General features: G+C 72.4%; 103 protein-coding genes, 2 tRNA genes and 1 riboswitch (2 of these 106 only partly in view). Of the genes, 67 read left to right on the top strand and 38 right to left on the bottom strand.

The window, feature by feature from the left end:
- Window positions 1-711, bottom strand: partial view of a GNAT family N-acetyltransferase gene (locus GJ743_RS12725; protein WP_155052246.1) — the 5' portion only. 360 nt of this gene lie to the left of the window's left edge; the window shows 711 of its 1,071 coding nt (coding positions 1-711); it begins with the start codon at window positions 709-711; the stop codon falls past the left edge of the window.
- 178 nt (window positions 712-889) lie between these two features.
- On the opposite strand from GJ743_RS12725, the gene smc reads away from it, so the two are divergent.
- A complete protein-coding gene (gene smc, locus GJ743_RS12720; RefSeq protein WP_155052245.1) occupies window positions 890-4,420 on the top strand; it encodes a chromosome segregation protein SMC in 3,531 nt (1,176 codons plus the stop codon).
- Between the two features lie 312 nt (window positions 4,421-4,732).
- Here smc and GJ743_RS12715 read toward each other — a convergent pair whose 3' ends face one another.
- Both GJ743_RS12715 and GJ743_RS12710 read right to left on the bottom strand, forming a co-directional pair.
- Complete coding sequence (locus GJ743_RS12715; protein WP_155052244.1) at window positions 4,733-6,397, bottom strand: alpha-amylase family protein; 1,665 nt, start codon at window positions 6,395-6,397, stop codon at window positions 4,733-4,735.
- Between the two features lie 4 nt (window positions 6,398-6,401).
- Window positions 6,402-7,388 (bottom strand): TIGR03885 family FMN-dependent LLM class oxidoreductase, encoded by a 987-nt coding sequence (locus GJ743_RS12710; protein ID WP_155052243.1) that lies wholly within the window; start codon window positions 7,386-7,388, stop codon window positions 6,402-6,404.
- 136 nt (window positions 7,389-7,524) lie between these two features.
- Between GJ743_RS12710 and ftsY the strand changes: the two genes are divergently transcribed.
- From ftsY to ffh, 3 genes are all read left to right on the top strand, one after another.
- Window positions 7,525-8,400 carry a signal recognition particle-docking protein FtsY gene (gene ftsY / locus GJ743_RS12705; protein ID WP_155052242.1) on the top strand — a complete coding sequence of 292 codons (876 nt, stop codon included), beginning with the start codon at window positions 7,525-7,527 and terminating at the stop codon, window positions 8,398-8,400.
- A gap of 15 nt (window positions 8,401-8,415) precedes the next feature.
- Entirely contained in the window at window positions 8,416-8,904 is a 489-nt protein-coding gene (locus GJ743_RS12700) for a DUF2004 domain-containing protein (RefSeq protein WP_155052241.1), read from the top strand.
- A 67-nt stretch (window positions 8,905-8,971) separates the two neighbouring features.
- Window positions 8,972-10,561, top strand: coding sequence for a signal recognition particle protein (ffh, locus tag GJ743_RS12695; protein ID WP_155052240.1), 1,590 nt, complete (start codon window positions 8,972-8,974; stop codon window positions 10,559-10,561).
- Between the two features lie 68 nt (window positions 10,562-10,629).
- Here the strand turns inward: ffh and GJ743_RS12690 are convergent, their stop codons facing one another.
- From GJ743_RS12690 to GJ743_RS12680, 3 genes are all read right to left on the bottom strand, one after another.
- Entirely contained in the window at window positions 10,630-12,051 is a 1,422-nt protein-coding gene (locus tag GJ743_RS12690) for a hypothetical protein (RefSeq protein ID WP_155052239.1), read from the bottom strand.
- A 48-nt stretch (window positions 12,052-12,099) separates the two neighbouring features.
- On the bottom strand, window positions 12,100-13,533 hold the full coding sequence (locus tag GJ743_RS12685; protein WP_155052238.1) for a hypothetical protein: 1,434 nt from the start codon (window positions 13,531-13,533) through the stop codon (window positions 12,100-12,102).
- A 107-nt stretch (window positions 13,534-13,640) separates the two neighbouring features.
- Window positions 13,641-15,095 (bottom strand): hypothetical protein, encoded by a 1,455-nt coding sequence (locus GJ743_RS12680; RefSeq protein WP_155052237.1) that lies wholly within the window; start codon window positions 15,093-15,095, stop codon window positions 13,641-13,643.
- 103 nt (window positions 15,096-15,198) lie between these two features.
- Here GJ743_RS12680 and GJ743_RS12675 point away from each other — a divergent pair, with 103 nt between their 5' ends.
- The gene (locus GJ743_RS12675) at window positions 15,199-16,716 is read left to right on the top strand and encodes a GH1 family beta-glucosidase (protein WP_155052236.1); all 1,518 of its coding nucleotides are present in this window, start codon (window positions 15,199-15,201) and stop codon (window positions 16,714-16,716) included.
- A 6-nt stretch (window positions 16,717-16,722) separates the two neighbouring features.
- On the opposite strand, the gene GJ743_RS12670 is transcribed toward GJ743_RS12675, so the two are convergent.
- Complete coding sequence (locus GJ743_RS12670) at window positions 16,723-17,892, bottom strand: glutamate--cysteine ligase (RefSeq protein ID WP_155052235.1); 1,170 nt, start codon at window positions 17,890-17,892, stop codon at window positions 16,723-16,725.
- 150 nt (window positions 17,893-18,042) lie between these two features.
- Between GJ743_RS12670 and GJ743_RS12665 the strand changes: the two genes are divergently transcribed.
- The 6 genes from GJ743_RS12665 to GJ743_RS12640 are packed head-to-tail and all read left to right on the top strand — an operon-like array spanning window position 18,043 to window position 23,456.
- Entirely contained in the window at window positions 18,043-18,705 is a 663-nt protein-coding gene (locus GJ743_RS12665; protein WP_155052234.1) for a GntR family transcriptional regulator, read from the top strand.
- 8 nt (window positions 18,706-18,713) lie between these two features.
- Window positions 18,714-19,871, top strand: coding sequence for an NAD(P)/FAD-dependent oxidoreductase (locus GJ743_RS12660; RefSeq protein WP_328289153.1), 1,158 nt, complete (start codon window positions 18,714-18,716; stop codon window positions 19,869-19,871).
- Entirely contained in the window at window positions 19,868-20,110 is a 243-nt protein-coding gene (locus GJ743_RS12655; RefSeq protein WP_155052233.1) for a (2Fe-2S)-binding protein, read from the top strand. The genes GJ743_RS12660 and GJ743_RS12655 overlap by 4 nt, the downstream gene beginning before the upstream one ends.
- On the top strand, window positions 20,107-21,492 hold the full coding sequence (locus GJ743_RS12650) for an FAD/NAD(P)-dependent oxidoreductase (protein ID WP_328289152.1): 1,386 nt from the start codon (window positions 20,107-20,109) through the stop codon (window positions 21,490-21,492). Before GJ743_RS12655 ends, GJ743_RS12650 begins: the two co-directional genes overlap by 4 nt.
- Window positions 21,493-21,540: 48 nt before the next feature.
- Complete coding sequence (locus GJ743_RS12645) at window positions 21,541-22,455, top strand: dihydrodipicolinate synthase family protein (protein WP_155052232.1); 915 nt, start codon at window positions 21,541-21,543, stop codon at window positions 22,453-22,455.
- A complete protein-coding gene (locus GJ743_RS12640) occupies window positions 22,455-23,456 on the top strand; it encodes a proline racemase family protein (protein ID WP_155052231.1) in 1,002 nt (333 codons plus the stop codon). Before GJ743_RS12645 ends, GJ743_RS12640 begins: the two co-directional genes overlap by 1 nt.
- Before the next feature lie 54 nt (window positions 23,457-23,510).
- On the opposite strand, the gene GJ743_RS12635 is transcribed toward GJ743_RS12640, so the two are convergent.
- Together GJ743_RS12635 and GJ743_RS12630 are read right to left on the bottom strand one after the other, a co-directional pair.
- A complete protein-coding gene (locus GJ743_RS12635) occupies window positions 23,511-24,497 on the bottom strand; it encodes a proline racemase family protein (RefSeq protein ID WP_155052230.1) in 987 nt (328 codons plus the stop codon).
- On the bottom strand, window positions 24,494-25,432 hold the full coding sequence (locus tag GJ743_RS12630) for an ornithine cyclodeaminase family protein (protein ID WP_155052229.1): 939 nt from the start codon (window positions 25,430-25,432) through the stop codon (window positions 24,494-24,496). Before GJ743_RS12630 ends, GJ743_RS12635 begins: the two co-directional genes overlap by 4 nt.
- 192 nt (window positions 25,433-25,624) lie before the next feature.
- On the opposite strand from GJ743_RS12630, the gene rpsP reads away from it, so the two are divergent.
- The 5 genes from rpsP (at window position 25,625) to GJ743_RS12605 (ending at window position 28,564) form a co-directional block, all read left to right on the top strand.
- Window positions 25,625-26,047 carry a 30S ribosomal protein S16 gene (gene rpsP / locus GJ743_RS12625; RefSeq protein WP_328289151.1) on the top strand — a complete coding sequence of 141 codons (423 nt, stop codon included), beginning with the start codon at window positions 25,625-25,627 and terminating at the stop codon, window positions 26,045-26,047.
- 3 nt (window positions 26,048-26,050) lie between these two features.
- Window positions 26,051-26,287 (top strand): RNA-binding protein, encoded by a 237-nt coding sequence (locus GJ743_RS12620; protein ID WP_092669556.1) that lies wholly within the window; start codon window positions 26,051-26,053, stop codon window positions 26,285-26,287.
- Between the two features lies 1 nt (window position 26,288).
- On the top strand, window positions 26,289-26,951 hold the full coding sequence (gene rimM, locus GJ743_RS12615; protein WP_328289150.1) for a ribosome maturation factor RimM: 663 nt from the start codon (window positions 26,289-26,291) through the stop codon (window positions 26,949-26,951).
- Window positions 26,952-26,960: 9 nt separating this feature from the next.
- Window positions 26,961-27,668, top strand: a complete 708-nt coding sequence (gene trmD / locus GJ743_RS12610; protein ID WP_155052228.1) for a tRNA (guanosine(37)-N1)-methyltransferase TrmD — start codon at window positions 26,961-26,963, stop codon at window positions 27,666-27,668.
- A 161-nt stretch (window positions 27,669-27,829) separates the two neighbouring features.
- Entirely contained in the window at window positions 27,830-28,564 is a 735-nt protein-coding gene (locus tag GJ743_RS12605) for a sirohydrochlorin chelatase (RefSeq protein WP_196216993.1), read from the top strand.
- 103 nt (window positions 28,565-28,667) lie between these two features.
- On the opposite strand, the gene GJ743_RS12600 is transcribed toward GJ743_RS12605, so the two are convergent.
- The 6 genes from GJ743_RS12600 to nirB form a co-directional block, all read right to left on the bottom strand.
- On the bottom strand, window positions 28,668-30,284 hold the full coding sequence (locus GJ743_RS12600; protein WP_155052226.1) for an NAD(P)/FAD-dependent oxidoreductase: 1,617 nt from the start codon (window positions 30,282-30,284) through the stop codon (window positions 28,668-28,670).
- Window positions 30,281-32,407 carry a molybdopterin oxidoreductase family protein gene (locus GJ743_RS12595; RefSeq protein WP_155052225.1) on the bottom strand — a complete coding sequence of 709 codons (2,127 nt, stop codon included), beginning with the start codon at window positions 32,405-32,407 and terminating at the stop codon, window positions 30,281-30,283. The genes GJ743_RS12600 and GJ743_RS12595 overlap by 4 nt, the downstream gene beginning before the upstream one ends.
- A 78-nt stretch (window positions 32,408-32,485) precedes the next feature.
- Window positions 32,486-33,907 (bottom strand): MFS transporter, encoded by a 1,422-nt coding sequence (locus tag GJ743_RS12590; protein ID WP_155052224.1) that lies wholly within the window; start codon window positions 33,905-33,907, stop codon window positions 32,486-32,488.
- 139 nt (window positions 33,908-34,046) lie between these two features.
- On the bottom strand, window positions 34,047-35,177 hold the full coding sequence (locus GJ743_RS12585; RefSeq protein ID WP_155052223.1) for a uroporphyrinogen-III synthase: 1,131 nt from the start codon (window positions 35,175-35,177) through the stop codon (window positions 34,047-34,049).
- Window positions 35,174-35,950: a uroporphyrinogen-III C-methyltransferase gene (cobA, locus tag GJ743_RS12580; RefSeq protein ID WP_328289149.1), complete on the bottom strand. Its 777-nt coding sequence runs from the start codon at window positions 35,948-35,950 to the stop codon at window positions 35,174-35,176. Before cobA ends, GJ743_RS12585 begins: the two co-directional genes overlap by 4 nt.
- The gene (gene nirB, locus GJ743_RS12575) at window positions 35,947-38,574 is read right to left on the bottom strand and encodes a nitrite reductase large subunit NirB (RefSeq protein ID WP_155052222.1); all 2,628 of its coding nucleotides are present in this window, start codon (window positions 38,572-38,574) and stop codon (window positions 35,947-35,949) included. Before nirB ends, cobA begins: the two co-directional genes overlap by 4 nt.
- Before the next feature lie 202 nt (window positions 38,575-38,776).
- Between nirB and nirD the strand changes: the two genes are divergently transcribed.
- Window positions 38,777-39,127, top strand: coding sequence for a nitrite reductase small subunit NirD (gene nirD / locus GJ743_RS12570; protein WP_155052221.1), 351 nt, complete (start codon window positions 38,777-38,779; stop codon window positions 39,125-39,127).
- A gap of 15 nt (window positions 39,128-39,142) precedes the next feature.
- On the opposite strand, the gene map is transcribed toward nirD, so the two are convergent.
- Window positions 39,143-39,910, bottom strand: coding sequence for a type I methionyl aminopeptidase (map, locus tag GJ743_RS12565; protein WP_328289166.1), 768 nt, complete (start codon window positions 39,908-39,910; stop codon window positions 39,143-39,145).
- A gap of 86 nt (window positions 39,911-39,996) precedes the next feature.
- Between map and GJ743_RS12560 the strand changes: the two genes are divergently transcribed.
- The 10 genes from GJ743_RS12560 to GJ743_RS12515 all read left to right on the top strand — a co-directional run bounded on the left by GJ743_RS12560 (window position 39,997) and on the right by GJ743_RS12515 (window position 48,205).
- A complete protein-coding gene (locus GJ743_RS12560; RefSeq protein ID WP_155052219.1) occupies window positions 39,997-40,518 on the top strand; it encodes a hypothetical protein in 522 nt (173 codons plus the stop codon).
- A 211-nt stretch (window positions 40,519-40,729) separates the two neighbouring features.
- On the top strand, window positions 40,730-41,077 hold the full coding sequence (gene rplS / locus GJ743_RS12555) for a 50S ribosomal protein L19 (RefSeq protein WP_155052218.1): 348 nt from the start codon (window positions 40,730-40,732) through the stop codon (window positions 41,075-41,077).
- 79 nt (window positions 41,078-41,156) lie between these two features.
- Entirely contained in the window at window positions 41,157-41,903 is a 747-nt protein-coding gene (lepB, locus tag GJ743_RS12550; protein ID WP_155052217.1) for a signal peptidase I, read from the top strand.
- A 1-nt stretch (window position 41,904) separates the two neighbouring features.
- Window positions 41,905-42,591: a ribonuclease HII gene (locus GJ743_RS12545; protein ID WP_328289148.1), complete on the top strand. Its 687-nt coding sequence runs from the start codon at window positions 41,905-41,907 to the stop codon at window positions 42,589-42,591.
- Between the two features lie 6 nt (window positions 42,592-42,597).
- Window positions 42,598-42,921, top strand: a complete 324-nt coding sequence (locus tag GJ743_RS12540) for a DUF2469 family protein (protein ID WP_155052215.1) — start codon at window positions 42,598-42,600, stop codon at window positions 42,919-42,921.
- 102 nt (window positions 42,922-43,023) lie between these two features.
- Window positions 43,024-43,380, top strand: a complete 357-nt coding sequence (locus tag GJ743_RS12535; protein WP_155052214.1) for a YraN family protein — start codon at window positions 43,024-43,026, stop codon at window positions 43,378-43,380.
- Complete coding sequence (locus tag GJ743_RS12530) at window positions 43,380-44,960, top strand: YifB family Mg chelatase-like AAA ATPase (protein WP_155052213.1); 1,581 nt, start codon at window positions 43,380-43,382, stop codon at window positions 44,958-44,960. Before GJ743_RS12535 ends, GJ743_RS12530 begins: the two co-directional genes overlap by 1 nt.
- Window positions 44,957-46,246 carry a DNA-processing protein DprA gene (gene dprA, locus GJ743_RS12525; protein WP_155052212.1) on the top strand — a complete coding sequence of 430 codons (1,290 nt, stop codon included), beginning with the start codon at window positions 44,957-44,959 and terminating at the stop codon, window positions 46,244-46,246. The genes GJ743_RS12530 and dprA overlap by 4 nt, the downstream gene beginning before the upstream one ends.
- A 50-nt stretch (window positions 46,247-46,296) precedes the next feature.
- Window positions 46,297-47,217, top strand: a complete 921-nt coding sequence (locus tag GJ743_RS12520; protein ID WP_155052211.1) for a phosphodiesterase — start codon at window positions 46,297-46,299, stop codon at window positions 47,215-47,217.
- Between the two features lie 58 nt (window positions 47,218-47,275).
- A complete protein-coding gene (locus tag GJ743_RS12515; RefSeq protein WP_155052336.1) occupies window positions 47,276-48,205 on the top strand; it encodes a tyrosine recombinase XerC in 930 nt (309 codons plus the stop codon).
- A gap of 7 nt (window positions 48,206-48,212) precedes the next feature.
- Here GJ743_RS12515 and GJ743_RS12510 read toward each other — a convergent pair whose 3' ends face one another.
- Complete coding sequence (locus GJ743_RS12510; protein ID WP_230386748.1) at window positions 48,213-48,785, bottom strand: murein hydrolase activator EnvC family protein; 573 nt, start codon at window positions 48,783-48,785, stop codon at window positions 48,213-48,215.
- Between the two features lie 272 nt (window positions 48,786-49,057).
- Here GJ743_RS12510 and rpsB point away from each other — a divergent pair, with 272 nt between their 5' ends.
- The 9 genes from rpsB to GJ743_RS12465 all read left to right on the top strand — a co-directional run bounded on the left by rpsB (window position 49,058) and on the right by GJ743_RS12465 (window position 55,876).
- Window positions 49,058-49,975, top strand: a complete 918-nt coding sequence (gene rpsB, locus GJ743_RS12505) for a 30S ribosomal protein S2 (protein WP_155052210.1) — start codon at window positions 49,058-49,060, stop codon at window positions 49,973-49,975.
- Between the two features lie 45 nt (window positions 49,976-50,020).
- Complete coding sequence (tsf, locus tag GJ743_RS12500; protein ID WP_155052209.1) at window positions 50,021-50,851, top strand: translation elongation factor Ts; 831 nt, start codon at window positions 50,021-50,023, stop codon at window positions 50,849-50,851.
- A 158-nt stretch (window positions 50,852-51,009) separates the two neighbouring features.
- Window positions 51,010-51,741, top strand: coding sequence for a UMP kinase (gene pyrH / locus GJ743_RS12495; RefSeq protein WP_155052208.1), 732 nt, complete (start codon window positions 51,010-51,012; stop codon window positions 51,739-51,741).
- Between the two features lie 30 nt (window positions 51,742-51,771).
- Window positions 51,772-52,326, top strand: coding sequence for a ribosome recycling factor (gene frr, locus GJ743_RS12490; protein WP_328289147.1), 555 nt, complete (start codon window positions 51,772-51,774; stop codon window positions 52,324-52,326).
- Between the two features lie 11 nt (window positions 52,327-52,337).
- Window positions 52,338-53,321, top strand: coding sequence for a phosphatidate cytidylyltransferase (locus tag GJ743_RS12485; protein WP_230386747.1), 984 nt, complete (start codon window positions 52,338-52,340; stop codon window positions 53,319-53,321).
- Window positions 53,322-53,362: 41 nt separating this feature from the next.
- Window positions 53,363-53,917 carry a DivIVA domain-containing protein gene (locus GJ743_RS12480; protein WP_328289146.1) on the top strand — a complete coding sequence of 185 codons (555 nt, stop codon included), beginning with the start codon at window positions 53,363-53,365 and terminating at the stop codon, window positions 53,915-53,917.
- Window positions 53,918-53,967: 50 nt separating this feature from the next.
- The gene (locus GJ743_RS19630) at window positions 53,968-54,780 is read left to right on the top strand and encodes an aggregation-promoting factor C-terminal-like domain-containing protein (RefSeq protein WP_376861955.1); all 813 of its coding nucleotides are present in this window, start codon (window positions 53,968-53,970) and stop codon (window positions 54,778-54,780) included.
- 38 nt (window positions 54,781-54,818) lie between these two features.
- On the top strand, window positions 54,819-55,127 hold the full coding sequence (locus GJ743_RS12470) for a hypothetical protein (RefSeq protein WP_196216992.1): 309 nt from the start codon (window positions 54,819-54,821) through the stop codon (window positions 55,125-55,127).
- Between the two features lie 11 nt (window positions 55,128-55,138).
- Complete coding sequence (locus GJ743_RS12465) at window positions 55,139-55,876, top strand: alpha/beta hydrolase (RefSeq protein ID WP_155052330.1); 738 nt, start codon at window positions 55,139-55,141, stop codon at window positions 55,874-55,876.
- Between the two features lie 70 nt (window positions 55,877-55,946).
- On the opposite strand, the gene GJ743_RS12460 is transcribed toward GJ743_RS12465, so the two are convergent.
- Window positions 55,947-57,011 carry an AI-2E family transporter gene (locus tag GJ743_RS12460; RefSeq protein ID WP_155052207.1) on the bottom strand — a complete coding sequence of 355 codons (1,065 nt, stop codon included), beginning with the start codon at window positions 57,009-57,011 and terminating at the stop codon, window positions 55,947-55,949.
- Between the two features lie 23 nt (window positions 57,012-57,034).
- Window positions 57,035-58,642 carry a DivIVA domain-containing protein gene (locus GJ743_RS12455; protein WP_155052206.1) on the bottom strand — a complete coding sequence of 536 codons (1,608 nt, stop codon included), beginning with the start codon at window positions 58,640-58,642 and terminating at the stop codon, window positions 57,035-57,037.
- 195 nt (window positions 58,643-58,837) lie between these two features.
- Here GJ743_RS12455 and GJ743_RS12450 point away from each other — a divergent pair, with 195 nt between their 5' ends.
- Entirely contained in the window at window positions 58,838-60,727 is a 1,890-nt protein-coding gene (locus GJ743_RS12450; protein ID WP_155052205.1) for a hypothetical protein, read from the top strand.
- Window positions 60,724-61,686, top strand: coding sequence for a tetratricopeptide repeat protein (locus GJ743_RS12445; RefSeq protein WP_328289145.1), 963 nt, complete (start codon window positions 60,724-60,726; stop codon window positions 61,684-61,686). The genes GJ743_RS12450 and GJ743_RS12445 overlap by 4 nt, the downstream gene beginning before the upstream one ends.
- 60 nt (window positions 61,687-61,746) lie before the next feature.
- On the opposite strand, the gene glgB is transcribed toward GJ743_RS12445, so the two are convergent.
- Both glgB and GJ743_RS12435 read right to left on the bottom strand, forming a co-directional pair.
- Window positions 61,747-63,951 carry a 1,4-alpha-glucan branching protein GlgB gene (gene glgB / locus GJ743_RS12440; RefSeq protein WP_155052203.1) on the bottom strand — a complete coding sequence of 735 codons (2,205 nt, stop codon included), beginning with the start codon at window positions 63,949-63,951 and terminating at the stop codon, window positions 61,747-61,749.
- Window positions 63,948-66,050 carry a maltotransferase domain-containing protein gene (locus GJ743_RS12435; RefSeq protein WP_155052202.1) on the bottom strand — a complete coding sequence of 701 codons (2,103 nt, stop codon included), beginning with the start codon at window positions 66,048-66,050 and terminating at the stop codon, window positions 63,948-63,950. The genes glgB and GJ743_RS12435 overlap by 4 nt, the downstream gene beginning before the upstream one ends.
- 35 nt (window positions 66,051-66,085) lie before the next feature.
- Between GJ743_RS12435 and glgP the strand changes: the two genes are divergently transcribed.
- Entirely contained in the window at window positions 66,086-68,650 is a 2,565-nt protein-coding gene (glgP, locus tag GJ743_RS12430; protein ID WP_328289143.1) for an alpha-glucan family phosphorylase, read from the top strand.
- 12 nt (window positions 68,651-68,662) lie between these two features.
- On the opposite strand, the gene ybaK is transcribed toward glgP, so the two are convergent.
- Together ybaK and glgX are read right to left on the bottom strand one after the other, a co-directional pair.
- A complete protein-coding gene (ybaK, locus tag GJ743_RS12425; RefSeq protein WP_155052201.1) occupies window positions 68,663-69,160 on the bottom strand; it encodes a Cys-tRNA(Pro) deacylase in 498 nt (165 codons plus the stop codon).
- Window positions 69,160-71,370: a glycogen debranching protein GlgX gene (glgX, locus tag GJ743_RS12420; RefSeq protein ID WP_155052200.1), complete on the bottom strand. Its 2,211-nt coding sequence runs from the start codon at window positions 71,368-71,370 to the stop codon at window positions 69,160-69,162. Before glgX ends, ybaK begins: the two co-directional genes overlap by 1 nt.
- A 50-nt stretch (window positions 71,371-71,420) precedes the next feature.
- Here glgX and GJ743_RS12415 point away from each other — a divergent pair, with 50 nt between their 5' ends.
- From GJ743_RS12415 to GJ743_RS12335, 17 genes are all read left to right on the top strand, one after another.
- Window positions 71,421-72,656: a cysteine desulfurase family protein gene (locus GJ743_RS12415; protein ID WP_155052199.1), complete on the top strand. Its 1,236-nt coding sequence runs from the start codon at window positions 71,421-71,423 to the stop codon at window positions 72,654-72,656.
- A 154-nt stretch (window positions 72,657-72,810) separates the two neighbouring features.
- On the top strand, window positions 72,811-73,950 hold the full coding sequence (gene mnmA, locus GJ743_RS12410; RefSeq protein ID WP_155052198.1) for a tRNA 2-thiouridine(34) synthase MnmA: 1,140 nt from the start codon (window positions 72,811-72,813) through the stop codon (window positions 73,948-73,950).
- A 90-nt stretch (window positions 73,951-74,040) separates the two neighbouring features.
- Window positions 74,041-74,772, top strand: coding sequence for a hypothetical protein (locus GJ743_RS12405; RefSeq protein WP_155052197.1), 732 nt, complete (start codon window positions 74,041-74,043; stop codon window positions 74,770-74,772).
- A 194-nt stretch (window positions 74,773-74,966) separates the two neighbouring features.
- On the top strand, window positions 74,967-75,788 hold the full coding sequence (locus GJ743_RS12400; RefSeq protein ID WP_155052196.1) for a hypothetical protein: 822 nt from the start codon (window positions 74,967-74,969) through the stop codon (window positions 75,786-75,788).
- 89 nt (window positions 75,789-75,877) lie between these two features.
- Window positions 75,878-78,220, top strand: a complete 2,343-nt coding sequence (gene ligA, locus GJ743_RS12395; RefSeq protein ID WP_155052195.1) for an NAD-dependent DNA ligase LigA — start codon at window positions 75,878-75,880, stop codon at window positions 78,218-78,220.
- Between the two features lie 13 nt (window positions 78,221-78,233).
- A complete protein-coding gene (locus GJ743_RS12390; RefSeq protein WP_155052194.1) occupies window positions 78,234-80,009 on the top strand; it encodes an alkaline phosphatase family protein in 1,776 nt (591 codons plus the stop codon).
- Between the two features lie 36 nt (window positions 80,010-80,045).
- Entirely contained in the window at window positions 80,046-80,345 is a 300-nt protein-coding gene (gene gatC / locus GJ743_RS12385; protein WP_154347605.1) for an Asp-tRNA(Asn)/Glu-tRNA(Gln) amidotransferase subunit GatC, read from the top strand.
- Entirely contained in the window at window positions 80,342-81,871 is a 1,530-nt protein-coding gene (gatA, locus tag GJ743_RS12380) for an Asp-tRNA(Asn)/Glu-tRNA(Gln) amidotransferase subunit GatA (protein WP_328289142.1), read from the top strand. Before gatC ends, gatA begins: the two co-directional genes overlap by 4 nt.
- Window positions 81,871-83,388, top strand: coding sequence for an Asp-tRNA(Asn)/Glu-tRNA(Gln) amidotransferase subunit GatB (gatB, locus tag GJ743_RS12375; protein ID WP_155052193.1), 1,518 nt, complete (start codon window positions 81,871-81,873; stop codon window positions 83,386-83,388). The genes gatA and gatB overlap by 1 nt, the downstream gene beginning before the upstream one ends.
- A gap of 120 nt (window positions 83,389-83,508) precedes the next feature.
- Window positions 83,509-84,186: a hypothetical protein gene (locus tag GJ743_RS12370; protein WP_155052192.1), complete on the top strand. Its 678-nt coding sequence runs from the start codon at window positions 83,509-83,511 to the stop codon at window positions 84,184-84,186.
- Between the two features lie 34 nt (window positions 84,187-84,220).
- Window positions 84,221-85,507 (top strand): DNA polymerase IV, encoded by a 1,287-nt coding sequence (locus GJ743_RS12365; RefSeq protein ID WP_328289141.1) that lies wholly within the window; start codon window positions 84,221-84,223, stop codon window positions 85,505-85,507.
- A gap of 104 nt (window positions 85,508-85,611) precedes the next feature.
- The gene (locus tag GJ743_RS12360; protein ID WP_155052191.1) at window positions 85,612-85,944 is read left to right on the top strand and encodes a hypothetical protein; all 333 of its coding nucleotides are present in this window, start codon (window positions 85,612-85,614) and stop codon (window positions 85,942-85,944) included.
- Between the two features lie 95 nt (window positions 85,945-86,039).
- Window positions 86,040-86,150, top strand: a riboswitch (TPP riboswitch).
- A gap of 37 nt (window positions 86,151-86,187) precedes the next feature.
- Window positions 86,188-86,841 (top strand): ECF transporter S component, encoded by a 654-nt coding sequence (locus GJ743_RS12355; protein WP_328289140.1) that lies wholly within the window; start codon window positions 86,188-86,190, stop codon window positions 86,839-86,841.
- Window positions 86,842-86,843: 2 nt separating this feature from the next.
- On the top strand, window positions 86,844-88,355 hold the full coding sequence (locus GJ743_RS12350) for an ABC transporter ATP-binding protein (RefSeq protein WP_328289139.1): 1,512 nt from the start codon (window positions 86,844-86,846) through the stop codon (window positions 88,353-88,355).
- Complete coding sequence (locus tag GJ743_RS12345) at window positions 88,352-89,152, top strand: energy-coupling factor transporter transmembrane component T family protein (protein WP_155052189.1); 801 nt, start codon at window positions 88,352-88,354, stop codon at window positions 89,150-89,152. The genes GJ743_RS12350 and GJ743_RS12345 overlap by 4 nt, the downstream gene beginning before the upstream one ends.
- The gene (locus tag GJ743_RS12340; protein ID WP_155052188.1) at window positions 89,149-89,712 is read left to right on the top strand and encodes a nucleoside/nucleotide kinase family protein; all 564 of its coding nucleotides are present in this window, start codon (window positions 89,149-89,151) and stop codon (window positions 89,710-89,712) included. Before GJ743_RS12345 ends, GJ743_RS12340 begins: the two co-directional genes overlap by 4 nt.
- Window positions 89,713-89,760: 48 nt before the next feature.
- Window positions 89,761-90,006 carry a hypothetical protein gene (locus GJ743_RS12335; protein WP_129234736.1) on the top strand — a complete coding sequence of 82 codons (246 nt, stop codon included), beginning with the start codon at window positions 89,761-89,763 and terminating at the stop codon, window positions 90,004-90,006.
- Window positions 90,007-90,008: 2 nt separating this feature from the next.
- Here GJ743_RS12335 and GJ743_RS12330 read toward each other — a convergent pair whose 3' ends face one another.
- The 4 genes from GJ743_RS12330 to orn all read right to left on the bottom strand — a co-directional run bounded on the left by GJ743_RS12330 (window position 90,009) and on the right by orn (window position 92,414).
- On the bottom strand, window positions 90,009-91,259 hold the full coding sequence (locus GJ743_RS12330) for a D-alanyl-D-alanine carboxypeptidase family protein (RefSeq protein WP_155052187.1): 1,251 nt from the start codon (window positions 91,257-91,259) through the stop codon (window positions 90,009-90,011).
- 25 nt (window positions 91,260-91,284) lie between these two features.
- Window positions 91,285-91,632: a metallopeptidase family protein gene (locus GJ743_RS12325; protein ID WP_155052186.1), complete on the bottom strand. Its 348-nt coding sequence runs from the start codon at window positions 91,630-91,632 to the stop codon at window positions 91,285-91,287.
- Between the two features lie 25 nt (window positions 91,633-91,657).
- Window positions 91,658-91,733 (bottom strand) — tRNA-His (locus GJ743_RS12320).
- Between the two features lie 39 nt (window positions 91,734-91,772).
- A complete protein-coding gene (gene orn / locus GJ743_RS12315) occupies window positions 91,773-92,414 on the bottom strand; it encodes an oligoribonuclease (protein ID WP_155052185.1) in 642 nt (213 codons plus the stop codon).
- Between the two features lie 103 nt (window positions 92,415-92,517).
- On the opposite strand from orn, the gene GJ743_RS12310 reads away from it, so the two are divergent.
- Window positions 92,518-92,590: transfer RNA gene (locus GJ743_RS12310), tRNA-Arg, on the top strand.
- On the opposite strand, the gene GJ743_RS12305 is transcribed toward GJ743_RS12310, so the two are convergent.
- Entirely contained in the window at window positions 92,552-93,733 is a 1,182-nt protein-coding gene (locus GJ743_RS12305; RefSeq protein ID WP_328289164.1) for a cation:proton antiporter, read from the bottom strand. The genes GJ743_RS12310 and GJ743_RS12305 overlap by 39 nt on opposite strands.
- Before the next feature lie 128 nt (window positions 93,734-93,861).
- On the opposite strand from GJ743_RS12305, the gene nadE reads away from it, so the two are divergent.
- The gene (gene nadE, locus GJ743_RS12300; protein ID WP_155052184.1) at window positions 93,862-94,686 is read left to right on the top strand and encodes an ammonia-dependent NAD(+) synthetase; all 825 of its coding nucleotides are present in this window, start codon (window positions 93,862-93,864) and stop codon (window positions 94,684-94,686) included.
- Between the two features lie 49 nt (window positions 94,687-94,735).
- Here the strand turns inward: nadE and GJ743_RS12295 are convergent, their stop codons facing one another.
- Together GJ743_RS12295 and GJ743_RS12290 are read right to left on the bottom strand one after the other, a co-directional pair.
- Window positions 94,736-95,428: a cation:proton antiporter gene (locus tag GJ743_RS12295; RefSeq protein WP_155052183.1), complete on the bottom strand. Its 693-nt coding sequence runs from the start codon at window positions 95,426-95,428 to the stop codon at window positions 94,736-94,738.
- A gap of 101 nt (window positions 95,429-95,529) precedes the next feature.
- On the bottom strand, window positions 95,530-96,537 hold the full coding sequence (locus GJ743_RS12290) for an aldo/keto reductase (RefSeq protein ID WP_155052182.1): 1,008 nt from the start codon (window positions 96,535-96,537) through the stop codon (window positions 95,530-95,532).
- A gap of 20 nt (window positions 96,538-96,557) precedes the next feature.
- Here GJ743_RS12290 and msrA point away from each other — a divergent pair, with 20 nt between their 5' ends.
- The 5 genes from msrA (at window position 96,558) to GJ743_RS12265 (ending at window position 100,673) form a co-directional block, all read left to right on the top strand.
- Window positions 96,558-97,082, top strand: a complete 525-nt coding sequence (msrA, locus tag GJ743_RS12285) for a peptide-methionine (S)-S-oxide reductase MsrA (RefSeq protein ID WP_155052181.1) — start codon at window positions 96,558-96,560, stop codon at window positions 97,080-97,082.
- Between the two features lie 178 nt (window positions 97,083-97,260).
- On the top strand, window positions 97,261-97,833 hold the full coding sequence (locus GJ743_RS12280) for a single-stranded DNA-binding protein (RefSeq protein ID WP_155052180.1): 573 nt from the start codon (window positions 97,261-97,263) through the stop codon (window positions 97,831-97,833).
- A 322-nt stretch (window positions 97,834-98,155) separates the two neighbouring features.
- Window positions 98,156-98,419, top strand: coding sequence for a DUF6993 domain-containing protein (locus GJ743_RS12275; protein WP_155052179.1), 264 nt, complete (start codon window positions 98,156-98,158; stop codon window positions 98,417-98,419).
- Between the two features lie 90 nt (window positions 98,420-98,509).
- The gene (gene ettA, locus GJ743_RS12270; RefSeq protein ID WP_328289138.1) at window positions 98,510-100,192 is read left to right on the top strand and encodes an energy-dependent translational throttle protein EttA; all 1,683 of its coding nucleotides are present in this window, start codon (window positions 98,510-98,512) and stop codon (window positions 100,190-100,192) included.
- Window position 100,193: 1 nt separating this feature from the next.
- The gene (locus GJ743_RS12265) at window positions 100,194-100,673 is read left to right on the top strand and encodes an acyl-CoA thioesterase (RefSeq protein WP_155052178.1); all 480 of its coding nucleotides are present in this window, start codon (window positions 100,194-100,196) and stop codon (window positions 100,671-100,673) included.
- 52 nt (window positions 100,674-100,725) lie between these two features.
- On the opposite strand, the gene GJ743_RS12260 is transcribed toward GJ743_RS12265, so the two are convergent.
- From GJ743_RS12260 to GJ743_RS12250, 3 genes are all read right to left on the bottom strand, one after another.
- Window positions 100,726-101,283 carry a hypothetical protein gene (locus GJ743_RS12260; RefSeq protein WP_155052177.1) on the bottom strand — a complete coding sequence of 186 codons (558 nt, stop codon included), beginning with the start codon at window positions 101,281-101,283 and terminating at the stop codon, window positions 100,726-100,728.
- Window positions 101,280-101,747, bottom strand: coding sequence for a Rieske (2Fe-2S) protein (locus GJ743_RS12255; protein ID WP_155052176.1), 468 nt, complete (start codon window positions 101,745-101,747; stop codon window positions 101,280-101,282). Before GJ743_RS12255 ends, GJ743_RS12260 begins: the two co-directional genes overlap by 4 nt.
- Window positions 101,748-101,862: 115 nt before the next feature.
- On the bottom strand, window positions 101,863-102,744 hold the full coding sequence (locus GJ743_RS12250) for an acyl-CoA thioesterase (RefSeq protein WP_155052175.1): 882 nt from the start codon (window positions 102,742-102,744) through the stop codon (window positions 101,863-101,865).
- A 92-nt stretch (window positions 102,745-102,836) separates the two neighbouring features.
- On the opposite strand from GJ743_RS12250, the gene GJ743_RS12245 reads away from it, so the two are divergent.
- On the top strand, window positions 102,837-103,517 hold the full coding sequence (locus tag GJ743_RS12245; protein ID WP_155052174.1) for a hypothetical protein: 681 nt from the start codon (window positions 102,837-102,839) through the stop codon (window positions 103,515-103,517).
- Window positions 103,518-103,628: 111 nt separating this feature from the next.
- Here GJ743_RS12245 and GJ743_RS12240 read toward each other — a convergent pair whose 3' ends face one another.
- The 5 genes from GJ743_RS12240 to pepN (GJ743_RS12220) all read right to left on the bottom strand — a co-directional run bounded on the left by GJ743_RS12240 (window position 103,629) and on the right by pepN (GJ743_RS12220) (window position 112,074).
- Entirely contained in the window at window positions 103,629-105,314 is a 1,686-nt protein-coding gene (locus GJ743_RS12240; RefSeq protein ID WP_196216991.1) for an FAD-binding dehydrogenase, read from the bottom strand.
- Window positions 105,315-105,343: 29 nt separating this feature from the next.
- Complete coding sequence (locus tag GJ743_RS12235; RefSeq protein WP_155052324.1) at window positions 105,344-105,739, bottom strand: globin; 396 nt, start codon at window positions 105,737-105,739, stop codon at window positions 105,344-105,346.
- Between the two features lie 2 nt (window positions 105,740-105,741).
- The gene (locus GJ743_RS12230; protein ID WP_155052172.1) at window positions 105,742-106,857 is read right to left on the bottom strand and encodes a mechanosensitive ion channel family protein; all 1,116 of its coding nucleotides are present in this window, start codon (window positions 106,855-106,857) and stop codon (window positions 105,742-105,744) included.
- Window positions 106,858-106,972: 115 nt separating this feature from the next.
- Window positions 106,973-109,522, bottom strand: coding sequence for an aminopeptidase N (pepN, locus tag GJ743_RS12225; protein WP_155052171.1), 2,550 nt, complete (start codon window positions 109,520-109,522; stop codon window positions 106,973-106,975).
- Window positions 109,522-112,074, bottom strand: coding sequence for an aminopeptidase N (gene pepN / locus GJ743_RS12220; protein ID WP_328289137.1), 2,553 nt, complete (start codon window positions 112,072-112,074; stop codon window positions 109,522-109,524). Before pepN (GJ743_RS12220) ends, pepN (GJ743_RS12225) begins: the two co-directional genes overlap by 1 nt.
- 144 nt (window positions 112,075-112,218) lie before the next feature.
- Between pepN (GJ743_RS12220) and GJ743_RS12215 the strand changes: the two genes are divergently transcribed.
- The 3 genes in view from GJ743_RS12215 to GJ743_RS12205 are tightly spaced (at most 9 nt apart) and all read left to right on the top strand, a layout consistent with a single transcriptional unit that may run on beyond the window.
- On the top strand, window positions 112,219-113,205 hold the full coding sequence (locus GJ743_RS12215) for a DUF2332 domain-containing protein (protein ID WP_155052170.1): 987 nt from the start codon (window positions 112,219-112,221) through the stop codon (window positions 113,203-113,205).
- A 9-nt stretch (window positions 113,206-113,214) separates the two neighbouring features.
- Window positions 113,215-113,742 carry a ribose-5-phosphate isomerase gene (locus tag GJ743_RS12210; RefSeq protein WP_155052169.1) on the top strand — a complete coding sequence of 176 codons (528 nt, stop codon included), beginning with the start codon at window positions 113,215-113,217 and terminating at the stop codon, window positions 113,740-113,742.
- 3 nt (window positions 113,743-113,745) lie between these two features.
- Window positions 113,746-113,754, top strand: partial view of an Fpg/Nei family DNA glycosylase gene (locus GJ743_RS12205; RefSeq protein WP_328289136.1) — the beginning only. The gene runs 996 nt beyond the window's last position; 9 of the gene's 1,005 nt are visible here — the first part of the coding sequence; it begins with the start codon at window positions 113,746-113,748; its stop codon lies beyond the right edge, outside the window.

Below are 113,754 nucleotides of genomic sequence, written 5' to 3'. Positions count from 1 at the left end.
GAGCTCGAACGAGATCGCCCCGGCCGGCGCATCCACCGACATCCGCTCGCGCGCGAACGCGAACGAGTCGACGAGTTCGTCGGGTGCGTGGTCGACCCAGGCGGCGATCCGGTACGGTGCGGATGCCCCGAGCGCGGCCAGCCGCGATCGGAACTCCTCGGCACGGCCCGCGACGTCGAGCCGGCTCACCCGGTCGAGCTGCCCGAGCGCGTACCCGTGCGCGGCGCCGAACTGCGCAACCGAATCGGCGGCGGGGATGGTGGCGTCGCCCTGGGGCGCCGCGAGCCGCGGCCCGGCGCCGTCGTCGGCGCCCAGCAGGTGCTCGCCCGACACGACGAGCCTCGGGCGCCAGGCCGCTGCGGTGATGCGCTCGGCCTCGGCGAGCAGGCTCGAGCCGATCGACTCGCGCCGGCGTCCGGGGTCGACACCGACCATCGGCAGGTAGGCGGTCCGCGCGTCGTCGTCGAGCTCCCACTCGAGTTCGGCGGCGCCGACGAGCGCGTGCCCGTCGAACGCACCCAGCGCGAGGCTTCGACGGTGCCGATCGGGAGCGAGGTCGACGAGCAGCTCGCGCGGGGTCCGTGCGAGCTCAGCGGTGCCGAGCCGCTCGAGTTCGATCCGATCCATGAGCGCGGCATAGTCGACGAGTTCGCCCGCATCGGCGTCGTCGGCGGTCACGGGCAGCCGGATCGGGCGGATCTCCACGGCCACGGCGGTGCTCCCTCCGCCCCGCGGCGGGCGCCTGCAGAGCAGGCCAGCCTAGCCGTGCCGGGCCGCCGCCGGTAGGCCGGATGCCCTGATCACGGCGGGTGCGCGCGGGCCCGGCGCCGGGGCTCGGGTACGCTCATGCGAGGCATCCAGCACCATCACGCCGCGACACCGGGGGGACATGTACCTCAAGAGCCTCACCCTGAAGGGCTTCAAGTCCTTCGCGCAGCCGACCACCTTCGCGTTCGAGCCGGGGGTCACGTGCATCGTCGGCCCCAACGGCTCCGGCAAGTCGAACGTCGTCGACGCGCTCGCCTGGGTGATGGGGGAGCAGGGCGCGAAGACCCTCCGCGGCGGCAAGATGGAGGACGTCATCTTCGCGGGCACCTCCACGCGCGGCCCCCTCGGTCGCGCCGAGGTCAGCCTCACCATCGACAACGCGGATGGCGCGCTGCCCATCGAGTACACCGAGGTCACGATCTCGCGCACCCTGTTCCGCAACGGCGGCAGCGAGTACGCGATCAACGGCGAGCAGTGCCGCCTGCTCGACGTGCAGGAGCTGCTCAGCGACTCAGGCCTCGGCCGTGAGATGCACGTCATCGTCGGCCAGGGCCAGCTCGACCAGGTGCTGCACGCGAGCCCGGAGGACCGCCGCGGGTTCATCGAGGAGGCCGCCGGCATCCTGAAGCACCGTCGCCGCAAGGAGAAGACGCTCCGCAAGCTCGACGCCATGCAGGCGAACCTCACCCGACTCACCGACCTCGCCGCAGAGCTCCGACGGCAGCTGAAGCCGCTCGGCCGCCAGGCCGAGGTCGCGCGCGAGGCAGCGGGCATCGCCGCCGTCGTCCGCGACGCGAAGGCGCGGCTCGTGGCCGACGAGGTCGTCGAGCTGCGACGAGCGCTCGAGACCGCCGGGCGCACCGAGCACGAACGGCACGCCGAGCGTCTCGTGCTCCAGCAGGAGCTGGAGCGCCACCAGGCCCACATCGACCGCCTCGAGCAGGCGCAGGGCGGTGACGACGTCGACCGGGCCCGCGCCGTCAGCTTCGCCCTCGAGCAATCCGAGGCGCGGCTGCGCTCGCTCGACTCGCTCGCCCGGCAGCGCATCGCGCTGCTCTCCGCGGCCGACGAGGGCACGGATGCCGCGCCCACCGTCACACTCGCCGACATCGACGCGGCGCGCGCCGAGCTCGACGGCATCCGCGGCGGCGTGGGCGACGCGGCATCCGCACTCGAACAGGCCACCGCGGCGACGAGGGAGGCGCGGACCGCGCTCGACGCGGTCGACGAGGAGATCGCCGCTCAGGCGGCGCGCGTCAGCGCGTACGACCTCCGCGCGTCCCAGCTCTCCGGCCGGGCGGATGCCGCGGCCTCGAAGCTCGCGGCGGTGCGCGGCGAGGTGCTCCGGCACCGGAACGCCCTCGACGCGGCGCAGGCGCGGCGTGAGACGCTCGCCGCTGACCTCGCGCGGGTCGAGGCCGAGTCCGACGCCGATCCCGTCTCGGCGACCGACCTCGACGAGGCGTACGAGCTCGCCCAGGCGGCCGTGTTCGAGGCCGAGGGCGAGATCGAGCAGCTCCGCGAGGCGCTGCACGACCGCGAACGCGAACGCGACGCGCTCGGCGCGCGCGTCGGCGCGCTCTCGCTCGCGCTCGACCAGAAGGACGGCTCGGCTGCGCTCGCCGCCTCCGGCACCGCGGGGGTACGGGGCCTCCTCGCCGAGCACCTGCGCGTCGAGCCGGGCTACGAGGCCGCCATCGCCGCGGCGCTCGGCCCGCTCGCCGAATCGGTGCTCGTGGATGACCGGGCCGCGGCGCTCAGGGCCGTCGGCGTGGCGACCGACGGCGACCTCGGTCGCGTCGCACTCACCATCGCCGAGCCGGGACCCGACGCCCGCGGCGCGACGCGAACCCTCGCCGTCGACGGGCTCACGGCCGCCGCCGATGTGGTCACCGCGCCCGCGGGCATCCTCGCCCTCCTCGGCGAGGTGCTCGTCGCCGACGACCTCGACGCCGTGCGCGCGGCCGAGCCCGCGCTCGCCGCGCTCGACCGGCCGGCGACCGTGATCACGCGCGACGGGACCGTCGTCGGTCGCTACGTCGTGCACGGCGGTTCGGGACGCACGCAGAGCCGTATCGAGCTGGTCGCCGAGCGCGACCGCGCCCAGGCGCGCCTCGAGGAGGTCCGCTCCGACATCGAGCGCGCCCGCTTCGACCTCGACGAGCAGCGCGGCAACGCCGAGCACGCCAAGGAGCAGTCCAGGCTCGCGCTCGCCGCGCTCCGCGAGTTCGACGCGCAGCTCGCCCAGCGCACCGAGGCGCTGAACCGCGCACGGGTGCAGGCCGAGGCGGCCGCGGCCGAGACCGACCGGCTCGCCGAGGCCCTTCGCACCGCCGAGGAGCGGATCGCCGAGGCCGAGCAGGCCGCGACGGCGGCCAAGGACGAACTCGAGGCCGCACGCGCCGAACCGCGACCCGTGCTCGAGGCCGATCGCCGCGACGGCGCGCTCGCCGCGCTCGAGCGCGCCCGCGAGGGCGAGGTCGAGGCGCGCCTTCGCCTCGAGACCGCGCGTGAGCGGGTCCGCGCCGAGGAGGCGCGCATCGTCGCGATGGAGCGCCAGCACGACGCCGAGCGGCGCGCCGCCGACGAGGCCGCGCGCCGCGCGGTCATCCGCCGCGCCCAGCTCGAGGCCGCCTCTCGCGTCGCCGATGCCCTCCCGCCGGTCCTCGCCGCGGTCGGCCGGTCGGTCGCCGAGGCGCGCGTCGCGCTCGCCGCCGCCGAGGCCGAGCGCGCGAGCCGCAACGAGGAGGTCCACGCCGCCCGACGCGCCGAGGCATCCGCTCGCGAACGCCTGCAGGCGGTGACGGAAGACGTGCACGGCCTCGAGCTGCGCATCTACGAGAAGAAGCTCCACGTCGGCTCGCTCGTCGAACGTGCAGAGAGCGAGCTCGGCCTCGGCGAGGACGTCCTCGTCGCCGAGTACGGACCCGACCAGGCGGTCCCCGACGACACCGACGCCGAGGCCGAGCCGCGGCCGTTCGTGCGCGCCGAGCAGCAGAAGCGACTCCAGGCCGCCGAGCGCAAGCTCGCCCAGCTCGGCCGGGTCAACCCGCTCGCCCTCGAGGAGTTCGCGGCCCTCGAGCAGCGCCACCAGTTCCTCACCGAGCAGCTCACCGACCTCGCGAACACCCGCAAGGACCTCCTCACGATCATCGAGGAGATCGACGGTCGCATGGAGTCGATCTTCCGCTCGGCGTTCGAGGACACGCGCGAGGCCTTCGCCGAGGTGTTCCCGATCCTGTTCCCGGGCGGCGAGGGGCGCATCGCGCTGACGAACCCCGACGACCTGCTCACGACGGGCATCGAGGTGAGCGTGAAGCCCGCGGGCAAGAAGATCGAACGGCTCTCGCTGCTCTCCGGCGGCGAGCGCTCGCTCGCGGCGGTCGCGCTGCTGATGGCGATCTTCAAGGCCCGCCCGAGCCCGTTCTACATCATGGACGAGGTCGAGGCCGCGCTCGACGACGCCAACCTCGGGCGCCTGCTCACGACGTTCGAGAGCCTGCGCGAGGAGAGCCAGCTCATCGTCATCACGCACCAGAAGCGCACGATGGAGATCGCCGATGCGCTCTACGGCGTCTCGATGCGACAGGACGGCGTCTCGGCGGTCGTCGGCCAGCGCGTGCGCGAGGAGTTCGCCGCGAAGGCCAGCTGACCCCGGTGATCGAGTAGGCCGCCCTGCGGCCTGCCCGGTGATCGAGTAGGCCGCCCGCGGCCCACCCGGTGATCGAGTAGGCCGCCCGCGGCCCACCCGGTGATCGAGTAGGCCGCCCGCGGCCGTATCGAGATCAGGTCACGCGGTCTCGATACGCTGCCTTCGGCTGCTACTCGACCACCGGGGGTGCCTTCGGCTGCTACTCGACCACCGGGGGTGCCTCCGGCTGCTACTCGACCACCGGGGGTGCCTTCGGCTGCCACTCGACCACCGGGGGTGCCTTCGGCTGCTACTCGACCACCGAGGTCGCGCTCAGGTCAGCCGGCGGTCGCCCGGCGCGAGCACCCGGAACCAGCGGTAGCCGTACGCGTCGAGCTCGACCTCGACCCGGCCGCGCTCGTCGATCGGGTCGGCGTCGACGGCGAACAGGTCGGAGAGCACGGCATCGTCGGGCACCTCGCCGAGCTCGAGCGTCACGCGGACGGGCCGCGGGGCGAAGTTGTGCAGCGCGACGAACCGCAGGTGGTCCTCGGTGATACGGTGCGCGAGCACCGCGGGCTCGCCGACGTCGAGCAGCTCGAACGCACCCCAGCCGATCTCGGGCGAGCTGCGGTACCTCGTCACGAAGCCGCGGATCGCTGCGAGGAGCGAGTCCGGGTCGTGCATCTGCGCCTCGACGCTGACGTGCTCGGGCGCGTACCCGTCGGCGGGCGGGGATGCCGCCAGCCGACCGGGCGCGGCCCGCGAGAAACCGCCGTTGCGGCCCCCCGTCCACTGCATGGGCGTGCGCACCGCCTGGCGCTTCTCCTGCTCGCCGTTCTCGCCCATGCCGATCTCCTCGCCGTAGAAGAGCACGGGCGTGCCGGGCAGCGCGAACAGCAGGCTGTAGACCATGCGGATGCGGCGCGGGTCGCCCTCCAGCATCGGGGGGAGCCGTCGCACGATCCCACGACCGTACACGCGCATCCAGTCCTCGGGCGCGAACGCGTCGAAGACCTCCTCGCGCTCCGCGTCGGAGAGCTTGTCGAGCGTGAGCTCGTCGTGGTTGCGCACGAAGTTCGCCCATTGCTTCTCGGGCTCCAGCTGCGGGCGGCGCGCGAGCGTGTCGCGGAGCGGGGTGGCATCCTGCCTCGCGAGCGACAGGTAGAGCCGCTGCATCGCCTCGAAGTCGAACTGCAGGGTGAGCTCGGCCGGGTCGCCGTCGGCGCCGAAGTACGCGATCTGCTCGTCGTACGGCAGGTTGACCTCGCCGAGCAGGATCGCCTCGCTCGCCCGGCGCTGCAGGTAGCGGCGGAGGTCGCGCATGAGCTCGTGCGGGTCGCCCACGTCCTCGCCCTCGGGCGGCTCGATGAGGAAGGGGACCGCGTCGACGCGGAAGCCGGAGAACCCGAGCTGCAGCCAGAACCCGACGGTCTTCGCGATCTCGTCGCGCACCTCCGGGTTGGCGATGTTCAGGTCGGGCTGGTGCCGATAGAACGAGTGCAGGTAGTACTGCTCCGTGCCCTCGTGCCACTCCCACACGCCCTCCTCCTCGCCGGGGAAGACGCTCTCGGGCGGGTTCGGCGGGATCTCGTCGCGCCAGACGTAGAAGTCGCGGTAGGGCGCGTTGCGCCCGCGCTTGGCCGACGTGAACCACGGGTGCCGGTCCGACGTGTGGTTCATGACGAGGTCCATGATCACGCGGATGCCGCGGTCCCGCGCCGCACGCGTGAACGCGACCACATCGCCGAGCGAACCGAGCCGTGGGTCGACGCCGAGGAAGTCGACGATGTCGTAGCCGTCGTCCTGATCGGGCGAGGGCTGGAACGGCATGAGCCAGATGCACGTGACGCCGAGCTCGGCGAGGTGGTCGAGCCGGTTGGCGAGCCCCTCGAAGTCACCCGACCCGTCGTCGTTCCAGTCCATGAACGTCTCGACGTCGAGGCAGTAGACGACCGCGGTCTTCCACCACAGGTCGCCGCGATCGGTGGCGCGCATCGGCTCAGCCCTCGAGCCCGGCCGACGGCCCCGCGGCACGGAGGGCCGGCAGGACGTGGGCGCCGAACGTGTCGATGAACCCCTGCTGCTCCTGCCCGACGTGGTGCAGGTAGATGCGGTCGACGCCGAGGTCGGCGATCTCGAGCAGCGCGTCGAGGTGCCGCTGCGGGTCCGACGAAGCGAGGAGCGTGTCGGCGACGTCCGACGGGGAGGCCTCGGCCGTGCGCTGGTCGAACTCCTCGGGGGTCGCGAGCTCCCACGCGAGGTGCGGCGGCACGAGGCTCTGCCGCCACTGGTCGTGGGCGACGGCCACGGCCTCGTCGTCGGTCGGCGCCCAGCTGAGGTGCACCTGGACGCAGATCGGCCCGCGGCCGCCCGCGCCGCGGTAGGCGTCGATGACGTCCCTGAGCGCGTCGCGCTCCTGGTCGACCGTGATCACGCCGTCGGCCCACTCGGCGGTCTCGGCCGCGGTCTCGGTGCTCACCGCCGCGGCGATGAGCGGCGGTGCATCGTCGGGGCGCGTCCAGAGCCGCGCCTCGTGCACGCTGACCTCGCCCTCGTGGGTCACGGTCTCGCCGGCGAGCAGCCGCCGCATGACGTCGATCGTCTCGGCCAGCCGGCGGTCGCGCGTGTCCTTGTCGGGCCACGCCTCGCCCGTGATGTGCTCGTTCACGGCCTCGCCGCTGCCGATCGCCGCCCAGAACCGGCCGGGGAACATCTCGCCGAGCGTCGCGATCTTCTGGGCCGCGACGGCGGGGTGGTAGCGCTGGCCGGGCGCGGTGACGACGCCGAGCGAGAAGTCGGTCGCCTGCAGCGCGGCGCCGAGCCACGACCACGCGTAGCCCGAATGGCCCTGGCGCACGCTCCACGGCGCCCAGTGGTCGCTGCACATGGCGGCATCGAAGCCGGCCTGCTCGGCGTGCACGACGGCGTCGAGGAGCGCGCTCGGCGGGAGCTGCTCGTGCGACGCGTGGAATCCGACGAGGGGCATGGGGTCTCCTTCCGTCAGCGCCCGATGCTTCCGGGCCGCTCGCCGGGCGACAAGGCCTTGCGAGCGTCGCGGTCGCCCGCTATCCCGCGTGCCGCGACGCGAGCCCGCGGCATCCGTCACCCGTAGGCTGGGAGGCATGGCAGAACGCGCATCGTGGTCGCTCGGGTCGGCCCTCCGCAACGTGTTCGGCGCGAGGACCATCGACGAGGACACCTGGGACGACCTCGAGTCGGCCCTCATCCGCGCCGACTTCGGGCCGGCGGTGACCGAGGAGATCGTCGAGTCGATCAAGGCGCAGGTCGAGCGGTACAAGACCACCGATCCTCGCGACGTGCAGCGGATGCTCCGCGAGCTCGTCGAGGAGCGGCTCGCGAAGTACGACCCGACCCTCAAGCTCACCGAGCGCCCGGCGGTCGTGCTCGTCGTCGGGGTGAACGGCGTCGGCAAGACGACCACGATCGGCAAGTTCGCGAAGTTCCTCGGCAACTACGGCCGGAGCGTCGTCGTCGGCGCGGCCGACACCTTCCGCGCGGCGGCGGTCGACCAGCTCGCGACCTGGGCCGAGCGCGCGGGCGCGCAGGTGGTCCGGCCCGAGCGCGAGGGCCAGGACCCGGCGTCCGTCGCCTTCCAGACCGTCGACTACGCCAAGCGCACGGGCACCGAGATGGTCATCATCGACACGGCCGGCCGCCTGCACACCAAGGGCGGGCTCATGGACGAGCTCGGCAAGATCCGTCGCGTCGTCGAGAAGCAGGCGCCGATCAGCGAGGTGCTGCTCGTGCTCGACGCGACCACCGGGCAGAACGGGCTCGCGCAGGCCGAGGCGTTCATCCAGCACGGCGGCGTGACCGGGCTCGTGCTCACCAAGCTCGACGGCTCCGCCAAGGGCGGCTTCGTCATCGCCGTGCAGGAGAAGACGGGCCTGCCGATCAAGCTCATCGGCCAGGGCGAGGGCATCGGCGACCTCACGGGCTTCACGCCGCACGTCTTCGCGCAGCAGCTCGTCGGCTGAGAAGGGGGAGGACGCATGTCCATGGAGCACGACTACTTCGGACTCGTCGGCGACTACTGGTCGGAGGACGTCGAGTACGGCGACCAGCGCGTCGAGGTCGTCCTCGACGCCGACGCCGACACCGTGGCGCTCGCGGCGCTGGATGTCGCGGCCACCCTCGTCGGGGAGCTCGAGCTCGTCGACGACGAGCTCCGGTCGGCGTTCGTCACCCAGCTCGACTCGGGTTCATCGCCCGTGATGCGCTTCCTCGCCGCAGTGCTCGACCCCGATCTCGAGCAGGCCGAGGAGGTCGAGGCCGCCATCGGCCGCGACTCGGGCGACCGCCAGATCGACGCGCTGCGCTCGATGTCGCTCATCCGGGTCGACCTCCGCCCCGACGCCGACGAGCCCGGCGACGCCTTCGCGGAGTTCGAGTTCGGCCTCGCGCCGGAGGACACCGATGAGCGGCTCGTCGCGTCGATCGACCTCGAGCGCGAGATCGTCGACGTCCGCTTCGAGGGCTGAGCCGGTCCCGGCCTCCTTCCCGTGCTGAGCGGATGCCGCGGCGCCGCCCTCTACACTTGAGGGCATCATGGCTACGTTCGGCACCCTCTCCGACCGTCTCACCGAGACGTTCAAGAACCTCCGCACCAAGGGCAAGCTCTCCGCGTCCGACGTCGACGGCACCGTCCGCGAGATCCGGCGCGCGCTGCTCGACGCCGACGTCTCGCTCGACGTCGTGAAGACGTTCACCGCGACGGTGCGCGAGCGCGCGCTCGGCGACGAGGTCAACCGGGCGCTGAACCCCGCCCAGCAGGTCGTGCAGATCGTCAACGAGGAGCTCGTCGCGATCCTCGGCGGCCAGCAGCGTCGGCTGCAGTTCGCGAAGACCCCGCCGACCGTCATCATGCTCGCGGGTCTCCAGGGCGCCGGCAAGACGACGCTCGCGGGCAAGCTCGCGAAGTGGCTGAAGAAGGACGGCCACACGCCCATGCTCGTGGCCGCCGACCTCCAGCGCCCGAACGCCGTGAACCAGCTCCAGGTCGTCGGCGAGCAGGCCGGCGTCACCGTGTTCGCGCCCGAGCCCGGCAACGGCGTGGGCGACCCGGTGCGCGTCGCCAAGGACGCGATCGCGCAGGCGCAGCGCGCCCAGCACGACGTCGTCGTCATCGACACCGCCGGCCGCCTCGGCGTCGACGCCGAGATGATGAAGCAGGCCGCCGACATCCGCAAGGCCACGAACCCCGACGAGGTCCTCTTCGTCATCGACGCGATGATCGGCCAGGACGCGGTCACGACGGCGAAGGCCTTCCAGGAGGGCGTCGACTTCACGGGCGTCGTGCTCTCCAAGCTCGACGGCGACGCGCGCGGCGGCGCCGCGCTCTCCGTGGCATCCGTCACCGGACGCCCCATCATCTTCGCCTCGACGGGTGAGACGCTCGACAACTTCGAGCCGTTCCACCCCGACCGCATGGCGAGCCGCATCCTCGACCTCGGCGACATCCTCACCCTCATCGAGCAGGCCCAGCAGGCCTTCGACGAGGAGGAGGCGCTGAAGGTCGCCGAGAAGATCGCCTCGGAGCAGTTCACGCTCGAGGACTTCCTCGCGCAGATGCAGCAACTCCGCGGTGCGGGGTCGATCAAGAAGATGCTCGGCATGCTCCCCGGTGCGGGCGGCATGAAGCAGCAGCTCGAGAACTTCGACGAGCGCGAGATCGTGCGCACCGAGGCGATCATCCAGTCGATGACGCCGGCTGAACGCAAGAACACCAAGCTCCTGAACGGCTCGCGTCGCCTCCGCATCGCCAAGGGTTCCGGCATGACGGTGACCGACGTGAACCAGCTCGTGCAGCGCTTCGAGCAGGCCGCGAAGATGATGAAGACCGTCGCGCGCGGCGGCGTGCCGCAGATCCCCGGCATGGGTCCGATCCCGGGCGGCGGCGGGTACGGCGGCGGCAAGCGCCAGGCCGCGAAGAACAAGAAGAAGTCGGGCGGCGGCTCGCGCTCGGGCAACCCCGCCAAGCGCGCCGCCGAGAACGCGGCGCTCGCGTCGGGCCAGGTGCCCGGCGCGGCCTCGAACGCACCGGCCGGCTCGGGCTTCGGCATCGGCGGCGGTGCGGGCGCCAAGGGCGCCCCCTCCGAAGAGGAGATGGCCGCCCTGCAGAAGCTGCTCGGCCGCTAGGGCGTTCCTCGTGGTTGAGCCGAATCCGGACTGGGTGCGGCTCGGCGTACGACTCGTCGGGCTGGCCGTCAGTCGAGCGCGATGAGGGACGACGCCGTCGTCGCTGCAGTCGAGTTCGTGACCGTGGCCTTCTCCCAACGGCAGCCGTCGCTGAAGAGGTAGCCGCGTACGGGTACACCGGAGTAGTTGAGCTTCAATTCGAACGTCGTGTTCTCCTCGTAGTAGAAGTACCGCTCCGCGAGCACGCTCGTCTTGCCACCGGACCCGTGGTACCAGCCTTCGAAGTCGCGAACCGCCTGGACCCGGCAGCCACTCGAGAGCATGCGGTAGGTGCCGGCGGTTACGTCATGACCGAGGCGGAAGCCGCCATCCCCTCCGGCGGTGCGGATCTCCACCGGGTCGGTCGGCAGCGCCTCGATCCATCCGGCGCATGCCGGCAACGGCTTGTCACCCCACGGATAGGCGGACTGCGTGAAGCGGTCCGCGCCGTCGCCGAGTTCGACGTAGGCAGGCTCGCCGGGGTCGCTTCCGATGCCGTAGTTGTGGGTGGGCACGAGGCCGTTCAGCCAGTACCCGGTCTCCCACCCGCACTGGTACTTGTCCAAGCCCATGCTCTTGTAGAGCCCGCGCTTGAGATGCCCGGGTATCGCGAAGCTGACGCGCTCCTGGCCGCCGGGCATGGCGGGTATGGTGGCGCGGACGACGGCGGGGCGGCGGACGCCGAGGGTGTCGGTGCCGTCGCCGTTCCAGTCGCCGACGAGGACGACATCGGTGGAGCGGCCATAGGCGAAGGTGATGTCCGCGGTGCCTCCCGTCGTGCCGTTGGTCAGGTAGTAGGTGCTGGAACGCCGAACGCCGAGCGTGTCCGTGCCGTCGCCGTTCCAATCGCCGACGAGCACGACGTCGGCCGCCTTTCCGTAGGCGAACGTGATGTCGGCCTGGCCGCCGGTGGTGCCGTTGGTCAGGTAGTAGCTGCTGCCGCGGCGGACGCCGAGGGTGTCCTTGCCGTCGCCGTCCCAGTCGCCGACGAGGACGACGTCGTCGGCCTTGCCGTAGGCGAAGCTGATGTCGGCGGCGCCGCCGGTCGTGCCGTTGGTGAGGTGGTACCACTGGCCGCGGCGGACGCCTAGCGTGTCGGTCCCGTCGCCGTCCCAGTCGCCGACGAGGACGGTGTCCTCGGGCCAGCCGTAGGTGAATGTGACATCGGCCTCCCCGCCGGTGGTGCCGTTGGTGAGGTAGTAGGTGGCGCCGCGGCGGACACCGAGCGTGTCGGTGGCGTCGCCGTTCCAGTCGCCGACGTGCACTTCGTCGTCGGCCCGGCCGTACGCGAAGCTGACGTCGGCCGTGCCGCCGGTGGTGCCATTGGTCAGGTAGTACCAATTGCCGGGCGCGGGCGCGGTCGCGGCGACGGCGGGCGTCGCGCCCGCGGTGATGGCGGCGGCGACCGCGCCCACGGCGGCGATCATCGCGACCTTGCGACGGTGACTCATCTGGCTCCTTCGGTGTTCCGGTTCGATCGCGTTTCGGGCGCGGTTGGATCAGCGGTGTTCGTTCGGTGACGACTCGGCGGCCGTTGGCGAACCGGAGTTCACGGTTGTGACGCGCTCCCAAGAGCACCGCTCGGTGAAGATGAAGCCGCGCGTCGAGACGCCGCCATAGGAGGCCTTCAGCTCGAAGAGCGCACCTGCCTCCGCGCCGACGAACTGCCATTCGGCGAGCACGCTCTGCGGTGCGCCCGAGTCGTTCGTGTACCGCCAACCGCGGAAGTCCCGTACGGCCTGCACGGCGCAATAGGAGCCTCCGGAGAGCAGTCGGTACGTTCCCGGCATGATGTCGTAGCCGACCCGGTACGAGCCGTTCCCGCCCGAGGTACGGATGTCGACCGGATCGGTCGGGAGCGCTTCGATCCATCCGCCGCACGTCGGCCACGACCCGTCCCAGCGCTGATGCGCGATCTGCGTGAACTGGTCGGCGTTCACGTCGAGTTCGACGTAGGTCGGTTCGCCCGGATCGCTTCCGGATCCGTAGTTGTACGTCGGTACGAGGTCGTACAACCAGTTCCCCGTCTCCCACCCGCAGTCGCTCCAGCGGAAGTCCATGCTCTTGTAGAGGCCGCGCTTGACCTGTCCGGGTACGGCGTAGCTGACGCGTTCCTTCCCGATGGGCATGGCGGGGATGGTCGCGCGGATCACGGCGGGCCGGCGGACGCCGAGGGTGTCGGTGGAGTCCCCGTTCCAGTCGCCGACGAGGACGACGTCGGTGGAGCGGCCGTACGCGAAGGTGATGTCCGCGGTGCCTCCCGTGGTGCCGTTCGTCAGGTAGTAGTTGCTGGAACGTCGGACGCCGAGGGTGTCCTGTCCGTCGCCGTTCCAGTCGCCGACGAGGACGACGTCGGCCGCCTTGCCGTACGCGAACGTGAGGTCGGCCTGGCCACCCGTGGTGCCGTTGGTGAGGTAGTAGCTGCTGCCGCGGCGGACGCCGAGGGTGTCCGTGCCGTCGCCGTTCCAGTCGCCGACGAGGACGACGTCGGTGGAGCGGCCGTAGGCGAAGGTGAGGTCGGCCTGGCCGCCGGCGGCGCGGTTGGTCAGGTAGTACTGGTTGCCGCGGCGGACGCCGAGCGTGTCCTTCCCGTCGCCGTCCCAGTCGCCCACGAGCACCACGTCGCTCGACCTGCCGTAGGCGAAGGTGAGATCGGCCTGGCCGCCGGTGGTGCCGTTGGTGAGGAAGTACTGGTTGCCGCGCCGGACGCCGAGGGTGTCGGTGCCGTCGCCGTCCCAGTCGCCGACGTGCACCTCGTCGTCGGCCCGGCCGTACGCGAAGCTCACGTCGGCCTTTCCGCCGGTGGTGCCGTTCGTCAGGTGGTACCAGTTGCCGGGCGCGTCGGCGGCGACGGCCGGCGTCGTACCCACGGTGAGCGCAGCGGCGACCGCGCCCACGGCGGCGATCATCGCGACGATGCGACGGTGCGTCATGCGGGGCTCTTTCGAGGGTCTCGGGTTCGCGGATCGCGAACGAGGCGTGCGGTGACGGAAGGGGTCCCGGCGCGTGACCGCGCCGGGACCCCGTGGAGCGTCAGCGATCAGTCGATCGCGGGCAGCTCCGCCGTCGGCCGCGGCTGCAGCGGGGTCGAGCCGCGGAGGTCGAACGCGCCGACCTCATCGGAGGACGGAGCGAACGAGCCGTCGGCGGACGGAGCGAAGGCGCCGGCGGAACCCCAGGCGCCGGACTCGGCGACCTTGGTCCAGGTTCCGCAGCCGTCGGTCTCGAAGCCCTTGTCGGTCGAGTAGACGTCCCAGTAGATCGTCTCGCCCGGCGTGCCCCAGTAGTTCCCGAGGATGCTCGTCGCGTCGACTCCACGGAAGTCCTTGAGCGACGCGATGTAGCAGTACTCGGCGTTCGCGGGCACGGTCGTCCCGTAGATGCCCGAGCGGATGTCGATGCCGACGCGGTACTGGCCGTCGCCGAACGTCGTCGCGAGCTTCTTGGGGTCGCTCGAGCGTGCCTCGGTCCACGTGCCGCACTCGGCCTTCTCGAGGAACCACGACGCGTCCGAGCCGATCTGGGCGTAGGCCGAGCGGCCCGTGCCGTAGCCGAAGCCGTAGCCGATCTCGTTCTCGGCGGCGTCCTCGGTCCACCACACGCAGTCCTTGGTCGCGTTGGTCGACTTGTAGAGGGCGGGCTGGACCTCGCCGGGGACGGCGAAGGCCCACCCGAGCTCCCCGGCCGGGACGGCGGGGATCTTCAGCGTCGGGCTCGTCGCGCGGCGCACGCCGAGCGTGCTGGTGCCGTCGCCGTTCCAGTCGCCGATCAGGACGACGTCGTCGGCCTTGCCGTACGCGAAGGTGATGTCGGCGGCGCCGCCCGTGGTGCCGTTGGTGAGGTAGTAGCTGCTGCCGCGTCGCACGCCGAGCGTGTCGGTGGCGTCGCCGTTCCAGTCGCCGACGAGCACGACGTCGGCCGCCTTGCCGTACGCGAACGTGATGTCGGCCTGGCCGCCGGTGGTGCCGTTGGTCAGGTAGTAGTTGCTCGCGCGGCGCACGCCGAGCGTGTCCTTGCCGTCGCCGTCCCAGTCCCCGACGAGGACGACGTCGTCGGCCTTGCCGTAGGCGAAGGTGATGTCGGCGGCGCCCCCGGTGGTGCCGTTGGTGAGGTAGTACTGGTTGCCGCGGCGGACGCCGAGGGTGTCGGTCCCGTCGCCGTCCCAGTCGCCCACGAGCACGACGTCGGTCGAGCGGCCGTAGGCGAAGGTGATGTCGGCGGTGCCGCCGGTGGTGCCGTTGGTGAGGTAGTACTGGTTGCCGCGGCGGACGCCGAGCGTGTCGGTGGCGTCGCCGTTCCAGTCGCCGACGAGCACGACGTCGTCGGGCTTGCCGTAGGCGAAGGTGATGTCGGCCTCACCACCGGTGGTGCCGTTGGTCAGGTAGTACCAGCTTCCGGGGGCGGTGGCGGCGACGGCGGGCGTCGCGCCCACGGTGAGGGCAGCGGCGACTGCGCCCACCGCTGCGAGCATCGCAACGATGCGACGGTGCTTCATGCAGGGAGCTCCTTGATCGGGTCTGGCCGTGTCGGGTATGCACGGTCACAGCGAACTCTAAGGGACGCACACGGACAGCGGTATCCGCTTCCGCCGGATCGAGATGCGAACGAGATCGAGACGACGACTACGCTGGAGGCGGCGCACCGGACACCGCCGGTCGACGCCGTCCGAGGGGAGCGACATCGTGTCTCAGGGCACCTCCGACTACCGCGACTCGGGTCTCGAGTTCGCACCCGACTTCCTGCTCGGATCGGCGACCGCGTCGTACCAGATCGAAGGTGCGGCGACGGAGGACGGCCGAGGGCCGTCCATCTGGGACACCTTCAGTCACACGCCCGGCAAGGTCTGGAACGGCGACACGGGGGATGTCGCGTGCGACCACTACCACCGGTGGGAGTCCGACCTCGACCTCATGGCCGAACTCGGGCTCGAGGCGTACCGGTTCTCGATCGCGTGGCCGCGGATCCAGCCGACCGGGCGCGGGCCGGCGAACGAGGCCGGGCTGGCGTTCTACGAGGCCCTCGTCGACGGGCTCATCGCCCGAGGCATCCGCCCCATCGCGACGCTCTACCACTGGGACCTGCCGCAGGCGCTGGAGGATGAGGGCGGCTGGACCAACCGCGCGACCGCCGAGGCGTTCGCCGACTACGCGCGGATCCTGGGGGAGCGGCTCGGCGACCGCGTCGCCGTGTGGACGACGCTCAACGAACCGTGGTGCTCGGCGTACCTCGGCTACGGCTCGGGCGCCCACGCGCCCGGGCTCATGGACGGCGCGAAGGCGCTGGCCGCGGTGCACCACCTGAACCTCGCGCACGGCCTCGCCGTCTCCGCGCTGCGGGAGGTCGTGACGAACGACCCGGGCTTCTCGATCACGCTCAACCTGCACGTGATCCGCCCGTCCGGTGAGACCGGGCACGAGGCGGCCCGCCGCATCGACGGGCTCGCAAACCGCGTCTTCCTCGGACCGCTCTTCGGCGACGGGTACCCCGCGGATGTCATCGAGGACACCGCCGAGGTCACCGACTGGTCGTTCGTCAAGCCGGGCGACACCGAGCTCATCGCCCAGCCGATCGACCTGCTCGGCGTGAACTACTACTCGACCGTGACCGTGCGGATGTGGGACGGAGTCTCGCCGCGCGTGAACGCCGACGGCCACAAGGACATGGGCGGCACCCCGTGGCCCGGCTCGCAGCACGTCGAGTTCCTCGAGCAGCCGGGGCCGTACACGGCGATGGGCTGGAACATCGACCCGTCCGGGCTGGAGGACCTGCTGATCGCGCTGCACGGCGCGTACCCCGAGGTGCCGCTCATGATCACCGAGAACGGCGCCGCGTTCGACGACGTCGTGACCGAGGGCCCCGACGGCCCCGAGGTGCGCGACCTCGACCGCATCGACTACCTGCGGCGGCACTTCACGGCCGCGCACCGCGCGATGGCGCGCGGTGTCGACTTGCGCGGCTATCAGGTGTGGTCGCTCATGGACAACTTCGAGTGGGGCTACGGCTACTCCAAGCGGTTCGGCATCGTGCGCGTCGACTACGACACGCTCGAGCGGCTGCCGAAGGCGAGCGCGCGCTGGTTCGCGGAGCTCATCCGGACGCGGCGGATCCCCGAGTAACGGGCGTCAGTCGTCCGAGCCCGCGCCGGATGCGCCTCGCGGGTGCGTGCCCTCGCGGAGTTCGCGCGCGAGGTGCGCGACGACCGCGGTCAGGTCGCCGCCGTGCTGCTCGGCGACCTTCAGCTGGCGCTGGTACCCGGCGCCCTCGTCGAGCGTGCGGCGGATGCGCTGCAGCTCGACCGCGCAGCCGAGGCGTTCGGCCACCGGCGCGAGCGTCACGAGCAGGTCGCGGAGCGCGTCGGTGACGGGGCGCTGGTTGCCCGCGGCATCCGTGATGATCTCGGCGTGCATGCCGTAGCGGGCCGCGCGCCACTTGTTCTCGCGCACGTACCAGGGCTGCATGACCGGCAGCGTCTCGCCGTCGTCGAGCCGCGTCGACATCCACTCGACCAGGCACTGGATGAGGGCGGCGATCGCGCCGATCTCGTCGGCCGACGACACGCCGTCGCAGACGCGCACCTCGACCGTGCCCCAGCGCGGCGAGGGGCGGATGTCCCAGCGCACCTCGGTGTGGTCCTCGATGACGCCCGTGCGGACGAGGTCGTCGACGTAGCGTTCGTACGCCCCCCAGTCGGGCAGCTGGTAGGGCAGCCCGGCGGTCGGCAGCTGCTGGAACATCAACGCCCGGTTCGAGGCGTAGCCCGTCTCGACGCCCGCCCAGAACGGGCTCGAGGCCGACAGTGCCTGCAGGTGAGGGACGTAGGCGAGCAGGCCGTCGAGGATCGGCAGCGCCTTGTCGCGCTCCTCGATCCCGACGTGCACGTGGATGCCCCAGATCATCATGTTGCGGCCCCACCAGCGCGTGCGCTCGATGAGCTTGCGATAGCGCGGCTTGTCGGTGAGGCGCTGGTCGTACCAGCGGCTGAACGGGTGCGACCCGCTGCACATCAGCTCGTACTCGCCGAGGCGGTCGAGCACGGCGCGCACCTCGGCGACCTGTCCGGTGAGGTCGTCGACGGCGCCGGCGACGTCGGTGTGGACGCCGCTGACGAGCTCGACCGTGTTGGTCAGGAGTTCCGAGGTGATGAACGGATGCGGCGTCCCGTCGGTGCCGTCGAGCTCGGCGAGCACGCGGTCGCCCACCGAGGCCAGCTCACCGGTCGACCGGTCGACGATCGCGAGCTCCCACTCGATGCCCACGGTCGAGCGTTCGGATCGCGCGAACTCGATCCCCATGCGGCACCCCCGTCCCTGCGCCCGGGGGCGCAGGGCAATCATGACACGCGGTGTCGCGCGCGGGAGGGTCGGGCGGCACCTCGGAATCGTCCTGTCGTTGCGGCCACGCGCGGGCTAGCCTGTAATGCATGACATATCACCGGCGTCCCCATGGGTGACCCGTCGCGACTGCTCGAGGTCGCGAGCCTGCGCGAACAGGTCGAGCGTGCGCTCTCCTCGCGGATCGTCTCCGGGGAGGTCGCACCGGGCGAGGTGCTCACCGTGCCCACGATGGCGGCGGAGTTCGGCGTGAGCGCCACGCCCGTCCGCGAGGCGATGCTCGACCTCGCCCGGCGAGGGTTCCTCGCGCCGATGCGGAATCGCGGATTCCGCGTGACGGAGGTCTCGCTCGACGAGGTCCGCCAGCTCCGCGAGGTGCGTCGCCTGCTCGAGGTGCCGCCGATGCGCTCCCTTGCGGGGCACGTGCCCGATGAGACGGCGTCCCGGCTCCTGGACCTCGCCGCCGAGATCGTCCGCGCGGGCGAGGAGGGGCGCTTCCAGGACTACCTCGAGGCCGACACGACGTTCCACCTGACGCTGCTCGAGCTCACGGGCAACCGATTCCTCGTCGACGTCGTGGGGGAGCTGCGCAGGCAGACGCGCCTGACCGGCCTCGTCGAACTCGCCGAGTCGGGTGCGCTCACCGAGTCGGCGCTCGAGCACGCCGAGCTCGTCGGATTGCTCGTCGACGGTCGCGGCGATGCCGCCGCCGACCTGATGTCGCGCCACATCGGCCATGTGGGCGGCATCTGGAGCGGCGAGCGCGAGGACTGAGGCGACGCGTGCGGGTGGTGGTCATCGGGGCGGGCATCATGGGTGCCGCGTGCGCGCTCGCCCTCGCGGAGCGCGGTGCCGAGGTCGTGGTCGTCGATCGGGTCGGCGTCGCGGGCGAGACGTCGAGTCGCTGCGAGGGGAACCTCCTGGTCAGCGACAAGGCGCCCGGCCCCGAGGCCGACCTCGCGATCGCATCGAACGCGATGTGGCGCGACCTCGCGGAGCGGCTCGACGCCGACCGGCCCGCCGGGCAGCCCGCGACCGAGTTCGAGGCGAAGGGCGGCATCGTCGTCGCGTTCGCCGGGGGCGAGGCCGCGCTCGAGCGGTTCGCCGACGCGCAGCGGGCGACGGGCATCCGCGCCGAGGCGATGGATGCCGCCGCGCTCGCGATCGCGGAACCGTTCCTGTCGCCCGAGGTCGCCCGGGCCATCCGCTACCCCGACGACGCCCAGGTGCAGCCGTCGAACGCGACGCAGGCGCTGCTCGCGACGGCGCTCCGTCATGGCGCGCGACTGGTGATCGCCGAGGTCACGGGCGGGCTCGGGCGGCCGGGCCGGCTCGCCGGCGTGCGCACGACGGCGGGCCCGATCGCGGCCGACGTGGTGGTGGACTGCGCCGGGCCCTGGTCGGGCGAGGTCGCGGCGCGCCTCGGCGCGCGCCTCGACATCCGTCCGCGGCGGGGCGTGATCCTCGTCACGACGCCGATGCCGCAGCGCGTGTTCCACAAGGTGTACGACAGCGACTACGTGGGCGCGGTCGGGTCGGGCGACGCCGCCCTGCAGACCTCCACCGTCGTCGAGTCGACGCCCGGCGGAACCGTGCTCATCGGGTCGAGCCGCGAGCGCGTCGGGTTCGACGAACGGACGGGCGTCGCACCCGCGGCGGCGATGGCGGCCAAGGCCGTCCGCCTCTTCCCGTTCCTCGAGCACACCACCCTGCTGCGCAGCTATTTCGGGTTCCGCCCGTACGCACCCGACCACCTCCCGGTGATCGGCCCAGATCCGGAGGTCGCGGGGCTCGTGCACGCGACCGGCCACGAGGGTGCGGGCATCGGGCTCGCCCCGGCCACCGCCGAACTCGTCGCGCACGCCGTGCTCGGCACCCCGACCGCCCTCGATCCGAGGCCGTTCCTGCCGAGCCGGCGCGGCCTCCGGGAGACCGCATGATCCGCATCACCGTCGACGGCGAGCCCGTGCAGGGGCGCGAGGGCCAGACCATCGCGGGGGTGCTCGTCGGTGCCGGCCGCACCGCCTGGCGCACGGCGCAGACCGGAGGGCGGGGCGTGTTCTGCGGCATCGGCGTGTGCCACGACTGCCTCGTGAGCGTCAACGGCGTCGAAGGGGTCCGCGCGTGCCGCCGCGAGGCCGTCGACGGCGACCGTGTCGAGCGGGAGGTGCGGCCGTGAGGCACGTCGCGATCCTCGGCGGCGGACCGGCCGGCCTCGCGGCCGCGCAGGGCGCCCTCGCCGCCGGCGCACGGGTCAGCCTCATCGACGAGGGCGACCGGCTCGGCGGCCAGTTCTGGCGGCATCACGAGCGCCTCACCGACCCCCGCCTCCAGCACGCATGGCACCGGTTCGAGCGACTCCGCGGCGCGCTGGCCGGCGGCGGCGCGCAGGTGCTCGTCGGCGCGAGCGTGTGGTCGGCCGAGGCATCCGTCGACGGGGTCCGGCTGCGAGCCGTGGTCGGCGACGCCGACGGCGACGGGCGGAGCGCGATCGACGTCGACGCGGACGCGGTCGTCGTCGCCACGGGCGCGCACGACCTCGCGCTGCCCGTCCCCGGCTGGACGCTGCCGGGCGTCACCACGGCCGGCGCCGCGCAGGCGCTCGCGAAGCGCGACGGCGTCGCCGTCGGGCGGCGCACGGTCGTGAGCGGGTCGGGGCCGTTCCTGCTCCCCGTCGCGCACTCGCTCGCGCTCGTCGGATCGCACGTGGTCGGCGTGCACGAGACGTCCCGCATGCCGGCGCTCGCCGGCGGGTGGCTGCCGCGGCCGTGGGAGCTCGCGGGCAAGGCGGGGGAGTTCGTCGGGTACGTCGGCGCGCTCGCCCGCCACCGGATCCCGTACCGGACCGGAAGCGCCGTCGTGCGCGTGCTGGGGCGCGACCGGGTGGAGGGGGTCGTCGTGGCCCGGCTCGACGCCGACTGGCGGCCGATGCCGGGAACCGAGCGCGAGGTCGCGTGCGACGCCGTGGCCCTCGGCCACGGCTTCACGCCCCGGCTCGAGGCCGCACTCGCGCTCGGATGCGCGATCGACGGCGATCATCGCGGGCGGTTCGTCGCAGTGGACGACGCGCAGCGTACGAGCGTCGCCGGGGTGTTCGCCGCAGGTGAGGTCACCGGGATCGGCGGTGCGGATGCCGCGCTCGCCGAGGGCGCCGTCGCGGGGTTCGTCGCGGCGGGCGGTGCGCTCGACGATCCGCGGCTCCGTGGTCCGGTGGCCGCGAGGCGGCGGACGCACGCGTTCGCGACGCGCCTCGAGCGCGCGCACGGCATCCGACCCGGCTGGACATCGTGGCTCGACGACGACACGATCGTGTGCCGCTGCGAGGCCGTCACCCGGCGGGCGGTCGCGGAGCGCGCCGACGTGCCGCTCCGCGCCATGCGGCTCGCGACGCGCGCGGGGCTCGGCCCCTGCCAGGGGCGCACGTGCGGCCGGGCCGTCGAGGCGATCGTCGCCGAGTCGGGCGGAGCCGCGGCATCCGTCGGGTTCGACCGCCGGCCCGTGCTCGCGCCGGTCCGGATCGGCGAGTTGGCGGCGCTTGCCGACACTGATCCACGGACGTAGCATGTGACATATTACTCTTGACCGAACGCGAACCTCGGAGGACGACGCATGACCGGCACCATGGACCTCGGCGGCGTGATCGTCGCGACCACCCTCGCGTTCCGGGAGGACGACTCGGCGCCGGCCGGGCTCGCCGTCGACTACGACCGGTTCGCCGAGCACGTCGACTTCCTGATGCGCAACGGATGCCGCGGCGTCGGGCCGAACGGATCGCTCGGCGAGTACTCGTCACTCACCGACGAGGAGCGCCGCCGGGTCATCCAGGTCGCCGTCGAGGCGGTCGACGGCCGCGGCATCGTCGTCGCCGGCGCCCACGGCGTCGGCAGCCACCAGGCGCGGAAGTGGGCCGAGCTGGCCCGCGAGGACGGCGCCGACGGCGTGCTCCTCCTGCCGCCGACGCTCTACCGCGCCAACGAGGGCGAGGTGATCGCCCACTACGAGGAGGTCGCGAAGGCGGGCCTGCCGATCATGGCCTACAACAACCCCTTCGACACCAAGGTCGACCTCGTCCCGTCGCTCGTCGCGAAGCTCGCCGAGATCCCCGAGGTCGTCGCGATCAAGGAGTTCTCGGGGGATGTCCGGCGCGTGTACGAGATCCGGGAGCTCTGCGACATCGACGTCATCGCGGGCGCCGACGACGTGCTGTTCGAGCTCATGGTCAACGGCGCGGTCGGCTGGTTCGCGGGCTATCCGAACGCGTTCCCGAGGGAGGCGGTCGAGCTGTACGACCTGTGCGCCAGCGGCGACTGGCACGAGGCGAAGGCGCTCTACGAGCAGCTCGTCGCGGTGTTCCGCTGGGACTCGCGCACCGAGTTCGTGCAGGCCATCAAGCTCTCCATGGACCTCTGCGGCAACTCCTACGGCGGGCCGACGCGGCCGCCGCGCGGTCCGCTCTCCGCCGAGCAGCGCGCGCAGGTCACCGCCGACACCGAGCGGGCGCTCGCCGCCCTGGCGGCTCGCTGATGCGGGCGCGCCGGGTGGTCACGGCGGTCGACTCGCACACCGAGGGCATGCCGACCCGCGTCGTCACGGGCGGCGTCGGCCGGATCCCCGGCGCGACCATGAACGACCGGCGCCTCCACGCCATGGAGCACCTCGACGGGCTGCGCGGCTTCCTCATGAACGAGCCGCGCGGTCACGCCTCGATGTCGGGCGCGCTCCTGCAGCCGCCCGCACGCGACGACGCCGACTGGGGCGTCGTCTTCATCGAGGCGAGCGGCTTCCTGCCGATGTGCGGGCATGGCACGATCGGCGTCGCGACCGTCCTCGTCGAGACGGGCATGGTCGAGGTGACCGAACCGGTGACCGAGATCCGGCTCGACGTGCCCGCGGGCCTCGTGGTCGCGCGCGTCGAGGTCGAGGGCGGTCGCGCGAAGCGCGTCACGCTCGAGAACGTCCCGAGCTTCGTCGAGCGGCTGGATGCCGCGATCGACGTGCCGGGGTACGGGGCCGTGCCGTACTCCATCGCGTTCGGCGGCAACTTCTACGCCCTCGTCGAGCTCGACGCGCTCGGGCTGCCGTTCGACCGCGATCGCCAGGACGACATCCTCGCAGCGGGGCTCGCGATCATGGACGCGATCAACACGCAGGCACCGCCGCGCCACCCCGAGCTCGAGGGTGCGGACCACGTGCACCACGTCGAGTTCATCGCTCCCGGCTCCGACGCCGTGCGGTCGAGGCACGCGATGGCGATCCATCCGGGCTGGTTCGACCGGTCGCCGTGCGGCACCGGGACCTGCGCGCGGATGGCCGAGCTCCATGCCCGCGGCGAGCTCGCGCTCGAGGCCGATTTCGTGAACGAGTCGTTCATCGGCAGCGAGTTCACCGGGCGGCTCCTTCGCGAGACGGCCGTCGGCGACGTGACCGCCGTCGTGCCGACGATCAGCGGTCGCGCCTGGGTGACGGGGTTCGGGCAGTACGTGCTCGACGAGGACGACCCGTTCCCGGAGGGGTTCGTCTTCTGATCCGCGCCCGACGCGGGCTGACCCGGGCCCGGGAACGGCCGGGCGTCGGGGCGGTCAGCGCAAGCTGAAGCCCGCTGCCAGTGGATCGTCCGGGTCGAGTTCGAACTCGCACGCGCCGACGCGGTACGCCTGACCGGTGATCTCCGGGACGACGCCGTCGGCGGTGCGCTCCGCCACGCGGGCGTGGAACCTCGTGCCGATGATCGAGTCGTGCGTGAGCACCTCGCCGTCGGCGAGCTCGCCTGTGTGCGCGAGCAGCGCGACCCGGGCCGCCGTTCCCGATCCGCACGGACTCCGGTCGACCTCGCCGTCGGCGAAGACGGTCACGTTCCGCTGCCAGGGGCCCTCGCCGGTGCGTCCGAGGTCGTCGACGAGGATGGTGCCGTAGACGCCGGACAGCCGGTCGTCGGCGAGCTGCGCGTCGGGGTGGTCGTCCAGCGCCCACTTGATCTCGCGACCGAGTCGGATGAGCTCGGTCGTGTGCGCCGGCGTCACCTCGAGCCCGAGTGCGGCCGCGGGCAGCGTGGCGTACACCGCGCCGCCGAAGACGAGGTCGACCTCGACCCCGCCTCGACTGGTCTCGAGGGGGAGCCCGGTCGCGAGCACGCGCGAGGGGACGTTCCGGAAGACGACCCCGGTCGTCCGCCCCGCGCTCCGGTGCACGCGCGCCTGCACGCGACCGCTCGGCACGTCGATCGTCACGACCGCCTCGCCGTCGTCGGGGGCGGCCACGCGCCCGGTTCGCACCGCCCAGGCGCCGAGCGCCATGGTGCCGTGCCCGCAGGCGGTCGAGAACCCGTCCTTGTGCCAGAACAGCACGCCGAAGTCGGCGCCGTCGTCGTCGGGCGGCGTGATGAAACCGCCGTACATGTCGTCGTGCCCGCGCGGCTCCAGGCAGAGGAACCGCCGCAGCGCGTCGGCGCGCCCCGTCATCGCCTCGACGCGCCGATCGGCGACGGTCGCGCCCCCGGTCGGGGCGTCGAGCACGATCCGGAACGGCTCGCCCGCCGTGTGCCAGTCCTCGGTCCGCCAGCGCGTCATGCGCTCCCTCCATCGGGGAGGGCGAGGGGCGCGACCGCCAGGTCCTGCCAGCCCATGCCGCAGGTCTTCACGACGACGGGGCGACCGGATGGCACGGGCGAGCCGTCGAACAGCGTGGCCATCGGGATCAGCTCGTCGGCCGAGAGGCGGCCCTCGTCGATCGCGAGGATCACGTCGCCCGCCTCGCGGAGCGCGACGCGCGTCGACTCGACGACGACGTGGGCACGGGCGAGGAGGTCGCCCGGGAGCTCGCGGGCGGCGGGCTCGTGCGAACCGACGGCGACGACCGACGCGTGGTCCGGCACGAGCGCACCGTCGAACAGGGGCTCGCGTGCGGTCGTGGCGCAGACGACGACGTCGGCGTCGGCGACATCCGCTGCGCTGCCGACCGCGACGTCGAGACCGGGGCGGGCGACGCTCGCGACCGCACGTCCGGCCCGCTCCGGGTCGCGCCCCACGAACCTGACCCGCGTGACGGGACGGATCGCCCGCATCGCCTCGACGTGCCGGACGCCCTGCGGGCCGGTGCCGAACACGACGAGCGATGCGGCGTCGGGGGCGGCGACGACCTCGAGCGCGGCGGCCGACACCGCGGGCGTGCGGAGGCTCGTGAGCTCGGTGCCGTCGAGCAGCGCGACCGGGGAGAGCGTCTCGGCGTCGATGAGGACGTAGAGCGCCTGGATGCGATCGAGGCCGCGCGCCGGGTTGCCGGGCGCGACGGTCGCGAGCTTCTGGCCGACCCATCCGCCGAGCTCGGAGGGCATCAGCAGGAGCTGACCGTGGCGGACGTCGACGACGCTCCGCGGCGGATCGGCGTCGGGATCGTGGCCGGAGCGCAGCACCCGCGCGATCGCGTCGATCGCCGCCCGCATCGAGACGCGCCCGGCGATCGCGGGCCCGTCGATGAGGGGGAGGGAATCGAAGGTGCCGCCCATGCGCCCATCGTATTCACGCGCGTGACCGGGAGGATTCTCGTTTCGGCGCGGAATCTGCAAGAATGGTCAGTCGAGTTCTGTACCGCCCGACCCTCTATCCGGCGCGCAGAGCACCCATTGAGCTTCCGCCGAGTGTGCACCCCACGCTCACGGCTGTCAGTTCGCCTACCTCACAACACATCCAGGAGAATCGTGGCTGTCAAGATCCGCCTCAAGCGGCTCGGCAAGATCCGTGCCCCGTACTACCGCATCGTCGTCGCCGACTCGCGCACCAAGCGCGACGGTCGCGTGATCGAGGAGATCGGCAAGTACCACCCGACCGAGAACCCCTCGTTCATCGAGGTGAAGTCGGACCGCGCGCAGTACTGGCTCGGCGTCGGCGCGCAGCCGACCGAGCAGGTCCTCGCCATCCTCAAGCTCACCGGCGACTGGGGCACGTTCAAGGGCGACAAGAACGCCAAGAACACCGTCCAGACCGCCGCGCCGAAGGCCGAGTACGAGGTCGACACGACCAAGAAGTCGGTCGTGAAGCCCAAGGCCGAGAAGCCGGCCAAGGCCGAGGAGCCCGCCGAGGCTCCCGAGGCCGCCGACGAGACCGCGTCGGACGAGGCGTAAGCCTTGCTCACCTCCGCGCTCGAGCACCTCGTCAAGGGGATCGTCGATCACCCCGACGAGGTGAAGGTCGTCTCCGCGTCGAGCGCACGCGGCGAGGTCCTCGAGGTGCACGTGCACCCCGAGGACCTCGGCCGCGTCATCGGGCGGTCCGGTCGCACCGCGAAGGCGCTGCGCACGATCGTCGCGGCCCTCGCCGACGGTCGCCGGGTCCGCGTCGACGTCGTCGACACCGACGACTGACGTGGCCGCGGCAACCCGCCCCCAGCAGCTCCGCGTCGGCCGGCTGACGAAGGCGCACGGCCTCAAGGGCGCACTCAAGCTCGAGCTGTACACCGACGACCCCGAGCGGCGCTTCGTGCCCGGCGCGGTGTTCTCCCTGCAGGTGCCCGCCGACTCGCCGTGGCACGGTCGCACGCTCGCGTTCCGCGAGCTGCGCTGGTACAACGGCCAGCCGGTCGGCTTCTTCGAGGGCGTCGACGACCGCACCGCGGCCGAGGGCCTCGTGAAGGCCATCCTCTGGGTCGACCAGCCCGTCGACGAGGAGGCCGAGCCCGACGCCTGGTACGACCACCAGCTGATCGGCCTCGCCGTCATCCGCGACGGCGAGCGCATCGGCGAGGTCGCGCACGTCGACCACCTGCCCGCGCAAGACCTGCTCATCGTCAAGACGAAGCGCGGCGACGTCATGGTGCCCTTCGTCGCGGCGTTCGTGCCCGAGGTCGACGTCGAGGCCGGCACGCTCACCGTCACGCCCCCGCCCGGGCTGTTCGAGGAGCTGCCCGACGAGCCGGAGGCCCGTGCCGAGAACGGCGAGGGCGAGGCATCCGTCGCCGACGCATCCGTCGCCGACTCGGCCGCCGGCGACGAGTCCGCCGCCGCGTCCGACGAGACCCCCGACGCCTAGGCTGCGACGATGCGCATCGACATCGTCACCATCTTCCCGTCGTTCTTCGACGTGCTCGACCTGTCGCTGCTCGGCAAGGCGCGCCAGGCGGGCCTCATCGAGGTCGCGGCGCACGACCTCCGCGACTTCACCCACGACCGTCACCGCACCGTCGACGACACGCCCTACGGCGGCGGCGCCGGCATGGTCATGAAGCCCGCGCCGTGGGGCGAGGCGCTCGACTCGATCGTCGGCGCGGGCGAGTCCGACGCGCTGCTCGTCGTGCCGTCGCCGGCGGGCGAGCCGTTCACGCAGGCGACCGCACGCGAACTCGCGGCGGAGCAGCACGTGGTGTTCGCCTGCGGCCGCTACGAGGGGATCGACCAGCGTGTCGTCGACCACTACGCGACGCGCATGCGCGTGCGCCTCATCAGCCTCGGCGACTACGTGTTGAACGGCGGCGAGGTCGCGGTCATGGCGATGATCGAGGCCGCCGGACGGCTCGTGCCGGGGGTCGTCGGCAACCCCGAGAGCCTCGTCGAGGAGTCGCACGAGGACGGCCTGCTCGAGTACCCGAGCTACACCAAGCCCGCTGTCTGGCGCGGGCTCGAGGTGCCGTCCGTGCTGCTGTCCGGGCACCACGGCAGGGTCGCCGAGTGGCGGCACGAGCAGCAGGTCGAGCGCACCCGACGCGTGCGGCCCGAACTGCTCGACGACGACCGACCCGACGCCACCTGACCCGCATCGGCGGGCCCCCCGCGTGAGGGACTCTTCACGCGCCGGAAACACGTGGGTGTGCTCGGCGAAACACGCCCTGAATACCGTCGGATCGGCGGGTGAGACCGGATTCCGCCGGAAGGTGCGGGCGTGAGATGGGTCGGACGAGCGATGCCGGGAACGTGTCGGATCCGGTCCGCCGCCCGCCGCTCCGCCTCGTCGCCGTCACCCACGGAACCCCGTCGACCGCCAACCGCGAGGCCGTGATCCGCCTCATCGACGGCGTGGCCTCGGCCCGCCCCGACCTCGACGTCTCGATCACGTTCGTGGACGCGAGCAACGCCGACATCGGCGCCGCCCTCGAGGCCGCCGCCGAGCCCGACGCGGTCATCGTGCCGCTCGTGCTGTCCGCGGGCTTCCACGTGCGCACCGGGCTCTCGCTCGGCCTCGACCGCATCGGCGGGTCGGCGCGCCTGGCCGCCGAGCTCGGACCCGACGAACGCCTCGTCGAGGTGCTCGCCGAGCGGTTGCTCGCCGCGGGGCTCGCCGACGGCGACACCGTGCTCCTCGCGGCGGCGGGTTCGAACGACCCGCGCGCCGTGCGCGAGTGCTTCGAGACCGCCCGACGACTCGGCCAGCGGCTCGGCCGGTCGGTCACGGTCGGGTTCATCGCCGCGGCGATCCCGCGACTGCCCGACGCGATCGAGATGATCCGCGAGGTGCACCCCGGCTCCCGGATCGTCGTCGGGCCCTACCTGCTCGCCCCGGGCACGTTCTACGACCAGGCGGTCGCGGCGGGCGCCGACGCCATCGCCGATCCGCTGCTCGTGCCGGCCGCGGCGCCGCCGCCCGCCCTCGTCGAGCTGGTGCTCGACCGGTACTCCGCCGTCGAGCAGGAGCAGCGCGAACACGCCTGACGCGCGTCGCGGTGCCCGCGGCCCGGGTGTCGACGGATGCCGCCGCCCGCACCGCGCAACGGCAGGCGGGGCGGATGCCGCCCCCGGGCGCCCGCGCGACCGGTCAGGCGGTGAGGCTCGGCGCCCCATCGGCCTCGGCGGCGCGGGCCAGGACCTCGGCGATGCGCCCGCGGCATCCGCCGCAGCCCGTGCCGGCTCGCGTGTCGCGCCCGACGCACTCGACGGTCGTGTTGCCGCACGCGGCCGACTCGTGGATGCGGCCGACGGTGACGCCGTTGCACCAGCAGACCGTCGCCTCAGGCGCGAACGCGTCGGCGTTCGCCGACGGGTCGTCGTCGGGCCCGTCGAAGCGCAGCAGCAGCGACCGGTCGGCGGGCAGCTCGGCGCGTCGCTCGAAGAGCAGCGTCAGTTCGGCCGCCGTCCGCGGCATCCCGACGCTCGCGAAGCCCGTGAGGATCCCGTCCTCGGTGACCATCTTCACGTAGCGCAGGTGCTCGGGGTCGGCCCACTGCGCGACCCGACGTCGTGGCGAGAGCGCATCGTCGTCCCACGGGTCGGCGGAGACGTCGCCGACCGCGACGACGTCGACGTGCTCGGCCTTGAGCATGACGATCGCGTCGCGCTCGGGCGGGAGCGGCGCGACGGTCGATCCGATCGCGGGTTCCGCAGCCTCGGCGGCGAACCGGGCCGCGAGGTGCTCCGCCTGGCGCCATCCCGGCCCGATGAGCCCGGACGGGGCGCCGGGGAGGATCCGGCGGCCGGCGGTCTCGTCGGTGCGCTCGACGACCTGTGCGCAGTCGCCGATGGCGAACACGTCCGGGTCGCTCCAGCTGCGGAGGTCGGGGCCGACGACGACGCCGACCGCGGTGCGGAGCCCGGCGAGCGTGGCGAGCTCGTTCCGCGGGCTCACGCCGCACGAGAGCACGAGGAGGTCGCCCCGCACCTGCTTGCCGTCGGCCGTGACGAGCATGTCGAAGCGGCGCGTGCCGTCGGCGTCGGTGCGGAAACCGATCGCCTCGGCGCGGCTGTGCGCGATGACCGTGATGCCGGTGCGACGGAGCGCCGAGCGCAGCACGTGCCCGCCGCCGCGGTCGAGGTTGCGCGGCATCGGATGCGGCCCGTGGTGCACGACGCACACCTGGGCGCCCGCGTGCGCGGCCGCGAGCGCGAGTTCGAGACCGAGCACGCCCGCGCCGAGCACGACGATCCGGCGTCGGCCGCGGACGGCCGCGAGCACGCGTTCGGCGTCGTCGAGGTCGCGAAGCGCGGTGACGCCCGCAGGCAGGTCGTCGTCGCGTGCGACGAGCCGGTCGGGGTGGCGCTCGAGGTCGGCGAGGTCGCGCCGCGGGCGCTCGACGCCGTCGAGCGTCGGCACGTTCGCGCGGGAGCCGGTGGCGAGCACGAGCCGGTCGTAGGGGAGCGCCTCGCCCGTCGAGAGGTGGACCAGGTGCGCGCCGCGGTCGATCCGCGTCGCCCGCACGCCGAGGAGGATCGCGGCACCGGCCGCCTCGGCGGTCTCGCGGTCGCCGACGAGCATCGCGTCGAGGTCGGCGTTGCCGACGGCGTACTCGGCGACGAGCACGCGGTTGTAGGCCTCGACCGGTTCGCCCGCGACGACCGTGAGCGCGACCGCGCCGCCGCGCACGGCGGGCAGCAGTTCCTCGACGAAACGCGCGCCGACGGGGCCGTAGCCGATGAGGACGATCCGGAGAGGGCTCATGAGTCGGCTCCCGCTTCGACGAGGCGCGTCACGCGCACGAGGTTGGTCTTGAACTCGGGCATCGACGAGATCGGGTCGACCGCGTCGGAGGTGAGCAGGTTCGCGGCCTGCTCGTCGCCGTAGTGGAACGGCAGGAACACCGCGTCGGGGCGGATGTCGGTGGTCAGCCGCGCGCGGCAGCGCACCGTGCCGCGTTCGTTCGCGACCTCGACGGGCTCGTCGTCGGCGATGCCGAGCCGAGCCGCGGTGGCGGGGTGGATGGCGGCGCGTGCATCGGGCTGGGCGCCGAGCAGTTCGGGCACCCGGCGCGTCTGCGCTCCGCTCTGGTAGTGCTCGAGGAGGCGCCCGGTCACGAGCGTCAGCTCGTCCGGCGACGGTGCCGGACGGGCGCCGGTTCGCGGTGCGACGGCGACCAGGCGGGCGAGCCCGTCCTCGTGGTGGAACCGCTCCGCGAAGAGTCGCGGGCTGCCCTCGCCGCCGCGCGGGAACGGCCAGAAGGCCTCGGCGCCGGAGTCGAGCAGCGCGTAGTCGATGCCCGAGTAGTCGGCGATGCCGCCCTCGGAGGCGAGGCGCAGTTCCTCGAAGACCGCCTCGGGGTCGGTGTCGAACCGCGCGGTCGAGCCGAGCCGGCTCGCGAGCTCGTGCAGGAGCCAGAGCTCGTCGCGTGCGCCGGGCGGCGGTGCGAGCGCCGGGCGGCGACGGATGACTCGTCCCTCGAGGTTCGTCATCGTGCCCTCCTCCTCGGCCCACTGCAGGACGGGGAGCACGACGTCGGCGAGCGCGGCCGTCTCGGAGAGCACGAAGTCGCACACGACGAGGAGGTCGAGGCGCTCGATGCCGCGTCGCACCTCGGCGACGTTCGGGGAGGAGACGACGAGGTTCGATCCGTGCACCAGCAGCGCCCGCACGCCGTCGGGCCGGCCGAGCGAGCCGAGGAGCTCGATCGCCGGCAGCCCGGGCCCGGGGATCTCGGACGGCTCGACGCCCCAGACCCGGGCGACGTGGGCGCGCGCGGCCGGATCGGTGATCTTGCGGTACCCGGGCAGCTGGTCGCACTTCTGCCCGTGCTCGCGGCCGCCCTGGCCGTTGCCCTGGCCGGTGAGGGTCCCGTAGCCGCTTCCGGGGCGGCCGGGGAGGCCCAGCAGCAGCGCGAGGTTGATCGCGGCGGTCGCGGTGTCGGTGCCGTCGACGTGCTGCTCGACGCCGCGCCCGGTGAGGATGTACGTCCGCCCGCCCGACGCGAGGCGGCGGGCGATGGCCCGGATCGTCGCGGCGGGCACGCCCGTGACCGACTGCACGCGCTCGGGCCACCACTGCGCGACGCTCCTCCGGAGTGCGGCGAACCCGGTCGTGCGAGCGGAGACGTACGCGTCGTCGACGAGCCGCTCGGCGATGACGACATGGGCGAGGCCGAGGAGCAGCATCAGGTCGGTGCCCGGCGCCGGCTGCACGTGCAGGCCCTGCCCGTCGTCGGTGAGACGCGCGGTCGCCGTGCGTCTCGGGTCGACGACGACGAGCCCGCCCGCCGCCTGCGCCCCGGTGAGGTGGCCGATGAACGGCGGCATGGTCTCGGCGACGTTGGTGCCGAGCAGGAGGATCGTCTCGGAGTCGTCGAGGTCGGTCAGCGGGAAGGGCAGCCCCCGGTCGATGCCGAAGGCGCGGTTGCCCGCCGCTGCGGCCGACGACATGCAGTACCGGCCGTTGTAGTCGATGCGGCTCGTGCCGAGGGCGAGCCGGGCGAACTTGCCGAGCAGGTACGCCTTCTCGTTCGTGAGCCCGCCGCCGCCGAAGACGCCGACGGCGTCGGCGCCGTGCTCCGAGCGGATGCCGCGGAGCCGCCCGGCCACGAGGTCGAGGGCCGCGTCCCACGTGGTCTCCCGCAGCACCCCGTCGGCGTCGCGCACGAGCGGCGACGTCAGCCGCGAAGGTGCGGCCAGCAGTTCCGCGGAGGTCCAGCCCTTCTTGCAGAGCCCGCCGCGATTGGTGGGGAAGTCGCGACCCGCGACCGTCACGGGCGCCGCCGGGGCGGCGCCCTGTACGGCCGGCGCGGCCGCGGCATCCGTCGGCGTCAGGGTCATCGCGCACTGGAGGGCGCAGTAGGGGCAGTGGGTCTCGGCTGCCATCTCGTCCTCCTGGGGTGCGTGTCGGTGGGGGGGTGGGGGCGAGCGGGCCGGGCGGTGAGGTCGCCCGGCCCGCCCGGGTCAGATCCGGTGTCCGGACCGCTTGGAGAGGGTCAGGTAGACGCCCGCGGTGATGAGGAGCATCACGGCGTACGCCCACACGAACCAGCTGAGGCCCGTCGTGTAGTCGCCGAACGTCGTCTTCGAGAGGCCGAGCAGCTGCGGGATCACGAAGCCGCCGTAGGCGCCGACGGAGGAGATGATGCCGAGCGCCGCGGCCGCCTTCCGCTGCGAGCTCACGTCGCCGGCCGACTCGTGCGCGTTCTGCGCACCCGCACGGAGGGCGAACACCGTCGGAATCATCCGGTAGGTCGAGCCGTTGCCGACGCCCGATGCCGTGAAGAGCACGAGGAAGAGGCCGAGGAAGAGCCAGAAGTTGCCGAGCGGCAGCGTCCAGACCACGGCGAGTGCCCCGAGCGCCATCACCGCGAACGCGGCGATCGTGATCTGCGTGCCGCCGAACCGGTCGGCGAGACGGCCGCCGTACGGGCGGGCGAGCGAGCCGACGAGCGCACCCATGAACGCGAGCGACAGGGTCGCCGAGCCGACGTGGAACGCGGAGAAGTCGGGGAACTGGTCGGCGATGAGCTTCGGGAAGACGCCCGCGAACCCGATGAACGAGCCGAACGTGCCGATGTAGAGCACGGCGAGGATCCACAGGTGCGGCTCCTTCAGCGCGGCGAGGGAGGCCGCGACATCCGCCTTCGCGTTCGAGAGGTTGTCCATGCGGAGCGCCGCACCGACCATCGCGATGAGGATGAACGGCACCCAGATCCAGCCCGCGAGCGGGAGGTTCAGCGTGACGGCCGCGCCGATCGTGATCGCGATCGGCACCACGAACTGCGCGACGGACGCCCCGAGGTTGCCGCCCGCGGCGTTCAGGCCGAGCGCCCAGCCCTTCTCGCGCTGGGGGTAGAAGTAGGTGATGTTCGCCATGGAGCTGGCGAAGTTGCCGCCGCCGAAGCCGGCGAGCGCCGCGATCGCGAGCATCACGCCGAAGGGCGTCTCGGGGTTCGCAACCGCGATCGCGAGACTGATCGCCGGGATGAGCAGCAGGCCCGCCGAGACGATCGTCCAGTTGCGGCCGCCGAAGCGGGGGACCATGAAGGTGTAGGGGATGCGGAGCGTCGCGCCCACGAGTGCGGGGATCGAGATGAGCCAGAACACCTGGCCCGTGTCGAACGCGAACCCGGCGGCCGGGAGCGCGACCACGACGATCGACCAGAGCTGCCACACGACGAAGCCGAGGAACTCGGCGAAGATCGACCAGCGGAGGTTGCGGGCGGCGATCCGCCGGCCCTCGCCCTCCCACTGGACGTGGTTCTCGGGGTCCCAGCCGTCGATCCAACGGCCCGGGCGGCGGGTGATCGCGCCGACGGGCGGCGCGTGCGTGGCAGGGGCCGCGGGGGCCGCTGCCGTGGGGGCGGACAGGGTCTCGGTCATCGTTGCCTCCGGTGGAAGTCGGGCTCTCGTCGAGCTGGTGAGGCGACGCTATCCACGCCGTGTTTCCCCGACCGGCGCGGGTGGTGAACTTCGTGTTCCCACCTGCTCACCTCCTCCGACGGCCGATGTGAGGTCATGGTCAGACGTCGATCCGGTAGCCGCGCTTGACCACAGTCGAGATGAGGCCGGGCACGCCGAGGGTCTGACGCAGGCGGCTCAGCGCGACCTCGAGCGCGTGCTCGTCGGCGGTGCCCGGCATGCCCGCGGCGAGGCGGTCGCGGGCGACGACCGACCCCCGGGCCTGGACGAGCGGCCGGAGGATCGAGAGCGCGACGGGCGGCAGGGCCACGCGGCGTCCGCGCACCTCGACGACCGAACCGCGCAGTGCGAGCGCGCCGTGCTGCGTCTCGAGCCGGACGACGCGCGTGTCCTCGAGGTGCTCGCACACCTGCCGGATCATGGCGCCCATCCGGAACCGGTCGGGCTGGAGGGGGTGGATCCCTGCCGCGACGAGCGGGGCGGAGGTCACGGGTCCGACGGTCGCGGCGACCACCGGTCCGCGCATCGCGTCGACGAGGTCGTCGTAGCGACCCCGGGCCTCGGCGGCCATGAGGAGCGCGTGCACGGCGGGCGCGCTCGTGAACGTGATGCAATCGAGGCCGCCCGTGCAGGCGGCCTCGATCAGGCGGTCCACGCGCTCGTCCGTGAGATCGGGGTCGATCCAGCGGTACGGCTCCACGGTGAGGACGCGATCGTGCGCGTCGCGGAGGCGGTCGAGGGCCTCCGGCGGCAGGTAGCCGTGCAGCTGCACCGCGACGGTGAGGCCCGCCGGGTGCGTCGCGAGCACCTCGTCGATCAGCGACTCGGTCGTCTCCTCGGCGCTCATGCCGACGTCGTCGAGCCCGGCCGCGCGGATGCCGCCGCGCGCCTTGGGGCCGCGGACCAGGATGGCCGTGCGCCCGAGCGCGCACAGGAGCTCGTCGCCGAGCCCCGCGGCATCCGCCACCTCGAACCAGCGGCGCACACCGTACGCGGTCGTCGCGAGCAGCACGTCGGGGCGGGCCTCGATGATCGCGCGCGTGTCGGCGATCACGGGTTCGTCGGAGCTCGCGTTCGCCATGCGGATGGTCGGCGCGTGCACGACCTGGGCGCCGCGGCGCACGAACGCGTCGATGAGGTCCGCGGAACGGCGGTCGCTCGTCACGCCGATCCGGAACCCCTCGAGCTGGTCGGGCCGGAACCCGATCGTCGCCTCGACCTGGTCGGTCATGTGCCCACCGCCGCGAAGCCGGCCGCGCGCTCCATCAGCTCGGCCGCGGTGCGGTCGCCGTCGTGCGCGAGGCGGACCACCTCGCCGACGACGATCACCGCGGGCGAGCTCACGCCGGCGAGTCCGGCCGCGGACACGATGCCCGAGAGGTCGGCGACCGTCGTGCGCTGGTCGCAGCGGAACCCGCGCTCGATGATCGCGACCGGCATCGAGCCGGCCATGCCGTGGCGCGCGAGGCCTGCGGCGAGCTGCGGCAACGTTCCCACGCCCATGAGCACGACGATCGTGCCGCCGAGGCCGGCGAGGTGCCGGAGCTCGTCGTCGCTGAGGGGCGCGTGCCCGGAGACGACCGTGAAGAGGCGGCTGATGCCGCGGTGCGTGAGGGGGATGCCGGCAGCGCCGGGCACCGCGACCGCGCTCGTCACGCCCGGGAGGACCTCGACCGGCACGCCGGCCCGGTGGCACGCGAGCACCTCCTCGCCGCCGCGTCCGAACACGTACGGGTCGCCGCCCTTCAGGCGCACGACGTTCCGGCCCGCGAGCGCGTGCGCGACGAGGAGCGCCTCGATCTCCTCCTGCGGCAGCGCGTGGTGGCCGGGCTGCTTGCCGACGTCGACGAGCTCGGCGTCGGGAGCGAGCTCGGCCAGGCGCGCGTGCGGTGCGAGCCGGTCGTACAGCACGACGTCCGCCGAGCCGAGTGCCCGGACGGCTGCCACGGTGAGCAGTTCCTCCCGCCCGGGCCCGCCGCCCACGAGGGTCACGCGCCCGGTCACGCGTCGGCCCCCCGGACCGGGATCGTGGGGCCGGCGACGAGGACCGCCTCGCCGCGGGCGATCTCGTCGGGCCGGGCCGGACGGAGCTGGCCGCGCTCCTCGACGCGCGCGAGCGCCGAGACCGCCGCGGCGTCGGGGTCGTCGGGGTCGGGGGCGTTCACGAAGGGCCGGAAGCGGCGCAGCCGCTCGGGGTCGGCGAGGGTGGCCGCCCACTCGTCCTCGTACGTGTCGACGTGCGTCGCCATCGCCGCCTCGAGCTCGTCGGCGAGGCCCAGCGAGTCGTGGACGACGACGTCGCGCACGTGGTCGAGGCCGCCCTCGATGTCCTCGATCCACCGGGCGGTGCGCTGCAGCCGGTCGGCGGTGCGGATGTAGTACATCATGTAGCGGTCGATGTACCGGATGAGCGTCTCGTCGTCGAGGTCGCTCGCGAGCAGCTGCGCGTGCGTCGGCTGGAAGCCGCCGTTGCCGCCGACGTAGAGGTTCCAACCTTGGTCGGTGGCGATCACGCCGACGTCCTTGCCGCGCGCCTCGGCGCACTCGCGCGCGCAGCCCGAGACCCCGAACTTCAGCTTGTGCGGCGACCTCAGCCCCCGGTATCGGAGCTCGAGGCGGATCGCCATCGCGACCGAGTCCTGCACCCCGTATCGGCACCAGGTCGACCCGACGCAGCTCTTCACGTTCCGCAGCGCCTTGCCGTACGCCTGCCCCGATTCGAACCCGGCGTCGATGAGCTGCTTCCAGATGTCGGGGAGCTGGTCGAGCCGGGCGCCGAACAGGTCGATCCGCTGGCCGCCCGTGATCTTCGTGTAGAGCCCGAAGTCGGTGGCGACCTGCGCGATCACGGCGAGCTTCTGCGGCGTGATCTCGCCGGCCGGGATGCGCGGCACGACCGAGTACGTGCCGTCCTTCTGCATGTTCGCCATCGCCCGGTCGTTCGTGTCCTGCAGGCCGCCGCGGCCGCCGTCGAGGATGTACGAGCCGTGCTGGGCGGCGAGCACCGACGCGACGACGGGCTTGCACACGTCGCAGCCGCGCCCGGTGCCGAGCCGGCCGATGATCTCCTCGAACGATCCGAGCTCGAGCACCCGGACGGACTCGAAGATCTCCTGCCGCGAGATCGGGAAGTGCTCGCACAGCGCGCGCGAGACGGCCTGCCCCGACTTCTTCAGCTCGGCCTCGAGCAGCTTCTTCACGAGCGGCACGCACGAGCCGCACTGGGTGCCCGCGCGGGTGCAGGCCTTGAGCGGTCCGAGCTCGGCGCACCCCTCCTGGTGCTCCGCGTGCGGGCCGTTCACCGCGTCGCGGATCGTGCCGGCGGCGACGTTGTTGCAGGCGCAGACGAGGGCGGATGCCGGGAGCTCGTCGCCCGCGGGCGCCTCCATGCCCGACGCCGACAGGTACGCGGCCGGCTCGCCCGACAGCTCGGTGCCGAGGAGCGGCCGGAGCGAGGCGTACGGCGAGGCGTCGCCCACGAAGATCCCGCCGAGCAGGGTCTTCGCGTCATCCGTCATGACGAGCTTCTGGTACATGCCGCGTGCCGGGTCGGCGTACACGATCTCGAGGGCCTGGTCGGTGCGCGCGAGCGCGTCGCCGAAGCTCGCGACGTCGACGCCCGCGAGCTTCAGCTTCGTCGCGTCGTCGACCGTGGTGAACTCGGCCGCGCCGCCCAGCAGGCGGTCGGCGACGACCTCGGCCATCGCGTTCGCGGGGGCGACGAGGCCGGTGCAGCGGCCCTCGAAGCTCGCGACCTCGCCGATCGCCCAGACGTGCGGGACGGATGCCGCGCAGCCCGTGTCGATCGCGACGCCGCCGCGCGGTCCGAGCTCGAGCCCCATCGCCCGAGCCAGCTCGTCGCGTGGCGTGATCCCGATCGCGAACACGACGAGATCGGCGTCGACGCGGCGGTCGTCGGTGAGCTCCACCCCCACGACGCCGCCGCTGCCGGTGAGCACCTTCGCGGGGCGGACCCCGAGGTGCAGGTCGATGCCCTGGCCGGCGATGATGCGCCCGAGGGCGCGGCCCGCGCCCTCGTCGAGCTGCGCCGACATCAGCCAGGAGCCGGAATGCACGATCGCGGCGTGCGCGCCGAGCTTCGCGAGGCCGCCCGCGGCCTCGAGGCCGAGCAGGCCCCCACCGGCCACGACCACGCGCGGGGTGCGGCCGAGGCGCTCGGCGAGGCCCTGCGTCTCCGCGACGAGCGCGTCGACGTCGTCGATCGTGCGGTACACGCGGATGTGCTCGCTGCCCGGGATCGCCGGCACGGGTGCGCTCGAGCCGGTCGCGAGCACGAGCTCGTCGAAGCGGAGCTCCAGGCCGTTCGCCGTCGTCGCGACGCCGGCCGCGGCATCCACGTCGGTCACGCGCTCGCCCGTGAGCAGGCGCACCGAGCCGACGGTCCAGGGCGTCGGGGGCAGGGCGAGGTCGGCCGCGGTGTCGGCGAGCCGGGTGCTCAGCGCGACGCGGTCGTACGGCGCGTGCACCTCGTCGGCGACGACGGTCACGCGGAGCGTGCGGCCGCCGTCGCGGGCGTGCAGGCTGTCGGCCAGTCGGTGGGCGGCGGGCCCGCCGCCGACGACGAGGACGTCGCGCGGGGCGACGGCGTCGATCTCGGTGTCGTTCATGGCTCCTCCGGTCCTGGGTTGCCGGCGAGCGTACGGCGACGCGGTTTCGCTCCTGTTTCGGGGCCGTAACACAACTGCTCGGAGACCTTGCATGACGCCGTGCGTCGTGTGAGGGGGGTTTCACCCGTGCGAAACACCGCCGGCGCGACCGGTGAAACATGCGGCCCGTAGCGTCGCCGTCACCGAGGAGAGGAAGCCGCACATGACGTCGACCATCGAACTCACGACCGACTGGGTCCCCGCCTGCGGGGTCGCCGACCTCGAACCCGGGTGGGGCGAGGTCGCACTCGTCGGCGCCCGGATGGTCGCACTCGTGCGGGTCGACGGCGACGAGGTGTACGCAGTCGACCACCACGACCCGCACACGGGCGCGCCGGTCATGGCGCGCGGCATCGTGGGCTCGCGCGGCGACCGGCCGACGATCGCCTCACCGCTGCACAAGGAGGTCTACGACCTCGGCACGGGGGAGTGCTTCACCGATCCGTCGCTGGGGCTCCGCACCTACCGCACGCGGGTCGTCGGCGGGATGATCCAGGTGGAGTTCGACGACTGAGAGTGCGGGGAGCCGTCAGCCGCGCTGCGTGAGCACGATCGGGTCGCCGTCGGTGATCGCGACCGTATGCTCGGAGTGCGCACCGCGCGAGCCGTCGACGCTCCGCAGGGTCCAGCCGTCGGGGTCGGTGAAGATCCGGTCGGTCCGGTGCAGGAACCACGGCTCGATCGCCACGACGAGTCCGGGCTTCAGCGGCAGCCCGCGACCCGGGCGCCCGTTGTTCGGGATGTGCGGGTCGCCATGCATGGTGCGGCCCACGCCGTGCCCGCCGAAGTCGGTGTTGATCGAGAGGCCCTCGGCCTTGGCGACGTCGGCGATGGCGCGCGAGATGTCGCCGATGCGGTTGCCCGCGCGGGCGGCGGCGATGCCGGCGTCGAGCGCGCGCTGCGTCGTGTCGATGAGGCGGAGGTCCTCCTCGCGCGGCGTGCCGACGACGATCGAGACGGCCGAGTCGGCGACCCAGCCGTCGACCGACGCGGCGAAGTCGAGGCTCAGCAGGTCGCCGTCCTTCAGCCGGTAGTCGTGGGGGAGGCCGTGCAGGACGGCGTCGTTCACCGACGTGCAGATCACCTTGCCGAACGGGCTCGCGCCGAACGACGGGTGGTAGTCGATGTAGCAGCTCTCGGCGCCGGCCTTCCGGATCATCTCGTGCGCGAGCGCGTCGAGCTCCAGCAGGTTCACGCCGACGGCCGCGGCCTTCGACGTCGCCTCCAGCACGCTGGCGACGAAGCGGCCCGCGGGACGCATCTCCTCGATCTCGGCGGGGGTCCTCAGTTCGATCACGCTCATCCTCTCCGCATCCCATTCTGGCGGCTCCGCCCTGAGTGAACACCCGGCCGTCCCCCAGTCACCGGAAGTACGCTGGGCGCATGCTCATCCGACGCGGGTTCCACCGGTGGCAGTTCGCCGCCGCGATCGTGCTCCCGGTGTGGCTGCTCATCGGCTACGCGATCTTCGGCTCGAGCGGCTGGGGCGTGCTCGGCCTGATGTTCGCCACTCCCGTCGCGTTCGTCATGCTCGGCGTCGTCGCCCTGCTCGTGGCCGCGCGGCCCGACGTGCGTCGCGACCGTGCAGTGGCCTGGTCGGATGTCGCAGTGCTCGGCGCCTGGCACCTGCTCATCATCGCCGCGGGGTTCTACGGCCCGACCGGCATCACCTTCGCCGTCCTCGCCATGGTCGGCGGCATCGCCGCGTTCTGGTACGCGGTCTGGCGGCTCCTCCGCGACGGCGCGCGGCGCGTCCGCGCGACGATGGACGAATACGAGCGACTGGTCGCCGAGGGCTCCTCGCCGCAGGGCGTCGGCGGCGACGCCCGACGCGCGCCGGCCGACGACGCCGGCGAGGTCATCGTGATCCGCGAGGAGCGGCACTGGGAGGAGCGGCAGGGCTGACCCTCCCGCGTTCCGCGCGGCGCCGCAGCGAGGCATCCGTTCACCGCTTTTGGCCGGGAGCGACCCGATCTGGCAGAATGGTTGTTTGTGCCGTCGCATGGCTCTGCCTCCGGGGAGCCCGCACGTCGCGAGTGATCGCGCGAACGGCGCCGAACTCTTCTTCCAATCAGATCCGCGTTCGACCGGTGGCGGGCGCAGAGAGCGAACCATCATGCACATCCTCGACCACGTCGACGCCGCGAGCCTCCGCTCGGACATCCCGGACTTCCGCCCGGGCGACACCGTCAAGGTGCACGTCAACATCATCGAAGGCACCCGCTCGCGCATCCAGGTCTTCCAGGGCGTCGTCATCGGCCGCTCGGGCGAGGGCGTGCGCGAGACCTTCACCGTCCGGAAGATCAGCTTCCAGGTGGGCGTCGAGCGCAAGTTCCCGGTCCACTCGCCGGTGATCGACCACATCGAGGTCGTCACCCGCGGTGACGTCCGTCGCGCCAAGCTCTACTACCTGCGCGAGCTCCGCGGCAAGAAGGCGAAGATCAAGGAGAAGCGCGAGAACTGATCGGCCGCGCGCCGTTCCGAACGCGTCATCCGCTCGAGCTCCTCACCCCTAGACTGGGGCGGGGAGCTCGAGCCGTTTCATGACTGAAGACACACGTACTGAGCGCGACGAACGCGCCACCTCCGGGGCGTCGTCGCGCCGCCGGAGCACCCTGCTGTTCCTCCGCGACCTGGTGGTGATCTTCCTGGTCGCCGTGCTCGTCTCGTTCCTCATCAAGACGTTCCTGATCCGGTCGTTCTTCATCCCGTCGCAGTCGATGGAGGAGACGCTGATGCAGGACGACCGCATCATCGTCAACCAACTCGTGCCCGAGGTCACGCCGATCGAGCACGGCGACGTCGTCGTGTTCAAGGACCCGGGCGGATGGCTGCCCGCGCGCGCCGACGAGGCGCGCCCGCCGCTCGTGGCGGTCGTCGACGGGTTCCTCGCGTTCGTCGGCCTGTCGGCGCCCGACTCGAACGACCACCTCGTCAAGCGCGTCGTCGGCCTGCCCGGCGACCAGGTCGCGTGCTGCAACGCGCTCGGCCAGATGACGGTCAACGGCGTGCCGCTCGACGAGCCGTACGTCGCGCTTCCGCCCGGCGAGACGAAGGTCTCGCGCGACGACTTCGATGTCACGGTGCCCGACGACTCGCTCTGGGTCATGGGCGACAACCGGTACAACTCCAAGGACTCCCGCTACAACACCGAGACGCCGCTCGAGGGCTTCGTGCCGATCGAGAACGTCGTCGGCCGCGCCGTGGTCGTGAGCTGGCCCATCTCGAACTGGGCCTGGCTCGACAACTACCCCGAGGTGTTCGCGGGCGTCGACGAGGCGGCTGGCTGACGTGCCGCCCGCCGGGGTGCCGACGCTGCGGTTCGAGCGCGACCTGCTGGCCGGAGGGGCACCCGTGGTGCTCGCGTGCGACGAGGTCGGTCGCGGGGCGCTCGCGGGGCCGGTGACGGTCGGCATCGTCGTCATCGACGCGACCGTGAAGCGGATGCCGGCGGGCCTGCGCGACTCGAAGCTCCTCCCCGAACCGAAGCGAGAACTGCTCGCTCCGCGTGCGGCGTCGTGGGTCCTCGCGTCGGCGGTCGGCGAGGCCAGCGCCGACGAGATCGATCGCCTCGGCATCATGGCGTGCCTCGGCCTCGCGGGCGCCCGGGCGTTCGCCGCCCTCGGCGTCGATCGCGCGCTCGTCGCCGGCGCACCGCTGGTGCTCGACGGCAACTACGACTGGCTCAGCCAGTCCATCGAGCACCGGGCGCAGGTCATCACGCGCATCAAGGCCGACCGCGACTGCGCGTCGGTGTCCGCGGCATCCGTCATCGCCAAGGTGCACCGCGACCGCGGCATGCGACGGGCGCACGACGAGACGCCGCTCTACCACTGGCACGAGAACAAGGGCTACTCGAGCGCCGCGCACTTCGCCGCGATCGCCGAGCACGGGCCGAGCGCGCTGCACCGGCGAACGTGGCTGCACGACCGGTCGCCCGAACCGGCACCGTCGCTGTTCGACCTCGAAGTAGGATGATCCACGATGGATGAGGACGAGTTCGACGACTACGACCGTGAAGTGGAGCTCGCGCTGTACCGCGAGTACCGCGACATCGTCTCGCAGTTCAAGTACGTGGTCGAGACCGAGCGGCGCTTCTACCTCGCGAACGAGGTCGAACTGGTGCGCCGCGACACCGAGCACGATTTCTACTTCGAGCTCTCGATGAAGGACGTCTGGGTCTGGGACGTCTACCGCGCCGACCGCTTCGTGAAGTCGGTGCGCGTGCTGACCTTCAAGGACGTCAACGTCGAGGAGCTCGCGACGCGCGAGTTCGAGCTGCCGAAGGACCTCGCGCTCGAGGAGTAGCGGCTCGGCGAGCCGTCCTCCACCGACGTGGAATCGGCGGCTCCGGTCACGGGTCGGCAGCGGGCTGCCGACGGGTCCGCGCAGGGCCGCGACGCTGGGGCCATGGCCCACAACATCGAACTCGGTCGACGCGGCGAACTGGTCGCGGCCGAGCACCTCGAGGCGCGCGGCATGCGCGTCGTCGACCGCAACTGGCGCTGCCCGCACGGCGAGGTCGACCTCGTGCTGCGCGACGGCGACTGCACCGTCTTCGTCGAGGTGAAGACCCGCACCGGACCGGCGTTCGGTCACCCGTTCGAGGCGATCACGGCGCAGAAGCTGGCGCGACTGCGCCGACTCGCGCTCGCCTGGTGCGAGGAGCACGACCACCCGACCGCGCAGATCCGCATCGACGCCGTCGCGGTGCACGCGCCCGCCGAGGCGCCCGCCGTCGTCGAGCACCTCGAGGGGATCGCCTGATGCCCGTCGCACGGACCCGGGCCATCGCGCTCGTCGGACTCGCGGGATCGGTCGTCGAGGTCGAGGCCGACCTCTCCAGCCAGCTCCCGGCCTTCGTCATCATCGGGCTGCCCGACACCGCGCTCGGCGAGGCCCGCGAGCGCGTGCGCTCCGCCGCCACGAACGCAGGCTGCGCCCTGCCGGCACGTCGCCTCACGGTCAACCTCTCGCCCGCCGCACTGCCCAAGCACGGCTCGGCCTTCGACCTCGCGATCGCGATGTCCTGCCTGGCTGCGGCCGGCACGGTCGACGCGCAGTCCGTGTCCCGGTTCGTGCACCTCGGCGAACTCGGACTCGACGGTCGCCTGCGCCCGACGCACGGCATCCTCCCCGCCGTGCACGCCGCGGTGCGAGCCGGCCACGAGCGGGTCATGGTGCCAGTGGCGAACGCGGCAGAGGCGCGACTCGTGCCCGGTGTCGAGATCGTCGCCGTGGCGACGCTCCGAGAGGCGGTCGTGCGGCACGGCGGGCGCCCCGGGCCCGAGCCGGTCCGGCTCGGAGCAGCGGTCGAACCGCACGACGCCGCCATCACGGCGGTCGCCGCACCGGTGCCCGAGGGCGACCTCGCCGACGTCATCGGCGGCGAGGAGCCGATCGAGGCCCTGCTCGTCGCGGCGGCCGGCGGTCACCACCTGCTCCTCACGGGCCCGCCTGGCGCGGGCAAGACCATGCTCGCGTCGCGACTGCCCGGCATCCTGCCCGATCTCTCGGCCGAGGCAGCGCTCGAGGTGGCCTCGCTGCGCTCGCTCGCCGGGCACCCCGTCGGCGAGACGCTGTCGGTGCGACCGCCCTTCGAGTCACCGCATCACACTGCGAGTTCCGCGGCAATGGTCGGCGGCGGGAGCCGGGTCATCCGCCCGGGAGCCGCGGCCCGCGCGTCGCACGGCGTCCTCTTCCTCGACGAGGCTCCCGAGTTCCCCGCCAGGGTGCTCGACGCGCTCCGCCAGCCGCTCGAGTCGGGCCGGATCAGCATCCACCGGGCGAACTCGGTCGCGACTTTCCCCGCGCGGTTCCAGCTCGTCCTCGCGGCCAACCCGTGCCCGTGCGGGGGCGGCGACTCGCCCGACGAGGGGTGCGCCTGTCCGCCGGCCACCAAGCGCCGCTACTTCGCGCGCATCTCCGGACCGCTGCTGGATCGGGTCGACCTGCGGTTGTGGGTCCACCGCGTCACCCCGACGAAGCTGATGATGGATCGCGATCGCGTCCGCGACCCCGGCGCGAGCCCGCCGGTGACCTCGCGCGAAGCGCGCGAGAAGGTCGTGCGTGCCCGTGCCGCGGCCGCTCGGCGCCTCGCCGGCACCCCGTGGCGCACCAACGCCGAGATGCCGGGACCGTGGCTGCGCGGCGAGGGCGGCCTGCATCCCGGCTCGACCGCGACACGCGCACTCGACCTCTCGTTGGAGCGGGGCGGCGTCACGATGCGCGGCTACGACCGCGTGCTGAAGGTCGCGTGGACGATCGCCGACCTCGACGGTGTCGAACGGCCGACCGGCGAGCACGTCGGTCGGGCGCTCGCGATGCGCATGGGCGCGGCGGCATGAGCGCCGGCACCCTGAGCGAACTCGCACATCGCCTGGGTGACGCGCTCGCCACGGTCAGGCCGGCCGCGGCGACCGAGGATTCCGCGTCGAGCGCTCCCGTCGAGTCGGTCGCCACGGCGCTGCTCGGCTTCGTCTCCGAGCCCGGCGACGGCGTGCTCGGCCGGCTCGTCGGTGCGCTCGGCGTCGGCGGTGCGGCGAACGCGCTGCTGGAGGGTCGGTCGGGGACCGTCATCGCTGCGCAGGCCGCCGACGGCCTCGGCCCGTCAGATGCGCCGAGCGCGCGCGAGGTCGCCGCCGGGCTCGCACGCTGGAGGCCGCGACTCGACGAGGACGCGTTCGCGCGCTCGATCGCGCAGGCGGCGCGCGTCGGCGCACGGCTGCTTCTTCCGGGTGACGCCGACTGGCCGGCCGGAGTCGACGATCTCAGGGCGCACGCGCCTCTCGCGCTGTGGGTGCGCGGTCGACCCTCCGCGCTCACCGAGCGGCCCTCCCTCGCCCTCGTGGGCGCCCGGGCCGCAACGGGGTACGGCGAGCATGTCGCCGTCGAGGCGGCTGCCGGCCTCGTCGATCGCGGGCTCGCCGTCGTCTCCGGCGGCGCGTACGGGATCGACGGCACCGCGCACCGGGCGGCGCTCGCGGCGGCCGGAACGACGGTGGCGTTCCTCGCCGGCGGCGTCGACCGCTTCTATCCCGCCGGGCACGAGACGCTCCTCGGCCGGATCGTCGAGACGGGTGTGGTCGTCTCCGAACTCGCATGCGGAGCCGCGCCAACGCGCTGGCGCTTCCTGCAGCGCAACCGGTTGATCGCCGCCTCCTCCCACGCGACCGTCGTGCTCGAGGCGGGGATGCGCTCGGGTTCGCTCAACACGGCGGGTCACGCGGCGGCGCTCGGGCGCCCGCTCGGGGCGGTGCCCGGCCCGGTCACGAGCCCCGCCTCCGCCGGGTGTCACCGGCTGTTGCGCGAGTTCGACGCCGTGTGCGTGACGAATGCCGCGCAGATGGCCGAACTCGTCGCGTCCGTCGCCGCAGGCGCGAGCGTCGGCGGCGAAGACGACGGCAGCGGCGGCGCGGCCGAGGCGGCGCTGCCGCGCGCGCTCGAGGTGCTCACCTCGGCCGAGCGGCGCGTGCTCGACGCACTCGGGACCCGCCGAGCACGTGCCATCGGCGAGCTCGTCCGTGACACGGGCCTGACCCCGGGCGCGGTCATGGGCGCACTCGGCGCGCTGGACGCCACGGGCCTCGCAGCCCGGTCCGGGGAGGGCTGGGTTCGACGACCCCCCGGATGAGGCCTCGGTGCGACGGGGCTCGTGGTTCTAGGCTGGCCGCGGAGGTACACATGGATCACCCTCGACTCGGCAGGTACCCCGCGGCACGTCACGTGATCGCGCACCTCAGCGATACGCATCTCCTCGAGGGCGGGGCGCCGCTCGGCGGGCGTGCGGACACCGTCACCAACCTCGACCGCGCGGCCGAGCAGCTCTCCCGGATGGTCGGCGGGCTCGACGCGATCCTCGTCAGCGGCGACGTCGCCGACCTCGGCGAGGAGGACGCGTATCGTCGCGTCCGCGCCACGCTCGAACCCGTCGCCGAGGTGACCGGTGCCCAGCTGATCTGGGTCATGGGCAACCACGACGAGCGCGAGCCGTTCCGACGGGTCCTGCTCGGCGACGAGAGCGGCGACGACGGCCCCGTCAACCAGATCATCGACGTCGACGGCCTCCGCGTCGTGGCCGTCGACTCGAGCGTGCCCGGCTACCACCACGGCATCCTCGAGGCGGAGACCCTGGACTGGCTCGACGCCGTGCTCGCGGAGCCTGCCCCCAACGGCACGATCCTCGCGCTCCACCACGCACCGATCGCCACGCCGCTGGCGTTGATGGACGTGCTCGAACTCCGCAGGCAGGACGAGCTCGCAGAGGTGCTCCGCGACCGCGACGTCCGCGCGATCCTCGGCGGCCACCTCCACTACCCGACGCAGGGCACGTTCGCCGGGGTCCCCGTCTCCGTCGCCGGTTCGCTGGCGTACACGATGGACCTCTCCGCGCCGGCGCGGCACCTCGTCGGCATCGACGGCGGCAGGTCCTTCTCCCTCGTCCACTGCTTCGACGACGCGGTCGTGAGCTCGGTGGTCCCGGTCGGCACGTTCGGCGAGATCACGAGCTTCGGCGAGCAGTTCCTGGCAGAGGTCGAAGCGCTCGACGAGGAGGGACGCCTCGATCGCTTCTCGCGCAAGCGCGAATGGGTGACGGATGGCTGAACCGGCGCGGGCCGGCACGACGGGGGGCCTGTCGCCCGTCGGCGCCGGGCGGTCGGGCATGGATGCCGCCGTGGAGGCCTATCTCGAGCACGTGCGCCTCGAGCGCGGCTACTCCGAGCACACCGCGGCGGCCTACGGCTCCGACCTCGCCGACCTGGCCCGGTTCGCGGAGGAGCGATCCGCGACCGGGATCGAGGGCCTCGACCTCGACCTGCTGCGCGACTGGCTCTGGGCGGCGACCGAGCGCGGGCTCGCCCGGACGACCGTCGCCCGGCGCGCGGCATCCGCCCGGGGGTTCTGCGCCTGGCTCGAACGCACGGGCGCGCTCCCGGCCGATCCGGCCGCGCGCCTGCGCGCGCCCCGAGCCAAGCGCACGCTGCCCCGGGTCGTCGCGGCACCCGCGGTCGCGAGCCTGCTCGACGGGATGCAGCTGCGAGCCGCGACGGGAGACCCGGTTCCGCTCCGCGATCTCGCCGTGATCGAACTGCTCTACGCCTGCGGGCTCCGCGTCTCGGAGCTCGTCGGGCTCGACGTCGACGACGTCGATCGCGGCAACCGGACGGTCCGCGTCACGGGCAAGGGGTCGAAGGAACGCGTCGTGCCGTACGGCGCACCGGCCGCCGCCGCGCTCGACCGCTACCTCGAGACGGCCCGCCCCGCGCTGCTCCGTGCCGCGGCCGGCGACGGCGCCCCGACTCCTGCGGGCGGGGTGCGGCCGCTGTTCGTGGGCGTGCGTGGCGCACGACTCGGTGTCCGCAGCGTGCACCGACTCGTCGCCGGGCTCCTGGCCGACCTGCCCGGTTCCGGCCCGGCGGGGCCGCACGCGTTCCGGCACAGCGCGGCGACCCACCTGCTCGACGGCGGTGCCGACCTCCGTGCCGTGCAGGAGTTCCTCGGACACGCGAGCCTCGGCACGACCCAGATCTACACGCACGTCTCGGCCGAGCGACTCAAGCAGACCTACCGCACGGCGCACCCGCGGGCCTGACGAGGCGTCATCCAGTCATCGGCAGGAGCACCGCGCGCGGCACGCCGCCGAACCACCGCAGGGGCGACACGTACTCGCCGTGCACCCGAACGCCGAGGTGGATGCACTCGCCGTCGCAGTGACCGCCGGTCGCCACCGTCGCGACGGGCTCGCCGGCCCGCACCGCGTCGCCGGCTGCCACGGCGGCGTCGACCGGCTCGATCGAGCTGACGACGCCGTCGCCGTGATCGATCGAGAGCACTCCGCGCCCGGCGACGGGGCCGGCGAACGAGACCACGCCGGGGGCCGTCGCCACGACCGTGCCCCCGGGTGCGGCGGTCAGGTCGATCCCGCGGTGCCCGGCCGAGTACGGCGTCGGCGGAGCGCGGAACGGTTCGATGACGAGCACCGGCGGGCCGACCGGCCAGACCCAGCGATCGGCGGGCGCCTCGCCGATCGCGTCGGCGCGCCCGATCGGGGCGGTCGCGTCGACGGTCGACGCAGCGGCCGAGCCGGGCGCCGCGAGCACCACGACGAGGACGGCGAGCATGCCGGCGACGCTCGCCGCGATGGCGGTGCCGGGAACGGGGGAGAGGCGCATGCGTCGAGCGTGCCGCCGCGGCATCCGCTCGTCGGAGGGGTCGCCGAGCCCGTGCGCTGCCCGCCTCCGGACGCCGATGGTGAGGAGGGGTCGCGCACCCGCCGCGTGATAGCATGTCCGGAGCGCCCCGCCTGTCGGGGCGACTACGCGTGCCCATTCGGCCACCGACTCCACTCAGTCCCGCTCGCAGCGCGAGCCGGCGGAGCCGTGCCGGGCACCAGGGCTTCCGGCCGCCGGCCGGAGCGACAACTGAGAACAGAAGGAGAACGGCCATGGCCGTCGTCACCATTCGCCAGCTGCTCGACAGCGGCGTGCACTTCGGGCACCAGACCCGCCGTTGGAACCCGAAGATGAAGCGGTTCATCTTCACCGAGCGTTCCGGCATCTACATCATCGACCTGCAGCAGTCGCTCGCCTACATCGACAAGGCCTACGACTTCGTCAAGGAGACGGTCGCCCACGGCGGCACCATCCTCTTCGTCGGCACCAAGAAGCAGGCGCAGGAGTCGATCGCCGAGCAGGCCACGCGCGTGGGCCAGCCGTACGTCAACCAGCGCTGGCTCGGCGGCCTCCTCACCAACTTCGCCACGGTGTCCAAGCGCCTCGCGCGCATGAAGGAGCTCGAGGAGCTGGACTTCGAGGGCACCACCTCGGGCTTCACCAAGAAGGAGCTCCTCCTCAAGAAGCGCGAGCTCGACAAGCTGCACAAGTCGCTCGGCGGCATCCGCAACCTCTCGAAGACGCCGTCGGCGCTCTGGGTCGTGGACACCAAGAAGGAGCACCTCGCGATCGACGAGGCCAAGAAGCTCGGCATCCCCGTCATCGGCATCCTCGACACCAACTGCGACCCCGACGAGGTCCAGTACCCGATCCCGGGCAACGACGACGCGATCCGTTCGGTGAGCCTGCTCACGCGCATCGTCGCCGACGCCGCGGCCGAGGGCCTCATCCAGCGCCACCAGAAGCCCGAGGAGGGCGAGGAGGCTGAGCCGCTGGCCGAGTGGGAGCAGGAGCTCCTCAACGCCGGGTCGGAGAGCACCCCCGAGCAGTCGTCCGCCGAGACCGAGAAGGTCGCCGAGTCGAAGACCGAGGCCAAGGCCGAGGCCGCGGAGGTCGTCGACGAGGCGGCCACCGAGGTCGCCGCGACCGAGTCCGAGGCCGACGCCGCGGGCGCAGCTGCCGCCGAGTAACTCGGCACCCCCACCCACTCCGAAACGACAGGGAGTCCATTCCACATGGCCAACGTCAGCATCGCCGACATCAAGGCGCTCCGCGAGCAGCTCGGAACCGGCATGACCGACACCAAGAACGCGCTCGTCGAGGCCGACGGCGACATCGAGAAGGCGACGGAGATCCTCCGCCTGAAGGGCGCCAAGGGCAACGCCAAGCGCGCCGACCGCTCGACCTCCGAGGGCCTCGTCGCCGCCGCCGAGAACGGCGACGGCACCGCGACCCTCATCGAGCTCGCCTGCGAGACCGACTTCGTCGCCAAGGGCGAGAAGTTCGTCGGCCTCGCCGACCGCGTGCTCGCGGCCGTCGCCGCGGCCCGCGCCGAGACCGTCGAGGCCGCCCTGGCCGCGCCGGCCGAGACGGGCACCGTCGCCGAGCTCATCGACGGCGAGGCCGCGATCCTCGGCGAGAAGGTCGAGCTCCGCCGGGTCCGCCTCGTGAAGGGCGAGCACTTCTCGATCTACCTGCACAAGACCTCGAAGGACCTGCCCCCGCAGGTCGGCGTGGTCCTCGGCTACGCGGGCGACGACGCGGAGACCGCGCGTTCGATCGCGCAGCACATCTCGTTCGCCGCGCCGGAGTACCTCACTCGTGAGGACGTCCCGGCCGAGGCCGTCGAGAAGGAGCGCGCGCTCGTCGAGCAGATCACCCGCGAGGAGGGCAAGCCCGAGGCTGCACTCCCGAAGATCGTCGAGGGTCGCCTCGGCGCGTTCTTCAAGCAGGTCGCGCTGCTCGAGCAGGACTACGCCAAGGACAACAAGCTGTCCGTCGGCAAGGTCGTGCAGGACGCCGGCCTGACCGTGAGCGACTTCGCCCGCTTCAAGGTCGGCGCGTAACACGTGCCAGGGGAGTCCGGACCGCATCGCGCGGTCCGGGCTCCTTTGCTGTGTCCGGATGTCGCGGCGACGCGCGGGCACGGCGCGGGCCCGGCCGCACTGCGGCGACGGCCCGGAACCACTAGTTTTGACTCCCAGAGGGGAAGGATCGGTCGGGGATGACGGAACACACGCGCAGGGTGCTGCTCAAGCTGTCGGGTGAGGCGTTCGGCGGCGGCGCACTCGGGGTCAACCCCGACGTCGTCAGCTCGCTGGCCCGCGAGATCGCCGACGCGGCACGCACCGTCGAGGTCGCGATCGTGGTCGGCGGCGGCAACTTCTTCCGAGGCGCCGAGCTCAGCCAGCGCGGCATGGACCGCGGTCGGGCCGACTACATGGGCATGCTCGGCACGGTCATGAACTCGCTCGCCCTCCAGGACTTCCTCGAGCAGGCGGGTGCCGAGACGCGCGTGCAGTCCGCGATCTCGATGACGCAGGTCGCCGAGCCGTACATTCCGCGTCGCGCCGAGCGGCACCTGGAGAAGGGCCGCGTGGTCATCTTCGGCGCCGGTGCCGGGCTGCCGTACTTCTCCACCGACACGGTCGCCGCGCAGCGCGCACTCGAGATCGGCGCCGATGTGGTGCTCGTCGCGAAGAACGGCGTCGACGGGGTCTACTCCGACGACCCGCGCACCAACCCCGACGCCCACAAGATCGACCGGATCAGCTACCAGGAGGCGCTGCAGCGCGGGCTCAAGGTGGTCGATTCGACGGCTTTCAGCCTCTGCATGGACAACGGCATGCCGATGCAGGTGTTCGGCATGGAGCCCGCGGGCAACGTGACCAAGGCGATCCTCGGCGCCGAGTTGGGCACCGTCGTCAGCAACGGCGAGCCGGCCACCGATCGATAGACTGTCCCGAGCCCGAGAGAAGGAGTCCCCGTGATCGCGGATGTACTGTCCGAAGCAAGTGCACGCATGCAGAAGGCCGTCGAGGTCGCCAAGGACGACTTCGCCTCCGTCCGCACCGGCCGCGCCAACCCGCAGCTCTTCCAGAAGATCATGGTGAGCTACTACGGCACGCCGACGCCGCTCGCCCAGCTCGCCTCGCTCGCGAACCCCGAGGCGCGCACGCTCGTCGTGACGCCCTACGACAAGTCCGCGATGAAGGACATCGAGCAGGCGATCCGCGACACCCCCAACCTCGGTGCGAACCCGTCGAACGACGGCAACATCATCCGCGTCACCCTGCCCGAGCTCACCGAGGAGCGACGCAAGGAGTTCGTCAAGATCGTGCGTTCGAAGGCCGAGGATGCGCGGGTGTCCGTCCGCAACATCCGTCGCAAGGCGAAGGACGACCTCGAGTCACTGAAGGGCGAGGTGGGCGACGACGAGGTGGTGCGCGGCGAGAAGGAACTCGAGCACGTCACCAAGTCGCACGTCGACCAGATCGACGAGGCGCTGAAGCGCAAGGAAGCCGAACTCCTCGAGGTCTGAGGGGCCACACCATGACGGGCGTCCCTGATGGGGAACGGTCGGACGCCGACGACCAGCGGCATTCGACGCGCGACGAGCTCCGCGCGCAGATGCACGCGCGGCGCGTGGACCTCGAGCGCCAGTTCGAGGCATCCCGCGCGCAGTTCGACGAAGCCCAGGAGCGCATCAACGCGCGAACCGGTCGGAACCTCCTCCTCGCCATCCTGATCGGCCTGGCGTTCGGCGGCACCCTGCTCCTCAGCCTCCTGGTGTTCAAGGAGCTGTTCATGGTGTTCGCGGTCGTCGTGGCCGGGTTCTCCAGCTCCGAGCTCGCGGCGGCGCTGAAGCACGGCGGATACCGGGTGCCGCGCATCCCGACCGTGATCGCGGCGGTCGTCGCCGTACCGGTGGCGTACTACGGCGGGCCGGCCGGGCAGCTCGTCGGGGTCCTCGGCGGGATGGCGCTCGTGGTGGTCTGGCGGCTCGCCGAGCAGGCCTCCGCCTCAGTCCGCGCCGAGACCTCGAGCCTCGTGCGCGACCTCGGGGCCGGCGTGTTCGTGCAGGGCTACGTCACCTTCCTCGCCACGTTCGCGGTGGTGCTCACGGCCGCCGACGGCGGCCAGTGGTGGACGCTGGCGTTCATCATCACCGCGGTCGCGGCGGACACGGGGGCGTACGCATCGGGCCTGGCGTTCGGCCGGCACCCGATGGCGCCCGTCATCAGCCCGAAGAAGACCTGGGAGGGATTCGCGGGCGGCGCGCTCGCGAGCCTGCTCGCGGGCGTCCTGCTCGCGCTGTTCATGCTCGGGCAGCCGTGGTGGTTCGGCCTGGTGTTCGGCGCCGCCATCTTCCTCTCGGCGACCCTCGGAGACCTCGCCGAGTCGCTCATCAAGCGAGACCTCGGCATCAAGGACATGAGTTCGTGGCTGCCGGGGCACGGGGGCTTCCTCGACCGGCTCGACTCGATCCTCCCGTCGGCGGCCGTCGCGTTCGCCGCGTTCCAGATCTTCTCGTGACCGTGCGCGAGGAACCGTCGCGCGTGCGCGATACTGGTGCGGTGGATGCCACGTTCCCCCGGGCCCGCAGGAACCAGCTGGGCTACAAGACCGCCGAGGTCGAGGACTTCCTCCAGCGTGCCCGTCGCGCGTACGACGGCCGCCCCGACCCCGAAGACCAGGGCCTCGACGCCGAGCGGATCCGACTGACCGCGTTCTCGATGCAGAAGGGCGGCTACTCGACCTCCCACGTCGACGCGGCCATGGAGCGACTGGAGGACGCCTTCGCGTTCCGGGAGCGGCAGATCGCCTCCCGGCTGCACGGCGACGAGGCGTGGCTCGCCGAGGCCCGCACGACGGCGCAGGTGGTCGCGAACCGTCTCGCGCGGCCCGAGGGCGCTCGTTTCGAGCGCGTGAGCTGGCTCGCCCTCGGGTACGACGTGCACGAGGTCGATGCGTTCGCCGACCGACTCACGCGGTACTTCCGCGACGGATGGCCGGTCGCGATCGACGACGTCCGGGGCGTCGTGTTCTCGCCGCAGCGCGGCGGGTACCGCGAGGCGCAGGTCGACCTCGTCCTCGATGCCGTCGTCGACGTGATGCTCGCGGTCCGGTGAGCGGCCCGGCGTTCGACCGGGGGGATTCCCTCCGTTACACTCGACCAATCGTGGGCAGGCATTCGGACGAGTACGACGACGTGCCGATGGATGCCGTCCGGGAGCGGTGGGCGCGCGCCGACGCCGCGGCGGGCGTGCGACCTCGTCGGGTGCCGCAGGCGGCACGCCCGGTCCGGCCCGCGACAGACCTCGACGCCCGACCCGCCGTTCGGCCCGACGCCCGGTCGGCCGCCCGCCCGGAGGCACGCGCATCGGGTCGACCGGCGCAGCGGGGGAGCGTCGCCGGCCCGGTCAAGCAGGCGGCGACCGTGGTGTTCGCGTTCGCGGCATCCGTCAGCTTCCTGCTCGTCAACGTCGTCGACCCGTACTCGGGCGCGACGGCGACCTCGACGTACGTCCCGGTCGACCGCTTCGGCGGCGAGACCGCGCAGGAGGTCGAGCTCGCCGACGGCTACTCCTCGCTCGCGGTGGCCTCCGAGGGGTACGTCGTCGAGGCGAAGCCCGACGAGCCCGAGCCCGCGGCCGCCGCCGGCTGGGCGCCGCCCGCCGTGGTGCCCGATCCGGGCAGCGCACAGGCGTACGGTGCACAGGCCGTCGCCGCGCGCGGCTGGCCGACGACCGAGTTCGACTGCCTCGTCGCACTCTGGAGCAAGGAATCCGGATGGCGCGTGAACGCCTACAACGCCTCGAGCGGGGCCTACGGCATCCCGCAGGCGCTCCCCGGCTCGAAGATGGCCACCGCGGGCGCCGACTGGGAGACGAACGCGGCCACGCAGATCGAATGGGGCCTCGGCTACATCCAGGGCCGCTACGGCACGCCCTGCGGCGCGTGGGCGCACTCGCAGAGCGTCGGCTGGTACTGAGTCGGCTCCCGAGTCCGACCCGACCCTAGACTGGACCGATGGCCCGTTCGCACCGCTCCCGTGGTCGCGCCGCGAAGGCGCGCGAGCCGCATCCGGAGCTCGACGTCGCGCGGATGACGGCCGGCTGGCGGCGCACCGAGGTGCGCGGCGGGCGCGAATGGAACGTGCAGCCGGTGTCCGAGGCGCAGGCGGTGAAGGCCTACCTGTGCCCGGGTTGCGGGCTCGAGATCGACCCCGGTGTCGCGCACCTCGTGGCCTGGCGCGCCGACGGCGTCCTGGGCGACTCGGCCGACCTGGCCTCGCGACGACACTGGCACACCCACTGCTGGAGGATCGGACCCACGTGACCGACGACACCATGACCGAGATCCGAGCCGGAGCGCTGCTGCCTGCGCGCCGCGAGGAGATCGAACTCCGCACCGATGACGGGCTCCGCCTCGTCGGCGAGCTCGCGATGCCGCTCGACCGGCCCCCGGTGGCGACGCTCGTGACGCTGCATCCGCTGCCGACCGCCGGCGGGTTCATGGACTCGCACATCCTGCGGAAGGCCGCCGCGCGGCTGCCCGCACTCGCCGACCTCGCGGTGCTCCGCTTCAATACGCGCGGCACCAGCTCCGTGCGCGGCACGAGCGAGGGCGAGTTCGGCCACGGCGTGAGCGAGCGAGCGGATGTCGCGGCCGCGATGCGCTTCGTCGTGGAGCGGGGGCTGCCGAACCCGTGGCTCGTCGGCTGGTCGTTCGGGACCGAGCTCGCGCTGAAGTACGGACTCGAGCACGGCATCGCGGGCGCGATCCTGCTCTCGCCGCCGCTGCACCGCACGAGCGATGAGGAGCTCGCGCGCTGGCGCTCCGCTCCGGTGCCCGTCGTGGCGCTGATCCCCGAGCACGACGACTACCTCAAGCCCGCCGAGGCGGCCGAGCGGTTCGCCGGGCTGCCGAACCTGACGCGCATCGATGTCGAGGGCGGCAAGCACCTCTGGGTGGGCGAGTCCCAGACCCGCCGCGTGCTGGACGAGATCGTCGGCGCGGTGAACCCCGCGGCGCTGCCGTTGCCGACCGAGTGGCCCGCGGCATCCGTCTCGACGCCCGAGGCCTGACGCGCCGCGCCGGCGGCGCACGCTCGGACGGCCCGCGCCCGCTCGAACGGCGGCCGGCCGTGCGTCGGTGTCAGCGCTCGTTCTGGCGCGGGATGACGACCTGCTTGATGATGAGGAGGATGGCCGCGGCGATCGGGATCGCGACGAGCGCCCCGAGGATGCCGAGCAACGCGCCGCCGGCGAGCGCCGCGACGACCACGAGGGCCCCGGGCACCTTGACCGCGCGACTCATGATGCGCGGCGAGAGCACGTACGCCTCGACCTGCATGTAGATCAGGTAGTAGATCGCCGCCACGAGCGCGGTGAGCGGCGACCCGAGGCCCGGGATGAGGCAGAGCAGCACGATGATCACGGAACCCGTGAGCGTGCCCACGAGCGGGACGAGCGAGAACAGGAACGCGATGAAGGCGAGCACGGCGGGGAACGGCGCCTGGATGATCGAGAGGAACGTGAAGCTCAGGAAGCCGTTGACGGCCGCGAGCGAGACCTGGCCGATGACGTAGCGGCCGACGGACTGCGTGATCTGCTCCGTCAGGTCGGCGAAGCGTGCGCGACGCGACGCCGGGATGAGCTGGTAGGTGGCCCGCTTCATCGCGTCGAGCGACGCCGTGAAGTAGATCGTGAGGACCGCGACCACGATCACCGCGAACACTCCTCCGCCGATCGCGATCGCGACCGCCCACACGCCGCCCAGGAGTTCGCTCAGCCGGTTCGGGTTGGTGAAGAAGTCGGTGAGCGCCGCCCCCGCCTGCTGGCTGATCTCCTCGATGAGGAGCAGCGGGAACTGCTCCTGGAGCCACGCGATCCAGTCGACGCGGTTGATCTGCGCGACGATCCCCGGGATCTGGGCGATCAGGTCGGCGACCTGGTCGACGATGATCGGGATCACCGCGATGAGGAGGGCGGCGACGACCGCCGCGACCCCCGCGATGACGAGCAGGATGGCGCCCCAACGCGGAAGCCCTCGGCGCTCGAGCCCGCTGACGGCGGGCTCGAGGCCGAGGGCCAGGAACAGTGCTGCTCCGATGTAGGTGAGGATCGTCGACAGGCTCGAGACGGCGGACAGGATCAGGAGTCCGGTTCCGACGCCGAGCGTGCCGACGAGCGCGATGCGGAACGCGTTCTGGATCTTCAATCCCCGCGCTCCCTCGTCTCGCGTTACTTGTTCGCCACCTGCTCCGCCTGGGTCAGCACGCCGCGCAGGCTCTCGAAGTAGCCCGCGACCGCGTCTCGCTCGATCCTAATCTGGGCGAGGCGGTCCTCGGCGTCCGCCACGAGGGCGCGCGTGCGCTCCTCGGCGTCGGCGATCAGCTTGCGCGCCTGCGAGTGCGCCGCGGCGACGCGCTCGCGCGCCTCCTCGTCGGCCCTGTCGCGAGCGTCGGCGATCTCGGTCCGAGCCTCGGTCTCCAGACGCTCGGCCTCGGCGCGAGCCTCCGCAGTGCGGGCGACGGCCTCGGCGAGCTCGGCGTTGGAGTCGTCGAGGAACTTCTTCGTCTGGTCGGCGGCCTCCTGCTGCGCGGCGAGCAGCTCCTGCTCGGCCTCGTCGCGCTTGGTCGCGAGCTCGGCATCGAGGTCCATGCGCGCACGCTCGATCTCGCGACGCATCCGATCGACCTCGTGGGTCGTCTTCTTCTTCATCGAGGTCAGCTGGTTGTCGAGGTCGATGCGGGCCTGCTCCGCCTCGGCCTCGAAGTCGGCGCGCGCCTGCTCCTGCTCGAGGGCGAGGTCGGCTCGCATCTGCTCGAGCTCCGCCGCGTGCTTGGCACGGATGCGGTCGAGCTCGTGCTGCAGCTTGAGGCGGGCGGTCTCCGTCTCGCGCTCCAGGTCGACCGAGACCTGCTCGCGCTCCTGCGCGAGCTTGACGCGCTCCGCGTCGAGCTCGCGGTCGAGGTCGGTGCGCGCCTGCTCGAGCTCGTGCTCGAGCACCGCGCGGCGCTCCTCGATCTCGGCGTCGAGCGCGGCGCGCGCCTCGGCGGTCTCGCGCTCGAGGTCGAGACGCGCCTGCTCGGTCTCCTTGGCGAGGTCGATGCGGGCCTGCTCGGTCTCCTTGGCGAGCTCGGCGCGCTTCTGGTCGAGCTCGACCGCGACCTCCGCGCGGGTCTGCTCGGTCTCCTCCTGGAGGCCGGCCGCGGCGGCACGAGCCTCGTTGGCCTCGGTGTTGGCGGCGACGAGCATCTCCGCGGCCTTCCGCTCGGCCTCGGAGACGACGGCCGCCGACTCGCGCTTCGCGGTCGCACGCGCCTCGGCCGCCTCGGTCGATGCGGTGCCGCGGATCGTCGCCGCGTCGCGGTTGGCGTCGTCGCGGACCTGCTCGCTCGCCTCGTGCGCACGGGCGACCATGTCGTCGGCCTCGGCGCGGGCGTTCTCGAGCAGGCGGTTCGCCTGGGCGCGCGCCTCGCTCAGCGTGCGCTCGGCGAGTTCGTGCGCGTCGGAGCGCATGAGGTGCGCCTCGTCCTCGGCCGCGCGACGGAGCTTCTCGGCGTCGATGTCGGCCTGGGCGATCAGGCGCGTCGACTGCTCCTCGGCGACGCGGAGCGTGTTCTCGAGCTTCGTGCCGAGGCCCGAGAACGTCGGGCTGCCGACCTCCTCGAGCTCGGCGGTGAGCTCCTCGATGCGAGCGTGAAGGCGCTTGTTCTCCTTCTGCACGTCACCCGACGCATTGTTCGCCGAGATGATCTCGCGGCGGAGCTGGTTGATGCTGCGGTCGACCTCGTCCTTGTCGTATCCGCGGAACACCTGCGTGAACTCGGTCTCTTCGACGGCCAATTCTTCCTCCGGGGTCCGTGTCCCGCGTTGTGGGGGGTTGTGGGGGGCGCGCGGGTCGCCTCCGATCATACGGCCCGGCGCGGCCCGGATGGGGTCCGATGTCACCCAGACATCGGTTAGGAGACTCCCAGACTGCGTCGGTAGTGTGGGGTGTCTTTGTCGGATGCCGCCGCGGGCGGCCTGGAGGTAACCCGAGTGCGCTTCGTCCTCGCCATTCTGGCGTTCGCTGCTGCCGCCGTGCTGGTCGGCATCGGCATCGCCCAACGAACCGTCTTCCTCGAGCCCGACAAGGTCTCCCTCGGAGCGGTGGTCGAGAACCAGGCGAGCTACACGGTCCTCACGCCCGAGGCGCTCGCCGCGAACCCGGGAAAACAGACCATCACGGTCTCCGGCGGCGGCCCCGTCCATCTCGCCTACGGGCGCACCGAGGACGTCTTGAGCTGGATCGGCGAGGACCCGTACGTGTCGGTCGGCTACGACGGCGAGGCCGGCGAGCTCACGAGCGAGGTGGTCGTGGCGCAGCCCGTCGACGACAACACCCCCGGGACCCCGGCGACCGACGAACCGCAGGCCGACGAGGAGTCCGAGTCCGCCGAGGCGGAGCCCGACCCCGCCGCGTCGCCGGTCGGCAGCGACCTGTGGCTCGACGAGTTCACCGGCGACCGCACCCTCACGACCACGGTCGACGTGCCCGAGGGGATCACGGTCCTCGTCTCGTCCGACGGCACGGCCCCCGCGCCCGGTCGCATCGTCGTCGCATGGCCGCTCGACAACGCCACGCCGTGGGCCGGCCCGCTGATCGCCGGCGGCGCGCTGCTGTTCATCGTGGGCATCGTCCTCGTCATCTCCGGCGTCCTGGCGCATCGCCGTTCGCGCGGGCCCCGACGCAACCTCCCGAAGGGTCCGAAGGGCAAGCTCATGCGCGCACCCCGCCCGCCTCGGTCGCAGCGCGCCGCGCTGGGCTCGACCGGTCCGAGCCGCTCGGCCGGCCGCGCCAAGCGCATCGCGCTCCTGCCCGTGCTCCTGGTTCCGGCGATCGCCCTGTCGGCGTGCTCCTCGGACTACTGGCCCGACCTGTCGTCGGCGCCCGAGACGACGGCCCCGGCCACCCCGGTCGAGACCGCGGCCGAGGGGGAAGCCGATGAGGCCGAGTCGACCGAGCCGGAGGCTCCGGCGGTCGTGCCCGCGGTGACGGTGCCCCAGATGGAGCGCATCATGCGCCGCGTCGCGGTCTTCACGACCGAGGTCGACGCCGCCGCCGATGCGCAGCAGCTCGCGGAGCGGTTCACCGGTCCCGCCTACGAGGCGCGCAAGGCGAACTACGCGATCCGCAAGTCGCTGCCCGACCAGGCCTCGCTTCCCGCGATCCCCGCCGCGCCGCTGACGCTGACCCTGCCGCAGCAGGCGACCGGATGGCCGCGGACCGTGCTGACCATCGCGAAGAACAACGACGACGAGACGGTCGCCCCGACCGCCCTGGTCCTGCGCCAGGAGTCCCCGCGCGAGAACTACAAGGTCCTGTACGCGACGGCGCTCGTCCCCGACGCCGACGTGCCCGAGGTCGCCCCGGCGTCGATCGGCGCTCCGCCGATCAACCCCGAGTTCAAGGGCCTCGTGATGCCGACCGGTCAGGTCGCCCCCGCCTACGCCGACGTGCTGCTGAAGGGCGACGAGTCCGAGTTCGCGCAGTTCTTCGACCCCGAGGGCGACGTCATCCGGCAGCAGCTCGGCGTCGAGGGGCAGAAGGCCATCGCCGACGACCTTCCCGACACCGCCGACGTCGCGTTCTCCAACGAGCCGGGCGACAGCCCGACCGTCGCGCTCGCCACGAACGACTCCGGCGCACTCGTGACGGTCTCGATCACGCAGACCGAGAAGGTCACGCCGAACGACGGCGGCACCATCGGCTTCAAGGAGGGCCAGCCCGGCGCCGCGCTCTCCGGCTTCGATGAGAAGAGCGCCAAGGGCGTGCAGCGCGTCATCGGCATCCAGCTCATGTTCTACGTGCCCGCGGTCGGATCCGAGGAGCAGATCCGGCTGCTGGGCTGGTCCGAATCCCTGATCGGCGCATCGGAGGTCAAGTGACGAACGCGTTCCCGCCCCACGAGCCCGCCAGCCTGCGCGGCGCGGTCGACCTGTCCTCGCTCGTGCACCGCGACGAGCGTCGGGCGACGGATGCCCCGGGCGCGACGCCCGCGGCCGGAGGCGCGACCGGCTACGTCGCGGCCGTCGACGACCAGAGCTTCGGCCAGGTGCTCGAGCTGTCGCGTTCCGTGCCGGTGGTCCTCGCTTTGTGGGCCTCGTGGAGCGAGCAGTCCACCCAGCTGGTCGCGTCGCTCGAGCGACTCGTGAACGCCCGCGAGGGGCGCCTCGTGCTCGCCCCCGCCGACGCCGACCGCAGCCCGCAGCTCGTGCAGGCGCTGCAGGCGCAGGCGATCCCGACGGTGGTCGCCCTCGTCGCCGGCCAGCCGGTCCCGCTCTTCCAGGGCGTGCAGCCTGACGACGTCATCGACCAGGTGTTCGACCAGCTGCTCGAGGTCGCCGAACGCAACGGCGTGACCGGGCGCGTGCCCGCCGCCGACGGCGAGGGCGCGGTCGAGGGTGCGCCCGAGGAGCCCGTCGAGGAGCCGCTTCCGCCCCTGCACCAGGAGGCGTTCGACGCGATCAGCCGCGGCGACTACGACGCCGCGGCATCCGCCTACCGTACGGCGATCGGGCAGGACCCGCGGGACGACCTCGCCGTCGCGGGGCTCGCGCAGGCGAACCTCCTCGGCCGCCTGCAGGGCAAGACGCTCGACGAGATCCGGAACCGCGCGGCGACCGCTCCGGCGGACCTCGATGCGCAGCTCGACGTCGCCGACCTCGACCTCTCGGGCGGGCATGTCGACGACGCGTTCGCCCGGTTGCTCGAGCTCTTCCCGACGCTCGACGGCGACGGGAAGAACCGCGTCCGCGAGCGTCTGCTCGAGCTGTTCCAGGTGGTCGGCGTCGAGGACCCGCGCGTGGCCGCGGCGCGTCGCCGACTCGCGATGCTGCTCTACTAGGTCTCGATACGCTCCGGCTTCGCCGGTGCTACTCGACCACCGGCTGCTCGACCGCCGAGGTCAGGCGGGCCGGAACCAGAGCGCCCCGAGCGGCGGCAGCGTGAAGACGGCTGAGGCCGGCTTGCCCGCCCACGGCTCGTCGGTCGCGTCGACCCCGCCGAGGTTGCCCACGCCCGAGCCGCCGAACTCCGCGGCATCCGTGTTCAGCACCTCGCGCCAGCGGCCCGCGAACGGCAGGCCGAAGCGCACGCCCTCGTGCGGGTTGCCCGCGAAGTTGACGATGCACAGCAGCGGCCGGCGATCCCGGTCGTAGCGGAGGAACGCGATCACGTTCATGTCGGCCGCGCCGCCCTCGACCCAGTCGAAGCCGGCCGAGTCGTCGTCGAGCTGCCAGAGCGCGGGCGTCTCGGCGTAGGTGCGGTTCAGACGGCCGACGAGCTCCGCGAGCTGGCGGTGGCTCGGCTGGTCGAGGATCCACCAGTCGAGGCCGCGCTCCTCGCTCCACTCGGAGAGCTGCCCGAACTCCTGCCCCATGAACAGCAGCTGCTTGCCGGGGTGCGCCCACATGTACGCGAGGTAGGCGCGCGTGTTCGCGAGCTGCTGCCAGTGGTCGCCCGGCATCTTGCGCACGAGCGACCCCTTGCCGTGCACGACCTCGTCGTGGCTGATCGGCAGGATGAAGTGCTCGCTGAACGTGTACAGGAACGAGAAGGTGAGCTCGCCGTGGTGGTGCGAGCGGTACATCGGGTCGCGCTGGATGTACTGCAGGGTGTCGTGCATCCACCCCATGTTCCACTTGTACCCGAAGCCGAGGCCGCCGGACGAGGTCGTCGCGGTCACGCCCGGCCACGACGTCGACTCCTCGGCGATCATCACCACGCCCGGGTTGCGCTTGTAGGCCGTCGCGGTGGCCTCCTGCAGGAAGCCGATGGCCTCGAGGTGCTCGCGGCCGCCGTACCAGTTCGGCAGCCACTCGCCGTCCTCGCGCGAGTAGTCGAGGTAGAGCATGGAGGCCACGGCGTCGACGCGGAGACCGTCGACGTGCATCTCCTCCAGCCAGAAGAGCGCGTTCGCGACGAGGAAGTTCCGCACGCGGGGGTTGCCGTAGTCGAAGACCAGCGTGCCCCAGTCCTTCTGCTCGCCGCGGCGCGGGTCGGGGTGCTCGTAGAGCGGTTCGCCGTCGAAGCTCGCGAGTGCCCACTCGTCCTTCGGGAAGTGCCCTGGCACCCAGTCCATGATCACGCCGATGCCCGCCTGGTGCAGCCGGTCGATGAGGTACTTCAGGTCGTCCGGGGAGCCGAACCGGCTCGTGATCGCGTAGTAGCCGGTGACCTGGTAGCCCCACGATCCGCCGAACGGATGCTCCGCCAGGGGCAGGAACTCGACGTGCGTGTAGCCGAGCCACTGCACGTACTCGATCAGCTCGTCCGCGATGTCGCGGTACCCCTTGCCGGGGCGCCAGGACCCGAGGTGGAGCTCGTAGATGCTCATGGGCAGCTCGTGCGGGTTGCGGTGCGCGCGCCCCGACATCCACTCGCCGTCGGCCCAGTCGTGACCGCTCGTCGCCACGACCGACGCGGTCGCGGGCGCGACCTCGGCGCGGCGGGCCATCGGGTCTGCCTTCATCAGCCACTCGCCCGACTGCGCGAGGATCTCGAACTTGTACGCCGCCCCGGGTTCGACGTCGGGCACGAACAGCTCCCAGACGCCGCTCGAGCCCATGTTGCGCATGGAGTGCCCGAGGCCGTCCCACCGGTTGAAGTCGCCGACGACGCGCACCGCGCGGGCGCGCGGTGCCCACACGGTGAACGAGACGCCGCGAAGCGGCCCCGTGATCGACGGGAACTCGCGGTGGTGCGCGCCGAGCACGGTCCACAGCTCCTCGTGTCGGCCCTCCTCGATGAGGTGCAGGTCGAGCTCGCCGATGGTGGGCGCGTAGCGGTAGGGGTCGTCGGCGGTCCATTCCGTGCCGTCGTCGTACCGGGCGCGCACGCGGTAGCCGGTCGGCCCGAACGTGCCGGCACCAGCCCAGACGCCGTGGCCGACGTGCGCGAGGCCGAGTTCGGCGCCGTCGTCGAGCAGGGCGGTGACGGATGCCGCGAGCGGACGTCGCACGCGGATGACCGTGTGCGCCCCGCCCTCGCCGGGCGACTCGAACCCGTGCTGGCCGAGCACCTGGTGCGGGTCGTGGTGGCGCCCCTCGGCGACGGCCAGCAGGAGGTCGTCGGGGACCGATGGTGCATGGACGGGGGTCGTGTCGGTCATTCCGCGCCTCGAATCACTCGGAGGATGTGCACCGGCTGCGTGAACGCGTCCAGTCGCACGTAGTTGTGCTCGCCCCACTCCCAGCGGTCGCCGGTCACGAGGTCCTCGACCTCGAACGTGCCGCCTTCGGGCAGGTCGATCGCCGGGAGGTCGAGGTGCACGGTCGTCTCGCGCACCGAGTGCGGGTCGACGTTCGCCACGACGAGGATCGTGTCGTGGTCGTCGGGGCCGTGCCCCTCGATGAAGCGCCCCTCGAGGTGCTTGGAGTAGACGAGCACCGAGTCGTCGTCGCTGTAGTAGAAGCGGATGTTCCGGAGCTGCCCGAGCGCGGGGTGGTCGGCGCGGATGCGGTTCAGGATCCCGAGGTAGAGGCCGAGGGACCGGCCATCCGCCTCGGCCTTGGCGAAGTCGCGCGGCTTGTACTCGTACTTCTCGTTGTCGATGGCCTCTTCGGCACCCGGCCGCGCGACCGATTCGAACAGCTCGAAGCCCGAGTACACGCCCCACGTCGCCCCGGCCGTGGCTGCGATGGTCGCCCGCACGGTGAACGCGGCCGGCCCGCCGAACTGGAGGTACTCGGTGAGGATGTCGGGGGTGTTCACGAACAGGTTCGGCCGCATGAAGTCGGCCGTCTCCTGCGACACGCTCGTGAGGAACTCCTCGAGCTCGGCCTTGGTGTTGCGCCAGGTGAAGTACGAGTACGACTGCTGGAAGCCGACCATGGCGAGCGCATGCATCATCGCCGGCCGCGTGAACGCCTCGGCGAGGAACACCACGTCGGGGTCGGTCGCGTTGATGTCGCCGATGAGGCGCTCCCAGAACGCGAGCGGCTTGGTGTGCGGGTTGTCGACGCGGAAGATGCGCACGCCCTGCTTCATCCAGTGCCGCACGATGCGGGTCACCTCGACGACGAGGCCCTCGAAGTCGTCGTCGAAGTTCACGGGATAGATGTCCTGGTACTTCTTCGGCGGGTTCTCGGCGTAGGCGATCGTGCCGTCGGGGAGGGTCGTGAACCACTCCGGGTGCTCGGTCACCCACGGGTGGTCGGGGGAGGCCTGGAGGGCCAGGTCGAGCGCGATCTCGATACCGAGCGCCGCGGCCCTGCGCACGAAGGCGCGGAAGTCGGCGAGCGTGCCGAGGTCGGGGTGGATCGCGTCGTGACCGCCGGTCGCCGCGCCGATCGCCCACGGCGAGCCGGGATCGAACGGGCCGGGCGTCAGCGTGTTGTTCGGGCCCTTGCGGAACGCGAAGCCGATGGGGTGGATCGGCGGCAGGTAGACCACGTCGAAGCCCATCGCCGCGACGCCGTCGAGCCGGCGCTGCGCGGTGCGGAACGTGCCCGACTTCCACGAGCCGTCCTTCTTGAGCCGGCGCGCGCCCTCGGACCGCGGGAAGAACTCGTACCACGAGCCGACGCCCGCGCGCCGCCGCTCCACGAGGATCTCGTGCTCCTCGGAGTCGGTCGTGAGGCGGGCGAGCGGCCGGGCGCGGAACTCCTCGAGCACCGGGTCCTCGAGCAGCGCGCGGCGAGCGGATGCCGCGGCCTCAGTCTCGCGGAGCGCGGCGGCGTACGCCTTCAGGCGCTTGCGCACGGCGGCCGGCCGGCCGGCCTCCTTCGCCGCGCGCTCGGCGAGGCGCGCGCCGATCTCGTACATCAGCTCGACGTCGACGCCCGCGTCGATCTTCACCTCGGCGTCGTGCACCCACGTGCCGACCTCGTCGCCGAAGCCCGTCACACGCCAGCGCCAGGTGCCGAGCTCGTCGAGCCGGACCTTCGCCTCCCAGCGGTCGGTGCCCGCGGCGCCCGCCGTCATGCGGTGCCGCTGCTTCACGCCCGACGGGCTCGTGAGCACGAGCATCGCGCCCACGAGGTCGTGCCCCTCGCGGAACACCGTGGCGCGGAACGGGACCACCTCCCCGGAGAACGCCTTCGGGTTCCATCGCGGATCGGGCAGGGCGGGCGTGAGCCGGGTCACGGGGATCCGGCCGGCTCGAACTGGGCGGCTCGTCACGTTCCGACCGTAGCGCGGATGCCGCTCGATCGACACCGGGTTGCGCGGTGCTGCGCGCCCCCCGACGGTGTCGTCGCATCCGTTCATCTCTCGGACACACGGTGCTGCGTAGGGTTGACCCCGTGAAGCCCATCCGCAAGTTCACCGTCCGCGCCGTCGTTCCGCCTCAGCTGGGCGCGCTCGAGGAGCTCGCCGCGAACCTCCGATGGTCGTGGCACGAGCCGACGCGACGCCTGTTCGAGCACATCGACCCCCTGGGCTGGCGCCGTTCGGGACGCGACCCGATCGCGTTCCTCGGCGACGTCGAGGCCCGCCGGCTCGACGAACTCGCGGCCGACGAGGGCTTCATCGGATGGGCCGAGCGCGAGCGCGACGAGCTCCGCGCGTATGTGTCGGAGCCGCGCTGGTACCAGTCGCTCGGCGCCGAGACGCCGAGGACGGTCGCGTACTTCTCGCCGGAGTTCGGCATCACCGAGGCGCTGCCGCAGTACTCGGGCGGACTCGGCATCCTCGCGGGCGACCACCTCAAGGCCGCCTCCGACCTGGGGGTGCCGCTCGTGGCGGTCGGCCTGTTCTACAAGGCGGGCTACTTCTCGCAGGCCATCGCGCCCGACGGCTGGCAGCAGGAGCGCTACCCGGCGCTCGATCCGGACGGGCTGCCCCTCTCGGTTCTGCGTCGCGCCGACGGGACCCCGGTGCAGGTCACCCTCGCCGTGCCGGGCGGTCGCAGCCTGCACGCCCGCGTCTGGCAGGCCGCGGTGGGTCGGGTGCCGCTGCTGCTCCTCGACACCGACATCCCCGCGAACGACGACGACCTCCGCCAGGTGACCGACCGGCTCTACGGCGGCGGCGGCGAGCACCGCCTGCAGCAGGAGCTGCTGCTCGGCATCGGCGGCGTGCGCGCGCTCCGCGCGTGGAGCGGGCTCACCGGCCGGCACTTCCCCGACGTGTTCCACATGAACGAGGGGCATGCCGGGTTCCTCGGGCTCGAGCGCATCTCGGCATGCATCGGCGACGGGCTCTCGTTCGCCGAGGCGCTCCAGCTCGTGCGCGCCGGCACGGTCTTCACGACCCACACGCCCGTGCCCGCGGGCATCGACCGCTTCGACCAGGCGCTCGTCGCGAGCTACCTCGAGTCGGGACTGCTGCCCGGCATCGACCCCGCCGACGCGCTCCCGCTCGGGCTCGAACCGGGAGTGCCTGCGGAGGACAGCGCGTTCAACATGGCGATGATGGGGCTCCGGCTCGCGCAGCGTGCGAACGGCGTCTCGAAGCTGCACGGCGAGGTCAGCCGACGCATGTTCGGCGACCTGTGGCCCGGCTTCGACGCCGACGAGGTGCCCATCACCTCGGTCACGAACGGCGTGCACGCCCCGACCTGGACCGACCCGGCGCTGCTCGCGCTCGCCGAGGAGCGACTCGGCACGGGCGACACCGAGCACGCCGACTGGCTGAGCGCCGCGGTCAGCGACGCCGAGCTCTGGGGCGTGAAGCGCGGCATGCGCCTGCAGCTCGTGGAGGACGCCCGCCGCCGCCTCTCGAGTGCGTGGGCCGACCAGCACGGCGGCGCCGTCGCGCCCGACTGGGTGCGCCGCGTGCTCGACCCCGACGTGCTCACGATCGGCTTCGCGCGCCGCGTGCCGACGTACAAGCGACTGACCCTCATGCTGCAGGATCCGGAGCGCTTCGCGGCGATCCTCACGAATCCCGACCGCCCGGTGCAGTTCGTGATCGCGGGAAAGGCGCATCCGGCCGACGACGAGGGCAAGCGACTCATCCAGCGGCTCGTGCAGTTCGCGCAGCGACCCGAGCTCCGCGAGCGCATCGTGTTCCTGCCCGACTACGACATCGGAATGGCTCAGCTGCTCTATCCGGGCTGCGACGTCTGGATGAACAACCCCCTCCGCCCGCTCGAGGCGTGCGGCACGTCGGGCATGAAGGCCGCCATGAACGGAGCCCTGAACCTGTCGATCCTCGACGGCTGGTGGGCCGAGTACGCCGCCGACGACCACGGCTGGGTGATCCCGACCGCCGATGCCGCGGGCGACCAGGCCGAGCGGGATCGGCTCGAGGCATCCGCCCTGTACGACCTCATCGAGCACCGCATCACGCGGCTCTTCTACGACCGCGACCGCGACGGCGTGCCGACGGAGTGGATGGCGCGCGTGCGACGCACGCTCGCGCACCTCTCGCCCGAGCTCGGCGCCGACCGCATGGTGCGCGAGTACGTCGAGCGGCTGTACCGCCCGGCGGCCGAGCACGCCGCCGTGGTCGGTGCGGACGGGGCGAAGCCCGCGCGCGAGCTCGCCGCGTGGGGCGCGCGCGTGCGCGCCGCCTGGCCGGGCGTGCAGGTCGCGCACGTCGAGTCCGGCGGGCTCGAGTCGACGCCGCACGTCGGCGACGAGCTGCACCTGCGCGCGCACGTCGCGCTGGGCGCGCTGACGGAGGCCGACGTGGCCGTCGAGGTCGTCTACGGCCACTCGCACGGCGACGACCGCATCGACCACGCGCGCGTCGCCGAGCTCGTGCCCGACGGGGCGTCGACGACGGATGCCGCGACCTGCGTGTACACGGGCGCCGTCACGCTCGACCGGGCCGGCGCATTCGGGTACACCGTGCGGGTGGTGCCGCGGCATCCGCTGCTCGTCTCGCCGGCCGAGTTGGGGCTGGTCGCCGCCGCCGGCTGAACGGACGCCGGGTCAGCGCGCCCGGGCGATCGGGGCGTAGCGGCCCGAGGTGACCGCCAGGAGGTCGTCGGGGGCGAGCTCGAGGTCGAGGCCGCGGCGACCTCCCGAGACGAGGATCGTCTCGAACAGGATCGCGGACTCGTCGAGCACGGTCGGCAGCGCGACCTTCTGGCCGATCGGGCTGATGCCGCCGACGACGTAGCCCGTCTTCCGCTCCGCGAGCGAGGGGTCGGCCATCTCGGCGCGCTTGCCGCCGAGCGCTGCGGCGAGCGCCTTCAGGTCGAGCTGGTCGGCGACGGGGACGATGCCCACGGCGAGCGCGCCGTCGACGCTCGCGAGGAGCGTCTTGAAGACGCGCTCCGGCTCGATGCCGAGCTTCTCGGCGGCCTCGAGGCCGTACGCGGCCGCGCGCGGGTCGTGCTCGTACGGGTGCGCCGTGAAGCGGATGCCGGCGCGTGCCAGCGCGACGGTCGCGGGCGTGCCGGCCGAGGCATCCGCTCGCTTCGCCATCAGGCCGGGGCCTCGGGTACCGCGTTCGCTGCGTCGCTCGCGCCACGGTCCGCGGTGTCGTCGGCTCGGCGACCGTCGTCCGCGACGTCGGCCTCGTCGGCGCCCGCGCCGAGCGAGCCGGCCGCGGCATCGACGAGCACCGGCGCCGGGTCGCCCGACGCACGGTAGAGCCGCATCGACTGCGGGGTCATCGCGAGGCGCGTGCCGGGCTGGTGCCGCGCGCCGAGCTCGTCGCCCGGCTCGTCGACGGCCGAGTCCCACAGCAGCTCGTAGTCGTCGACGCCGGGGTGCTCGGGCAGCAGCACCTCGACCTCGCGCTCCGAGGCGTGGACGACGAGCAGGATGCGGTTGAACCCCTCGAACTCGGGCGTCGAGGCGGCGAGGAACTGCAGGGTCCGCTGCGACGGGTCGTGCCAGTGCTCGATCGTCATGGTCTCGCCGTCGGCGTTGTACCAGTCCATCTGCGACGCGCTCGGCACGCGCTCGCCGAAGCGCCCGTACCGGACCGGCCGCAGCGCCGGGTGCTCGCGGCGGAGCCGCAGCAGGTGCCGGGTGGTCGCCTCGAGCGCGGCGTCCCGCTCGTCGGCCGACCACGCCAGCCAGGTCAGCTCGGAGTCGTGGCAGTACGCGTTGTTGTTGCCGCGCTGGCTGCGGCCGTACTCGTCGCCCGCCGTCAGCATGGGCACGCCCGCCGAGAGCAACAGGGTGCCGAGCAGGTTCCGGATGCTCCGGCGGCGCGCCGCCGAGACGTCCGGGTCGTCCGTTGCCCCCTCCACGCCGTGGTTGTAGGAGTTGTTGTGATCGGCGCCGTCGCGGTTGTGCTCGCCGTTGCCGAGGTTGTGCTTGACGTCGTAGGCGGCGAGGTCGGCGAGCGTGAACCCGTCGTGCGCGGTGATGAAGTTCAGGCTCGCGAGCGGTCCGCGTTCGACGGCGAACGTGTTCGACGAACCCGCGAGGCGCGTCGCGAAACGGCCGATGCCGCTGCCGTGCTCGCCGTGCCGCTCGCGACGCAGGTCGCCGAGCCAGAAGTCGCGCATGCGGTCGCGGTAGCGGTCGTTCCACTCGCTGAAGCCGGGCGCGAAGTTGCCGGTCTGCCAGCCGAACGGGCCGACGTCCCACGGCTCGGCGATGAGCTTTCCCGCGCCGATGACGGGGTCGGCGAGCATGGCGGCGAGCAGCGGATGCTCGGGGGAGTAGGCGCCGAGCGCATCGCGGCCGAGCGTCGCCGCGAGGTCGAGGCGGAAGCCGTCGACCTGCAGTTCGTCGGCCCAGTAGCGCAGCGAGTCGAGCACGAGCCGCACGGGCGCGTCGTGGCCGAAGTCGAGCGTGTTGCCGCACCCCGTGGTGTCCACGTAGCGGCCGTGCGCGTCGTGGCGGTAGTACGAGGCGTTGTCGATGCCGCGGAAGCTGTACGTCGGCCCCTGCCGGCCCTCCTCCGCGGTGTGGTTGTAGACGACGTCGAGCACGACCTCGAGGCCCGCCTCGTGGAGGCGCTTGACCATGCCCGCGAACTCGCGTCGCACCGCGGCGGGGCCGGCGGCCTGGGCCGCTGCGCTCGCGTACGGCGCGTGCGGCGCGAAGAAGCCGAGCGTGTTGTAGCCCCAGTAGTTGACCTGACCCTGGCGGACGAGCCGTTCCTCGGCCACGAACGCCTGCACGGGCAGCAGTTCGACGGTCGTGACGCCGAGGCCGGTGAGGTACTCGAGCGACGCGTCGTGCGCGAGCCCGGCGTAGGTGCCCCGCAGGACCTCGGGGATGCGCTCGTTGAGCCGGCTGAACCCCTTCGGGTGCGCCTCGTAGACGACCGTGTGGTCGAGCGGCACGCGCGGCTTGCCGACGCCGCCCCAGTCGAAGCCCTCCGCCGCGAGCGAGTCCATCACGACGCCGCGCCACGACCCGTCCGCCGCGGGCTGGAGGCCGCGGGCCCACGGATCGAGCAGCGTGTGCGCCGGGTTGAAGGCGTGCTCGAGCCCCGCCGGCCCGTCGACGCGCAGCCCGTAGCGTGCGCCGGGCAGCAGGGCAGCGGATGCCGCCTGCCACACGCCGTGCTCGTGACGTTCGAGCGGCACGCGCTCGAGCGCCCAGTCCAGGTCTTCGGCGCCGAAGATCTCGAGGTCCACGGAGGTCGCGTGCTCGGACCAGACGCGGATCGTGCCGCCGCCCGGTCCGGTGCGCACGCCCAGGTCGTGGAGCGGATCGGCCGGAGACATGCGAACTACAGTAGTTCGTGGGGAACCGGTTCCCGGTCAGGAGGTGCTCGATGCCCCGCCCCGACCCCGTCTACCTCGACCACGCCGCCACGACGCCGCTCCGACCCGAGGCGATCGACGCGATCACGCACGCACTTCGGCTCGTCGGCAACCCCGCCTCGATCCACAGCGCCGGCCAGCACGCGAAGCGGCTCCTCGAGGAGTCCCGCGAGCAGGTCGCCGCGACGCTCGGCGCCGACCCCATCGAGGTCGTCTTCACCGGCAGCGGCACCGAGGCCGTGAACCTCGCGATCAAGGGCCTCTTCTGGCGGCGACGGGCAGAGGCGTCCGCTCGTCGCATCCTCATACCGGGCGGCGAGCACCACGCCACCATCGACACGGTCGAGTGGCTCGCGGGCATGGAGGGCGCCGAGGTCGTCGAACTGCCCCTCGACGCGCTCGGACGGCTGCGGGTCGACGCGCTCGCCGCGGAGTTCGCGCGGGACGCGGCATCCGTCGCCCTCGTCACGATGCTCTGGGCGAACAACGAGGTCGGCACGATCGAGCCGGTCCTCGAGGTCGCCGAACTCTGCGCGCGGGCCGGCGTTCCGCTGCACGTCGATGCGATCGCGGCGTACGGCCACGTGCCGATCGACCTGCACGCGATCCGCCGGGAGACCGCAGCGCCCGCGGGTGCGGGGCTCGTGGCGATGAGCGTGTCGGCGCACAAGGTCGGCGGGCCGGTCGGCATCGGCGCCCTCGTGCTCGACCGGTCGACGCGCATCGAGCCGCTCCTGCACGGCGGCGGGCAGCAGCGACGCATCCGCTCGGGCACGCAGGACGTCGCGGCGGCGGCCGGGTTCGCGGCGGCCGCCCTGGCGACGGCCGCGCACGCCGCAGCCGCGGACGAGCGGATGTCGCGCCTGCGCGACCGGCTCGTGGCGGGGGTCGCGGCATCCGTGCCCGACGCCAGGCTCTCGGGCGACCCCGACCCGGCGGGTCGGCTGCCCGGCAACGCGCACTTCTCGTTCCCCGGCTGCGAGGGCGACTCGTTGCTGTTCCTGCTGGATGCCGCGGGCGTCGCGGTCTCGACGGGGTCGGCGTGCCAGGCGGGCGTGCCCGAGCCCTCGCACGTGCTCCTCGCGATGGGCCGTACGGAAGCCGAGGCGCGCGGCGCGCTGCGCATCACGCTCGGCGCGACGACGACCGACGCCGACGTCGACGCGTTCCTCGAGGCGCTGCCCGCCGCCGTCGAGCGAGCGACCCGCGCCGGCATGGCCGACCGCGTGACGAGCTTCGACCGCTGAGCGCAGTGGTGCGTTTCTCAGGAGATTTCCGGCGTGTCGCGGTCATCGTCGGCGAGTCTTCCTGAGAAGCGCCGGGTTCCACCCCGGGTTCCTGAGAACGGAATGCAGACGCCGCGCGGCATCCGCTCAGGAGGGGGTTCGTAGACTGGAGGGCATGCGAGTCCTGGCAGCGATGAGCGGCGGCGTCGACAGCGCCGTCGCGGCCGCGCGCGCCGTCGAGGCCGGGCACGACGTCGTCGGCGTGCACCTCGCGCTCAGCCGCATGCCCGGCACGCTCCGCACCGGCAGCCGGGGCTGCTGCACGATCGAGGACTCGATGGACGCCCAGCGCGCCGCGAACGTGCTCGGCATCCCGTACTACGTGTGGGACTTCTCCGAGCGATTCAAGGCCGACGTCGTCGACGACTTCATCGCCGAGTACGCCGCCGGGCGCACGCCGAACCCGTGCATGCGCTGCAACGAGCGCATCAAGTTCGCGGCACTGCTCGAGAAGGCGCTCGCGCTCGGCTTCGACGCCGTCGCCACGGGCCATTACGCGAAGATCACGACGGATGCCGCCGGCCGTCGCGAGCTGCACCGCGCGAGCGCGGAGGCGAAGGACCAGAGCTACGTGCTCGGCGTGCTCACGGCCGAGCAGCTCGCGCACGCGTACTTCCCGCTCGGCGACACGCCGTCCAAGCAGCTCGTCCGCGAGGAGGCCGCGCGCCGCGGCCTGTCGGTCGCGCAGAAGCCCGACTCGTACGACATCTGCTTCATCTCCGACGGCGACACGAAGGGCTGGCTCGCCGAGAAGGTCGGCACCGCGCCCGGCGAGATCGTCGATCGCTCAGGCGCCGTGGTCGGCGCGCACGAGGGTGCGCACGCCTACACCGTCGGCCAGCGTCGTGGGCTCCGGCTCGGCACGCCGGCAGACGACGGCAAGCCGCGGTTCGTGCTCGAGGTCCGCCCCAAGGAGCGCACGGTCGTGGTCGGCCCGAAGGAGGCGCTCGCGATCGGGCTCATCGCGGGATCGAGGTTCTCGTGGGCGGGCGCCGACCCCGTGGCATCCGGCCTCGTCGCCGCCGACGGCGACGCGTTCGAGTGCGAGGTGCAGATCAGGGCGCACGCCGACCCCGTGCCCGCGGTCGCGAGGGTGGCGACGGATGCCTCCGGCTCCGCCGAACTCGTGATCACGCCCTCCACGCCGCTCGACGGCGTCGCACCGGGGCAGACGGCGGTCGTCTACGTGGGCACGCGCGTGCTCGGCCAGTGCACGATCGACCGGACGGTCAGCGCGGTCCCCGTCGACGCCTGATCGAGAAATGGCCCCCATTCGGGGGTCGAATCGCGTAAAGTCGCCTCGGTGACGTCGCGTCCCCCGGCGACGTCCGTGAGGAGTGATCCCGTGACGTATCCGCTGTACCCCTCCGATCCGGTGCGCGACCCCGCAGACCCGTTCCGGAACCTCGATCCGGCACCCGGCACGCGGCCGACGATGGTCATCGATCCCGGTCCCGACGGCTTCGACGACCTCGTCGAATCGCCGCCCGTGACCCTCGAGGAGGTCGCCGCACGACAGCGCGAGGCGTTCGGCGGCCCGAAGGTCGGCGCGGGATTCTTCGGCGTGCTGATCGCTGCGGCGACGGGCTCGCTGCTCATCGGGGCGCTCGTCGTCGCCGACGCGACGCTCGGCCTCGGCGTGGTCCCGGACCCGTGGGCGTCGGGCGGCATCGGGCCGCTCGATCCGACCGCGGTCGGCTGGATCGTCGTCGGCGTCGTGCTCGCGATCGTGCTCGCCGCCGCGTACTGCGGCGGCTACGTGGCGGGGCGGATGGCGCGCTTCAGCGGCGTCGCGCAGGGCCTCGCCGTGTGGGTGTGGGCGATCGTGATCACCATCGCGGCGGCCATCGGCGTCGTGCTCCTGGATGGCCGCTACGACCTCCTCGCCCGCGCCATGACGGCGGTCCCGAGCGTTCCCGTGCCCGCCGACACGCTCGTGCTCGCGGGCATCGTCGCCGCGCTCGCCGTCGCCGTCGTCGCGCTGGGCGGCGCCGTGCTGGGCGGGGTCGTCGGGGTCCGGTACCACCGGCGGGTCGACCGCGTCGGGCTCGACGCCGAGGTCCGTTCGGTCCCGTGAGCCGAGGGACGACCTCAATGGCCGAGCGCGGTCCGATTCGACACCTGAGCGCCTGCTGGGTGTTGCCTGCACGCCGTGAGTGCGGGGTCGACCGCTTTGTCAAGGCCTCCGCGCGCTCCGCGCGTCCCGCGTAGGGTCTCAGGCGCGCCGACGGGGCGATCTCCCGCGGCGACGACGACGAGAGGGACCACATCATGAGCACCTCCACCGACCGCCCCGGGCACGATCCGAATCGCGATCCGCGCACGACGAGCACCGACCGGCCCGTCGACGCCGACGGCGACGGCCTGCGCGACGACCGCGAGGCCGTGGCATCCGACCGGGTCGACGACCGCGCCGCGGACTCGCGAACGGCCGCATACGACCGCAGGCTCGACGAGCGCGCCGCGACCGCCGACGGCGTGGCACCGGCGGACGGGCGCCCCGTGCGCGACGACCGGCTCGTCGCCGACCCCGCCGTGCGCGCCGCGGTGATCGAACGCGAGCGCGAGCGCTTCGGCGGCATCAAGTTCGGCGCGGCGTTCTTCGGCTGGCTGACGGCGCTCGGACTCGGCGCGCTGCTCACGGCACTGCTCGCGGGGACCGGCGCGGCGCTCGGGCTCGGCAACGTCGGCGCGGCGGTCGACGACGCGGTCGCGGAGGACCCCCAGACCATCGGCATCGTCGGCGCGATCGCGCTGCTCGTCGTGCTCTTCGTGGCGTACTTCGCGGGCGGCTACGTCGCCGGGCGGATGGCGCGCTTCAACGGCTTGAAGCAGGGCGTCGCGGTCTGGCTCTGGGCGATCGTGATGGCGGTCGTCGGCGCGGCGCTCGCCGCGCTCGCCGGCACCCGGTACGACGTGTTCGCCACCCTCAACACGTTCCCGCGCATCCCCGTGAACGAGGGGGAGCTGACGGTCGCGGGCATCATCACCCTCGTGCTCCTCGTCGTCGTGACGCTCGGCGGAGCCGTCCTCGGCGGCAAGGCGGGCACGCGGTACCACCGGAAGGTCGACGCGGCGGGCTTCGGCGCGTAGTCGGCGGGGCGTCGACGACGATCGGGGCGCGCGGGGATCCGCGCGCCCCGATCCGTGTCTCCACGGCGGCGTCGGTGGCGGCTTCTAGGATGACTGGCGTGAGCGAGATCCCCACCGAGTTCGACGACGCCCGCAGCGAGTCCGAGGCGCTCCGCGAGCGCATCGAGCGGTACCGGACGACGTACTACTCCGAGGGCGTGAGCCTCGTCAGCGACGCCGAGTACGACGCCGACTTCCACCGACTCGAGGCCCTCGAGCGGGCGTTCCCCGAACTGGCCGGCCAGGACAGCCCGACCCAGCAGGTCGGCGCCGCCCTCGTCTCGGTCGGGTTCCCGTCGCACGAGCACGCCGAGCGCATGCTGAGCCTCGACAACGTGTTCAGCCTCGACGAATTCGTCGAGTGGGCCACGAAGGCGCAGTCGGCCGCCGGGCGCCCGGTCCGCTGGCTCTCCGAGCTGAAGATCGACGGGCTCGCGATCAGCCTCGCGTACCGCGACGGCGTGCTCGAGACCGCCACCACCCGCGGCGACGGTCGCGTGGGCGAAGACATCACCGAGAACGTCGAGTTCATCCCCGCGATCCCGCGCCGGCTCGAGGGCGATGGGTTCCCGCCCTTCTTCGAGGTGCGCGGCGAGGTCTTCCTCCGGTCCGAGGACTTCGAGGCGCTCAACGAGCGGCAGCACGCACTCCAGGCCGAGTTCGTCGCCGAGCAGCGAGCCAAGGGCCGTTCCGAGGAGTCGATCCCGACCCGCTTCCCCGAGTTCGCGAACGCGCGCAACACCGCGGCGGGCAGCCTGCGGCAGCGGCGTGAGAACAAGAACCCGCTCCAGCTCGAGCTCATGCGCGATCGGCTCGGGCGCCTCGCGCTGTACCTGCACGGCATCGGCGCGTGGCAGGACCCGCCGGTGGCGAGCCAGTCCGAGATCTACGGGCTGCTGTCCGGGTGGGGGCTCCCGGTCTCGCCGCACTCGCGCGTCTTCGACACGATCGACGAGGTCACCGCCTTCATCGCCGATCGGGGCGAGCACCGTCACGACGTCGAGCACGAGATCGACGGCATCGTCGTGAAGATCGACGAGCTCGCCCTGCACGACGAACTCGGCGCGACGAGCCGGGCGCCGCGGTGGGCGATCGCGTACAAGTACCCTCCGGAGGAGGTGCACACGAAGCTGCTCGACATCCGCGTCGGCGTGGGTCGCACGGGCCGCGCGACGCCGTACGCGGTCATGGCACCGGTCAAGGTGCAGGGCAGCACGGTCGAGCAGGCGACGCTCCACAACCAGGAGGTCGTGAAGGCCAAGGGCGTCCTGATCGGCGACACCGTCGTGCTGCGGAAGGCGGGCGACGTCATCCCCGAGATCCTCGGCGCCGTGGAGGAGCTGCGCGACGGCACGGAGCGCGAGTGGCGGATGCCGGAGCGCTGCCCCGAGTGCGGCACGCCGCTGCGTCCGGCCAAGGAGGGCGACATCGACCTCCGCTGCCCGAACGCGCGCAGCTGCCCCGCGCAGGTCCGCGGCCGGGTCGAGCACATCGGCTCGCGCGGCGCGCTCGACATCGAGGCGCTCGGCGAGGTCACGGCCGCCGCGCTCACCCAGCCGTTCGTGCCGTCGACGCCCCCGCTCGTCACCGAGGCGGGGCTCTTCGACCTCACCGTCGACGAGCTCGTCCCGATCGAGGTCGTCGTCCGCGACGCCGAGACCGGCGAGCCGAAGACGGATCCGGTCACCGGCGAGGAGATCCGTCGTGCGCCGTTCCAGAAGGTCAGGATCACCTACCCGCCGGGCAGCGAGCGGATGTCGGCCGCGGAGCGCCGCGCGGCCGGGATCCGGAAGGACCACCGCGAACTGCTCCCGTCCGAGGCGGCGACGAAGCTCCTCTCCGAGCTCGAGAAGGCCAAGACCAAGCCGCTCTGGCGGATCCTGGTCTCCCTCAACATCCGGCACGTCGGACCGGTCGCTGCACGTGCGCTGGCCGACCACTTCGGTTCGCTCGAGGCGATCCGCGCCGCGAGCCGCGAGGAGCTCGCGGAGGTCGAGGGCGTGGGCGGCATCATCGCCGACTCGCTCGTCGAGTGGTTCGGCGTCGACTGGCACCGGGAGATCGTCGATCGGTGGCAGGCGGCCGGCGTGCAGTTCGCGACGCCGGGCCACCCCGGGCCCGGGCGGGCCGCGCAGGCGGGCGGGGTGCTCGCGGGGCTCACCGTCGTCGCCACGGGCAGCCTCGAGGGCTTCACGCGCGACGGGGCGCAGGAGGCGATCATCGCCGCGGGCGGCAAGGCGGCCTCGAGCGTGTCGAAGAAGACCGACTTCGTCGCCGCCGGCCCGGGCGCAGGATCGAAGCTCGCGAAGGCCGAGGAACTCGGCGTGCGCGTGATCGATGCCGCCCAGTTCGCGATCCTGGTGACGGAGGGGCCCGACGCGCTCGTCGGGTGAGAGGGGGCGGAGGATGCAGGCCGAGGAGCACGACGAGTCGTCCGAGGCCGTGCGCCCGGAGGGTGAATCCGGCACGACGCGTCGCGACTTCCTGCGTTACGGCGGCGTGGCGGGGGCGAGCGCGATCGTCGCGGGCGGGGGAGCCGCTGCGATCGCCGCCACTGCTGGCCACTCGGCCGGCGTCGAGGAGGGTGCGGCGGGGGTCGCCGCACTGCCGCCCCCGCCGCCGACCCGCACGAAGCCGGGCTTCGATCACCTCGTGGTCGTGATGGGCGAGAACCGGTCGTTCGACAACCTCCTCGGCTGGCTCTACGACACCGGCGACCTTCCCGACGGGGTGTCCTACGACGGCCTCGCGTTCGGCGAGTACGCGAACGCGACCGCCGATGGCGAGCAGATCCCCGCGCACGTCTACGACGGCCCGACCGATTCGATCATGCGGCGCCCCGACCCCGACCCGGGCGAGGAGTACCCGCACGTCAACACCCAGCTCTTCGGCACCGTCCGCCCCGCCTCGAACGCGACCGTCGAGATCGACGACATGACCGCGCCCTTCAACGCCCCCGACGCCGGTGCGACGCCGAGCATGGACGGCTTCGTGATCGACTACGCGAACCACGTCGAGCATCGTCGGCGTGATCCGGAGGACCGCGACATCCGCCAGATCATGGGCTCGTTCTCGCCCGAGATGCTGCCCGTGCTCTCGACCCTCGCGAAGGGGTTCGCGGTCTACGACGCGTGGCACTGCGCGGTGCCGTCGCAGACGTTCTGCAACCGGTCGTTCTTCCACGCCTCGACCTCGCACGGGTTCGTCACCAACCGGGGCGACGGCGGTTTCCGCAAGTGGCTCGACGCCGACGCGAGCCCCACGATCTTCAACCGGCTCGACGATGCGGGCCTCGACTGGCGCATCTACTTCGACGACCTGCAGCTCGTCTCGATGACCGGTGTGATCCACGCGCCCGCGCTCGAGCAGTTCTGGCGCACCGCCCACTTCGCGCCGATGTCGCAGTTCTGGAGCGACGTGGCCGACGGCAAGCTGGCGCCCTACAGCTTCGTCGAGCCGCGGATGATCTTCGACCACAACGACTTCCACCCGCCGGTCGGCCGGCTCCGCGAATCCGACGTCGACGGCGACGAGGTGACCGACGGCGCGATCTCCGATGTCCGCGCCGGTGAGGCCCTGATCCACTCGATCTACTCCGCGATCCGCGAGAGCGCGGCCGACTCCGGCTCCAACGCGATGAACACGATGCTCCTCGTCACCTTCGACGAGCACGGCGGTACCTACGACCACGTGCCGCCTCCCGCCGCGACGCCGCCGAGCGCCGATGACGGCGCCGGCGAGATGGGCTTCACGTTCGACCGGCTCGGATGCCGCGTGCCCACGATCGCGATCTCGGCGTACACCGCCGAGGGTGCCGTCATCCACGACCCCATGCACCACGGTTCGGTCATCGCCACGCTGTGCGCCGTCCACGGCCTCGACGCGCTCACCGACCGCGACGACGGGGCGCCCACCATCCGGAACGCCGTGACGCTCGACGCGCCGAGGCATCCGCTCACCTGGCCGGCCACCACGCCGCAGTACACGCCGCCGAACCCCGAAGCCAGACCCCTCCACCCCGGCGACGCGCACCGCACCGCCCCGCTCAGCCCGCCGGCGAAAGGCCTGCTCGGCCTCCTCATCGCCAAGTACGGCGACGGCGAGGCCGAGCCGCAGACCTACGGCGACGCGTACGAGCTGCTGCAGAAGTACGGCGTCGGCCTGTTCGGCACGCCTCGATAGAATCGCTGCATCCCCATTCCCGGACGACGGAGCAGCATGTCTGAAATCAGCGCCGAGCAGGTCGCGCATCTCGCGAACCTCGCACGCATCGCGCTCACCGAGGAAGAGATCGAGCACCTCACGACGGAGCTCGGCCAGATCATGCAGGCGGTCGAGAAGGTGAGCGAGGTGGCCACGCCCGACGTGGTCCCCACGAGCCACCCGATCCCCTTGCACAACCCGCTTCGGGAGGACGTGCCGACCGACGTGCTGAGCGTCGAGCAGGCGCTCTCGGGCGCTCCCGAGCACGACGGCACCCGCTTCGTGGTCTCGGCGATCCTGGGGGAGGAGCAGTGAGCGACCTGATCCGGCTGAGCGCCGCCGACCTCGCCGCGAAGCTCGCCTCCGGCGAGGTCTCGTCCGTCGAGGCGACGAAGGCCCACCTCGACCGCATCGCGGCCGTCGACGGCGCGGTGCACGCCTTCCTGCACGTCAACGCCGAGGCGCTCGAGACCGCCGCCGACGTCGACCGTCGTCGCGCGGCCGGCGAGGAGCTCGGCCCGCTCGCGGGCGTCCCGATCGCCGTCAAGGACGTGCTGGTCACGAAGGGCATGCCCTCGACGTCGGGATCGCGCATCCTCGAGGGATGGATCCCGCCGTACGACGCGACGCCCGTGCGCAAGGTCCGCGAGGCCGGCATGGTGCCGCTCGGCAAGACCAACATGGACGAGTTCGCGATGGGCTCCTCGACGGAGCACTCCGCCTACGGCCCGACGCACAACCCGTGGGACCTCGACCGCATCCCCGGCGGTTCGGGCGGCGGCTCGGCCGCGGCCGTCGCGGCCTTCGAGGCGCCGCTCGCGCTCGGCAGCGACACGGGCGGCTCGATCCGCCAGCCCGCGCACGTCACGGGCACGGTCGGCACCAAGCCCACCTACGGCGGCGTCAGCCGCTACGGCTCGATCGCGCTCGCGTCCTCACTCGACCAGATCGGCCCGGTGAGCCGCACCGTGCTCGACGCGGCGCTGCTGCACGACGTCATCGCCGGGCACGACCCGCACGACCAGACCTCGATCCCCGACGCATGGCCGTCGATGGCCGAGGCGGTCCGCCGGGCGGATGTCTCGGGCCTGCGCATCGGCGTCGTGAAGGAACTCGACTCCGACGGCTTCCAGGCGGGCGTCCGCCAGCGCTTCCACGAGTCGCTCGAGCTGCTCGCCGCGAACGGCGCGGAGATCGTCGAGGTGAGCGCGCCGAACTTCGAGTACGCGATCGCCGCGTACTACCTGATCCTGCCCGCCGAGGCGTCCTCCAACCTCGCGAAGTTCGACTCGGTGCGCTTCGGCCTCCGCGTCGTCCCGGAGGGCGGCGGCACGGTCGAGGAGGTCATGGCGGCCACGCGCGAGGCGGGCTTCGGCCCCGAGGTCAAGCGCCGCATCATCCTCGGCACCTACGCCCTGTCGGCCGGCTACTACGACGCCTACTACGGCAGCGCCCAGAAGGTGCGCACGCTCGTGCAGCAGGACTTCGACGCCGCGTTCGCGAAGGTCGACGTGCTCGCGACGCCCACGGCGCCGACCACGGCGTTCAAGCTCGGCGAGAAGCTGCACGACCCGCTGTCGATGTACCTCAACGACGTCGCGACGATTCCCGCGAACCTCGCGGGCGTGCCCGGCATCTCGGTGCCGGCGGGGCTCGCGCCGGAGGACGGCCTGCCGGTCGGCATCCAGTTCCTGGCGCCCGCCCGCGAGGACGCGCGCCTGTACAACGTCGGCGGTGCGCTCGAGGCGCTCCTCGTCGACCGCTGGGGCGGTCCGCTGCTCGCGCAGGCGCCCGACCTGTCCACCCACGAACTCATGGCGACCGAGGAGGGCGTGGTCTGATGGCGCGCGCGGCACTGATGGACTTCGACGAGGCACTCGAGCGCTTCGAGCCGGTGATCGGCCTCGAGGTGCACGTCGAGCTCAACACGAAGACGAAGATGTTCTCGTCGGCGCCGAACCCGGCGAACGACGAGTTCCACGGCGCCGAGCCGAACACGCTCGTCGCGCCGGTCGACATGGGCCTGCCGGGGTCGCTCCCGGCCGTGAACGGCACCGCGGTGCGGTACTCGATCTCGCTCGGGCTCGCACTCGGCTGCGGGATCGCCCCGTCGAGCCGGTTCGCGCGGAAGAACTACTTCTACCCCGACCTCGGCAAGAACTACCAGATCTCGCAGTACGACGAGCCGATCGCCTTCGAGGGCTCGGTCGAGGTCGAACTCGAGAACGGCCGCACGTTCGAGGTCGCGATCGAGCGCGCGCACATGGAGGAGGACGCCGGCAAGCTCACGCACGTGGGCTCGACCGGTCGCATCCACGGTGCCGAGTACTCGCTCGTCGACTACAACCGTGCGGGCGTGCCGCTCGTCGAGATCGTCACGAAGCCGATCGTGGGGGCCGGGGCGGATGCTCCGGCGCTCGCCCGCGCGTACGTGGCGACGATCCGCGACATCGTGCTCTCGCTCGGCATCTCCGAGGCACGAATGGAGCGCGGCAACCTCCGCTGCGACGCGAACGTCTCGCTGCGCCCGAAGGGCCAGGAGAGGTTCGGCACGCGCACCGAGACGAAGAACGTCAACTCGATGCGCTCGGTCGAGCGCGCGGTCCGCTACGAGATCCAGCGCCAGGCGGCGATCCTCGCCGACGGCGGCACGATCACCCAGGAGACGCGCCACTGGCACGAGGACACCGGGACCACGAGCCCTGGTCGTCCGAAGTCCGACGCCGACGACTACCGCTACTTCCCCGAGCCCGACCTGCTCCCGGTCGAGCCCGACCCGGCCGTGATCGAGGAGCTCCGTGCGGCGCTGCCCGAGCCGCCCGCCGCGCGCCGCCGCCGCCTGAAGGCCGAGTGGGGCTTCACCGACCTCGAGTTCCAGGACGTCGCGAACGGCGGGCTGCTGAACGAAGTCGCCGCGACCGTCGAGGCCGGTGCGACCCCGGCCGCCGCCCGCAAGTGGTGGACGGGCGAGCTCACCCGCATCGCGAACGCGCAGGGCGCGGATGCCGCGGGCCTCGCCGAGCCGGCGCACGTCGCCGAGCTCGCGGCGCTCGTCGACGAGGGCACCCTCACCGACCGCCTCGCTCGCCAGGTGCTCGAGGGCGTCATCGCGGGCGAGGGCTCGCCGCGCGAGATCGTCGACACCCGCGGCCTCGCGGTCGTCTCCGACGACGGCGCGCTCATCGCCGCGATCGACCAGGCGCTCGCCGCGCAGCCCGACGTGCTCGCGAAGATCCGCGACGGCAAGGTGCAGGCCGCGGGCGCCGTCATCGGCGCGGTCATGAAGGCCATGCAGGGCAAGGCCGACGCGGCCCGCGTGCGCGAGCTCGTGCTCGAGCGGGCGGCCGCCGACAACTAGGTCGACCCCGTCGACGGATGCCGCGGCGCGCGTGTTCGCGCCGCGGCATCCGTCGTCTCACAGCCCGCTCATGGCGGGCGTCAGTAGCCTGAACCACCCCGAACCACTTGCGAGGACACCATGGGATTCCTTGACCGACTCTTCGGCACCGACGACCGCGCCGCTCGACCCGCCCCGCCCGTGCCGCGGGCGCCTCAGGAGCGCCGGCTCAGCGAGGACGAGCTCGCGATCGAGCGCTACCGCTACCTGCTGCGCACGGCCCCGCCCGAGTCGATCGAGGCGGTGCACGCCGAGGCGTTCGCGAAGCTCACGCCCGAGCAGAGGCAGCAGGTCTTCCGTTCGCTCGCGGAGCAGGCCCCCGACGGGGAGCGCCTGGTCTCCGACGACCCGAACGCGCTCGCCCGGGCCGCGACGCGGCAGGAGCTGCGCCAGCCGGGGTCGATGGAGCGCGCGTTCGCGGGTGCGCCGGGCGCGGCGGGCACCGCCCCGGGCGCGCGGACGGCAGGCCCGTCGTTCGGCTCGATGGTGGGCGGCTCGATGCTCGGGACGATCGCGGGTGTCGTGATCGGCTCCGCCATCGCGCAGGCGTTCCTGCCCGACCCGTCGGCGTTCGACGCGTCCGGTGCGACGGACGGCGGCGCCGATGCGGGCGGCGACGCAGGCGCGGACGCCGGTGCCGACGCGGGGTCGGTCGACGCCGCCGGCGCGGGCGATGCGGGCGGCGACTGGGGCGGGTTCGGCGACTTCGGCGGTGGCGGCGACTTCGGCGGCGGGGATTTCGGCGACTTCGGGTTCTGACGCGGGTGTCGGCGGTGGGCGCTAGGGTCGCTGCGTGAGCAAGCAGGACGGCTCGTCGCGGCAGGTCACGACCGGCCCGGTCGACGACTCCGCGACCCCGATCCTGCACGTCGACATGGATGCGTTCTTCGTGTCCGTCGAGCTGCTGCGCCGCCCTGAGTTGCGCGGCAAGCCCGTGCTCGTCGGCGGCACGGCCGGTCGCGGGGTCGTCGCGGCCGCGAGCTACGAGGCCCGGCGCTTCGGCGTGAATTCGGCGATGCCGATGTCGGTCGCGCTGCAGCGGTGCCCGAACGCGATCGTGCTCCGCGGCGACTACCGGCGTTACTCCGAGTACTCCGATCGGGTGATGGCGATCTTCCGCGAGCTCACGCCGCTCGTCGAGCCGTTGTCGATCGACGAGGCGTTCCTCGACGTCTCCGGAGCGCGTCGCCTGCACGGCAGCCCGGCTGAGATCGCCTGGACGATCCGCCGGCGTGTGCGCGACGAGACGGGACTCACGTGCTCGGTCGGCGTCGCCGCGAGCAAGTACGTCGCGAAGGTCGCGTCGTCGCGCGCCAAGCCCGACGGCATGCTCGTCGTGCCCGCGTCGGAGACCACCGCGTTCCTGCACCCGCTGCCGGTCTCGGCGTTGTGGGGCGTCGGTCGCGTGACCGAGGAGTCCCTCCTGAAGCTCGGGCTCCGCACCGTCGGCGACGTGGCCGAGATGCCCGAGGAGGCGCTCGCGCGTGCCGTCGGCCCGGCGCTCGCCGCCCGCCTGACACGGCTCGCGAACGGCATCGACCCGCGCGACGTCGAGACGCGGCGCGTGGAGAAGAGCATCGGGCACGAGACGACCTTCCATCACGACCTCGTCGCGCGCGACGAGATCGCGCGCGAGCTCCTGCGCCTGGCGACCGATGTCGGCGTGCGCCTGCGTCGCGCCGGGATGCTGGCGCGCACCGTCACGCTGAAGCTCCGGTACGGCGACTTCACGACCGTCACGCGGTCGCGCACGCTCGCCGAACCGACCGATGTCGCGAGGCGCATCTACGAAGAGGCCCTGGTGCCGCTCGGCGACCTCGTCGGCGACGGTCGGCGCGTCCGGCTCATCGGCGTGCGCGGCGAGCACTTGAGACCCGCCGGCGACGGCGCGCCGCTGTGGGACCCCGACGAGGAGTGGCGCGACGCCGAACGGACGATCGACGAGGTCGTGCGCCGGTTCGGGCGCGGCGCCGTGCGCCCGGCGGCGCTCGTGCGGCCGGCGGTGGAGTCGGCGGCGCCGACCGTGCGCGATGGCGGGCCCGACGACGAGCCGCCACCGGGTCCGCGCTCGTTCTGGTGACGCGACCCGGCTGCAGAGCGCGAGGGTCGTTCCGAGCAGGGGAGCGGGTCGCGGCATCCGTCAATGCCCTTCCGACGGCCGCGGTGCGCCGGTAGCGTGGCCGCATGGCTGATTTCGTGCTCGAGCTCGCAGACAAGGTCGCCGGCGTCGGCGTCCGCACCTCCTACGCCGACAAGGTCGAGATCGGCGGTGCCGAGGTCGTGCCGGTCGCGCTCGGCGCGTACGGGTTCGGCGGCGGATCGGGCAGTTCCGAGGAGCAGGGCGAGGGCTCGGGCGGCGGTGGCGGCGGGTGGTCCGTCCCGCTCGGCGCGTACGTCGGCCGCGGCGGCGACGTCCGCTTCGAGCCGAACGTGCTCGGCCTGCTCATCGTCTCGATCCCACTCGTGGTGGTGACGGGCAAGGCGCTGCGCATGGTCATCCGCGCGCTGAAGAAGTAGCGCGCGCCCGCGGCATCCGCCGCCGGCCGCGGCGGGCAGGCGCCCGGCGTCCGGCGTCATCGACGACGTGAGGCCCTCCCGGCGCGCGTATACTCGTGCTCGAACACGGGAGTCCGGTGAGCCGGGCTGAGAGGAAGGTTCTCCAACCTTCGACCGTCGAACCTGATCTGGGTCATGCCAGCGCAGGGAGGGCATCCAATCTCATTTCCCGTGCCGCTTTCCACGAGACGAAAGGGCACGACAGTGCACGAGACATCCACCGACCAGAACCCGACGGCCGGAACCAGCGGCGAGCGTGAGCCCGCGGCATCCCGCAGCACCCGCTGGCGGGTCGTCGACATCGTCGTCGCGAGCGTGATCGGCGTCGCGACCGGCCTGGTCTTCCTCTTCTGGAACAACGTCGGCTACGCCTGGTTCAGCGCCGCCGACGCGCTCACGCCGGGCCTCGGCGGCATCGCCGTCGGCATCTGGCTCATCGGCGGCGTGCTCGGCGGGCTCATCATCCGCAAGCCGGGCGCCGCGCTCTACGTCGAGCTGCTCGCGGCGATCGTCTCGGCGCTCGTCGGCAACCAGTGGGGCATCGAGACGATCTACTCGGGTCTCGCGCAGGGCCTCGGCGCCGAACTCGTGTTCCTCGCGACGGGCTACCGCCGGTTCGGCGTCGTCACCGCGATGCTCGCGGGCGCGGCGGCCGGTGCCGCGGCGTGGGTCCTCGAGCTGTTCCTCTCGGGCAACCTGCAGAAGTCGGCCGAGTTCCTCGTGCTCTACTTCGGCACCGTGGTCGTCTCCGGGGCGGTCCTCGCCGGCCTCCTCGGCTGGATCGTGGTGCGGGCGCTCGCGGCGACCGGCGCCCTCAGCCGGTTCGGCGCCGGACGGGACGTCACCGGGCGGGTCTGACCGTGGACCGCGCACCGGGAGCCGCCGGTCCCGCCCGCGTGGATGCCACCGGGTGGGGCTGGCGGCACGCGGGCCGCCGTCGTGCGGCACTGCAGGGCATAGACCTCCGCATCCACCCGGGGGAGCGGGTGCTCCTGCTCGGCCCCTCCGGGTCGGGGAAGTCGACCCTGCTGCACGCCCTCGCGGGCGTGCTCGGCGGCGATGACGAGGGCGAGCACCACGGCCGCCTGCTGCTCGACGGCCGCGCGCCCGCCGAGGCGCGCGGCCGCGCCGGCCTCGTGCTGCAGGACCCCGACTCGCAGGTGATCCTCGCCCGCGTCGGCGACGACGTCGCCTTCGGCTGCGAGAACCTCGGCATCCCGCGGGACGAGACCTGGTCGCGCGTGCGCGAGGCGATCGACGCGGTCGGCCTCGACCTGCCGCTCGATCACCCCACCTCGCGCCTGTCGGGCGGCCAGAAGCAGCGGATGGCGCTCGCCGGCGCGATCGCGATGCGCCCGGGCCTGCTCCTCCTCGACGAGCCCACCGCCAACCTCGATCCCGTCGGCGTCGCCGAGGTGCGCGAGGCGGTCGCGCGCGTGCTCGACCGGACGGGCGCGACGCTCGTCGTCGTGGAACACCGGGTCGACGTGTGGCTCGACCTCGTCGACCGCGTCGTGATCCTCGGCGCCGACGGGCGGCTGCTCGCCGACGGTCCGCCGTCGGTCGTGCTCGACGCGCGTCGCGAGGCGCTCGCGGCCGCGGGCGTGTGGGTTCCGGGCGTGCCGCTCGAGGTGCCCGAGGCGACGGATGCCGCGGCGCCCGGTGCGGGGCCGGCGATCTCGACCGAGTCGCTCGGCATCGGGCGCCCGCGCGGCGCAGTGCTGCACGAAGGGCTCGACCTCGTCGTGCCCGACGCATCCTCCACGGTGCTCACCGGGCCGAACGGCGCGGGCAAGTCCACGCTCGCGCTGACGCTCGGCGGCCTCCTCGCGCCGCGGGCGGGGCGCGTCGTCGCCGCACCGCGGATCGCGCGAGGAATCGGCGACGCGCCCGTCCGCTGGCGTTCGCGCGAACTCCTGTCGCGGATCGGCACGGTCTTCCAGGAGCCCGAGCACCAGTTCGTCGCATCGACCGTCCGCGACGAGGTCGCGGTCGCCCCGCGCGCGCTCGGGCTCGCGCCCGCCGTGGTCGACGCCCGGGTCGATGAGGTCCTGCAGCGCCTCCGCCTCGATCACCTCGCCGCGGCCAACCCGTTCACCCTCTCCGGCGGCGAGGCGCGGCGTCTCACGGTCGGCGCCGTACTGGCGACGCGACCGAGCGCGGTGATCCTCGACGAGCCGACGTTCGGCCAGGACCGGCTCGGCTGGGTCGAGCTCGTGCGGCTGCTGCACGAACTCGTCAATGAGGGCACGACACTGCTGTCGGTCACGCACGACGCGGCCTTCATCGCGTCGCTCGGCGGGCACCGTATCCGCCTCGACGCGCAGGCGTCCGTGGCTGCCGCCGCTGCAGGACGGGACGGACGCGCATGAGCACCGTCGACCTCGCCGACGCGACGACCTCCGTGCCCACCCTGCGCTTCGTCGACCGGGTGAACCCGGCCACGCGGCTCGCCGCGGCGATGGTGCTCACGACTCCGCTCCTCCTCACCGTCGACTGGGTGAGCGCCGCGATCGCGCTCGGCATCCAACTCGTGCTGTTCGCCCTCGCGGGCGTCACGCCCGGCCTCCTCGTCCGGCGCACGTGGCCGATCCTCGTCGCCGCACCCCTCGCCGGCATCAGCATGCTGCTCTACGGTCGCCCGTCGGGCACCGTCTACTGGGAGTTCTGGCTGGCGAAGGTCACCGACGGGTCGATCCAGCTCGCGATCGCCGTCACCCTCCGCGTGCTCGCGATCGGACTGCCGGCGGCGCTGCTGTTCCTCCGCGTCGACCCGACCGACCTCGCCGACGGCCTCGCCCAGGTGTGGCGGCTGCCCGCGCGCTTCGTGCTCGGCGCGCTCGCGGCGACGCGGCTCGTCGGGCTGTTCGTCGAGGACTGGCGTGCCATGTCGCTCGCGAGACGTGCGCGCGGCATCGGCGACCACGGCGCCGTGCGTCGTGCGTCCACGATGGCGTTCGCGCTGCTCGTGCTCGCGATCCGGCGCGGGTCGAAGCTCGCGACCGCGATGGAGGCGCGCGGGTTCGGCGCCGACGCACCGCGGACGTGGGCGCGCCCGTCGACCGTCGGCGCGCCGGACGCGGTGCTCGTCGCGATCGCCGCGGCGGTCGCGGCGGCCGCCATCGCCGGAGCGGTGTGGGCGGGCACCTTCCACCCGGTGTGGGCGTGAACGCCGAGCGCGCGCTCGCCCTCCGCCCCGCGCTCGACGCGGTGCGCCGCGCTGCGCGCGCCCGGCGGCATCCGCTCGTCCTCGTCGACGGACCGAGCGGGGCCGGCAAGAGCACGTTCGCGGCCGCACTGGTGGCCGAATGGCCGGGGCATCCGCCGAAGCTCGTGCGCGTCGACGAGGCGATCCCCGGATGGCGCGGCCTCCGTCGAGGCGCGGGCGCCCTCGGTCCCCGACTCGTGCGCCCGCACGGTGCAGGGCTCGTGGGCGCGCTCGACCGGTGGGACTGGCTCGCCGATCGACCCGGCTCCGTCGAGCGCCTGCGTCCCGGTCGACCGCTCGTCCTCGAGGGATGCGGTGCGTTCCTCGCGGGCATCGATGCGACCGACGCCGTGCGGGTCTGGCTCGACGCGCCGTACGCCATTCGTCGCGAGCGGGCGCTCGCGCGCGACGAGGGTGCGTTCGACGACTTCTGGGCGTCGTGGGAGTCGGACTGGCGGCGCGTGCGACGCCGGTCCGGTGCGGAACGGCGATCGGCGATCCGGGTGCGACTGGGCGACTGATCCGCGCGGATGCTGTGCCACGGACCCGGCCGGGACTACGCTCGGCACATGGGTGATGCGACGTATGTGGCGGAGTTCATCGACGGCCCGCTCGAAGGCGACTTCGAGCAGCGGGCCCTCGTCCGCGGCGAGCCGGAGAAGCGGGTCGGCATGGTCGCCGCCGTCGACGGGCTCGAGTCCTTGTTCTGGTACGACGCCGTCGAGCAGAAGGACGTCGGCGGACAGCTCCGCGTCCGGTTCCGCTTCGACGCGGCCGACTCCGACCCCGTCGAGTCCGACGAGGAGAACGACTGACCCTAGGCGTCGTCCTCGAGGAAGGCACCGATGAGCTCGCCCGGGTGGGTGAGGCGCCAGATCGGCCCCGGGTCGGCGATCGCTCCGTCGAGTTCGAGCGCCGAGCTGACCTCGCGTTCGCCGATCGCGACCGTGACCGTGCCGACCTGACGTCCGGCCGGTGAGGTCGTGAACGGCTCCACCGCGACACTCGCGTCCTCCGCGATCGCGCCGAACGCGGCATCCGTTCGCCCCGCCGTCGCGATGAGTCTCGCACGGTCGCCCCACGCCGAGGTGACCTCGCCGTAGCTCGCCCCGGCGACGATCACCTCGATCGGCTCGGATGCCGCCTGCATCCCCTCGACCGCGGCGAGCACAGCGGGATCGAGCGTGTCGTAGTCGTCGACGCCGGTCATCGCACCCACCATCGTGCGTCGCTCCTCGCCGGAGCGGAGTTCGGCCGTCCACACGAAGCTGATCGCGGCCTGGTCGGTGAAGCTCCGGCTGAGGGCGCGGATGCCGTCGTCGGCGAGGTGCGCGATGGCGTCGGGGATCCGCCGGTCGTCGCTCGGCGTGGGTGCACCCGAGTCGCCCTCGAGCATCGCGCCGAGCGTCGGTTCCGCGAGCACCATGGCAGCGAGGCGCGTGAGCTCCGTCGCCGTCCCGACGTTGTCACCGGACAGCCCGGTCGCGTCGACCACCGAGGTCGACGTGAAGCCCTGTTCCGCGAGCCATTCGTCGGCCGCCGTGACGTACGCGTCGACGCTGCCGAAGGCCCACCTCGCGAGGGTGTCGGCGTGGTTGTTGCTCGATGCGAGGAGGACCGCTCGGATGACGTCGCGCTCGGTCCAGGAGTCGCCGGGCGAGACCTGCACGGTTCGCGACCCCTCGCCGGAGTACCGGAGGTAGTCGGTGTAGTCCTCGGGCCCGATCCGGATCGCGGGGCCGTCGTCGTCGGCCGTGAGGGGAAGCGTGTCGAGCACCACCAACGCGGTGACGAGCTTCGCCGCCCCGCCGATCGGCGCGGCCTCGTCGTCGGCGGATGCCGCGACGAGGGAGGCCGAGCCGTCGTCGTCGACGAATGCGACCGCCGAGGCGTCCTCCGCGGGGAGGGCGACCGAACTCGTCGCCGGGGCGGCGGCCTGCGCCGTGTCGACGCTGACCTCGACGTCGGGAAGCGGACCCAGGAGCATCGCCGGGCCGTACACGCCGATGCCGAGGATGGCGAGCGCGCCGACGGCGATGCCGACGACGCGTCCGGGGGAGGGACTCATGCGAATCAGGCTAGCGCGACCGAGGTCACGCCCAGCCGAGCTCGTGCAGCCGGTCGTCGTCGATGCCGTAGAAATGCGCGATCTCGTGGACGAGCGTCACGTGGATCTCGTCGCGGAGCTCGTCTTCGGTGTCGGCGATCGCGAGCAGCGGCTCGCGGTAGAGCACGATCCGGTCGGGCATCTCGCCGAAGCCGTAGCGGTCGCGTTCGGTCAGCGACACGCCCTCGTACAGGCCGAGCAGGTCGAGCGAGCCGTCCTCCGGGCGGTCCTCGACCACGAACACGACGTTCTCGAGGCCCTCGACCATGTCGTCGGGCAACTCGTCGAGTTCGTCGACGACGAGCCGTTCGAACGCCTCGGCGTCGAGTTCCACGAGCGGCTCCGATCTGGAGGCGAATTGGGGTGAGTAACGGGGCTTGAACCCGCGACCTCCTGGACCACAACCAGGCGCTCTACCGACTGAGCTATACCCACCATGCGCGGCTCGTTCGCACGAGCGGCAACCCTACGAGATTACACCACGTTCGAGGTGCTCGTTGACACCGCGGTGCCGTCGGCGACGACGTCGGCGGCGATGGCCTGGAGTTCCTGGCTGGTCGGCCCGGGGTCGGCGACGAAGACCGCGCGCCGGTAGTACTGCAGTTCGCGGATCGACTCGAGGATGTCGGCGAGCGCCCGATGCCCGCCGTCCTTCGCCGGCGCATTGAAGTAGGCGCGGGGGTACCAGCGCTTGGCGAGCTCCTTGATCGAGGACACGTCGACGTTGCGGTAGTGCAGGTGCGCGTCGAGGCGCGGCATGTACCGGCTGATGAACGCACGGTCGGTGCCGATCGAGTTGCCCGCGAGCGGGGCCCGCTGCACGTCGGGCACGTGCTTCAGCACGTACTCGAGCACCTGGTACTCGGCGTCGGCCACGGACACGCCGTTCGGGATCTCCTCGATGAGGCCGGACTGCGTGTGCATCGCGCGCACGAAGTCGCCCATCGACTCGAGCGCGCTCGCGTCGGGCTTGATGACGATGTCGAGGCCCTCGTCGACCGGCTCGAGGTCGTAGTCGGTGATCACGACCGCGATCTCGACCAGTTCGTCGACCTCGAGGTCGAGCCCCGTCATCTCGCAGTCGATCCAGACCAGTCGGTCGCTCGAGGATGCCATGCGGTGAGTCTAGCCGCGCGCGCCGACACGGCCGTGCGTCGGGCACCCGAGGTGTGCGCGCCCGCGGTGCGTCCGGGCCCCTGCGGTATCGTGGTGGCGATCGGCCCTCGTAGCTCAGCGGATAGAGCAGGAGCCTTCTAATCTCTTGGTCGCAGGTTCGATTCCTGCCGAGGGCGCCGAGACCCGCTCCGGGCGATCGCGATCGCGATGAGCGGGAAGAGCAGCAGCGAGAGCAGGCCCGCGCCGACGAGCGCCGACGCCGTGCCCGAGTCCATGTCGCCGGCCTCGACGCCGATGGTGGTCACCGCGACGATGATCGGCAGGCCGGTCGCCCCGAAGAGCCCGGTCGAGATCCGGTCGCGCGCGCTCGATCCGGGCGGGGCCAGCAGCGCCGAGGGCACGCCGCGGGTGACGAGCAGCAGCGCGGTGAAGAGGGGCAGCATCAGGAGCGTCCGGGCGTCCTCGACGAGCGCCTCGAGGTCGAACGTGACGCCGGTGTAGATGAAGAAGACCGGGACGAAGACGCCGAACCCGATGCCGTCGAGCTTCACCTCGATGGTGCGGCGATCCTGTTCGGGTGCTCCGTCGAGCAGGAGCCGGGCGATCACGCCGGCGGCGAACGCGCCGAGCAGCATGTCGAGGTCGAGCACGATCGACAGCCCGACCAGCGCGAGCATGACCAGGATGACGAGCCGGATCGCGAACTGGCCGCTCGTGTGCAGCGTCGCGGTGATCGCCTCGTGGAGCCGTCGGCCGTCGCCCTTCGACGCGCGCCAGATCGCGACCCCGGTGATCGCCGCGAAGGCGACGAGCACGATCGCCGCATGCAACGGCGAGCGTCCGGAGAGGAAGAGCGAGATGGCGATGAGCGGCAGGAACTCACCTGCCGCGCCGATGGCGAGCACCGAGACGCCGAACGGCGTGCGCAGCATGCCGGCGTCCCTGAGGATCGGCAGGAGCGCGCCGAGCGCGGTCGAGGTGAGCGCGATGCCGATGAACACGGCCCCGGCGTCGGGGTCCACGAACCACCCCGCGGCGAGGCCGAGGACGATCGAGATCGCCCACCCGAGGCTCGCCCGCACCAGCGGGCGCCCCCGGATGGCCTCGAAGTCGATCTCCTGGCCGGCGAGGAAGAAGAGCATGGCGAGTCCGAAGTCGGACAGCAGCTCGATGAACGGGTCGGGCTGCACCCAGCCGAGCGCCGACGGGCCGAGCACGATGCCCAGCACGATCTCGAAGATGACGACGGGGATCGCGATCCACCGGCCGAAGGCCCTGGCGGCGAGGGGTGCGAGCGCCGCGATCGCGGGGATGAGCACGAGCGTGGGTACGTCGACCTGCACGAGGACCCCCCTCCGTCGTGGGAATGCTATCCGACGGCACGACCGCGACCGGGCAACGGCGGATGCGTCATCCGCCCGTCACACGCGTGTCGTATCGTCGTGGCATGCGCGACCTCCAGGCACGGATCATCGAAGAACTGCACGTCGAGGCCTCCATCGACCCGGCCGACCAGGTCCGCCGGCGCGTGGACTTCCTCAAGGCCTACCTCGCGGCATCCGGCGCGAACGGCCTCGTCCTCGGCATCAGCGGCGGGCAGGACTCCTCGCTCGCCGGCCGGCTCTGCCAGCTCGCCGTGGAGGAGCTCGCCGTGGAGGGGCGCACGGCGCGATTCATCGCCGTCCGGCTGCCCTACGGCGTGCAGCGCGACGCGGCCGATGCCGAGCTCGCACTCGGGTTCATCCGGCCGTCCGAGACGATCGAGTTCAACATCAAGGGCGGCGTCGACGGGCTCGCGGCCGACTTCGAGGCCGCCGTGGGCGGGCCGGTCAGCGACTTCGGCAAGGGCAACGTCAAGGCGCGCATGCGGATGGTGGCCCAGTACGCGTTGGCCAGCGAGGGCGGGCTGCTCGTCGTCGGCACCGACCACGCGGCCGAGGCCGTCACCGGCTTCTTCACCAAGTTCGGCGACGGCGGTGCCGACCTCCTGCCGTTGTCCGGCCTCACCAAGCGCCAGGGGCGAGCGGTCCTCGAGCACCTCGGTGCGCCCGAGCGGCTCTACCTGAAGACCCCGACGGCCGACCTGCTCGACCACGATCCCGGGCAGGCCGACGAGGCGAACCTCGGCTTGACGTACCGCGACATCGACGACTTCCTCGAAGGCCGCGAAATCGACGACCTGGTCGCCGAGAAGATCGAGGCCCGCTTCCTGCAGACCCGGCACAAGCGCGCCGAGCCCGTCACGATGTTCGACGCGTGGTGGCGCGCCTGACGCGTCGCCACGGGTGAGGCCCCGCGCGCGTCGTGGACGGCAGCAGGGGTCAGTCGCGCTGGGCGACCGCGCGGCGGTCGGTGTCGGCGTCGGCGACCTCGCCTGCCTCGGGTGCGGCCGGCGCGGCCGGCGTCGTGACCGGCTGCGTCGAGGCGTCCTCGACGAGCGGGGTCTGCGTGTACCGCTCGTGGTGCTGCTCGGCGACCCAGGTGTCCTGCTCGGAGGCGAGTTCCTGCACCGGCTCGTCGCGCTGCAGGCGCCAGCGCTCGAGGTCGTTGCGGAAGTCGCGACGAGTCCGCGACGGGTGCCGCTGCCACTCGAGCATGCGCTCCCGGAACTCGGCGACCGCCGGGTCGAGCTGGTAGCCGAAGGTCGCCGAGGCGCGCTTCAGCTCGTGCAGCTGGTGGGCCGCCCAGTCGGCGGCGACGTCGGCGCCGCGCAGCGGCAGGAGGCGGACCTGGATGTCGGCCTGTCCGACCGCACGGTCGGCGAGGACCTGCTCCTGCGGGGTCAGCGAGTTCCACACGGACGCCTCGGTCGCGGCGTCGATGAGCGTCGCGATCGCGGCGCGGCGCAGCTCGCGGTCGCGCTGCCGGATCAGGCCGCGCACGGCGGACCGTGCGATCCACGCGGAGAGCAGCCCGGAGACGAGGACCGAGACGAACACGACCCCGGCCGTGAACAGCACGGGACGGTTCTCGTCCGAGAGGAGCCAGGCGACGATGTCATTCCACCACTGCATGAGCGCAGGCTAGCGCTGCGAGGCTCCGGCGGAACGCAGCCGGCCCGGCGTGCCTCGCGACCGTCGCCGGCTGCGAGGCGCGCCGGGTTCGCGGCATCCGCTCAGCCGAGGGCGGTGCCGTCGGCGGCGTGCGGTTCGATCGCGGCGATCTCCTCGTCGGTGAGCGGCGCCGCGTCGAGCGCGGCGACGTTCTGCTCGAGTTGCGCGACGCTGGAGGCACCGATCAGCGCGCTGGCGACCTGCGGCACGCGCAGCACCCACGACAGGGCGAGCTGCGCGAGCGACTGGCCGCGCCCCTCGGCGATCGCGTTCAGGGCGCGGGCGCGCTCGAGGTACTCCTCGCTGATGCGCTCGGCCGGCAGGAAGTGGCTCGTCGCCGCACGTGATCCCGCGGGCACGTCGCCGGAGAGGTAGCGATCGGTGAGCAGGCCCTGCGCGAGCGGCGAGAAGACGATGGCCGAGGCGCCCACCTCGTCGAGCGCGGGGAAGAGCCCGCCTTCGATGTGCCGGTCGAACATCGAGTAGCGAGGCTGGTGGATCGTGAGGGGCACGCCCTCGGCGGAAAGTGCCTCGGCGGCGGCGATCGTCTGCTCGGGCGAGTAGTTGGAGATGCCCGCGTACAGCGCCTTGCCCTGCCGGACGGCGTGCGCGAGCGCGCCCATCGTCTCCTCGATCGGCGTCTCGGGGTCGGGCCGGTGCGAGTAGAACACGTCGACATAATCGAGGCCCAGTCGCCCGAGGCTCTGGTCGAGCGAGGCCAGCAGGTTCTTGCGCGAACCCCACTCGCCGTACGGGCCGTCCCACATCAGGTAGCCGGCCTTCGACGAGACGATGAGCTCGTCGCGGTACGGCTTCAGGTCGGTCGCGAGCAGTCGGCCGAAGTTCTCCTCGGCGCTTCCGGGCGGCGGGCCGTAGTTGTTCGCGAGGTCGAAGTGCGTGATGCCGAGGTCGAACGCGCGCCGCACGATCGCGCGCTGGGTGTCGAGCGGACGGTCGTGGCCGAAGTTGTGCCAGAGGCCGAGGGAGAGCGCGGGGAGCTTCAGGCCGCTCCGTCCGATCCGGTTGTAGGTCATGTGGTCGTATCGGTCGGGGGAGGCGACGAAGGTCATGCCGGTAGCCTATGGCCGTGATGGAAAGCTTCGTTCTCGCCGGCGGCTGCTTCTGGTGCCTGGATGCCGTCTACCGCACGCTTCGCGGCGTGCACGACGTCGTGTCGGGCTACACCGGCGGTTCGACGCCGAACCCGTCGTACGAACTCGTCTGCACGGGCGCGACCGGGCACGCCGAGGCCGTGCGCGTCGACTTCGATCCCGAGGTGCTGCCGCGCGAGGTCGTGCTCGACGTGTTCTTCACGCTGCACGACCCGACGCAGCTGAACCGCCAGGGCGCGGACGTCGGCACGCAGTACCGTTCGGCGATGTTCTTCACGGACGACGCGCAGCGCGAGCTGTTCGAGGCGGCGCGCACGCGCGCGTCCGACTGGTGGCCGGGCGAGGTGGTCACGACCATCGAGCCGCTCGGCGAGTTCTTCGCCGCGGAGGAGTACCACCAGGACTTCTTCGCGAAGAACCCGGGCCAGGGCTACTGCCTCGCGGTCGCACTCCCGAAGGTGAACAAGATCCGACGCTCGTACGCGGACTACATCGTCGCCTGACCCCTCCTCACCAGCTCGCGTCCGAGGCGGCCCGTTCACGGTCCGGCGTCGACGCCGACGGAGGCCGTGGCGCCGCCGCCACGCTGTGGTGAGCGGCATCCGGGGTCGTTCCGGCACGAGGGCCCCGGATGCCGCGAGCCGCCGATCCGCGGCGGCGTCGACCCCTTGAGGAGCCCCCATGTCCGATCTCGTGACCATCACCGGCGTCGTCGGCAGCGACCCCCGACACAACGTCACCGCGACCGGCCTGCCGATCACCAACTTCCGGCTGGCCTCGACGCGCCGCTTCTTCGACCGCGCCACCGGCGCGTGGACCGACGGCGAGACCAACTGGTACACGGTCTCGTCGTTCCGGCAGCTCGCCCTGAACACCGCACGCTCGCTCCGCAAGGGCGAGCGGGTGGTCGTGCACGGGCGACTCCGCATCCGCGCATGGGAGACCGGCGAGCGCTCGGGCACCGCCATCGAGATCGATGCCGATGCGATCGGCCACGACCTGTCGTGGGGTGTCGCGGTCTACTCGAAGACCTCCGGTGCGCGGCTCGTCGAGCCCGCCGAGGAGGCCGAGGCTGCCGGCGAGTCGTCGATCGCGTCGTCCGACGTGCACGACGAGCCGGGGCGTACCGACGTGCCGACCTGGGCGGAGGGTGCCGACTGGTCGGTTCCGGAGGTCGCCGAGGATGACACCGTCGTCGTCGCGGAGGAGGTCGCGGAGGAGGACTCCGCGCTCGACCCGGCGCCCGCCCGCTGACCGTCGCCCCGCTCGCGCAGGTGGCGTCGTCCCCGGGACCCGCGGTGGCCGCGTCGTAGACTCGGCCCCCGTGGGGATCGAGCGACTGACGGTGCCGAGGGTCCATGCGGGCGGGCGGGTCGGCGCCGCCGCCCTCGCCGCGGGCGCGCTCCTCCTCCTGGCGGGCTGCTCCGGCGTGAATGGGATCGCGGACCGACCGCCGTCATCCGAGGCGTCTTCGGCGGCGTCGTCGACGGCGGAAGTGCAGAGCGAATCGGAGCCCGAAAGCCCGGCACCGTCGGCATCGGCCGATCTCGGTCGCTTCGATGCAGTGAATCGGTCGGTGCTCGAGGCCGACGCCGCCGCGGGCGGACCCGCGTTCGTCGACGCGCTCGTCGAGGCAGGGTTCGACCGGGGTGCGATGCAGGTCACCTCCGACACGACGACCCTCGGCGAGCCGGCCGACTCGATCCAGTTCTCCGTTCGGATCGGGGATCGCTGCCTCGTCGGCCAGTACGGCCCGGCCGCCGGAGGATACCGGAGCGCGGAGCAACCGGGCCTCGGCACGGGCGGATGCCTCGTCGGGGCGACGGTCCCCGTCGGCTGACGGGTGCCGACGAACGGTCAGGACCGGACGCGTCGGCGCGGGCCGCTAGGCTGGAGGGCTGAACCGCGCACTCCAGACGTGAGGAACTCAGTGGCTGACTACATTTACTCGATGGTCCGCGCCCGCAAGGCGGTCGGTGACAAGGTGATCCTCGACGACGTCACGATGGCGTTCCTCCCGGGGGCGAAGATCGGCGTCGTCGGTCCGAACGGCGCCGGCAAGTCGACGATCCTGAAGATCATGGCCGGCCTCGACCAGCCGTCCAACGGCGAGGCGCGACTCACGCCCGGGTACTCGGTCGGCATCCTCATGCAGGAGCCCGAGCTCGACGAGACCAAGACCGTGCTCGAGAACGTGCAGGAGGGCGTCGGACCGATCAAGGCGAAGATCGACCGGTTCAACGAGATCTCCGCGGCGATGGCCGACCCCGACGCCGACTTCGACACGCTGCTCGCCGAGATGGGCACGCTCCAGGAGGAGATCGACGCGGCCGACGCGTGGGACCTCGACTCGCAGCTCGACCAGGCGATGGACGCCTTGCGGTGCCCGCCGAGCGACACGCCCGTCACGGTGCTCTCGGGCGGTGAGAAGCGTCGCGTGGCGCTCTGCAAGCTGCTGCTGCAGAAGCCCGACCTGCTCCTCCTCGACGAGCCCACCAACCACCTCGACGCCGAGAGCGTGCTCTGGCTCGAGCAGCACCTCGCCAAGTACCCCGGCGCGGTGCTCGCGGTCACGCACGACCGGTACTTCCTCGACCACGTCGCCGAGTGGATCTGCGAGGTCGACCGCGGCCGGCTCTACCCGTACGAGGGCAACTACTCGACCTACCTCGAGAAGAAGGCCGAGCGCCTCCAGGTCCAGGGCAAGAAGGACCAGAAGCTCCAGAAGCGACTGAAGGACGAGCTCGAGTGGGTGCGCTCGAACGCCAAGGGACGCCAGGCGAAGTCGAAGGCGCGACTCGCGCGGTACGAGGAGATGGCGGCCGAGGCCGAGCGCACGCGGAAGCTCGACTTCGAGGAGATCCAGATCCCCGCGGGTCCGCGACTCGGCGACGTCGTGCTCGAGGCCAAGAAGCTCGAGAAGGGCTTCGGCGACCGGATGCTCATCGACGGGCTGAGCTTCACCCTCCCGCGCAACGGCATCGTCGGCATCATCGGGCCGAACGGCGTCGGCAAGACCACGCTCTTCAAGACCATCGTGGGCTTCGAGCCGCTCGACGGCGGCAACCTCAAGATCGGCGAGACGGTCAAGCTCTCGTACGTCGACCAGTCGCGCACCGGCATCGACCCGAACAAGACCCTGTGGGAGGTCGTCTCCGACGGCCTCGACTACATCCAGGTCGGCAAGACCGAGGTGCCGAGCCGCGCCTACGTGTCGACCTTCGGGTTCAAGGGACCCGACCAGCAGAAGCGCGCGGGCATCCTCTCCGGCGGTGAGCGCAACCGGCTGAACCTCGCGTTGACGCTCAAGCAGGGCGGCAACCTCCTGCTCCTCGACGAGCCGACCAACGACCTCGACGTCGAGACGCTCTCGAGCCTCGAGAACGCGCTGCTCGAGTTCCCCGGCTGCGCCGTGGTCATCACCCACGACCGGTGGTTCCTCGACCGCATCGCGACGCACATCCTCGCCTACGAGGGCACCGACGAGAGCCCGGCCGACTGGTACTGGTTCGAGGGCAACTTCGAGGCGTACGAGGCCAACAAGGTCGAGCGCCTCGGGCCCGAGGCGGCGAAGCCGCACCGCTCCACGTACCGCAAGCTCACGAGGGACTGAGATGCGCCTGCACGTGCCGACGCCGCTCCGCTGGAGCGACCTCGACGCGTACGGTCACGTGAACAACGCCCGGATGCTGAGCCTGCTCGAGGAGGCTCGCATCCAGGCGTTCTGGGTGAACGACGACGGCACCGCCGAGCACGCCGTCGGCGCGTCGACCGCGGTCATCGACGCGTCGCCGGGCTCGGCGACCCTCTCGCTCATCGCGCGCCAGGAGGTCGAGTACCTCGCGCCGATCCCGTACCAGCGGCTCCCGCTCGACATCGAGCTCTGGATCGGCCGGATGGGCGGGGCGAGCCTCGAGGTCTGCTACGAGGTGTACTCGCCCGAGGGCGCCGCGCCGCGCACGCTGTACACGCGTGCCGCGACGACGATCGTGCTCGTCGACGCCGAGACCGAGAAGCCGCGGCGCATCACCGACGCCGAGCGGATCGCGTGGGAGCCGTACCTCGGCGACCCGATCGCCTTCCGGCGACGCTGAGCTGCGGGCGGGGAGCCGCCGGCCTGCGTCGCCGCCGCGGCATCCGCTCCGCTCAGTCGTCGATCGGGTCGTCGCTGAAGGACCCCTCCCATACCGCGCGGCTTCCGGCCTCGCCGATCCGGACCGTGGTCCAGACGGCGCCGACGCCGACCCCGATCGTCGCGACGAGCAGCAGGATCGCGATCGCGACGCGGGCGGGACTGCGTCGCGCGGGCGTCGACACGCCTCGCGCGGCGGCGACCTCGGCATCCGTCACCCTGCGGGCGGCGGCGCGCTCGACGAGCGCGAGCGCGCCGATGAGGGCGGCGACCACCGCGAGCGCGATGACCCACGGCAGGATGTCCTCGCCCTGGTCCGCGTGCGCCTCGATGAGCGGCGTCTCGGGGACCCGCTCGACGAGCCACTTGCCGGCCTCGACGGTGAGCCAGGTCAGGCCGAGCAGGGCGACGGCGCCGACGAGCGTCGGGATCCAGAGCACGCGCCGGGCGGCCGGCCAGGCGGCGAGCACCACGAGCAGGACCGAGAGCAGGGGGATGCCGACCACGACGACGTGCACGAGCAGCACGTGCATCGGCAGGCCCGCGACCTGGAAGTCGAAGAGCTCGCTCATCCGGCGATCACGCGATCCCCGTCGACGCTGACCGGGACCGACGGCAGCGGCTCGAGCGCCGGGCCCTGTTCGACGTCACCGGTCGCCGGGTCGAAGGTCGAGCCGTGGCACGGGCAGATGAGCGCCGCCCCCTCGGGCGCGACCGTGCAGCCCTGGTGCGTGCAGATGGCGCTGAAGGCCACCACTTCGCCGGCGGTCGGCTGCGACAGCAGCACCGGCTCGCCGCCGATGGTCGCGCTGATGGCGCCCCCGACCGGGATGTCGGCGAGTGCCGCGACGTCCTCGCCCGCCGCATCCGTCGGAGTGGCCCCATCGCCGGCGTCGGTGCCCGTGCCGGAATCATCGCCGCCTCCGCCGGAATCCGAGCCGGGCGCGCAGCCCGCGAGGATCAGCGCACTGCCGAGCGCACCGGTCCCGCCGAGCGCGAGCGCCGTCCGGCGCGAGAGTTCACGGGCATCGTCCATGGTGGTGCCTCCCTCTTCGGGCCGCGGGGGCGCGGCGGTGGTGCCATTCTGCGGCACAACGCACGGCGGATGGCGCATTCGCCGCGATCGCTCAGGGAGCGAGGCGAAGCGGAGGTCAGCCGCGGGCGGCCGGATCGGGCACGCGCACCATGCCCTCCTGCGCCACGCTCGCGACGAGGACGCCGTCGCGGGTGTAGATGCGGCCGAGCGAGAGGCCCCTGCCGCCGCCGGCCGACGGCGAGTCCATCGTGAACAGCAGCCACTCGTCGACGCGAGCGTCGCGATGCCACCACATGGCGTGGTCGAGGCTCGCGACCTTCAGGCCGGGGGTCGCCCACGCGACGCCGTGCGCTCGCAGGACCGGCTCCAGGATCGAGTAGTCGCTCGCGTAGGCGAGGGCGGCGCGGTGCTGGCGCAGGTCGTCGGGCAGTCGGCCGAACGCCTTCATCCAGACCACCTGGTGGGGCAGCCGCTCGCCCTCGACGGTGAGGTAGACCGGCGACGGGATGTGACGGACGTCGAAGGCGCGCTCGCTCGACCAGTACCGGGCCACGTCGTGGTCGAGGTGTCCGAGCACGTCGGCGGTCGACGGCAGCGTGTCGGGTTCGGGGAGGTCGTGCGGCATTCCGATCTGGTGCTCGAAGCCCTCGTCGCGCGTCTGGAACGAGGCGATCAGCGAGAGGATGGGCAGTCCGTGCTGGAACGCCTGCGTGCGCCGGGTCGAGAACGACCGGCCGTCGTGGATGCGGTCGACGGAGAACGTGATCGGGTGCTGCACGTCGCCGGGCCGCAGGAAGTAGCCGTGCATCGAGTGGATGGGGCGCTCGTCGGGGACCGTGTGCGTCGCGGCGATGATCGACTGGGCGAGCACCTGGCCGCCGAAGACGCGGCCGCGCGGCATCCACTGCGACGGGCCGGTGAAGATGTCCTCGTCGGTGCGGGCGCCGGTGTCGGTGAGGCGCAGCGTGCTCAGCAGGCCCTCGATCGAACCGCTCATCGTTCCTCCGTCTGGTCGGTCGGCCGTCGCGGCCGATCGGCGGGTCGGCGACGGGCGGGGCCGCGGCGCTCTCTCGGTAGTCTAGACAGGCCATGGTCCAGCAATTCACGCTTGCCGACAGCCTGTCGCTCGGCGATCTGCACACCTACCTGCAGCGCGCGTCGCGCGTCGAGGACGGCTCGGTGCGCCTCGTCGCGGCGAACGGGATCCTGGCCGTGTACACCGCCATCCTCTACCCGCGCGGCATCCTCGACGAGAGCCCGACCGTGCTGGGGCTCCGGACCTTCCAGCTCTTCGAGACCGACGACTTCGACGTCGTCGTGCCGATGCGCTCCGTCGTCGATCGCATCGTGCGCGCGCGCGGCGAGATCGGCGAGGACGACGAGTCGCGCCCGGTCACGATGACGAGACCTCCGGAGGTCAACACGGTCACGTGGGCGGGCATCTCGCCGCCGCGCGGCGGCTGGCGACCGCTGGGCGAGACGGATGCCGCGACGCTCGAGCGCGCCGCCCGCGCCGGGATCGACGAGGTCGCGGCCACCATCCCCGACGGCACGGGCGAGCAGCTCGTGCAGCGCGTGCGTTCCGAGGTCTGGGGCCGTGGCATCGAGGGGCTCGAGTACGTGCCGGCCGGCGCGGCGTTCGCGGCGTTCAGCCTCGGCTTCCTCGGCGATGACCCGACGTCGTTGTTCGAGACCGGACCGTGGACGCGCCTGAGTTCCCGACGGGGGCACGTGCTCGTGCGGCGGAAGGCCTGGACGCTGAAGGCGTAGCCGCGGCATCCGTCATCGCCGCCGCCGTCACCGCCGCTGCCGTCACCGCCGCTGCCGTCATCGGGTTCGAGGACGCCGGGCGCCCTCGCACCTGCGCGAGCCCCGTCGCCGTCAGCCGGCCGCGATCGCCCGCCCCGCGGCGCGGCCGGTGAACAGGCACCCGCCGAGGAACGTGCCCTCGAGCGCGCGGTAGCCGTGCACGCCGCCGCCGCCGAAGCCCGCCGCCTCGCCGACCGCGTAGAGGCCGGGAACGGGCACGCCGTCGGCGCCGAGTGCCCTCGAGTCGAGGTCGGTCTGGATGCCGCCGAGGCTCTTGCGCGTGAGGATGTGCAGCTTCACCGCGATGAGCGGACCCGCCTTCGGGTCGAGGATGCGGTGCGGGGGAGCGACCCGGATGAGCTTGTCGCCGCGGTAGTTCCGGGCGCCTCGCACGGCGGTCAGTTGGAGGTCCTTGGAGAACTCGTGCTCGACCTCGCGGTCGCGTGCGACGACCTCGCGCTCGATCCGCTCGGTGTCGAGGAGGTCGCCCGGCGAGAGGCGGCGCATGCCGTCGAGCAGCTCGGGCAGCGTGTCGGCGACGACGAAGTCGACGCCGTGCTGCTTGAACGCCTCGACCGGACCGGGCGCGCCGGAGCCGAGGCGGTCGGCGAGCAGCCGGAGGTCCTTGTTTGTGAGGTCGGGGTTCTGCTCGCTCCCGGAGAGCGCGAACTCCTTCTCGATGATGCGCTGCGTGAGCACGAACCACGAGTGGTCGTGGCCAGTGCGGGCGAGGTGCTCGAGCGTTCCGAGCGTGTCGAAGCCGGGGAAGAGCGGCGCCGGCAATCGCGCCCCGGTCGCGTCGAACCACATCGAGGAGGGCCCGGGCAGGATGCGGATGCCGTGCCGAGCCCACACCGGGTCCCAGTTCGTGATGCCCTCGGTGTAGTGCCACATGCGGTCGCCGTTGACGAGGCGCGCCCCGGATGCCTCGGCGATGCCGAGCATGCGGCCGTCGACGTGCGCCGGGACGCCCGAGAGCATCTCGGCCGGTGGCGTGCCGAGCCGCTCGGGCCACGCCGACCGCACGAGGTCGTGGTTGCCGCCGATCCCGCCGGACGCGACCACGACGGCCGGCGCGCGCAGCTCGAACTCGCCCACGACGTCGCGGTTCGTTCCGACGCCGCGCAGGGCGTCGTCGGGTGCGAGGCGTGCACCCCGGACGCCTACGACCGCGCCGTCCTCGACGACGAGCTCGTCCACCCGGTGACGGAATCGCAGCGTCACGAGCCCGGCCGCCTCGCCCGCACGCGCGCGCGCGATGAAGGGCTCGAGCACGCCCGGTCCGGTGCCCCACGTGATGTGGAAGCGGGGTACCGAGTTGCCGTGCCCGACCGCCATGCCGGCCCCGCGCTCGGCCCAGCCGATGACCGGGAAGAACTTCAGGCCCTTCCCGCGGAGCCACGACCGCTTCTCGCCGGCCGCGAACGCGAGGTACGCCTCGGCCCACCGGCGACCCCACTCGTCCTCGTCGCGGTCGAAGCCGGCCGTGCCGAGCCAGTCCTGGCGGGCGAGCTCGAGCGAGTCGCGCACGCCGAGCCGCCGCTGCTCCGGCGAATCGATGAGGAAGAGGCCGCCGAACGACCACCACGCCTGGCCTCCGAGGCTCGCCTCCGGCTCCTGGTCGACGATGACGACCCGCTTGCCGGCGTCGACGAGTTCGGATGCCGCGACGAGGCCGGACAGGCCGCCGCCCACGATCACGGCGTCGAACTCGGTGGGGGCGGCGGGCGCCGCCGGGGGAGTGGTCGGGTCGGCCACGGGGACTCCTTCGTCTCTGGCGGGGGCGGCTACTCCTCGAAGGTGTTCACCATCGCGAACGCCGCACGCTGGAGATAGTCCCACAGCGTCGCCTCGGCGACGGGCGGCAGGTCGAGCGTGTCGACGGCCTCGCGCATGTGCGCCAACCAGCGGTCGCGCGCCTCGGGGTTCACCTTGAACGGCTGGTGGCGGAGCCGGAGGCGCGGGTGGCCGCGCTGCTCGCCGTACGTGGTCGGCCCGCCCCAGTACTGCTCGAGGAACATCAGCAGTCGTTCCTCGGCGGGGCCGAGGTCGTCCTCGGGGTACATGGGCTTCAGCACCGGGTCGCCCGCCACGCCGCGGTAGAACTCGTGCACGAGCCGCGCGAAGGTCTCGTGGCCGCCGACCTGGTCGTAGAAGCTCGGCGAGGGCAGGTTGTCGGGCATGCTCACGGCGTGTCCTTCGGGCTCGTGTCGTCGGTCGTGGTCGGGACGCTGCCCGTGCCGGTGACGGTGTTCGCGGCGCGCATCGCGCGGAGCAGGCGCTTGCTCGGCGCCTTGCGCTCCATGACGGGGTTCGGCTCGGTCTTCGGGGGCTTGGCGCCCTTCACGCGCGTGACCCCGTCGAAGCCCGTGAGCACGACGCTCGAGAGGCTCGGCAGCGTCAGGTCCATGGCGTCGAGCGTGCGCTTGAGTCGCATCCGGAGCTCACGGGCGACGTCGTCCTTCGCCGACGTGCGCACCTTCATGACGATCCGGATCACCATCGCATCGGACGAGACCGACTCCAGTCCCCAGATCTCCGGCTTCTCCAGCACGCGCGATCGCCACTTGCCCGACCGGGCCATCTCGTTCGCGGTGCCGAGCATGGCCGCCTCGACCTCGTCGACGTCGGCGGTGTACGGCACGGCGAGGTCGATGATGACGCGGGCCCAGCCCTGGGACATGTTGCCGACGCGGGTGATCTCGCCGTTGCGGACGAACCAGAGGGTGCCGTTGACGTCGCGGACGGAGGTCACGCGGATGCGCACCTCCTCGACGATGCCGGTCGCATGCCCGAGGTCGACGATGTCGCCGACGCCGAGCTGGTCCTCGACCACCATGAACATGCCGTTCAGGGCATCCTTCACGATGTTCTGAGCGCCGAAGCCGAGGCCGGCGCCGATCGCCGCGGAGAGCAGCGTGAACGAGCCGAGGATGTCGGGCCAGAGCGTGCCGACGACGAGGATCAGCACGAGGATGGCGATGGTGACGTTGACGATGTTCTTCAGCACCGACCCGAGCGTTCGCGTGCGCTGGACGACCCGGACGGCGGCGAGCGGCGACGCCGCGTTCAACGCCTGCGTGTCGGAGACGTCCTGCTTGCGCTTGACGCCCGTGACGATCTGGTTGACCGTGCGACGGATCACGAAGTGCAGGAGCCACCGGATGAGGAGCGCGACCGCGACGATGATGGCGATGTCGATGACGTTGAACAGGATCTGGCCGTACCAGGTCTCCTGGAAGGCGTCGATCTGCACGGAGATGTCGACCTGCTCGGGGCCGGGTTCTTCGAACGGTCGCATGATGATCGAAGTGTATCCGCGCGCGACCGGGCGCACGCTGGGACGGCGAACGCCGCGAGGCCCGTCGGGTCCGTTGCGGAGCCGGACGGGCCTCGTCGGTGCGAGGCTCGCGGGCCTACGCGGTCGTGGCGTCCCGATCCCGTGCGGCGAGGGCGCGCTCGAGCTCGCTCAGCTGCTCGGCGACGAGCCGGTGCAGCGGCGCCGGCTCCTCGTGCGCGCCCAGCCAGGCGCGGACACGGCTCGCGAGTTCGGCGTCGACGACGGGCGCCGGGAACAGCCGTCGCACGATGAGCGCGGCCATCGTGAAGCTCCGCTCCGCCCACACCCGGTCGAGCATGTCGAGGTAGTCGTCGGCGGTGCCGGCGAGCAGTACCGGATCCGTCGTGCGCTGCCAGCCGTCGGCGATCGCGCGGGCGAGGTCGTTCGACAGCGCCGTGTCGGTCGCGACGCGCCGCCACGCGGCATCCTTCACCGCCTGGTCGGGCCGCGCGGCACGCGCGGTCTCGGCGAGCTGGCGCCCCTTCGCGGTGTCGTCCGCGGCGAGCGCTGCGTCGATCTCGGCGTCGGACGCCGCGCCGAGCGCGGCCCGGGCGATCGTGATCTCCCACCGCAGGTCGAGGTCGATGTCGAGACCGGCGAGGCGGGCCTCGCCGGTGGCGAGCGCCTCGAGCACGTCGGCGTGCGCGGGCACGCACGCGAGCCGCGTGAAGGCCTTCACGAACTGCAGCTGCGCGTCGGAACCCTCCGGAGCGAGTTCGGCGAGCGCCCACACCGCGTCGGCGGCCTCCTCGGCCAGCACGTCGCGGTGGTGGTCGGCGAGGTAGCGGGATGCGGCGAGTTCCAGCCGGGAGAGCGCCAGGCCGCGCGCGGCGGACTGCGTCTCATGCCCGACGTTCGCCACGACGAGGCGCACGAAGTCGGAGGCGGGGATCTCCGCGTCGCGCACGCCGTCCCAGGCCGAGCCCACGATGACCGCGCGCGCGACCGGGTCGACGACGTCCGACAGCCGGTCGCGTGCGACGGCGAACGACGGCCCGTCGAGCCGGACCTTCGCGTAGGTCAGGTCGTCGTCGTTCACGAGCAGCAGCGCCGGCCGCGACCGTCCGACGAGCTCGGGCACGTCGGTCGATGCGCCGTCGATGTCGAGTTCGACGCGGTGGATCCGCTCGAGGCGGCCGTCGACGTCGTCGTAGGACCCGATCGCGACGCGGTGCGGGCGGAGCGTCGGGTGCGACGCCGCCGCCGACTGCTCGACCCGGGCCGCGGTGATCACCCCCGCGGCATCCGTCTCGACCACGAGCCGCAGCGTGTTCACGCCCGCGGTCTCGAGCCACTTCGCCGACCAGTCGGCGAGGTCGCGCCCGCTCGCCCGCTCGAGCTCGACGAGCAGGTCGGCGAGGGTCGCGTTGCCGCCCGAGTGACGCGCGAGGTACGCGCCGACGCCGCGCTGGAAGGCCTCGAGGCCCACCCACGCGACGAGCTGCTTCAGCACCGACGCGCCCTTGTCGTAGGTGATCGCGTCGAAGTTGACCTCGACGTCGCCGAGGTCGTGGATCTCGGCGACGATCGGGTGCGTCGAGGGCAGCTGGTCCTGCTCGGCCGCGTGCGTCTTCTCGTCGGTCGCGAACGTCGCCCACACGTCGCTGAACTCGGTCACCCGCGAGGTCGCGAGCGTCGACGCCCAGGTCGCGAACGACTCGTTGAGCCACAGGTCGTTCCACCAGCGCATCGTGACCGAGTTGCCGAACCACATGTGGCTGAGCTCGTGCAGCACGACGATCGCGCGCTGCTCGCGGCGCGCGTCGGACACGCGCGAGCGGAACAGGTACCCCTCGTTGAAGGTGACCGCGCCGACGTTCTCCATCGCGCCCCAGTTGTACTCGGGCACGAACACCTGGTCGTACTTCCCGTAGGGGTAGGGCACGCCGAAGGCGTCCTCGTAGAACGCCAGACCGCTCCGCACGAGCTCGAACATGACCTCGGGCTCCGCGTACTGCGCGAGCGACGCGCGCGTGAAGACGCCGAGCGGCACCTCGCGGCCGTCGCGGCTCGTCGCCGACGAGTGCCACGACGCGTACGGTCCGGCGACGATCGCGACGATGTAGCTCGAGATGACGGGTCCGGTCTCGAAGGCCCAGACCGCGGTGCCGGATGCCGCGGGGTGCGGCTCGGGCGAGGGCGCGTTGCTCAGCACGCTCCAGTGGTCGGGCGCGGTGATCGTGAAGCGGACCGACGCCTTGAGGTCGGGCTGGTCGAACACCGCGTAGACCCGGTTCGCCTCGGCGACCGCGAACTCGGTGTAGAGGTACGCCTCGCCGTCGACGGGGTCGACGAACCGGTGCAGGCCCTCGCCGGTGTTGGTGTACTCGCGCGTCGAGACGACGAGCAGCTCGTTCTCGGCCTCGAGGCCGTCGAGCCGGATCCGGTAGCCGTCGGAGACGGCCGCATCGAGCGGCCGGCCGTTCAGGACCACCTCGTGCAGTTCGGCGGTCGTGGCCTCGATGAAGGTCGAGGCGCCGGGCGTCGCGGTGAAGCGCACGAGCGTGTCGGAGCGGAACCGGCCGTCGTCGCCGGTGAGGTCGAGCGTGACCTCGTACGCGGGGGAGCCGAGGAGCGACGCGCGCTCCTCGGCCTCCGCCCGCGTCAGGTCGGGGCGGGCCGACATCAGCCCTCCCGGGCGTCGCGCGCCTGCGCGTCGAGCGCGCGGTCGACGCCGGCGAGGTTCTCCACCACGAGGCGGCGCAGCGCGGCGGGCGCTTCGGGGTTGGCGTCGAGCCATCCGCGCGAGGCGTCGGCCAGGGCGCGGTTCGCGAGGGTCGACGGGTAGAGCCCGTCGACGAGCTTCTCGGCGATCGCGTAGCTGCGCTCGGTCCAGACGCGCCCGATCATCGCGAAGTACCGGTCGACGAAACCCTCGAGGAGGGCGAGGTCGGCCGAGCGCACGAAGCCGATGGCGGTGTCGCGGACGACGGAGTTCGTCGCCGTGTCGGAGTCGACGAGCGAGGACCATGCCCGTTCCTTCGCCTCGGCGGTGGGGATCGCGGCACGCGCCTTCGCGGCGGCCTCGCGCCCGGTGACGGTGTCGTCCTCGGCGAGGCGGGCGTCGATCTCGGTGTCGCCGGCGCGGCCGGCCGCGGCCAGCGCGATGAGCAGCTCCCACCCGAGGTCGGTGTCGACCGCGAGGCCGTCGAGCGAGGTCGTCCCGGCGTACAGCTCCTCGAGCCCGTTGAGGTTCGAGCCGTGCTCGGCGATCGCCGCGAACGACTTCACGAACTGGAACTGCGCGTCGCTGCCCGCCTCGGCCTCCTTCGCGAGGTCCCAGAAGCCGTCGGCGAGGAGCCGGAGCGTGTCGGCCCGGCGCGCCGGGTCGGTGTACGCGCTCGCGGCGAGGATCGAGTTGGCGAGCACGATGCGCAGCGTCGTCGACTCGGTCTCGCTCGCGATGTTGCCGAGCACGAGCGCGAGGTAGTCGCTCGCGCGGGTCTCGGCGTCGCGCGTGGCATCCCACACCGAGCTCCAGACGAGGGCACGCGCCAGCGGGTCCTCGATCTCCGACAGGTTCGCGAGGGCGACGCCGTGCGACGCCCCGTCGAGGCGGATCTTCGCGTAGGCGAGGTCGTCGTCGTTCAGCAGCACGAGGTCGGGGCGCGCGAGGCCGACGAGCTCGGCGACCTCGGTGCGCTCGCCGTCGACGTCGAGCTCGACGCGGTGGTCGCGCACGAGCTTGCCGCCGGTGAGGTTGTAGAAGCCGATCGCGAGGCGGTGGGGCCGGATGGTCGGGTACTCGGCGACCGCGGACTGGAGCACGGCGAACGAGGTGATCCGACCGTCGTGGTCGGTCTCGATCTCGGGGCGCAGCGTGTTCACGCCCGCCGTCTCGAGCCAGAGCTTCCCCCATCCCGACAGGTCGCGGCCGCTCGCGGTCTCGAGCTCGGCGAGCAGGTCGGCGAGGGTCGTGTTGCCCCAGGCGTGCTTCCGGAAGTACGCCGAGACGCCGGCGAAGAACGCGTCGACGCCGACCCAGGCGACGAGCTGCTTCAGCACCGAGCCGCCCTTGGCGTAGGTGATGCCGTCGAAGTTCACGAGCACGTCCTCGAGGTCGCGGATCTCCGCGACGATCGGGTGCGTCGAGGGCAGCTGGTCCTGGCGGTAGGCCCAGCTCTTCTCCATGGCGTTGAAGGTCGTCCAGGCGCCCTCCCACTCCGTCGCCTCGGCGGTCGCGATCGTCGACGCCCACTCCGCGAACGACTCGTTCAGCCAGAGGTCGTTCCACCACTTCATGGTCACGAGGTCGCCGAACCACATGTGCGCGAGCTCGTGCAGGATCGTCACGACCCGGCGCTCGCGGATGGCATCCGTCACCTTCGAGCGGAACACGTACACCTCGGTGAACGTGACCGCGCCCGCGTTCTCCATCGCGCCCGCGTTGTACTCCGGCACGAAGAGCTGGTCGTACTTGGCGAACGGGTAGGGCACGCCGAACTTCGCCTCGAAGTAGTCGAAGCCCTGCTTGGTCTTCTCGAACACGTAGTCGGCGTCGAGGTACTCCGACAGGCTCTTGCGGGCGAACACGCCGAGCGGGATCACGCGGCCGTCGGCGCTCGTGAGCTCGTCGCGCACCACGTCGTACGGGCCGGCGACGAGCGCGGTGATGTAGCTGGAGATCCGCGGGGTCGGCTCGAACGCCCAGGTCTTCGCGCCCTCGTGCGCATCGACCGGGTCGGGCGTCGGCGAGTTCGACACGACCTGCCAGTGCGCCGGCGCGGTCACCGTGAAGCGGAACGCGGCCTTCAGGTCGGGCTGCTCGAACACCGCGTACATGCGACGCGAGTCGGGCACCTCGAACTGCGTGTAGAGGTAGACCTCGTCGTCGACCGGGTCGACGAACCGGTGCAGGCCCTCGCCCGTGTGCATGTAGCGACCGTCGGCGACGACCGTCAACTCGTTCTCGTCGTCGAGGTCGGCGAGCTGGATGCGGACGCCGTCGCTGACCTCGGCCGGGTCGAGCTCGCGGCCGTTCAGCGTGACCGAGTGCACGGCCGCGGTGATCGCATCGATGAACGTGGACGCACCCTTCCGAGCGGCGAAGCGCACGGTCGTCTCCGAGCGGAACACCTCCGGCCCGGTCGTGACGTCCAGGCGGACGTCGTAGTCGTGAACCGTGACGAGCGCCGCGCGCTCCTCGGCCTCGATGCGGGTGAGGTTCTCTCCAGGCACTACAGGTCTCCATCTGCGTCGAACGGATGCGTCGTCCCGGCGTTCGTGGCGCGGGCAACCCGATCAGCCTAGTCCTGCGTGCCGGGAGGCCCGGAAGCTCCCGACCCGTTGCCCCGGGCGTCGTGCGGGCCTAGCGTGGCTCGCATGCGGACGAGCGTCGATCCGGCCGCACCGACGGCCGAACGGTACCGCGTCTTCGCCGAGGTCGAGGCGCGGGGAATGTCGGCGACCTACGAGGCGTGGGCGCACGGCGTCGCCGGCGATCCCGAGACGGTGGCGCTCATCGACGACCTGCCCCCGGTCAAGCGCCAGCCGAACCTCGTGTTCTCGGCCGCCCGGTTCCACGGGGCGCCGACCGGACCGTACGGTGCTTTCCGCGACTGGCTCCACGCGCACTGGGTCGAGGTGCAGGCGATGTGCCTCACCCACGCCACGCAGACGAACGAGGCTGCCCGGTGCGCGCTCCACCTGCCCGTGCTCGCCGGGATCGACGGCCCGATCGCCCTGCTCGAGGTCGGGGCGTCCGCCGGGCTCTGCCTCTTCCCCGACCGGTACAGCTACGCGTACACCGGGCATCCGCGCCTCGACCCGGCCGCCGGACCGAGTCCCGTGGTGCTGGACTGCGAGGCGCGCGGTCCCGTGCCCGTTCCCGACCGGCTCCCCACCGTGGTGTGGCGCGCCGGGATCGACCTCCACCCCCTGGACGTGCGGCGCCCCGACGACCTCGCCTGGCTCGAAGCCCTCGTGTGGCCCGAGCACGACGATCGACGCGAACGACTCCGAGCGGCCGCCGGCATCGTCGCGGCCGACCCGCCCCGCATCGTCGCGGGGGACCTCGCCGAGCGGCTCGAATCGCTCGCGGAGGACGCGCCGGACGAGGCGACCCTCGTCGTGTTCCACGCGGCCGTGCTCGCCTACGTCGACGGCGGCGCGCGGGCGCGGTTCACCGAGCTCGTCGGTGGCCTGCCGGGACGCTGGCTCTCCATCGAGGCCCGATCGATCGTGCCGGGCATCGAGCTGCGCGAGGACGTCCCGAACGACAGCACCGACTTCGTGATGGCGCTCGACGGCGTCCAGGTGGCGTGGGCGCAGCCCCACGGTCGTGCCATCCGGTGGGTGCCGCATCCCTAGACTTGCCGCATGCGCATCCACATCGCGACCGACCACGCCGGCCTCGAGTTCAGCCGGACGCTCCAGGCCCACCTCACCAACGGCGGGCACGAGGTCGTCGACCACGGTCCCGTCGAGTACGACGCGCTCGACGACTACCCGGCCTTCTGCATCAACGCCGCGCTCGCCGTAGCCCGCGACCAGGCGGCCGGCGTGAAGACGCTCGGCGTGGTCTTCGGCGGTTCGGGCAACGGCGAGCAGATCGCCGCGAACAAGGTCGCGGGTATCCGCGCCGCGCTCGTCTGGAGCATGGACACCGCGATCCTCGCCCGGCAGCACAACGACGCGAACGTCATCTCGATCGGCGCGCGACAGCACACGGTCGAAGAGGCGATCCGCTACATCGACGCCTTCATCGCCGAGCCGTTCTCGGGCGACGAGCGCCACGTGCGACGCATCGGCCAGCTCGCGGAGTACGAGACGACGGGCGACATCGCCGGCAAGGGCGTCGACGTCGACGGTTCGACCGGTCGCGTCGTCGGCGCGCCCGCGGAGTAGCCGGTGCCCGAG

Origin of the sequence: Agromyces bracchium (assembly GCF_009709675.1) — a bacterium.
Taxonomy (GTDB): domain Bacteria; phylum Actinomycetota; class Actinomycetes; order Actinomycetales; family Microbacteriaceae; genus Agromyces; species Agromyces bracchium.
The sequence above is the reverse complement of the archived record's forward strand: the minus strand, read 5'-3'. Positions and strand labels throughout refer to the sequence as shown.

Coding starts and splice junctions, on each gene's coding strand:
- smc (WP_155052245.1), top strand. CDS start 890: ATGTACCTCAAGAGCCTCACCCTGAAGGGCTTCAAGTCCTTCGCGCAG.
- GJ743_RS12715 (WP_155052244.1), bottom strand. CDS start 6,397: ATGCGCGCCACCGATCGCGGCGACCTGTGGTGGAAGACCGCGGTCGTC.
- GJ743_RS12710 (WP_155052243.1), bottom strand. CDS start 7,388: ATGCCCCTCGTCGGATTCCACGCGTCGCACGAGCAGCTCCCGCCGAGC.
- ftsY (WP_155052242.1), top strand. CDS start 7,525: ATGGCAGAACGCGCATCGTGGTCGCTCGGGTCGGCCCTCCGCAACGTG.
- GJ743_RS12700 (WP_155052241.1), top strand. CDS start 8,416: ATGTCCATGGAGCACGACTACTTCGGACTCGTCGGCGACTACTGGTCG.
- ffh (WP_155052240.1), top strand. CDS start 8,972: ATGGCTACGTTCGGCACCCTCTCCGACCGTCTCACCGAGACGTTCAAG.
- GJ743_RS12690 (WP_155052239.1), bottom strand. CDS start 12,051: ATGAGTCACCGTCGCAAGGTCGCGATGATCGCCGCCGTGGGCGCGGTC.
- GJ743_RS12685 (WP_155052238.1), bottom strand. CDS start 13,533: ATGACGCACCGTCGCATCGTCGCGATGATCGCCGCCGTGGGCGCGGTC.
- GJ743_RS12680 (WP_155052237.1), bottom strand. CDS start 15,095: ATGAAGCACCGTCGCATCGTTGCGATGCTCGCAGCGGTGGGCGCAGTC.
- GJ743_RS12675 (WP_155052236.1), top strand. CDS start 15,199: ATGCGAACGAGATCGAGACGACGACTACGCTGGAGGCGGCGCACCGGA.
- GJ743_RS12670 (WP_155052235.1), bottom strand. CDS start 17,892: ATGGGGATCGAGTTCGCGCGATCCGAACGCTCGACCGTGGGCATCGAG.
- GJ743_RS12665 (WP_155052234.1), top strand. CDS start 18,043: ATGGGTGACCCGTCGCGACTGCTCGAGGTCGCGAGCCTGCGCGAACAG.
- GJ743_RS12655 (WP_155052233.1), top strand. CDS start 19,868: ATGATCCGCATCACCGTCGACGGCGAGCCCGTGCAGGGGCGCGAGGGC.
- GJ743_RS12645 (WP_155052232.1), top strand. CDS start 21,541: ATGACCGGCACCATGGACCTCGGCGGCGTGATCGTCGCGACCACCCTC.
- GJ743_RS12640 (WP_155052231.1), top strand. CDS start 22,455: ATGCGGGCGCGCCGGGTGGTCACGGCGGTCGACTCGCACACCGAGGGC.
- GJ743_RS12635 (WP_155052230.1), bottom strand. CDS start 24,497: ATGACGCGCTGGCGGACCGAGGACTGGCACACGGCGGGCGAGCCGTTC.
- GJ743_RS12630 (WP_155052229.1), bottom strand. CDS start 25,432: ATGGGCGGCACCTTCGATTCCCTCCCCCTCATCGACGGGCCCGCGATC.
- trmD (WP_155052228.1), top strand. CDS start 26,961: ATGCGCATCGACATCGTCACCATCTTCCCGTCGTTCTTCGACGTGCTC.
- GJ743_RS12600 (WP_155052226.1), bottom strand. CDS start 30,284: ATGAGCCCTCTCCGGATCGTCCTCATCGGCTACGGCCCCGTCGGCGCG.
- GJ743_RS12595 (WP_155052225.1), bottom strand. CDS start 32,407: ATGGCAGCCGAGACCCACTGCCCCTACTGCGCCCTCCAGTGCGCGATG.
- GJ743_RS12590 (WP_155052224.1), bottom strand. CDS start 33,907: ATGACCGAGACCCTGTCCGCCCCCACGGCAGCGGCCCCCGCGGCCCCT.
- GJ743_RS12585 (WP_155052223.1), bottom strand. CDS start 35,177: ATGACCGACCAGGTCGAGGCGACGATCGGGTTCCGGCCCGACCAGCTC.
- nirB (WP_155052222.1), bottom strand. CDS start 38,574: ATGAACGACACCGAGATCGACGCCGTCGCCCCGCGCGACGTCCTCGTC.
- nirD (WP_155052221.1), top strand. CDS start 38,777: ATGACGTCGACCATCGAACTCACGACCGACTGGGTCCCCGCCTGCGGG.
- GJ743_RS12560 (WP_155052219.1), top strand. CDS start 39,997: ATGCTCATCCGACGCGGGTTCCACCGGTGGCAGTTCGCCGCCGCGATC.
- rplS (WP_155052218.1), top strand. CDS start 40,730: ATGCACATCCTCGACCACGTCGACGCCGCGAGCCTCCGCTCGGACATC.
- lepB (WP_155052217.1), top strand. CDS start 41,157: ATGACTGAAGACACACGTACTGAGCGCGACGAACGCGCCACCTCCGGG.
- GJ743_RS12540 (WP_155052215.1), top strand. CDS start 42,598: ATGGATGAGGACGAGTTCGACGACTACGACCGTGAAGTGGAGCTCGCG.
- GJ743_RS12535 (WP_155052214.1), top strand. CDS start 43,024: ATGGCCCACAACATCGAACTCGGTCGACGCGGCGAACTGGTCGCGGCC.
- GJ743_RS12530 (WP_155052213.1), top strand. CDS start 43,380: ATGCCCGTCGCACGGACCCGGGCCATCGCGCTCGTCGGACTCGCGGGA.
- dprA (WP_155052212.1), top strand. CDS start 44,957: ATGAGCGCCGGCACCCTGAGCGAACTCGCACATCGCCTGGGTGACGCG.
- GJ743_RS12520 (WP_155052211.1), top strand. CDS start 46,297: ATGGATCACCCTCGACTCGGCAGGTACCCCGCGGCACGTCACGTGATC.
- GJ743_RS12515 (WP_155052336.1), top strand. CDS start 47,276: ATGGATGCCGCCGTGGAGGCCTATCTCGAGCACGTGCGCCTCGAGCGC.
- GJ743_RS12510 (WP_230386748.1), bottom strand. CDS start 48,785: ATGCGCCTCTCCCCCGTTCCCGGCACCGCCATCGCGGCGAGCGTCGCC.
- rpsB (WP_155052210.1), top strand. CDS start 49,058: ATGGCCGTCGTCACCATTCGCCAGCTGCTCGACAGCGGCGTGCACTTC.
- tsf (WP_155052209.1), top strand. CDS start 50,021: ATGGCCAACGTCAGCATCGCCGACATCAAGGCGCTCCGCGAGCAGCTC.
- pyrH (WP_155052208.1), top strand. CDS start 51,010: ATGACGGAACACACGCGCAGGGTGCTGCTCAAGCTGTCGGGTGAGGCG.
- GJ743_RS12485 (WP_230386747.1), top strand. CDS start 52,338: ATGACGGGCGTCCCTGATGGGGAACGGTCGGACGCCGACGACCAGCGG.
- GJ743_RS12470 (WP_196216992.1), top strand. CDS start 54,819: ATGGCCCGTTCGCACCGCTCCCGTGGTCGCGCCGCGAAGGCGCGCGAG.
- GJ743_RS12465 (WP_155052330.1), top strand. CDS start 55,139: ATGACCGAGATCCGAGCCGGAGCGCTGCTGCCTGCGCGCCGCGAGGAG.
- glgB (WP_155052203.1), bottom strand. CDS start 63,951: ATGACCGACACGACCCCCGTCCATGCACCATCGGTCCCCGACGACCTC.
- GJ743_RS12435 (WP_155052202.1), bottom strand. CDS start 66,050: ATGAACGGATGCGACGACACCGTCGGGGGGCGCGCAGCACCGCGCAAC.
- ybaK (WP_155052201.1), bottom strand. CDS start 69,160: ATGGCGAAGCGAGCGGATGCCTCGGCCGGCACGCCCGCGACCGTCGCG.
- glgX (WP_155052200.1), bottom strand. CDS start 71,370: ATGTCTCCGGCCGATCCGCTCCACGACCTGGGCGTGCGCACCGGACCG.
- GJ743_RS12415 (WP_155052199.1), top strand. CDS start 71,421: ATGCCCCGCCCCGACCCCGTCTACCTCGACCACGCCGCCACGACGCCG.
- mnmA (WP_155052198.1), top strand. CDS start 72,811: ATGCGAGTCCTGGCAGCGATGAGCGGCGGCGTCGACAGCGCCGTCGCG.
- GJ743_RS12400 (WP_155052196.1), top strand. CDS start 74,967: ATGAGCACCTCCACCGACCGCCCCGGGCACGATCCGAATCGCGATCCG.
- ligA (WP_155052195.1), top strand. CDS start 75,878: ATGACTGGCGTGAGCGAGATCCCCACCGAGTTCGACGACGCCCGCAGC.
- GJ743_RS12390 (WP_155052194.1), top strand. CDS start 78,234: ATGCAGGCCGAGGAGCACGACGAGTCGTCCGAGGCCGTGCGCCCGGAG.
- gatC (WP_154347605.1), top strand. CDS start 80,046: ATGTCTGAAATCAGCGCCGAGCAGGTCGCGCATCTCGCGAACCTCGCA.
- gatB (WP_155052193.1), top strand. CDS start 81,871: ATGGCGCGCGCGGCACTGATGGACTTCGACGAGGCACTCGAGCGCTTC.
- GJ743_RS12370 (WP_155052192.1), top strand. CDS start 83,509: ATGGGATTCCTTGACCGACTCTTCGGCACCGACGACCGCGCCGCTCGA.
- GJ743_RS12360 (WP_155052191.1), top strand. CDS start 85,612: ATGGCTGATTTCGTGCTCGAGCTCGCAGACAAGGTCGCCGGCGTCGGC.
- GJ743_RS12345 (WP_155052189.1), top strand. CDS start 88,352: ATGAGCACCGTCGACCTCGCCGACGCGACGACCTCCGTGCCCACCCTG.
- GJ743_RS12335 (WP_129234736.1), top strand. CDS start 89,761: ATGGGTGATGCGACGTATGTGGCGGAGTTCATCGACGGCCCGCTCGAA.
- GJ743_RS12330 (WP_155052187.1), bottom strand. CDS start 91,259: ATGAGTCCCTCCCCCGGACGCGTCGTCGGCATCGCCGTCGGCGCGCTC.
- orn (WP_155052185.1), bottom strand. CDS start 92,414: ATGGCATCCTCGAGCGACCGACTGGTCTGGATCGACTGCGAGATGACG.
- nadE (WP_155052184.1), top strand. CDS start 93,862: ATGCGCGACCTCCAGGCACGGATCATCGAAGAACTGCACGTCGAGGCC.
- GJ743_RS12295 (WP_155052183.1), bottom strand. CDS start 95,428: ATGCAGTGGTGGAATGACATCGTCGCCTGGCTCCTCTCGGACGAGAAC.
- GJ743_RS12290 (WP_155052182.1), bottom strand. CDS start 96,537: ATGACCTTCGTCGCCTCCCCCGACCGATACGACCACATGACCTACAAC.
- msrA (WP_155052181.1), top strand. CDS start 96,558: ATGGAAAGCTTCGTTCTCGCCGGCGGCTGCTTCTGGTGCCTGGATGCC.
- GJ743_RS12280 (WP_155052180.1), top strand. CDS start 97,261: ATGTCCGATCTCGTGACCATCACCGGCGTCGTCGGCAGCGACCCCCGA.
- GJ743_RS12265 (WP_155052178.1), top strand. CDS start 100,194: ATGCGCCTGCACGTGCCGACGCCGCTCCGCTGGAGCGACCTCGACGCG.
- GJ743_RS12260 (WP_155052177.1), bottom strand. CDS start 101,283: ATGAGCGAGCTCTTCGACTTCCAGGTCGCGGGCCTGCCGATGCACGTG.
- GJ743_RS12255 (WP_155052176.1), bottom strand. CDS start 101,747: ATGGACGATGCCCGTGAACTCTCGCGCCGGACGGCGCTCGCGCTCGGC.
- GJ743_RS12250 (WP_155052175.1), bottom strand. CDS start 102,744: ATGAGCGGTTCGATCGAGGGCCTGCTGAGCACGCTGCGCCTCACCGAC.
- GJ743_RS12245 (WP_155052174.1), top strand. CDS start 102,837: ATGGTCCAGCAATTCACGCTTGCCGACAGCCTGTCGCTCGGCGATCTG.
- GJ743_RS12235 (WP_155052324.1), bottom strand. CDS start 105,739: ATGCCCGACAACCTGCCCTCGCCGAGCTTCTACGACCAGGTCGGCGGC.
- GJ743_RS12230 (WP_155052172.1), bottom strand. CDS start 106,857: ATGCGACCGTTCGAAGAACCCGGCCCCGAGCAGGTCGACATCTCCGTG.
- pepN (WP_155052171.1), bottom strand. CDS start 109,522: ATGTCGGCCCGCCCCGACCTGACGCGGGCGGAGGCCGAGGAGCGCGCG.
- GJ743_RS12215 (WP_155052170.1), top strand. CDS start 112,219: ATGCGGACGAGCGTCGATCCGGCCGCACCGACGGCCGAACGGTACCGC.
- GJ743_RS12210 (WP_155052169.1), top strand. CDS start 113,215: ATGCGCATCCACATCGCGACCGACCACGCCGGCCTCGAGTTCAGCCGG.